The organism is Zoogloea sp. (genome assembly GCF_041908905.1).
Classification (GTDB): Bacteria; Pseudomonadota; Gammaproteobacteria; order Burkholderiales; family Rhodocyclaceae; genus Zoogloea.
In genome coordinates, this window is sequence record NZ_JAYREK010000004.1 from 1 (window position 1) to 113314 (window position 113314).

The following is a 113314-nucleotide window of genomic DNA, read 5'->3' on the forward strand; positions in this document are numbered from 1 at the left end:
AGAACGGCATCCGGGCGCGGCACAAGCGGCGTTACAAGGTGACGACGGATTCCAGACACAGCCTGCCGGTGGCGCCGAATGTGCTCGATCATCACTTCGCGCCCGAGGCCCCGAATCGCGTGTGGACCGGCGACATCACCTACATCGCCACCGCCGAGGGCTGGCTGTATCTGGCCGTCGTGATCGATCTGTTCAACCGCGAGGTGATCGGCTGGTCGATCAAGCCGCGGATGACGACCGACCTGGTGCTCGATGCGCTGTCGATGGCCTGGTTCCGCCGTCGGCCGGAGCCTGGGGTGCTGTTCCACTCCGACCGCGGCAGCCAGTACGCCAGTCATGCCTACCAGGCCCGTCTGGCCACCTACGGCATGCGCGGATCGATGTCGCGCAAGGGCAACTGCTGGGACAACGCCCCGACCGAGAGTTTCTTCAACAGCCTCAAGAACGAGCGGGTGCATGGCGTGCGTTACGCGACGCGCGCCGAGGCGGCGAGCGACCTGTTCCAGTACATCGCCGTGTTCTACAACCGGAGCCGCCGCCACTCCACCCTGGGATACCTGTCCCCGACCACGTTCCTGCGGAACTGGATCGAACGACAGGATCAGCAAGAAATGGCAGCATAAGGGCGACCGGTTGGAAGGCGGAAAACGTAAGGCACCTCACTCCCAGACAGCCTTCAATTCGTCGTCTTTGACGCAGCGGTCACGGCTGGTTTCCTTATGTCCCTCGATCCCCGCGCAGGCTCCCTGCCTCCCCGATCTGCGCCCGTAGCTTCTCCAGCACATCTGCCTCGGTGCGCAGGTGGAAGAAGGCGCCGGCTTCGTCGGCGCGTTCTTCGAGCACCTGGCAGTTGGCAAACACGGCCTGGCGCAGTTGCTGGGCGGACCAGGGGAGGAAGAGCTCGCCCTCGACCAGATCGCGCTGGAAGAAGGTGACGATGGTGCCGTGCAGGCGCATCACGTCGTCGGGGCGGCGGGCGCTCATCACGATGCAGCCGGGGTAGCGGGCCGTGAGTGCGGCGGCGTGTTCGGCCTGGGCTGCGGCGTCGCCCACGTGGTCGATCTTGTTGAAGACGCGCAGGCGGGGCACTTCATCGGCGCCGATCTCGGCGAGCACGGTGTCGGTCACTTCCAGCTGGCGCTCGAAGCCGGGGTCGCTGGCGTCGATCACGTGGAGCAGCAGCTCGGCTTCCAGGGCTTCGTCGAGGGTCGATTTGAAGGACGCGACGAGGCCGTGGGGCAGGTTCTTGATGAAGCCGACGGTATCGCTCACCAGCACGCGGGGCACGCTCTCGGGGTAGAGGACACGGACGGTGGTGTCGAGGGTCGCGAAGAGCTTGTTGGCCACCAGCACCTCGCTGCCGGTCAGGGCGCGCATCAGCGTGGATTTGCCGGCGTTGGTGTAGCCCACCAGCGCCACGCTGGCGAGGCCGCGGCTGCCCTGGCGGCGGGCGCGCTGGGTCTTGCGCTCGGCGTCCATGGCGATGATCTCCTGCTGCAGCTCGGCGATGCGGTCGCGGATCTTGCGGCGGTCGAGTTCGGTGAGGGATTCGCCCGCCCCGCGGCCGCCGCCACCGCCCCGCTGTCGTCCCTGGGAGCCCGCCAGCTTGGCCATCTCGCGCAGGCGTGGCGCCATGTAGCCGAGGCGGGCGATCTCCACCTGGGCCTTGGCCGCGCGGGAGCGGGCGTTGCGGTGGAAGATCTCGAGGATGACCATGGTGCGGTCCATCACCTCGCAGCCCACTTCCACCTCCAGGTTGCGCGCCTGGGAGGGCGACAGCTCGTGATCTACCAGCACGAATTCGATCTCGCGGCCGTCGTCGCCGGCCACGTAGTCGCGAACCTCCTGCCGCTTGCCGGCCCCCAGGTAGGCCGCCGTGTCGAACGTGCTCCGCTTCTGGACGAAGCTGTGGATGACCTGCAGGCCAAGGGTCTTGGCGAGCTCGCGCAGCTCGGTGAGCGAGGCGTCGAACTCGAAGTCGGGTACGTTGGGCAGCTGGACGGCCGCGATCACGGCGTAAATGGGGGTGTCTCGGGCTTCTGTTTGCATGCGGCGCGGGGCGTCTCTCGAATGGGCAAAAGTGGAGTGTACCCGTCACCGGGCTGGCAACCGCGAATCCGCCGCGAAATGACGCGGAATGGCCCGAAAAGGCGCGGTCGGCTTGAGGCGGCCTGCCCTCGGTGTTCGCCGCATCGGCCGGTTCGTATCGAGCCACCAAACCCTGCGCAGGTCACGCCGCGAATGCGAATGCCTTCGCCGGCGTATTCATATTCAACGCCTGATGGAGCTGCTGGTGGTCGTGGAACTGTCGGTCCCCTAAGGGATTACCTTCAGCCCCAACGCCCCTCTCACCACCTCCAGCAGGTTCTTGTCGAGGAGCAGGCGGCGCATGCTCTGGCCGAGGAGGCGTCGGAGGGTGTCGTTGTCGGCCCAGGCGTAGGCGTCGATTTCGGGGCGCAGCGCGCCGCCGGGGGTGGCCTCGAAGTGGCTGGTGCAGTGGCAGCGTTCGGGGCGGGTTTCGGCGGTGGTGGTGCGTACGGCGAAGAGGTGCAGGTCCTTGCCCCGGTAGTAGGCGAAGCGCCCCAGGTCGACGAGGCGCGTGGGGGCAAAGGCGAGGCCGAACTCTTCCTGGCCTTCCCGCCGGGCGCACTCGATCGGGGTTTCGCCGGCATCGAGGAGGCCCTTGGGGAGGTCCCAGCGCGGGCTGCCGGTGGAGTGGCCGACGAGGAGCTCGCCCCGTTCGTTGATCACCAGCAGGCCGCAGGACAGCAGGGGGGCGGGAAGCGTCATCGGCGTCTCAGTCGAGGAACTTCGCCTCGACGCGTTTCCCGAACCAGTTGTCCCGGTTGCGCACCAGCCGGTCGGCGATGTCCTCGTAGGTCTGCCATTCGCTGTCGTCGATGATCGAGACGTGGGAGAACACCTCCGGGAGCTTGCGCATCAGGAAGGGCAGCTTGTAGAGGTCGTCGCTCTGGTCGCGCACGAAGAAGCGGCAGGGCAGGCCCATGGCCAGGGCGTAGCCGGCCTCGAAGAGGGCGCTGGTGGCCAGCCGCTCGGGGTAGAGCATCACGAAGCTGGCGCTCTGCCGCAGTTTCTCGATGTCGTCGCGGGCGCTGTTGCCGCACAGGTCGAACTGCTTGATGGACTTGATGTTTTCCAGGGCGCAGAACACCGTCAGCCGGCATTTGGTGCGCAGCGCCCGGACCACCTTCATGGCATTGGCGCGGAAGGCCTTGTACTGGGCGTCCGAGGCGAACGAGGCCATCGGCACCGACAAAAACACGTCGAAGGCCTTTTTTTCGGTGGCGATGGCGGCCTTGACGCCGGCTTCGAGCTCCGGCCACTCGGCCGCCAGGGCGGCGCCGAGGGCCTTTTTGGTGAAGGGCTTGCCGACGCTGTCGTTGATCGACTCGAACAGCAGGCGCACGCCGTTGCGGTCGAAGGTGGTGGCGTGGAAGCGGGCTATCGGGTCGGTCAGGTCGCCCTGGTCGCCTTCGAGCAGCAGCGGGGCCACCTTGAGTTCGCCGAAGTGTGCCGAGACGGCGCCGGCCTCGAACATCACCCAGGGGGCGCGCATGTTGCTTCGGGTGAGGCAGACGATGGCGAAGCGGGTTTCGCCGAGGACGTTCATGAGCTCGGTGAACCACTGTTGCCCCGGCTTGATGTCCTCGGCCGACAGCCACGGCTCGACGCCGTTGAAGACCGACTGGATGGCCTTTTTCAGGGCCAGGGCGCAATCGCGGCTGGCAGTGCCGGACCAGCTGATGAAGACCTTCATGATCGACTCCGTCATGGCGGTATGCAGGTTTGCCCGATCCATTATGCCGCATCGGCTGCCGCCGGGCGTCGCATGAAGTGCCCGATCCCGGCGGCGGTATTCGGCCCGGGCGGCCGCGGTGAAGATCCGCTATAAATAAGCAGGACGGTTGTCGCCTGCGCCGGTCAGGCCGGCCGCCGGGGCAGGGGTTCGACGGGAGCGTTCTGTGACGGCCATGCACGATATCTTCATCAGCTACGCCCACCGGGACGACCAGAGCCCGGCCGGGCGGGAGTGAGGCTGGGTCACCACGCTCAAGCACTGGCTGACGGTGGCCCTCGGCCGTGCCCTGGGCCGTGACGCCGACATCTGGATGGACTACGCGCTGGTGGCCAACGCGCAGGTCACCCCGACCCTGATCGACACGGTGCGCAGCAGCCGGGCCCTGCTGCTGGTGCTCTCGCCCAGCTACCAGAACTCCGAGTGGTGCCAGCGGGAGCTGGCCAACTTCCTCGACAACAACCCGCCCGGCGGCGACCGGGAGGCGGTCTTCGTCGTCGAGCAATACCCGGTGGACCGCCTGAGCCTCCACCCGCGCCTGCAGGAGCTGACGCCGGTGCAGTTCTGGGTGCCCGACGCCAACACCCGCACGCCTGAGCTGCTGGGCTGGCCGGTGCCCAACCAGGACGAGCACAACCCCTACTGGGAGAAGGTCAACTACCTCGCCAACCTGCTCGCCAACCACCTCCGCGCGCCCCTCGTGAAGGTCCTGCAACGCCCGCCCGCGGCGGCGGCCGGGGCCTCGCCGGTGGTGTGGGTGGCGGGGCCGGCGCCCCGGATGGCGGGCTACTGGGATCAGCTCACCGAGTCGATGCGGCTGCGCGGCTGGACGGTGCGGCCGGTGTCGCGGGACGGTTATCCGCAGGACGGCGTCGCGGCCCTGCGGGAGGCTCTCGACCGGGACATGGACGGGGCCCGGCTGCTGGTGCAGCTGCTCGGCGACGAGCCCGGCGCGCGCCTGCCGGGCTCTGACGCCACGCTGGCCACTGTCCAGCACGCCGCCGCCAAGGCGCTGCAGCAGTCCTGCAGCGGGATGAAATACCTGCGCTGGCGCCCGCCGGAGATCGACCTCGAGCAGGTCGAAGACCCCGACCTGCGCGAGATCCTGTTCGGCGCCACGCGCTGCGGCTTCGAGCAGTTCCGCCAGCAGGTGCTGGAGGCCCTGGACCACCTCAAGCCCCCGCCGCCACCGGCCCCGGCGGGCGATGGCATGACGATCTGCCTGGCCGCCGGCGAGAAGGACCAGGCCCTGTGCGACGAGGTCGGCGCGCTCCTCGTCGAGCGTGGCTGGGACGTGGTGTCGCCGTCGCCGGTGCCGGAGAGCGGCGAGAACCCCCAGACCTTCCGCGAGACCGTCGACGAGATCATCCGCAACAGCGACGCGGTGGTGGTGCTGTACGGTCGCGAGTCCCACCTGTGGATCGAGGCCCAGTATGCCCGCACGGTCCGCCTGCTGGGCCGGCAGAACCTGGCGCTGGGGGTGATCGAGGCGCCGCCGGGGGAGAAGCCGCCCCTCAAGATCGCCTCGCGCAACCTCCAGACCCTCGACTGCCGTGGCGGCATCGAGCGGGACGCGGTGGCCGGCTTCATCGCCCGGCTGGGAGCGGAACACCATGGCTGACGAGACGCGCGTCGACCGGCCGTACCCCGGCCTGCGTCCCTTCGAGGCGTGGGAGGGCGAGATCTTCTTCGGGCGGGAGGCGCACACCGACCGGCTGCTGGAGATCCTGCGCGACCGGCATTTCCTGGCGGTCATCGGGCCGTCGGGGTCGGGCAAGTCGAGCCTGGTCCGCGCCGGGCTGCTGCCCGCGTTGCCGCTGGGGGCCATCGGCACCGGCAGCGACTGGCGCATTGCCCTGCTGAGGCCGGGCAACCGGCCGATCCGCAGCCTGGCCAAGGCCCTGCTGGCGCCGGAGGTGCTGGGGGCCGAGCTGCCCGGGCTCACCCCGGCCCTGCTCGAGGCCGAGCTGCGCGCCGACGCCGGCAGCCTCGCCCGCCTCGCCGAGGGCGTCCGCCAGCGCGACCCCGAGGCGGACTTCAATCTGCTGGTGGTGGTGGACCAGTTCGAGGAGCTGTTCACCTACGCCGAGGCGGGCAGCGAGCAGAGCGACGAGTCGGAGGCCTTCGTCACCCTGCTGATCCGGTCCACCGCCGACCTCACCCAGCGGGTGTTCGCCTGCCTCACGATGCGCACCGACTTCCTCGGCCAGTGCGTGCGCTTCCTGGATCTGCCCGAGGCCATCAACCACGGCCAGTACCTCACCCCGCGGATGAGCCGCGACCAGCTCCACGAGGCGATCCGGGGCCCGGCGCGGCTGTTCGGCGGCGACGTGGACGAGGGGCTGATCGAGGAGCTCATCAACGGCGTCGACGGCAACCCGGACCAGCTGCCGGTGCTCCAGCATGCCCTGGCGCGGATGTGGAGCGCGGCCAGCCGGCGCGACCCGGGGCGGCCGCTGATCGGCCGGACGGATCACGACGCCATCGGCGGCGTCGGCCGGGCCCTCGCGCAGCACGCCGACCAGGTTTTCGCGCAGCTCGACGAGCCGGCCCGGGCGGCGGCCGAGTGCTTGCTGCGGGCCGTCACGGCGACCCGCGACCCGCGCGCGCCGGCGGCCCAGATCGTGCGCCGGCCGTGCTCCCTGCGCAAGATCGCCCAGTGGTCGGGGCTGCCGCCGGAGCGTTTCGTGCCGGTGCTTGCCGCCTTCACCGACGAGGACGTGTGTTTCCTGGTCGCCAGCGGCCCCCACGACGACCCCGAGACGATCATCGACATCTCCCACGAGGCGCTGATCCGCCAGTGGTCGCGGCTCAGCGCCTGGACCCTCAACGAGGCCCAGCGGGCGATCGGCTTCCTGCGCCTCGGCGAGCGGGCGATGGATTACGGCAACGGCAACCAGTCCCTGCTGCGCCGCGTCGAGCTCGACCGGGCCGAGGCCTGGCGGCATGGCGGCCACGCTGCCGACGCGGCGTGGTGCCCGACCCCGGCATGGGCCGCACGCTACTGGGACCCTAAGTCCGGCCTGCCCGACCTCGCCGGGATCCTGGCCTTCATCGACCGGAGCCGCGAGGAGGTTGCCGCCGAGGCTCGCCGCGAGGAGGCGGCCCGGCTGCTCCAGGTCGAGGCCGAGCAGGCCCGGCTGCGCGCCGAGCTGGCCCTGAAGGGCGAGCGGCGGGCCGAGGCTGACGCGGCCCGGCAGCGGCGCCTGGCGCGCGGGTTGATGTCCGCCGTGCTGGTCGGCCTGCTGCTGGCCAGTTGGGCGGTGTGGCAGACCTTCGAGGCCCGCGCCCTCGCGCGCCAGGAGCGCGAGGCCGTCGAGCTGGCGACGATCCGCCGCCTCGCCGCCGAAGGCCCGGCGGTGGTGGACGGCGTGCTGCCGGGGGGCGTCACCCTCGGCATGCTCGAGATGCTCGCTGCCCACCGGCTGGCGGCCCGGGAGGCTTCCCGGAGCGCCGCGCCGGTGGCCCTCGGCGCCCTGGAGCGGGCGTTCGTGCGCAGCCGACGGCTGGAGCGCCTGATCGAGAGCAGCGAGGCGGTCACCGCGCTGGCCCTCAGCCCGGACGGGCAGCGCATCGCGTCGGGCAGCCGTGAGGGCGCGCTGCAGGTGCGGCGCGCCCTGGATGGTGCGCTGCTCGCCACCGCCAGCGAGCGGGCCGGTTACGTGAACGGCGTGGCCTTCAGCCCCGACGGGCGGTGGCTCGTGTCGGCCAACCGGGACGCCACCCTGCGCCGCTGGGAGGCGGCCAGCGGCCAGCCCGTCGGTGCGCCGATGCGGGGGCACCAGGGACAGGTCGGCTGCGTGGCCGTCAGCCCGGACGGGCGGCACATCGTGTCGGGGGGCTGGGACGGCAGCCTGCGCTTCTGGAACGCCGCGACGGGCGAGGAGGTCGCGCCGATGCGGGCCCACCATGCGGGGGCGGTGTATGCGATCGCCTTCAGCCCGGACGGCCGGCTCGTCGCCTCGGCCAGCGACGACAAGACCGTGGGCCTGTGGGACGCTGCCACCGGCGCCGCCGTCGGCGTGCTCAGGGGGCATGCCACCCAGGTCTATGCGCTGGCCTTCAGCCCGGACGGACGGCGCATCGTGTCGGGGGACGAGGCGGGTGCGCTGATCCTGTGGGATGTCGGCGCCCGGGCGGCCGTCGGCCGGCCGGTGGCGGGCCACGAGGGCTCGGCCCTGGGGCTGGCCTTCAGCCCGGACGGTGCCCTGATCGTGTCGGTGGGCGAGGACAAGGCCCTGCGCCTGTGGCGCGCCGCCGACGTGGCGCCGCTGGGCGAGCCCCTGGCGGGCCACTGGGACTGGATCACCGGGGTCGCCTTCAGCCCGGACGGCGGGCACCTGATCTCGGGCAGCTACGACCATACGCTGCGGATCTGGCGCGTCGCCGACGAGGCGCCCCTGGCCGGGCATCAGGGCGCGGTCCGGGGCGTGGCGATCAGCCCGGACGGGCGACGCATCGTGTCGGGCAGCGCCGACGGCACGCTCCGCCTGTGGGACGCGCGCGCCGGCGTGCCGCTCGGGTCGCCGCCCACGGGGGGCGCCCAGGGCCTCACCAGCGTGGCCTTCAGCCCGGGCGGCGAGCGCATCGCGGCGGGCAGCGAGGATGGCAAGCTCCGCCTGTGGGATGCCCGCACCGGCACGCCGCTCGGGCCGCCGCTCGCAGGGCACACCCAGGGCGTCACCAGCGTGGCCTTCAGCCCGGACGGGCGGCGCCTCGCGTCGGGCAGCGACGACAACACCCTGCGCCTGTGGGACGCCGTCACCGGCAAGCCGGTCGGCGCGGCGCTCGGCGGCCATGGCGACATCGTGACCAGCGTGGCCTTCAGTCCCGACGGCAGGCTGCTCGTTTCGGGCAGCTACGACACGACGCTGCGGCTGTGGGACGCGGCCGGCGGGCGTCCGGTGGGCGAGCCCTTCGGCCCGTCCGGGGACGCACGGCGCATCGTCACCAGCGTGGCCTTCAGCCCGGACGGCAAGTCCATCGTGTCCGCCGGGGACGACTGGCAGCTGCACCTCTGGAACGCCGCCACCCGCCGCCCGCTCGGCAAGCCGCTGGTCGGGCACACCAACCGGGTGCGCAGCGCCGCTTTCAGCCCCGATGGCGGCTACCTCGTGTCGGGCAGCGACGACGGCAGCCTGCGCCTGTGGAACGTGGCGACCGGCACGGCGGTGGGCGACCCGCTGCTGGGCCACGCCGAGGCGGTGCGCAGCGTGGCCTTCAGCCCGGACGGCCGCTTCGTCGTCTCGGGCAGCGACGACAGGACCCTGCGCCGCTGGCCGGTGCTCGAGGCCTGGGCCGATGCCCTGTGCGCCAAGCTGCAACGCAACATGAGCCACGACGAGTGGCGGGCGCGCGTGTCGCCCGACATCCCCTACATCACCCAGTGCGACGGGCTGCCGGTGCCGGCGGAGCCCGCCGATCCAGGAAAGGAGACGAGATGAAAAACACTTCGCGATGGGGGCTCCCGCTGGCGCTCGCCCTGGTGGCGGGCGGGGCGGCGGCGTCCGAGGGCGACTGGGTGGCGCAGATCAAGAAAGCCCAGGGCGTGGTGGCCATCGAGCGCGGCACCCAGCACTACGAGGGGGCCGTCGGGGTGCGGCTGAAGGAGAACGACGTGATCGTCACCCGGGGCGAGGCCTCGGTGGGGATGATCTTCAACGACAACTCCATGCTGTCCCTCGGCCCCAACACCGAGGTCGTGCTGCAGCGCTATTCCTACGACCCCACCACCTACCTGGGCGCCTTCGATGCGCGGGTGCGGCGCGGCTCGGTGGTGGTGACGACGGGCAACATCGCCGGCCAGTCGGCCGGGGCGATGCGCATCCTCACCCCGGAGGCCGAGCTACAGGGCGGCCGGGCCAGTTCGTATGCGGTGAGCGTCGAGGGGAGATGACGATGAAACACGGAATCCTGCTTGTGGCGGCCCTGCTGGCCGCCGGCTGCGCCCAGGAGCGCTACGTGCTGCTGCCGGGGGACGGCGATGGCGGCCGCGTGGTGGTGAAGCCCCGCTCGGGCGCGCCGCAGACCCTCGACAAGCCCTACGCGACGCTGCGTTCGGGGGCGGGCGGGGTAGAGCAGTCCAGCGTCGAGGAGGTGGCCGGGCGCTTTGGTGGGGCGCTGGCGGCGCGCCCGGTGCCGCCCCGGCGCTTCACGCTGTACTTCCTGGAAGGCACCGACCAGTTCACGCCGGCCTCCCGGGTCGAACTCGAGGGCGTGCTGGCCGAGATCCGCCAGCGGCCGGCGCCGGACATCAAGGTTGTCGGCCACACCGACCGGGTCGGCTCGGTGGCCGACAACGACCGCCTGGCGCTGGTGCGGGCCCGCAAGGTGCAGGCCGAGCTCCAGCGCCTCGGCATCCCGCCGGAGGCCATCGAGGCCAGCGGCCGCGGCGAGCGGGAGCCGCTCAGGCCCACCGATGACGAGGTCGCCGAGCCGCTCAACCGGCGGGTCGAGATCCAGGTGCGCTGAGCCCACGCCCCCGGCCGGCGGGCGTTCACGGCCGATGACGGACAGGCAACGACGAGCCGGGGGCTCGTCGTTTTTGTTTTGGGTCGGGCCTGGGCGCAGGGCGGGCGGAGCGTGCGTTCGGTCACGAAAAATCAACAAAAACCTCAAGAATGCAAATTTTGCGCCGAAACCCAGGCATCTGGGTTCTGCCGTGCGCATATGAACTTTCGGTTTCCACTGCTGGGTCTGCTGCTGGCGCTGGGCGCACAGGCTGCGCTCGCCGACGAGTCGTGCTGGGCGGACACGCGTTGCATCCGGGTGACGGGGGTCGGTCTTGCCGCCGTGCGGCCGGACGACGAGCGTCCCCACAACCTCAAGCAGCTCGCCGCCATCCGCGCCGCCAAGCTGGAGGCCATCCGCTCCCTCGCCGAGCAGGTGCAGGGCGTCACCCTCCAGGCCCGCAGCCAGTCGGACAAGTCCGGCCTCGAGACGGACCGCATCGTGGTGGAGTCGGAGGCGACCCTCAAGGGCGTCCGCTTCGTGCGGGTGGAGCCCGTGGAGCCCGGGATCTACCAAGCCGTCGCCGAGCTCGATGTCCGCTACTGACCCATGCCCTGCAAGCTCTCTACAAGGAAAAACAACATGAAAAAGCTGACTGCCGCCCTGTTGCTCTCCGCCCTGCTGTCCGCGTGCAGCACGGCCGGAAACACCGTCGCCAAGCCGGAGGACTGCTGCGGCGCACCGAAGGAGGTCGTGTATGTGGACAAGCCGGTGGCCGAGTGCACCCGCAGCCTCCGCGACGTGACCCAGGTGTCGCCGTGCCAGGTGTGCTCGCGCTTTCAGGTGGCCGTGCGCGCCGACAGTTCCTGCGCGCGCTGACGAGGGAGAACCGACATGAAAAAGATCTTCCTGGCCCTGGGCGCCGCCCTGCTGAGCACGACCGCGATGGCCGACCTCCCTAGCTTCCCGAGCACCGTGCAGATCGGCGGCAGCACCGCCTCCAACACCCTCAACCAGGTCAGCGGTTTCCTGGCGTCCCAGCTGGCCCAGAACCGAGACATCAAGAACGTCTCCGACAGCCGCATCGCCGTCGCGTCGTTCGTGAACATGAGCTCCCTCGACGAGACCGACAAGCTCGGCCTGACCCTCGCCGAGAACCTGATGCACGAGATGTACATCCGGGGCTTCGGGGTGGTGGACTTCAAGAGCCGCGACTACATCAAGGTGCGCAGCAACGGCGACTTCGTGTTCAGCCGCGACGTGGCCGAGCTGCGCCGCAACCACAACATCCACTACTTTCTGGCGGGCACCATCGCACGCAATGGGGACGGGGTCGTCATCAACGCGCGTCTGATCCAGGCCGACAGCGGGATCATCGTGTCCTCGGGCCAGGCCTTCCTCAACAACCGCGACCTCAACTACATCCTCAACGACGCCAGTCGCAGTCCGGTCGAGAAGGTGGTGGTCGAGCGCAACGTGGTGCCGCCGGTGAAGCCCAACACCGTCTTCATCCGCTGAGCCCGGGTCCTCGGCGGCGCTACAGCACCAGCAGGTAGCCGCCGCCGACCGGGTATTTCCTGCCCGGAAGGCGCGTCCCGCCGGGAAAGCGCACGCCGTGCGCATCCACCCGCTCCGGGGCGAGGTAGCCGTCGGCCTGGAGCAGGTCCACCCCGCCGCCTTCCTTCACCGGCCAGGCCGAAAAGAACAGCATCAGCCCCCGCTGGCCGAGCTCCAGCGGGAAGCGCGTCTGCAGGCTGAAGCCGCCGTCCGGCTCCAGCCGCGGAATGCGCAGCAGCGCCGGCAGGCAGCGGATGGCCTCGTCCAGCTGCCCGGCGGCCTCCCGGGCCAGCCCCAGGCCCGCCGGGGTGGGCACCCACTGGCGCAGCAGCGCGTAGCCGAGATGGGTGTCCTGCCGGCGTGCCAGCGGCGCGGGGCCGGCGGGCAGGCGGAACTCGCGGATCAGGCGCTCGCCGCCGCCCCGCAGTTGCAGCCGCAGCACGGCGCCCGCTCCGCCGCCTGGCCGCTCCAGCGCGGCGCCGATCCGGTAGACGGCCTCGGTCCGGGCGGCGCCGGCCTCCTGCAGGTGGTCGGGCACGCGGGCCCGCAGTTCGCCCTCCAGGGCCGCGCCGAGGGCCTGGCCCCCTTGTTCGTCGGCCTCGGAGCCGCCTTCGCCGGCGACGCCCTCCCACCCGTAGGCGATGTTCTGCAGCGGCAGGGACGGGGTGCACCCGGCCGCGCCGGCCGCCTCCCGTTCGATCTCCGCGCTGAGCCGCAGCCGGCCCTCGGTGATCTCCTCGCCGACGATCCGGAAGGCCTTGAGACGCAGGTTGGTGCTGACCACCGTGGTCTCGCGGAGGTCGCCGCCGATCAGCGCCGAGCGGCTCTGCACCGTGGCATCGGCGCGCATGCCGGCCTCCCACAGCATCTCCCGCACCGCCTCCGAACGGGCGGCGCCGAGGTCCCCGCCGACGATGGTCACCGTGGCGCTCACGGGCTCGGCCGCTGCCTGCGGCGCGAGGCTGGCGAGCAGCACGAGGGCCGCGGATGGCAAGGCGGGGAGCGGGCAGGTGGGCATGGGGGTCGGGCCGGGCGGCGCGGGTGTTGCGGCCGGGAGCATCGATTCTAGCCCGGCTGGCCCGACCCGCGGGCCGGCGGCGTCAAGGAAGCTGCCGTGTGGTCGTAAACAAACAAGTGATGTGCGAGCGGGCCCTGTCCCTGGGCGGTCGCCAGCCCAGCGGAGAAATAAGCATGTTCTGTGATAAATGGAAGCAGCGGGTGGCGGAACTCGATGCGGAGCGTGCCGAACACGCTGCCGTCTGGGAGGCCCTGAATCGTTCGACCGCGGTGGTCGAGCTGAGCCTGGAGGGCACGGTGCTGTCCGCCAACGAGGCCTTCGCGGCCATCATGGGCTTCGAGGCCGGGGCCCTGGTCGGGCGGGAGCACGCCACGCTGTGCGACCCCGACCACGTGGCCTCGCCGGCCTATCGGCAGTTCTGGTCCGACCTGCGGGCGGGCCGCTATTTCCGGGGGCGCTTCAAGCGCCGCCACCGCTCCGGCCGGGTCGTCTGGCTGGAGGCGACCTACAACCCCGTGCGCGATCCCCGCAGCGGCCGTTTCACCAAGGTCGTCAAGCTCGCCGTCGATGTCACCGCGCAGGTCGAGGAAGAGATCCGCACCGAGGCTTTCGTGAAGGCGGTGGAGCGCTCGATGCTCGTCATCGAATTCACCCCGGACGGCACCATCCTGCGCGCCAACGACAACTTCCTGGTGGCGATGGGCTACAAGGCCGGCGAGGTGGTGGGCCAGCACCACCGGATGTTCTGCGCGCCGGGGGAGGCCGCCGGGGCCGACTACGCCGAGTTCTGGGCCAGCCTGCGCGCCGGGCGTTTTTTCAGTGGCCAGTTCCGCCGCGTCAACCGGCGCGGCGAGCCGGTCTGGCTGGAGGCGAGCTACAACCCGGTCTTCGACCTGGACGGGGTGGTGATCCGGGTCGTCAAGACCGCCTCGGACGTCACCGCCCAGGTGCTGCGCTACCGGGCCGAGCAGGAGAGCACGGAGATGGCCTCGGCCGCCGCGCTGGAGACCGAGCGGATTTCGTCCGACGGCGAGGCGGTGATCCTCGAGACCGTGGCCAAGATCCAGAGCATCGCCCGCTCGGTGGACGATGCCGCCGCCCAGGTGGCGAACTTCGGTGCCCGTACGGCCGAGATCTCGACGATCACCAACACCATCAAGGAGATCGCCGACCAGACCAACCTGCTGGCGCTCAACGCGGCCATCGAGGCGGCGCGGGCCGGCGAGTCGGGCCGCGGCTTCGCGGTGGTGGCCGACGAGGTGCGCAAGCTCGCCGAGCGCACCGCGAAGTCCACCGCCGAGATTACCCGGATGGTCGGCGCCATCGAAGCCGAGAACCGCGCCGTCACCGAGAACATGAACGCCAGCCTGGGCCAGGTGGCCGAAGGCGTCGCGCTGGCCAACACGGCCGGGGAGGCGATCCAGCGTATCCGCGGTGACGCCCGGCGCGTGGTGGAGGTCATCCTGCGCATGTCGGAGACGGTGACGCGGGGCTCCGGCCAGGGAGGCTGAGGCCCGGGCCCCGCCTCCCGCGCTTCAGGCGCTCTCCCCGGCCTGGGGGCCGAGCACGCGCAGGATCTCCTCGAGGGTCGTGATGCCGGCCTGGACCTTCTCCAGGCCGTGCTGGCCGATGCCGCGCAGGCCCTTGCCGCGGACCTTGCGGCGGATCTCCAGCACGCTGGCGCCGCTGCCGATGCAGTCGCGCAGGTCGTCGTCGAGGGTCAGCACCTCGTAGAGGGCCACCCGGCCCTTGTAGCCGGTGCCGTGGCAGTCGGTGCAGCCCTTGCCGCGGAAGGTCTCGGTGACCTGGGCATAGTCGCCGCCCAGCCGGCGGCGCAGGGCCGGGTCGGCGACGACGGGCTCGCGGCAGTTGGGGCACACCTGGCGCACCAGGCGCTGGGCGATGATGCCCTCCAGTGCGCTGGCCACCACGTAGGGCTTGAGGCCCAGGTCGAACAGCCGGGCGATGGTGGCGACCGCCGAGTTGGTGTGCAGCGTCGAGTACACCAGGTGGCCGGTAAGCGCGGCGTGGAAGGCCACCTCGGCGGTCTCGAAGTCGCGGATCTCGCCGAGCAGGATCACGTCCGGGTCCTGGCGCAGCAGGGCGCGCAGCACGCTCGGGAAGGTCAGGCCGATCTTCTCGCGCACCAGCACCTGGCCGGCCATGTCGAGGTAGTACTCGACCGGGTCTTCGATGGTGACGTAGTTCTTGTCGGGCGTGGCGTCGTGCTGGAGCAGCGAATACAGGGTGGTGGTCTTGCCGCTGCCGGTGGGGCCGGTGGCCAGGATGATGCCCTGGGGCCGGGCCACCATGTCGGTGACGCGGGGCAGGTCGATGGGCGAGAAGCCCAGCTTGGCCAGGCTATGCACCGCCGAGTTGCGGTCGAGGATGCGCATCACCACCTTCTCGCCGTTGATGGTCGGCAGGGTGGAGATGCGCAGGTCCACCATCCGCATCGGGGTCTTGACGGTGATGCGGCCGTCCTGGGGGTGGCGGCGCTCCGAGATGTCGAGCTCCGACATGATCTTGAGCCGCGACACCAGCGACTGGTGCTGCTGGTGGGGGATCTGGATCTTGTCGATCAGCACGCCGTCGATGCGGTAGCGCACCACCACGCTCTTGGTGCGCGGCTGGATGTGGATGTCGGAGGCGCCCAGGCGGATCGCCTCGATGATGATGGCGTTGGCGAGGCGGATCGCCGGCGGCGCCTCGGTCTCGCGGAGCAGGTCTTCGAGGCGCGCGCCGTCGTCGTCGTCGATGACGATCTCGATGCCCTCGTAGGGGTCGGGCGAGGCGATGAGGGTCTCGAGCTCCTTGAAGTCCACGTCGCTGTTGCCATAGACCTCCTCGATTTTCTTGCGGATGGCCGCCACGTCGGCGGTGACGATCTGCAGGTCGAGCCCGGCGGTGAAGCGCACCTCGTCCACCAGCCCCTCGTCGAGGGGGTCGGCCATGGCGATCATCAGGTGCGAGCCTTCGAGCTTGAGGGGCATCACCAGCTGGCGGGCGCAGAAGCTGCGCGGGATGATCTCGGTGAGCACCGGGTCGATGGAAAACTCGGGCAGCTGGACTTCCTCGATCAGCAGGTCGGTCTTGAGCAGCTTGCGGATCTTGCGCTCCTCGACCCAGTCCTTCTCGAGCAGCAGCGCGATCATCGGCTCCGAGCGGCGCTCCTGCAGCAGCGTGAGCTCCTGCAGCTGGGCCGACGACAGCAGGTTCTTCTTGTGCAGCATGATGCCCAGCCGGCTGCGGTGGGTGGCGGCCAGCTTGGAGAGGGCGGAGATCTCCTTGGCCTTCTTTTCGTTTTCGGTCTTGAGGGCCCGGTTGCGGGTGATGAGGTCGAACTGCTCCAGCGCCAGCGCCACGGTGATGCGCAGGTCGTCGTCGTTCCAGGGCTTGAGGATGAACTTGTACACCGCCCCTTCGTTGATCGCGCCCATCACCGCGTCGGTGTTGGCGTGGCCGGTGAGCATGATGCGGATCGTGTCGGGGGAGCGCTGCTTGACCTCGCGGAGGAACTGGGCGCCGTTCATGCCCGGCATCATGAAGTCGCTGATGACCAGGTGCACCTCGCCCTCGGCGAGCCGCGCGAGCCCGTCCGGCCCGCTGCTGGCGGTGACGATCTCGTAGTTCTCCTGGCGGAACACCCGGCGCAGCGCGTTCACGATGGCGACCTCGTCGTCCACCAGCAGCAGGCGGTATTTCGGCGGCGTGAGGTGGCTGGCGGGCGCCTGGGGGGCGTCGCTGCTCCGGCTGGTGAACAGGCTCTTGTAGTCGGTCATGGCGTGGTCGGGAAGAACAGCGTCGCGGTGCTGCCTTTGCCCGGGGTGCTGGTGAGCTCGATGCTGCCGCGGTGGGCGAGCACGATGTTGCGGGCAGTGGACAGGCCGAGCCCGGTGCCGGTTCCGACCGGCCGGGTGGTGTAGAAGGGCTCGAAGGCGCGGGCGAGCTGGGCCGGGCTCATGCCGACGCCGTCGTCGCGGATGTGGATGGTGATGCCGGCGGGGCCGGCCTCGCTGGCGACCTGCACGGTGCCCGGCCGGCCGGCGTCCTGGATCGCCTGCATGCCGTTGCGGATCAGGCTGAAGAACACCTGGTTGAGATGGCCCGGGTTGCACGGGAGCGGCGGCAGCGGGGCGAGGGCGGTTTTCAGGCGGACCCCCGGCACCGGCGGCGTGGCGGCGACGCCCACCGCGTGCTGCAGGCAGGCGTTGAGGTCGGCCAGCTCCTCGGGGGGGCGATCGACGTTGGAGAAGCTCTTCAGGTCGGCGACGATGCGGGCGATCCGGCCCAGACCGGCGCTGCAGTCGGCGAGCAGGTCGGCGCCGTCCTCGATGACGAAGTCGAGGTCGAGGCTCTGCCACGCCGCCTCGCCCTCGGCCAGCCGCGGGTGGAGCGCGGCGAACTTGTCGAGGTAGAGCTTGAAGGTGCCGAGGTTGCTGTTCACGAAGCCCAGCGGGTTGTTGATCTCGTGGGCCATGCCGGCCGCCAGCTGGCCCACCGAGGCGAGCTTTTCGGCCTGGTAGAGCTGCCGCTGGCGGGCCTCGAGGTCGGCGACCTGGGCCGCCACGCGGGCCTCGAGCTCTTCGGACAGCTTGCGGTAGCGGGCCTCCGAGGCGAGCAGCCGGGCGTGCTCGAGCTTGAGGGTCTCGAAATCCTGGGTGATCGCCTCGAGGTGCAGTGCCGAGGCCATGCGGTAGCGGGCTTCGGCGCGCAGCTGCGCGGTGAACATGCGCCCGGCGCTGTGCAGGCGGGCCGGGCTGGCGCCGCGGCTGGCCAGGAAACCGGCCGGTTCGAGCTCCAGCACCAGCGCCTCGCGGCGGGCATCGGGGTCGGGCCGCCCCCACAGGGGCGCGCCGTCGCGGTCGAGGATGGCCAGGTCGGCCTCCAGCAGCTCGGCCAGCGCCGGGGCGATGCGCTCCAGCATGCGGGCGTCGAAGAGCTCGCCCAGCCGCCACTCGCGGTCGAAGTCGGCGCTGCTCATGGCCGCCCCAGGATGCCGCCGACGAAGGCGTCCTCGCCGACGCCGTGCTCGCGGGCCAGCCCGAGGGCGGCGTCGTGGCGCCGGTAGAGGGCCCGCAGCAGGGATTCGAAGGTGGCCTCGACGCCGTCGCCGGTCAGCGCCACCGCGAAATGCAGCGGCCACGGCGCGGCCTCCCAGCGCTCGCGGATCTCGGTTTCGGGTACCGCGCCGGGCAGGTCGCGCTTGTTGAACTGGACGACGAGGGGGATGTGCTCGAAATCCAGCCCGACCCGGTGGCAGTTGTCGGCCATGCTCTGGAAGGCCTCGCCGTTGTTGGTCTCCTGGCTGCGGTCGGAGTCGGCCACGAAGACGATGCCGTCGGCCCGGGACAGCACCGCCTTGCGGGTGCCGTCGTGGGCCACCTGGCCGGGGACGGTGAACAGGCGCAGCTTGATCAGTAGCCCGGAGGGGGCGCGGAAGCCCAGGGGCAGGAGATCGAAGAAGAGGGTCCGGTCGTCCTTGGTCTCCATGGTCATCACCTCGCCCTTGAGTTCGGGCGACAGGATGTCGTGGAGGCGCAGCAGATTGGTGGTCTTGCCGCTCTGGGCCGGGCCGTAATAGACCAGCTTGAAAGTCAGGCTGTTGGTGTCTTGATCGGGCATGGGATGCGGGTTTCCTGCGGCTCGGGGGTGGGGGGGCGCCGGCATGCCGGCGGCGGCCGGGGTCTCATGGCCGGGGCTGGGTCCAGCGTTCCATCTGGCGGTAGAGCTCGTCGGCGTTGATCGGTTTGCTGAGGTAGTCGTCCATGCCGGCTTCGAGGCAGCGCTCCCGGTCGCCCTGCATGGCGTTGGCGGTCATCGCCACGATGGGCGTGCGGGGCAGGCCGGCGGCGGCCTCGTGGGCACGGATACGGCGGGTGGCCTCGAGGCCGTCCATCTCGGGCATCTGCATGTCCATCAGCACGATGCCGAAGCGGCTGCGGGCGAAGGCGTCCAGGGCGCGCTGCCCGTTGTCAGCGAGGGTGACCTGGTAGCCGCGGTCGCCGAGCAGCTTGCCGGCGAGCCGCTGGTTGATCCGGTTGTCTTCGACCAGCAGCACCGGCAGGCCCTCGGCCGTCGCCGGGGCCGTCCGCGGCGCGCGCCGGGCCGGACGCGGCGGCGCCTCGGTCGGCCGGCAGGGCAGGGTGAAGGAGAAGGTGGAGCCATGGCCCGGCGTGCTCTGCAGCCGGATCTCGCCGCCCATCAGCTTGACCAGGTGGTGGGAGATGGACAGGCCGAGGCCCGTGCCGCCGAACTTGCGGGTGATCGAGGTGTCGGCCTGGGAGAAGGCGTCGAAAATGTGGAGCTGGGCCTCCGGGGTGATGCCGATGCCGGTGTCGCGCACGGCGAAGCGCAGCAGGTCGGGGGCGCCGGGGGCGCCGTTCTGGCGCTCCACCCGCAGCTCCACCTCGCCCCGCGCGGTGAACTTCACGGCGTTGCTGAGCAGGTTGAGCAGCACCTGCCTTACGCGCACCGGGTCGCCGGCGATGTGGGGCGGCACGTCGGCGTCGATCCCCCACTTGAGGCTCAGCCCCTTCTCCCGGGCCTTGACGGTGATCGCCGGCAGGGTCTCGTCGAGCAGGTTGCCCAGGTCGAAGGGAATGCTCTCGACGAGCAGCTTGCCGGCTTCGATCTTCGAGAAGTCGAGGATGTCGTTGATGATGGTGAGCAGGGCGTCGGCCGAGCTGCTGACGATCTGCAGGTACTCCCGCTGCTCGTCGTCGAGGGGGGTCTGCAGGGCGAGCTCGGTCATGCCGAGGATGCCGTTCATCGGGGTGCGGATCTCGTGGCTCATGTTGGCCAGGAAGTCGCTCTTGGCCCGGTTGGCGGCCTCGGCGGCGTCGCGGGCCTGCTCGAGGGCGAGGCGGCCGGCCTCGCGCTCGGCGACCAGGCGGCCGATCGCCGCGGTCATGCCCTCGATGTCGTCGTCGGACGGCGTGCCCGGGGTTTCGGGCAGTGCCTGCAGTTCGGCCAGCACCTGGCGCAGCGAGACCAGGGCCTTCTCGCGGGAGGCCAGCTCTTGTCGCAGGCGGGCGGCGGTCTGGTGCAGCACGTCGAACATCGGGCGGAACTCGAGGGGCAGCTCCGACAGGGCGTCGGCGTGGGTGGCCTGGTCGGCGGTGGTGCTGCCGTCCTCGAACTGGCGCACCCGCACCAGCGGGCCGAGCCAGCGCTTGAGGGGAAACCAGATCATCAGCAGCCCGCCGGAGAGGCCCAGCGCGGTGAGCAGCAGCGCGCTGCGGAACAGCGCCCACAGGTCGCCGGCGATCACGGCCACGTCGAACTCGAGGCGCAGCACGCCATAGTCACGGCCGCCGGCGCTGATCACCCGGTTCACCTCGTAGAGGTGTTCGGTGATGCGCTGCCGCAGCCAGGCCGGCGCCGGCGTTTCGGGGGGCGTGAGGTTCTCGCTGCGGAGCCGGCCGCCGCCGATGTCGATGAAGGTGGCCGAAGCGAACTGGGAACGCAGCACCGATTTGTCGAGGGTGCGCCGGATGGTGTCGTAGTCGCCAATCACCGCGCTGTCGGTGATCGTCTGGGCGGTGACCTCGATCAGCATGGTGGCCGACTGCTGGGCCGTCTCGAGCTGCAGGCTGAACTGGTACTGGTAGAACAGGGCCAGGCCGCCACCGACGAAGAACAGCAGCGCCGCCGAATACAGCGCGTAGATGCGCGCGACGAGGGACTTGGGGAGCAGGGCGGAGAGCTTGGCCACGGGCAGGTTGTCAGCGGAGCCTCAGCGCAGGCTGGCGGGGGCGTTCTGGTAGAAGCGGCGGTAGGCGGCGTAGTCGCTGCTGCTGGCCGGGATGAAATGGGCGTCGGCGTCGAGGCCGACCTCGGCGGAGGCCTGGCGCAGCACCTCGCGGCCGCGGGCGTCCCTGTGCATGCCGAGGAAGGCGCCGGCCACGGCCTTGAGGTCTTTCTCGGGCACCTTGCCCGAGGCCATCAGGGCCAGGTCGTGGTAGGGCTCGGAGGTCCACAGGATGCGGAATTTCTTGTTCTCGCGGCGGGCGTAGCCGTCGATCAGCATCGAGTTGCTGCCGGTGGCCTTGGCCTTGCCGGCGAACATCTGGGCAATGGCCGCGTTCTGGTTGCCGCCGAACACGGTCTTCACCTCGACACCCTTCGAGAGCAGGTAGGCATAGGGCACCTTGTAGCCGACGAAGGCCTCGGGGCCGGCGAAGGCGACCTCCTGGCCGGCCAGCTCCTCGAGCTTCGTGATGGGCGAGTCGGCCGGCACGGCGATCTGGCCATGCAGCGGCGGGGCGTTGCGGCGCCCGAACACTTTCCAGCCGAGCGCCTCGCGCTCGGGGCTGAACATGTGATTGCTGAAGATGAACTCGACTTCCTGGGCCAGCACATAGCTGGTGGTGTCGGCCGAAGTGCGCCCGATCTTGAGCTGCAGTTTCACGCCGCTCTGCTCCGAGACGTACTGGATGATCGGATTCCAGTAGGCGGCGGTCTTGTTGATGTCCCACTGGTTGACCGGCGAGAAACGGTAGGTGGGCGTCTGGGCGAAGGCGGTCGACAGGCCCAGGGCCAGCAGCGCGGCGGCGAAGGGGCGGAGGAGTGACATGGCGGGCTTCCTGGGGTAATGGGTGAATTATATGCGGTGCCGCCCAAACTGCCCGGCGCGCCGGAGCGGCAGGCGGGCCTTGACAAGGGTGGGCCCGGCAGCCGATACATGCGCCCCCGGGCGCGTACGCCCGCTTTCCTTTTCCCTTGCAGGAGCCCCCATGGCCGCCTCCGGCCCGTCCCCCGTTAACGTCGATCGTCTGGAAACCTGGACCCGCTACCGCAGCGGCCTGTGCGCCGGCTGCGTGGCCAACTGCTGCACCATGCCGGTGGAGGTCCGCCTGCCCGACCTGGTGCGCCTGCAGCTGGTGGATGCCTTCGAGGCCGAGCACGAGGCGCCCAAGCAGATCGCCAGGCGCCTCGCCAAGGCGGGCCTGGTGGAGCACTTCAACTTCAAGCGCAGCATCTTCACCCTGGCCCGGCGCGCCAGCGGCGACTGCCTGTATCTGGACGCGGCGACGCGCCGCTGCACGGTCTATGAGCTGCGCCCCGACACCTGCCGCAAGCACCCCCAGGTGGGGCCGCGGCCGGGCTATTGCGCCTACGCCCCCGCCGGCGGCAAGGGCTCGGGGCGGCCGTCGCGCTAGCGCCGGGCGTCGGGGCTGCCCATCCCGGGCAGGACTTGTCCTACATATCAATCCGCCATGTCGGACATCACACCCGGCTGCCAGTGTCTATCCTTCAGATCAGCAGCACCCCGGGGCGCTTCCCGCCCGTACCGATCAAACCGAAGGAGTCAACAATGAAAACCACCGCCGCCTCCCTTGCCCTGGCCGGCCTGCTGGCCTTTACCGCCGCCGGTTGCGCCGTGACCCGCGAGCAATCCACCGTCGGCCAGTATGTGGACGACGCGACCATCACCACCCGCGTCAAGGCCAAGTTTGCCGAAGACAAGGCGGTCAGCGCGATGGCGATCAACGTCGAGACCCTGAAGGGCACCGTCCAGCTGTCCGGCTTCGCCAAGAGCCACGCCGAGCGCAGCCGTGCCGAAGAGCTGGCCCGTACCACGCCGGGCGTGGTGTCGGTCAAGAACGACATCGCGGTGCGCCCGTAGGGTGGGGCTGCCGCGCGCTGCAGGAAGGGGTGGGTGACCACCCCTTTTTTGCGTCCGGCGCCGGCGGGCGGCATGGGCCGGGCGATTCAGCCGGGGCGTTTCTCGGCGGCCCGCTGGACGAACTCGAGCAGCTCGTCGGTCTGGAAGGATTTGTCGAAGAAGGCCACCGCGCCGAGGTTGAGGCAGCGGCTCCTGACCACCGGGTGGGCGTGGTTCGAGAACACCACCGCGCCCAGCCCGCCGAAGTCGGCCGGCCGCTCGTGGAGCGCGCCGAGCACGCCGAGGCCGCTGCCGGTGCGCAGCTCGAGGTCGATGATGGCGAGCTCGGGGCGGGCGTCGCGGAGCAGGTCGAGAGCGGTCGCCTCGCTGTCGGCGTGGCCAGCCAGGGCCAGCCCGGGGATGCTCGCGAGCATGCCGGTGAGCAGGTCGAGGAGGACGGGGTTGTCCTCGACGATCACGATTTTCAGGGGAGGGGGCTCGGGTGACATGGGCGACTCGTCGGATGCGGGGCGGCCCTGGGGTGGGCCCTGCCAGTCTGGGGGCTGGAGCGGCGTCCCGCCGTCGGGTTGGGCCGAATCCGCTGTCAGCCGATTCCCACGCCGGCCCACGCCCGGGCAACTTGCCGCCGAGCTTACGCCGGGCGCGGCGGGGTGTCTGTCGGTGCCGTCCTACAGGGCGGCGGGTAGGTGCCCCACAGACGGGCGGGCGCGCCGCCGCTAAGCTCAGGGTGTCCCCATGCCCACCCGCCAGCCCCGAGGAGCCCGTGATGACCGCCCTGTTGCGCCGCATCGTCCAACGTCTGATCCGCCCGCTGCGCCGCACGGGCACCTTGCCGCTTACGCTGGCGCGGGATGCGGAGTCCGAGGCGTGGCTCGGCTACGAGTCGGCCCATCCCCGCATGCAGGGCATCGCCGGGCCTGCCGGGCGAGGCTGAGCCCGTGTCCGCGGCGCTCCTCGCCGTACCGCCGCGGGGCAGTCCGTCGGGCTGGGTGGTGGTGGTCAATGCCACCGCCGGCCGCCGGCAGGGCGAAGCCCTGGGGGCGCTGATCCGCGACACCGTGAGCGCTGCCGGCCGTCAGGTGAGCGTGCGCCTGGTGATGCACGCGGATGCGCTGGAGACCACGACCGCCGCCGCGGCGGCTCACGCCCGTGCCCTGGGCGCCGTGCTGGTGGGGGTCGGCGGCGACGGCACCCTCAATACCGTGGCCCGCGCGGCCATGGCCGCCGGTGTCGTCTTCAGCGCGATTCCGCAGGGCACCTTCAACTACTTCGGGCGCTGCCATGGCTTCCCCGCCGACCCGGCGGAGGCCGTGGCGGCGGTGCTGGGCGGGCAGGTGCGGCCGGTGCAGGTGGGCCGCCTCAACGGACGGATCTTCCTGGTCAATGCCAGCTTCGGTCTCTACCCGCGCCTGCTCGAAGACCGGGAGATCTTCAAGCGGCAGTGGGGGCGCAGCCGGCTGGCCGCGCTGGGGGCGGCGCTGCTGACCCTCCTCGGCCACCATCGTCAGCACCTCATCCGCCTGCAGGCGGGTGCCCCCGAGGCGCCGGCGCAGGAGCGTGTGCTCACCAGTTCGACGGTCTTCGTCGCCAACAACCGCCTGCAGCTCGAGCAGGTGGGGGTGCCGGAGGCGGCGCAGGTGGAGGCCGGCCGGCTGGTGGGGCTGGTGCTCCGCCCCCTCGGCCGGGGCGCGCTGTTCGGGCTGGCCCTGCAGGGCGCCCTGGGCCGCCTCGGCGAGGCTCACGCCGTCGAGCGCCTGGTCTTCCGCCGCCTGCAGATCGAGCCCGGCCGGCGCTGGTGGCGGCCCCGCGACGTGGCGGTGGCCATCGACGGCGAGACCGTCCGGACGCGCCCGCCGCTGGTGTTCGACGTGGCCGGGGAACCCCTGTGGCTGCTGGCCCCCGGCAGGGCGCCATGAGCCTCCTCCTGCAGCTCTCCGATCCCCACTTCGGCACCGAGCGCCCCCGCGTGGCGGAGGCCCTGCGCGCCTTTGCCGAGGCGGTGGCGCCGGACCTCATCGTGGTCTCCGGCGACGTCACCCAGCGCGCCCGGCCCGCCGAGTTCGCGGCGGCGGCCGACTTCCTGGCGCGGCTGCCGGCCTGCCCCCGGCTGGTGGTGCCCGGCAACCATGACTTGCCCCTGTTCGACCTGTGGTCCCGCCTGTGGGCGCCGCACGGCGGCTTTCGGCGCTGCTTCGGCCACGAGCGCATGCCGGTGCTGGCGCTGCCCGGGTTGCTGGCGGTGGGGGTGGACAGCACCCGCCGCTGGCGTCACAAGCAGGGTGCGCTGGCGTCGGTGCAGATCGAGGCGGTGAGCCGGCGCCTGCGCCGGGCCCGGCCGGGGCAGCTGCGGGTGGTGGTGGTCCATCACCCGCTTGACGTGGCCGACGCCGCGGACGAGGCGGACATCGTCCGCGGCGCTCGGGAGGCGGTGGGGGCGTGGGCCCTGGCGGGGGTGGATCTGGTGTTGTCCGGGCACGTTCATGCGCCCCTGTGCCGTCCGCTGGCCGGGCGCTACGGGCCCGCGGCGAGGGGCTGCTGGGCGGTGCTGGCGGGGTCTGCGCTGTCCACCCGGCTGCGCGGTGGCCATCCCAACTCGGTTAACCTGATCCGCTACGCGGAGGTGGACGGCGAGCGGCGCTGCCGGGTGGAACGCCACGACTATGACGAGGAGCGTGCCGAGTTCCGGCTGGCGGGGGCGCAGGTGGTCGTTCTCGGGGGCTGACCGGCGGGGCGGTGTCCGCCCGCTGACTGCCAGGAGGGCGCGGGGAGGTGGCCGGCGCCCCCGGGCAGGGTGGTGCGGAGGGGCGGGTCGGAGGAGGGCGGCCTCCGCGCTTGGGGGGCCGGCCGTTGCGGGGGCTCAGCGGCGGCTGAGCAGGGCGGCCAGCAGCACACCGGCGGCACCGACGACGGCGGCGGCCCGCCACGGGTTGTTGCGCACGTAGTCGCTGGTACTGCCGCAGCCGTGACGCAGGTTCTCGGCGGCGTGGCCGGCGAGCCGGCGGGCCGTGCTGCGCAGGCTGTCGAGGAGGTCGTGGCCGTTGTCCCGGGCCGCTTCCAGCGCCGTTTCGAGGCGCTCGCGCAGGGCCGGGAGCTGATCTTCGGGGGCGGCCTTGAGCTCGGCGAGGATCTGCTCGAGGTCGGACTGGAGGCGGCTGGCTTGAAGCCTGGGGCTCATGATGGATCTCCTTGGAAAATGGTGGATCGCGGAGCGCGCCGCGAGCTGCGCCGCGCGGTGATTCCACTGTAGGCCCAGGCGCCGCCCGGGGATGTCCGACAAGGCCGGCTGCCAGCGTAGGAGCATTCCGGCATGACGGGCGGAATCTCCGGGCATGCCGGCGGCGAGGCGCCCCGCTACAATGGCGGCAGTCATTGCGGAGGGAAGGCCCATGTTGCGTCTGGCGATTGTCGACGACCACAAGATCGTGCGGGCGGGGTTCCGCGAAATGCTCGCCGACGAGCTGGGGGTGCGCGTGGAGTTCGAGGCGGCCTCCGGCGAGGAGGCGCTGCAGCAGCTCCGCGAGCAGCCCTGCGACGTGCTCCTGCTCGACCTGTCGCTGCCCGGGCAGAGCGGCGTGGATGTGCTGCGGGCGGTGCGCCAGCGCTATCCGGCGCTCAAGGTGCTGGTGCTGAGCGGCTTCCCCGAGGAGCGCTATGCGCTGCCGATGATCCGCAACGGCGCCAACGGCTACCTGTGCAAGGACTGCGAGCGCGACGAGCTGATCCGGGCGATCCGCACGGTGGCCCAGGGGCGCCGCTACGTCTCGCCGCGCACCGCCGAGCTGCTCGCCGACGACCTGGCCGGGGTGTCGGCCGCGCTGCCCCACGAGAGCCTGTCGGAGCGGGAGCTGCAGGTCTTCCTGCGGCTGGCCCGGGGCGAATCGGTGTCGGGCATCGCCGACACGCTCAATCTCAGCGTCAAGACGGTGAGCACCTACCGCTCGCGCCTCCTCGAGAAGCTCGAGGTGGCCAGCAACGCCGAGCTGGCGGCCTACGCCCTACGCCACGGGCTGATGGTCGCCTGACGCGGCGGGGTGTTGCAGCGGCATCCGGGCGTCGATCCGGGTGCCCTGGCCGGGGGCCGAGCGGACCGCGAAGTGGCCCTCGAACATCTGGGTGCGGTGCTGCATGCCGGCCAGCCCGTGGCGGCTGAGCTGCGGGCTGTCGGGGTCGAAGCCCACGCCGTCGTCGCCCACCCACAGGTGCAGCATGTTGTCGACCAGCGCCAGCCCGACCTCGATGTGGCGGGCGTGGGCGTACTTGCGGGTGTTGGTGAGGGATTCCTGCACGATGCGGAACAGGGCCAGGGACTGCTCCTCGGAGCACGGCGGCTCGCTGGCCGGCAGCTGGAGGGCCAGCTGGTACTCGCCGCGCAGCTCGTCGGTGAGGGCGCGCAGGGCCTCCACCAGGCCAAGGCCCTGGAGCAGCGGCGGGCGCAGGTCGTCGATGATGCGCCGCTTGATGGTGATGCCCGAGCCGATGGTGTCGATGAGCCGCCGGAAGCGGGCCTGGATGTCGGGCCCGGCCGTGGCGCCGAGGCTGCGCAGCAGCCAGCTGGCGTCCATCTTGGCGGCGGTGAGGAGGGCGCCCAGCTCGTCGTGGAGCTCCCGGGCGAGGCGGGCGCGCTCCGCCTCGCGGGCATCGGTGAGGTAGCTGGCGAGGTCGGACAGCTCGCGGGTGCGCTGGGAGACCATCGACTCGAGGGCCACGTTCTCCCGCTCGAGCAGGGTGGCCAGGCGCGCCCGCAGGGTGGCCTGGCGCTGCTGTACGCCGAACAGCGCGATGATCAGCCCGAGGGCGCCCAGGGCCAGCCCGGTGACGGCGTGCTCCATCTCGCGGAAGCGCTTGATCGACTCGTTGACCAGCGTCTGGTTGCGCGCCTCGAGGTGGTCGCGCAGCACCTTGATCGACTGGCGGATCTGGTCCATGTAGGCCTTGCCGGCGCCGCCCTGGCCCGGCGGCCCGGCGCTGATCACGCGGCCGGCGGTGACCGTGTCGGCGAGCAGGGCGAGCTTCAGGCGGACCAGCCGGGCCAGGGTCTCGAACTCCGGGCGGTCGGCGCTGCCCGGCGGATAGTCGGCCTCGATGCGCGCCAGCAAAGGCTCGATGGCGCGCTGGCTCTCGGTGTAGGCGTCGAGATAGACCGGCTTGTGGTCGTTGAGGAGGTAGCCGCGAACGCCGGTCTCGGCGTCGAGCACCATCGCCAGCAGGGCGTCGAAGCGGTCGATCTGGGCTTTGTAAACCTGGGCGTCGCGCATCGCCAGCTCTCCGAACTGGGCGTGCAGGCGGCCGAAACCGAGCAGCGACAGCACCAGGGTGCACCCCAGGGCGACCAGCAGGAGGGGCAGCAGCCGGCGCGGGCGCAGCCGGGCGAGTTGTTCGCGGAGCGAGGCGGCTTGGAGGCTCATGGGCGGAGGCGGGCGGCCGGCGGACGGCGGGGGCCCGCCCAGTGTGCCAGATTTGCCGCCCCCGCCGTCATCCCTTGCCGCGCAGGGCGTTGATGACGAAGCTCGCCACCGCCAGGATGACAAACACGAAGAACAGGATCTTGGCGATCTCGGCGGCTCCGGCGGCGATTCCGCCAAAACCGAAGACGGCGGCGATCAGGGCGATCACGAAGAAGACGACGGCGTAGTGCAGCATGATGGACTCCTTGGGGTGGGTCAGCGGCGGGAGGGGGCCGCCGGGGGGGCGCGGCGGCGGGGCCCCGCGTCGTGGAGGCCGGCGAGGAGCCGGGCGAGATCGAGTTCGTCGTCGATCCGCTCGTTCCAGGCGTCGGTGGTACGGCGCCCGGCCTGCCGGGCTCGCGGCGGCCTGCGGCGTGCGACGGTGTTGCGCTTCATGGCCTTCTCCTTTGCCTTGCCTGCGGGCCCCGGAACGTGGGGCGCTGCGCACGATCCCAATTTAGGGCAGGCGCCGGCGGCTGGCCGTCGGCTGCCTCCGAATGGGGTGTGGGAATCGTCCGACGCGTTGCCGGCCGCTGCGGCACAGCCCCCGGCAGGGGGCCGTTTTGGGCCATAATCCCGTCAGCCGCCCAGCGCCTCCGGCCACGGTGGCGTCGCTTCTTGCCCCATTTTTCAGGTTCCAGCTCCATGTACAAAGCCACCCGCGATTTCATCCGAGACCGGCAGCCGTTTGCCAGATACGCGGTGAAGCAGGTCAGTGTCCAGCAGGTGGGCGGCGGCGAGGCGGGCAACGTCTACATGAACGCCCATCGCCGCATCGACCGCGAGCGCAACATCAAGATCGTCAGCGGCTGGCTGGTGCGGCCCCACGACAAGGCCCTCAACCAGACCGAGATCGTCCAGCACTGGTGGAACGTCGATGCCGTCGCCCGGACCTACTTCGACGTCTCCCCGGAGGCTGGGCGCGACTGCGAGTACGTGCTCGACATGGACCTCGCCGAATACGGCATCCGCAACTTCGACAGCCCGGCCGACAACGTCTGCCAGGCCATCCTGCTCTCGAACGGCCGCTACACGATGGTGGATCGCATCTTCGGCGAGCTCTTCTACAAGCCCATCGACAACCTCGAAACCGCCGCGCTGTTCAAGAAAGTCATCTGAAAACCCTGCCCCGCCCGCAGGCCGGCCGCGGGTATCTCGATTCCGTCATGGCGGATGGGTGATACTTGCGGGTCGAGAATAATCACATCAAGTCCCCTTCCGTGCACCCGAACGATCCCGCCGAGACACCCCCCGACAACCCGGCCGCGGCCGACACGCCCGCCGGCGACAATCCGCCGGCGGAGCCTCCGCCAGCGGACACGCCGCCCGCCGCCCCGCCGCCCGCCGCAGATGCCGCCGCGCAGCCGTCTGCCGGAGAAGCCGCCGCTGCGGCGCCCGCCGGACCCCCCGCCGCAGCGCCACCCGCGCGTGGTTTCCTGCGCCGCCACGCCCGCGCCGCCGGGGTGACGGTGCTGCTGCTGGGCCTGGCCGCCGGCGCCTGGTGGGTGGCCGACGAGATCGAGACCTCCCGCTTCCAGGCCACCCACCTGGCGGCCTACGCCCGGACCCTCGACTTCCAGGTGCTGAAGGGCCCCAGCGAGGTCATCCGCTTCCCGGCCCACGGCCCCTTCGACCAGCGCATGGGCTACACCGAGCTGCCGCGCTTCGCCCGGCGCCTCGATGAGCGTGGCTATGCGCTCACCGAGCAGGCGCGCTTCTCGAAGGACCTGATGGAATACACCGGCCACGGCCTGTTTCCGCCCTACCGCGAGAAGACCCGGGCCGGCCTCGACGTGGCCGACTGCCGCGGCAAGCCGCTGCACGCCTTCCGCTACCCCTACCGGGGCTACGCCGACTTCGCCGCCGTACCGCCGCGGGTGGCCCAGGCGCTGATGTTCATCGAGAACCGCGACCTGCTCGACGAGTCCCGCCCGCAGATGAACCCGGCCGTCGACTGGGTGCGCTTCGCCCGCGCGGTGCTCGGCCGGGTCGGGCACCTGGTGAGCAGCGATTTCGACGCCCCCGGCGGCAGCACCCTGGCCACCCAGATCGAAAAGTTCCGCCACTCCCGCGACGGCGTCACCTACAGCGGCAGCGAGAAGCTGCGCCAGATGGCCTCCGCCAGCGTGCGCGCCTACCAGGACGGCACCGAGACCCTGCCGGCCCGCCGCCGCCTGCTCCTCGACTACCTCAACACCGTGCCGCTGTCGGCGGCGCCGGGGCACGGCGAGGTGAACGGCCTCGGCGACGGCCTGTGGGTGTGGTTCGCGGCGGACTTCGATGCGGTCAACAGGCTGCTCGCCGCCCCGGAGGCCAGCGGCCCCGAACTGGCCGCCCAGGGCCGGGCGCTGCACCAGGTGGTGGCGCTGATGATCGCCCACCGCCGGCCGTCCTTCTACCTCGCCAGCGGCGGGCGCGACCGGCTCGGGCAGCTGTCGGCCAGCTACCTGCGCCTTCTCGCCGACAACGGCGTGATCAGCCCCGCGCTGCGCGACGCGGCCCTCGCCGAGCCGCTCAGGTTCCGCGACATGCGCGCCAACCCGGCCGTGTTGCCCGCCGACATGGGCAAGGGCACGCTGACCCTCCGCAACCGGCTTGCGTCCACCCTCGACGCCTCGCTCTACGACCTCGACCGCTTCGACGCCGACGTCTCCACCACCCTCGACGGCGCCCTGCAGCAGCAAGTCAGCGAATTCCTCGAGCGCCTCGGCGAGCCGGAGTTTGCCCGCAAGCAGGGCCTTGCCGGCGACCGCATGCTGAGCCCGGCGAGCCTGAAGGCGGTGCGCTACAGCTTCACCCTGGTCGAGAGCACCCCTGGCGGCAACCGCGTGCGGGTGCAGACCGACACCAGCGACCAGGCCCTCGACATCAACGAGGGCAGCAAGCTCGAGCTCGGCTCCACCGCCAAGCTGCGGGTGCTCACCACCTACCTCGAGATCGTCGCCGAGCTGCACGAGAAATACGCCGGCAAGACCGCCGCCGAGCTGCGCGCCGTGAAGCCCGACTCCCGCGACCGCCTGAGCCAGTGGGCCGTCGAATACCTCGCCGGCGCCAAGGACCGCAGCCTGCCCGCGATGCTGCAGGCGGCCCTGGAGCGCCGCTACTCGGCCAGCCCCGGCGAGGGCTTCTTCACCGGCGGCGGCGTGCACACCTTCAACAACTTCCGCCACGAGGACGACGGCCGCCAGCCCACCGTGCGCGAGGCCCTGCAGGGCTCGATCAACCTGCCCTTCGTGCGGATCATGCGCGACGTGGTGCGCCACACCATCTACCAGGGCCCCGACAACCTCTCGCGCCTCCTCGAGGACGCCGACGATCCGCGCCGGCAGGAATACCTGGCCCGCTTCGCCGACCGGGAAGGGCAGGTCTTCCTGCGCCGGTTCTGGAACAAGTACCGCGGCAAGACGCCCGCCGAGATCCGCGAGGATCTCCTCGACGACCTGCGTCCCGGCGTCGACCGGCTGGTGGCGGTGTTCCTCTACCTGTCGCCGAAGGCCACGCCCGCCGAGCTGGGTGCCTTCCTGCGCGAGCGCCTCGACGGCAAGGCGTTTTCCGAGGCCGACATCGGCAGGCTCCAGGCCCGCAACGGCCTCGACGCCTACGACCTGGCCGACCGCGGCTACGTGGCGCGGATCCATCCGCTGCAGCTGTGGCTCGCCGCCTACCTCCAGCAGAAGCCCGACGCCACCTGGGCCGACGCGGTGAAGGACAGCGCCGAGGCGCGCCAGGAGGTCTACCGCTGGCTGTTCCGCAGCCGCCACAAGGGCGCCAAGGATTCCCGCATCTACACCATGCTGGAGCTGGAGGCCTTCGAGGACATTCACCGGCGCTGGGCGCGGCTGGGCTACCCCTTCGGCCACCTGGTGCCGTCCTTCGCCACCGCCCTGGGCAGCTCCGGCGACCGGCCGGCGGCGCTGGCCGAGCTGATGGGCATCATCGCCAACGACGGTATCCGCCAGCCCACGCTGCGCGTCGACCGCCTCAATTTCGCGGTCGGCACGCCCTACGAGACGCGCTTCGCCCCCAAGATCGGCGAGGGCGAGCGGGTGCTGCCGGCCGAGGTGGCCGCCGCGCTGCGCACGGCCCTCTCGGAGGTGGTCGAGGGCGGCACCGCGCGGCGCCTCGCCGGGGCCTTCAAGCTCGCCGACGGCACGCCGCTGGCCCTGGGCGGCAAGACCGGCACCGGCGACAACCGCATCGTGATCGGCCGCGGCGGTGCCCGCGGGGTGGCCCTCAACCGCACCGCCACCTTCGTGTTCTACCTCGGCCCGCACCATTTCGGCACCCTCACCGCCTACGTGATGGGCCCCGAGGCCGGCAAGTACAACTTCACCTCGGCCCTGCCGGTGCAGATCCTCAAGTCCATGGGGCCGGTCATCCTGCCCCACCTCGAACCCGATGCCGCCGCGCCCTGCGCCCGTTGAGGGCCGGGGCCGTCCCGCCACGAGAGGCACCCATGTCCGCTCCCGTTGAAGTCCGTTCGCCCCTGTGGCCCGTGTGCTGGAAGAGCTGCGGCAACTGCGCCGGCGAGGGCGCCTTCGTCACCGAGGTGCTGATCGCCCCCGGTGACGAGATCCGCTTCAACCAGGTCATCGTCCGTACCGAGACCAGCAAGGTCAGCACCGACGTCCCCACCACCGTCGCCGGCCGCGTGGTGTCGGTGCATGTGCAGGTGGGCGACGAGCTCGGCGAGGACACGCTGATCGCCCGGGTCGAGCGGGCCTGACCCACCTGCCCGGCGCACCCGCGTGCTGCCCCGGGCCCGGGTGATATACTCGCGGGTCAGAAATTTCGGCTCGACCCGGTGTCGCGCATGCAACTCTTCGCCCTCGGACTCAACCACCATACTGCGCCAGTCTCCATCCGCGAGCAGGTGGCCTTTCGGCCCGAACTGCTCACGCAGGCCCTGGCCGACCTGGTGCGGGCCAAGCCGGTGAAGGAGGCGGCGATCCTGTCCACCTGCAATCGCACCGAGCTCTATTTCGCCACCGAACACCCCCAGCACGCCGCCGACTGGTTTGCCGACTACCACCGGGTGGCCCTGAACGACCTGTCGCCCTACCTGTACACCTTCCCCCAGCGGGACGCGATCCGCCACGTCTTCCGGGTGGCCAGCGGGCTCGACTCGATGGTCATCGGCGAGCCGCAGATCCTCGGCCAGGTGAAGGACGCCGTCCGCCACGCCGAGCAGGCCGGCACCCTCGGCGCCACCCTGCACAAGCTCTTCCAGCGCAGCTTCTCGGTGGCCAAGGAGGTGCGCTCCACCACCGCCATCGGCGCCAACATCGTGTCGATGGCCGCCGCGGCGGTGCACCTGTCCGAGCGCATCTTCGAGAGCGTGCGCGACCAGCGCGTGCTCTTCATCGGCGCCGGCGAGATGATCGAGCTGTGCGCCGCCCACTTCTGCGGCGAGCAGCCGCGCAAGGTGACCATTGCCAACCGCACCGCCGCCCGGGCCGAGGCGCTGGCGGCCCGCTTCGGCGCCGACGTGATCCGCCTCGACCAGGTGGCCGAGGTGCTGGCGGGCTACGACATCGTGGTCTCGTGCACCGGCAGCCCGCTGCCCATCATCGGCCTCGGCATGGTCGAGCGCGCCCTCAAGGCCCGCCGCCACCGCCCGATGGTGATGGTCGACCTGGCCGTGCCCCGCGACATCGAGGCCGAGGTGGCCGCCTCCGGCGACGTGTTCCTGTACACCGTCGACGACCTCGCCAAGGTCGTCGACTCCGGCCTCGAATCCCGCCAGGCGGCGGTGATCGAGGCCGAGGGCATCATCGACGCGCGGGTCGACGGCTTCCTGCACTGGCTCGACAGCCGTGGCACGGTGCCCACCATCCGGGCCCTGCGCGAGCACGCCGACGCCCTGCGCCGCGCCGAGCTCGAACGCGCCAGCCGCCTGCTGGCCAGGGGCGAAGACCCCCACAAGGTGCTCGAGGCCCTCAGCCAGGGCCTCACCAACAAGCTCCTCCACGCCCCGACGCGCTTCCTCAACGACGCCGAGGGCGAGCTGCACGGCGACTGCGCCGAGCTGGTGCAGCGCCTCTTCAACCTCCACCCCGACCACTAGCCCGCCGGGCCGGGGTCTGCCACGCCCGCCTGCGCGGGCCTTGCTCCCATGAAACAGCGCATCCGCGACAAGCTGGACAACCTCGCCGACCGTCTGCAGGAGCTCGACCGCCTGCTCGCCACCAGCGAGGCGGCCAGCGACATGGACAACTACCGCAAGCTCACCCGCGAGCACGCCGAGATCACCCCGGTGGTCGGCCTCTACCGCGAGTATTGCCAGGCGCAGGAAGACGAGGCCACCGCCCGCGAGCTCCTCGCCGACCCGGAGATGAAGGAACTCGCCGCCGCCGAGCTCGACGCCGCCCAGGCCGCCCAGGCCCGCATCGACGCCGAGCTGCAGACCGCGCTGCTGCCCCGCGATCCCAACGACGAGCGCAACCTCTTCCTCGAGATCCGCGCCGGCACCGGCGGCGACGAGGCGGCCCTGTTCGCCGGCGACCTGCTGCGCATGTACACCCGCTACGCCGAGCGCCAGGGCTGGCGCGTCGAGATCATCTCGGCCAGCGACTCGGAGCTGGGCGGCTACAAGGAGGTCATCGTCCGCGTCGCCGGGGCCGGCGCCTACAGCAAGCTCAAGTTCGAGTCCGGCGGCCACCGGGTGCAGCGCGTGCCGGCCACCGAGACCCAGGGCCGCATCCACACCTCGGCGTGCACCGTGGCGGTGATGCCCGAGGCCGACGAGGTGGGCGACGTGGAGCTCAACCCCGCCGACCTGCGCATCGACACCTTCCGCGCCTCGGGGGCCGGCGGCCAGCACATCAACAAGACCGACTCGGCGGTGCGCATCACCCACCTCCCCACCGGCATCGTCGCCGAGTGCCAGGACGGCCGCTCCCAGCACCAGAACAAGGCCTCGGCCCTGCGCGTGCTGGCGGCCCGCATCAAGGACATCCAGGTGCGCGAGCAGCAGGCCCGGGAGGCCGCCACCCGCAAGAGCCTGGTGGGCAGCGGCGACCGCTCCGAGCGCATCCGCACCTACAACTACCCCCAGGGCCGGCTCACCGACCACCGTATCAACCTCACCCTCTACAAGCTCGACGCGGTGATGCAGGGCGAGCTCGACGAGGTTGTCGCCGCCCTCACCGCCGAACACCAGGCCGAGCTGCTCGCCCAGCTCGCCGACGAGAATGGCTGAGCGGCCGGCCAGCCTCGGCGAGGCCCTCGCCGTCGCGCGGGGGCGCATCCCGGCCAGCGAGGCGCGGATGTTCCTGCGCGAAGTCACCGGGTGCAGCGCGGCCCAGGTGGCGGCCTACCCGGAGCGCGGGCTGGACGCCGGCCAGGCCGCCCGCTACATGGCGCTGCTGGAGCGCCGCGCCGCCGGTGAGCCGGTGGCCTACCTGCTCGGCGAGCGGGAGTTCTACGGCCGCAGTTTTAAGGTGACGCCGGCGGTGCTGATCCCGCGCCCCGAGACCGAGCTGATCGTCGATCTCGTCAAGGCCCGCGTCGCTCCAGGTGCGGCGCCCGCCATCCTCGACCTGGGCACCGGCAGCGGCGCGCTGGCCATCACCCTGGCCCTCGAGCTGCCGGCGGCGCAGGTCACGGCGGTCGATCTGTCGCCCGCCGCGCTGGAGGTGGCCCGGGGCAACGCGGCGGCCCTCGGCGCCCGGGTGCGCTTCGTCGAGAGCGACTGGTTTGCCGCGCTGGGGGCCGGCCGCTTCGAGATCATCGTCAGCAACCCGCCCTACATCGTCGACGACGACCCCCATCTCGCCGAGGGCGACGTGCGCTTCGAGCCGCGCTCGGCCCTCGCCGCCGGCCCCGCCGGGCTCGACGACCTGGCGCGGATCGCCGCCGCGGCGCCGGGCTTCCTGGCGCCGGACGGCTGGCTGCTGATGGAGCACGGCTACGACCAGGCCGCCGCGGTGCGCGGGCTGCTCGCCGCGGCCGGCTTCGTGGCGGTGGCGTCGGCCCGTGACCTGGCCGGCATCGAGCGGATCACCTTTGGGCGCGACCCCAACCCGCGGTGTTGACGCGGGGGCTGCACGGGCCTAGACTTACCCGACTGAATTGCTCAACTATTTGCGAGATCACCATGGACGTCCAAAAGATCATTCACGAACAGGTCACCTCCAACCCGGTCGTGCTGTACATGAAGGGCACCCCGCAGATGCCGCGTTGCGGCTTCTCCTCGACCGCCGTGCAGATCCTGCAGGCCTGCGGCGCCCGTGAGGTGCTGGCCGTCGACGTGCTGGCCGACGAGGCCATCCGCCAGGGCATCAAGGAATACGCCAACTGGCCGACCATTCCCCAGCTGTACATCAAGGGCGAGTTCATCGGCGGCTCCGACATCATGCGCGAGATGTACCAGTCGGGCGAGCTGCGCCAGCTGCTGGCCGAGCTGGGCTGAGCGTCTCCCCGCACCGTAAAGAAAGCAGCTTCGGCTGCTTTTTTTACGTCAGTGCCAGGCGACAGCCGGCTTTCAGCCGCTGCCCACCGCCTGCCGCCAGGCGAGCGCCAGCGCAACGAGGGCCAGCGCCAGGGTCGAGCCCTGCCAGAACAGCACCGGGTTGCGCTCGATCAGGGGCGGCGGGCGCTGGCTGCGAAACTGCTGCCCGGGCGCGCGCAGGTCGTGGACGAACTCCGAGATCACCGCCTGGCGCCGGGCCGGGTCGGGCTGCAGGGCCTTGCCGAGCACCGCGTCCAGCCACGGCGGCAGGTCGGGCCGGTGGTGGCGGAGGGGAATGTAGCGCAGCCGGCGCAGCTCGGCCGGGCTGCGCGCCCGGGCGAGGTCCAGCCCGTAGGGGAGCTGTCCGCCGAGCAGCCGGTAGGTGACGACGGCCAGCGAGAACAGGTCGGACCGGGGGCTGCCGCCCTGGCCGAGCAGGTACTCCGGGGCTGCGTACTGCAGCGCGCCGGGCACTGGGTCGGGGGCTGCGTAGCCTTGGCTCTCCTCCAGCCCCGCCACCTGGACGGTGGCGAGGTCGATGAGCTTGACGGTGCCCTGCCCGTCGATCATCACGTTCTCGGGGTGCAGGTCCTGGTGCAGCATCTCGCGCCGGTGCAGGGCCTGCAGGCCCTGGGCCAGCTGCTCGACGATGGCGCGCACGCTCGCCAGCGAGGGCTCCGGGTTGTCGGCCATCCACTGGGCGAGGGTCTGCCCCTCGATGTATTCCAGCGCCACGTAGAGGTGGGCGCGCGGGCGCTCGCCGGGCCAGGCCTTGACGACGTGGGGGCTGTCCACCCGGCGGGCCACCCACTCCTCCAGCACGAAGCCGTCGAGGTAGGCGCTGTCGTCGCGCCGTTCGACCGACGGCGTCTTCAGCACCAGCGGCCGCCCGGTGGTGGTGTCGGCAGCCAGATAGACGTGGCTGCGGGCGCTGTGCTGCAACTCGCGCACGATGGTGAAGCCCTCGAACGTGGCCCGCGGGGCCAGCGGCGGCGGCAGCGCGAGGCCGTCCCGGCGCAAGTGCGGGTGGGGCGTGCCGCTGGCGGGCAGCGCGTCGATGCGCAGCAGCTGCACGGTTGCGTCGTCGTTGCTGCCGCGGGCCCGGGCCTGGCCGGCGAGCCATGCGGCGGCGGCGTCGAAGTCGTCCGGGTGGCGGGCCAGGGCGTCGTGCGCGGTGGCGGCGTCGAGATGGGTGTAGGCGCCGTCGGTGGCCAGCAGGTAGAGCTCGCCGGGCTCTGCCTCCCAGCTGCGGTAGTCGATCTCCACATGGGGGCCGGTGCCGAGGGCGCGGCCGAGGTAAGATTCGGCGGACGACAGGCGCACCCGGTGGTCTTCGGTGAGCTGCTCGAGGGCCTGGGCGTGGAGGCGGTAGAGCCGCGAGTCGCCCACGTGGAAGAGGTGCAGCTCGCGCCCCTTGAGGATCAGCGCGCTGAAGGTGCACACATGGCCGAGATCCTTCTCGAAGCGGGCATCGCTGGCCTGGTTCTGGGCGTGCAGCCACGAGTTGGCCGCGCTCAGCACCCGCTCGCCGGCCCGGCGCACCGACCAGGCTTCGGAGGTGGCGTAGTAGTCGTCGAGGAAGCTGCCGACGGCGGTCTGGCTGGCCAGCTGGCTGACCCGGCTGGTGCTGATGCCGTCGGCGATGGCCAGCACGATGCCCTTGCTGGCGAGCAGGTGCCCCTCGGGCAGCAGGGCGCCGTGGAAATCCTGGTTGATGTCGTGGGCGCCGGCCAGGGACGCCTGGCCGAGGGTCACCCGCAAGCCTGCACTCATGGGATGCGCTCCCCGGCCGGCGCGGGCGCTCAGGCGGCGCGGCGCCGGGGCGCGGTCTTGTAGTGGGTGGAGTACAGCGTGGCGCCGACGAAGGTCAGGCCGCCCACCAGGTTGCCCAGCACGGTGGGGATCTCGTTCCAGAGCATGTAGTCCATGAAGGTGAAGTTGCCGCCCAGCATCAGGCCCGACGGGAACAGGTACATGTTGACGATGCTGTGCTCGAAGCCCATGTAGAAGAACACCAGGATCGGCATCCACATGGCGATCACCTTGCCCGACACGCTGGTGGACATCATCGCGGCGACCACGCCGGTGGACACCATCCAGTTGCACATCACCGCGCGCACGAACAGCGTGAGCATGCCGGCGGCACCGTGGGCGGCGTAGCCGACGGTGCGGCCTTCGCCGATGTGGCCGATCTTCTGGCCGACGGCGTTGGGGGCGTCGGTAAAGCCGTTGGTGAAGATGATCGCCATGAACACCGCGACGGTCAGCGCGCCGGCGAAGTTGCCGGCGAACACCAGCCCCCAGTTGCGCAGCACGCCGCGCCAGGTGGCGCCGGGGCGCTTGTCGAGCACCGCCAGCGGGGCGAGGGTGAACACCCCGGTGAGCAGGTCGAAGCCGAGCAGGTAGAGCATGCAGAAGCCGACCGGGAAGAGCAGTGCGCCGATCAGCGGGTTGGCGGTGTTCACCGACACCGTCACCGCGAAGGCGGCGGCCAGCGCCAGGATGGCGCCGGCCATGTAGGCGCGGATCAGGGTGTCGCGGGTGGACATCAGCAGCTTGGATTCGCCGGCGTCCACCATCTTGGTGACGAACTCGGCGGGGGCGAGGTAGGCCATGTCGGTTCCTTTGTGGTTCAGATGAGGTCTGGGTTCGGGTGGGCCTCAGCCCAGGGCGACCAGCACGCGGCCGTCCTCGACCCGCACCGAGTGGGCGCGCACGGAGTGCTCGGGGGCTTCCAGGCAGACCCCGTCGCTGAGGTCGAAGTGGTTCTTGTAGAGCGGCGAGGCGACCACCACGTGCTTGCCGAGGTTGCCGACCAGGCCCCGCGACAGCACGCTGGCGCCGGATTTCGGGTCGATGTTGTCGATGGCGTAGAACTGCGACGCGCCGACCCGGAAGACCGCCACGGGGCGGCCCTCCGCCAGGGCGCACACGCCGGTGTCGGGCAGGATGTCGTCCACCGCGCAGACGGTGGTCCAGACGAGGGGTTCGATGCTCATGGCGGGGCTCCTCAGGCGGTGGTGGCGAGCTCGGCGGCGTCGCTGCCGGCGGCGGGGCGTTCGTCGGGGCGGGCGGGGCGAATCTGGCCGCGCTCTTCCACGAAGACGATGCGTTCGTCGGCCTGGTCGCTATTCACGAAGGAGCGGAAGCGCTTGCGCACGGCGGGGGTGGTGACGGCGGTCTTCCATTCGCACTGGTAGCTGTCCACCACGTGCCGCATCTGCGCCTCCAGCTCGGCGGCGAGGCCGAGGCTGTCGTTCACCACCACGTCCTGCAGGTAGTCGAGGCCGCCCTCCAGGTTGTCGCGCCAGGTGCTGGTGCGCTGCAGGCGGTCGGCGGTGCGTACGTAGAACATCAGGAAGCGGTCGATCAGCTGCACCAGCCGGTCCTTGTCGAGGTCGGCTGCCAGCAGCTCGGCGTGGCGCGGCTTCATGCCGCCGTTGCCGCACACGTAGAGGTTCCAGCCCTTGTCGGTGGCGATGATGCCCACGTCCTTGCCCTGGGCCTCGGCGCACTCGCGGGTGCAGCCGGAGACGCCGAACTTGATCTTGTGGGGCGCACGCAGGCCCTTGTAGCGGTTCTCCAGCTCGACCGCGAGGCCGATGCTGTCGCCCACGCCGTAGCGGCACCAGGTGGAGCCGACGCAGCTCTTCACGGTGCGCAGGCTCTTGCCGTAGGCGTGGCCGGACTCGAAGCCGGCGGCGATCAGCTCCTCCCAGATCAGCGGCAGCTGCTCGACGCGGGCGCCGAACAGGTCGATCCGCTGGCCGCCGGTGACCTTGGTGTACAGGCCGTACTTCTTGGCCACCTGACCGACGGCGATCAGCCCGTCCGGCGTCACCTCGCCGCCCGCCATGCGCGGTACCACCGAGTAGCTGCCGTCCTTCTGGATGTTGCCCAGGAAGTAGTCGTTGCTGTCCTGCAGGCTGGCCAGGTCGTCCTTCAGCACGAAGTCGTTCCAGCACGAGGCGAAGATGCTGGCCGCCGTGGGCTTGCAGATGTCGCAGCCGAGGCCCTGGCCATGGCGGGCGAGGAGCTCGTCGAAGGTCTTGATCCGGCCGACCCGGACGAGGTGGTACAGCGCCTGGCGGGAGTGGGCGAAGTGCTCGCACAGGTGGTTGTTCACCGCCATCCCGCGGCGGGCCATCTCGGCCTTCATCACCTGGGTGACCAGCGGTACGCAGCCGCCGCAGGTGGCGCCGGCGCGGGTACAGGCCTTGATCTCGGCGATGGTGGTGGCGCCGCCCTCGACCGCGGCGCAGATCTGGCCCTTGCTCACGTTGTTGCACGAGCAGATCTGGGCGCCGTCGGGCAGGGCGTCCACGCCCAGGCCGGGCTTGGCCTGGCCGTCGCCCGCCGGCAGGATCAAGAATTCCGGCGCGGCGGGGGGGGCGATGCCGTTCTGGGCCATCTGCAGGAGGGTGCCGTATTCGTCGGCGTTGCCCACCAGCACCGCGCCGAGCAGGCGCTTGCCGTCGGCGCTCACCACGATCTTCTTGTAGATCTGCTTCAGCTCGTCGGTGTAGCGGAAGCTGCGGCAGCCGGGCGTCCTGCCCTGGGCGTCGCCGATGCTGGCCACATCCACGCCCATCAGCTTGAGTTTGGTGCTCATGTCGGCGCCGGCGAAGCTTGCGTCGCTCTGGCCGGCCAGGTGGCGGGCGGCCACGCGGGCCATCGCGTAGCCCGGGGCGACCAGGCCGAAGGTCTGGTCCCGCCAGGCTGCGCATTCGCCGATGGCGTAGATGTCGCGGTCGCTGGTGCGGCAGTAGTCGTCCACCGCGATGCCGCCGCGGGCGCCCACCGCCAGGGCGTTCTGGCGGGCGAGCTCGTCCCGCGGGCGGATGCCGGCGGAGAACACGATCATGTCGGCCTCCAGGTGGCTGCCGTCGGCGAACACCATGCGGTGGCGGGCGCGGGCCCCGTCGGTGATCTCCACGGTGTTGCGGCGGGTGTGCACCTGCACCCCGAGGGCTTCGATCTTGCTGCGCAGCACGCCGCCGCCGTCGTCGTCCACCTGCACCGCCATCAGGCGCGGGGCGAACTCCACCACGTGGGTCTCCAGGCCGAGGTCGCGCAGGGCCTTGGCGCATTCGAGGCCGAGCAGGCCGCCGCCCACCACCACGCCGCTCCGGGAGCGGGCGCCGCATTCGGTCATGCCTTCCAGGTCTTCGATGGTGCGATAGACGAAGCAGTCGGGGCGGTCGTTGCCGCGCACCGGCGGCACGAAGGGCACCGAGCCGGTGGCCAGCACCAGCTTGTCGTAGGGCAGCACCTCGCCGTCGGCGGTGGTGACGGTCTTGTTGCGCCGGTCGATGGCGCTGGCGCGGGCCTTGAGGCGGAGCGAGAAACCGGTCTGCTCGAAGAAGCCCGGCGCCACCAGGGACAGGTCTTCGGCGCGCTTGCCGGCGAAGAATTCGGATAGATGCACCCGGTCGTAGGCGGGGCGGGGCTCTTCGCACAGCACGCTGACTTCGGCGTGGGCGAGCTTCAGCTGGTGGAGCTCCTCGAGGAACTTGTGGCCCACCATGCCATGACCGACAACGATGATTTTCATGGGGAAATCCTGCACGTCCGGCCCCCCGGCGGGCATGCGGGGTCAGGGCGCCTGGCTCACCGGGGTGAGCGACGCGGCTGACCGGGCCCCCGCGGAACGCGGATCAAGGTCGGGTTGGAACTGGCGAGCGTCGCGCGCTGACGCATCTTGCTCGCACCGGTCCCGCCGTCGTTGGCGGAGGCAGCGGGCCCGCGGCGGCATTGCCGTCGGGCCCAGGCAATCAATAGCAGGGTTCATGCCAGCCGCCCAGGCCCCGATCCGGCGGGGTTTTTCGGGGGCTGCGGCCGTGGGGAAGGGGGGCGGAAGCACCATCGCGGTGCGCGCTGCGCCATCGTGGCGCGCGGGTGGGCGAGGTGTGCCCGGTCGGGATGCGGGCCCCGGGGCGTCTCAGGCGGGGGTGTTCTCGCCGGCGGTCAGGTTGCGGGTGTCGGCCTTGGGCGGGAACAGCGCCTTGTGGGCGAGGTGGTAGGCGAGCAGATGGGGGGGCATGCGCAGCCAGTGGGCGCGGATGTAGAGCGCCTTGCGGGCGATGCCCCGCAGGCCGTCGGCGGCGCTGGGGTGCTGGGTTTCGAGGGCCCGCAGGTAGATCGCGTCGAGCAGGCCCTGGCGCGGCCCGCCGGCCTGGCCGCCGAGCCCGGCGGACAGCGGCGCCGGCACCGGCGTGCCGAGCAGACGCTGGCTGTAGCGCAGCGCGAGGTGCAGCGGCCCGTCGAGCTGGAGCTGTGCCGCGCGCCGGGCGAGGGCGTCCCAGCCGGCGGGGCCGTCGAGCAGGCGGAGCAGGGCGTCGAGGTCGGTGAGGTCGCGCAGCAGGTTGTCGGGCTCGCCCTCGTGGAAGAGGTGCGAGGCGCTGTGCAGGATCAGGTCGGGCAGGGCCAGGGTGCGCACGCCAGGCAGGCCGGGGATCTCGACGCTGGCCTCGATGAGCAGGCCGGCGTCGGGCTTGAGGCGCGAGGTGGGCGGCAGGATGGTGTGGTGCACGTCGAGGGCGGTGCCCCGGAAGATGTGCTGCATGGCCGGCAGCTCATGCATCCAGCGCCGGTAGTAGCGCTGGTCGTAGGCGTCGAGGGCGGTGGACTGCCAGCCGGTGAGTTGCAGCGCCGATTCGGCGTCGTCCAGGCGGGCGCGGGGCACCAGGATGTCCACGTCGGCAAACACCCGCCCCGCCGCCGCCGGCAGGCCCGCGGCCACGTAGGCGGCGCCCTTGAGGAGGATCACCGGCAGGCCGATCGCGGCCAGGCTGTCGCGCAGGTGGCCCACTTCGCGGCGGATCGAGTGGTGCTGCTGCTCGGCCATGATCGCGCCGGCGAGCAGGTGGTTGCGGGCCCGCTCCGGCACCGGAATGCCGGCGGCCTCGAGGCGCAGATGGAGGCGGCCGAGGAGGTTGGCGTGGCGGCACTGGCGGACCAGCAGGTCCCACTCGGCCGGGCTGAGGTGGCGGGCTGCCTCGATGTCGCGCAGCACGCGCAGCAGCAGGCTCATGCGTCGCCCCCGGCGTCGCGGGCCAGGCGGTCGAAGACGGCAATGGCGTCGTCGAGGCGGCTGTATTCGAAGTTGTAGCTGCGGCAGTCGTCCACCAGCCGGCCGACCGCGGCAAAGCCGTGGGTGCCGAGGATGTGGTAGTTCATGGCGTTGTCGGCGATCTGCAGGAAGGCGGCGCCGCTGCCCATGGGCGCGAGGCGCGCGTCGGCGCCGGCCCGGTAGCGGGGCAGGATCATCCAGGTCGGGCGGGCCGGCGTGGCCACGTCGCGCACGCTGGCCTCGCTCGGGGCCATCAGCGCCACCGTGCCCTTGGTGGTGTCGTGCACCGGGCGGGTCAGGAAGGCCTCGGGGGCGTAGGCACGGATGATGTCGATGGAGGCGTTCTTGAGGTTCACCGGCCGGGCCAGGCCCATGACTTCGCCGGTGTCGAGGCGGATCAGCGTGAGCTCGTCCGACAGCAGGCGCCAGCCCCGGTTGACCAGCGCGGCGCACAGGGTGCTCTTGCCGGAGCCCGGTGGGGCCGGGAGGATGGCGGCGCGGTTGCCGCGGGCGACGCAGGCGGCGTGGATCACCAGGATGTGGTGGCTGTAGGCGGTGATGCACCAGTTGAGGCCCCATTCGAGCATCGCCAGCGCCTGGTTGCGGGGCAGGGGGGTGAAGGGCTCGACGCCGTCCACCGAGAACACTGCCTGGGGGCGCAGCCAGCGGCGCAGGCCCCGCCCCGGCCCCACGCCGACGTGGAAGTCGACGAACGCGTCGGGGGCGACCAGCGGGTGATGGGCGTACAGGCGCGCGAGCTCGTCGGCGATCTCGGGGATGCCGCTCTGCAGGCGGCAGTTGAACGGGCCCGCGGCCAGGCGGATGCCGTCGCCGCCTAGCCGGGCCAGCAGGTCGGCCGGGGACAGGTCACGGATTCTCAAGGGGGGCGGGCTGGATCAGGCGGGCGGCGGTGAGGGCTTCGAGGGCGGCGCCCACCAGCACGTGGGCCTCGGCTGCGGTGGCCTCGGGCTCCTCGCGCAGGACCGCGGCGATGAGCGCGTCGATGTCCTGGGCGCGGCCGCTCGCGACCAGTTCATCCAGCACGAAGCGGGCGATGGGGGTGAGGAGGAGGGTCTGGCCGGCGACCGGGTCGAAGCGGACCCAGCCTTCGTCGACTTCTTTCCAGAGAATGGCATCGGGCCCGCCGGTGTTGGACTGGCGGGCCCGAAAAAGGCTGGCGGATGCGCTGGTCGTGCTCACTGCCGCAGCGGTGGGGCGATCAGAAGATCAGGCCAAGCAGGTAGTCGAAGTACTTTGCGACTTCGGTCTGGTGCCAGGTGGTGCTTTCGTTCTTGTAGCCGAGGGACGCGTAGCCGCCACCCTGGACGCCGTCGGTCCATAGGGCCTTGATGACGGCGGGGCCGGGAGGGCCGTAGCTGAAGGAACCCAGGAACACCGCGGCAGCCTTGGCGTTGAGGGGGTTGGCGGTGTCGCCGAGGGCTTCGCCGAGCGTGAAGGTGTCGGCCTGCCCCAGGGCGTTGGCGCCGAGGGCGGTCTTGAAGACGGTGTCGGGGGTGATCCCGGACGGCCACGTGGAGGGGTTCTTGATCCAGTCGGTGGGGCCGGGGAAGGGGCTGCTGCAGTTCTTGCCGCCCGTGGCGCTCAGGTTGCCCGACACGGAGAAGCCCGACGGGTGCTTGCAGTTGCCCGCCAGGACCGGGGTGCTCTTCAGGGCGAGCAGCACCGGGGCGCCGGCGATGCCTGCCTGGATCAGCTTGCGGCGGCCCTTGCGGGGGGCCGCGTTGATGTCGGTCGGCGTGTGCTTCGCCGGTGCCTCGGGGTGTGTCTGATTCATCTCGAGCCTCATTCGCGTGCCGCCGGTCGGCGACGTATTTTCCAATATTCTAGGCGGATTCTTGTTTTCGGATCGTGAAAGACATCCGCTTTTTAGTCAAACATGATTAAGCAATAATCGCGCCTGTCTATGCGCATTCTTAATGCTTTGATTTTAAAGGGATATCTGGGGGTGTGGGGCGGGGCGCGGATGCGCCAGGGCTTTTGTGTCAAAAAAACCGACACTTCGCCGGGGCGCCGCCCGTTCAGACGCTGGCGATGCGGCTGTTGGCCACCGACAGGCGGGTGGCCAAGACTTCGAGGAAGCCCTTGTAGAAATGCATCTGGCACACCGCCGAGGCGCGCAGCAGCGCGGGGGCGCGGATGGTCAGGATGCGGGCCGGGGTGAGGGTCTCGACGGAGGAGGTGCGGGCGCCGCGGCCGGCGGCGAACAGGGCCATCTCGCCGAAGCAGTCGCCGGCCGACAGGGTGTCGAGCAGGTGATCCTGCTTGAGCACCCGCAGCTCGCCCTCGACGAGCACGCAGAAGTAGTTGCCCGGCTCGCCCTCCTGCATCACGACGGTGCCGGCCTCGAGGCTGCGCCATTCGGCGAGGCGGACGATCTCCCAGATCTCCACGTCGCTGAACTCGCGGAAGAAGCGGAAGGCGCGCAGGCGCTCGAACTTCTCGCTCTCGGGCAGCTCGCTGCGGTCGGGGGCGAGCTTGCGGTTGCGGTAGGCCTGGGCGAGGTCGTGGGAGAACTCCATCCAGGTGGCGTAGCGCTGGTCGAGGTCGCGCTGCATCGCGCGGCCCACGATGGCGTCGAGCTCGGGGGGGATCTCCGGCCGCAGGCTGGAGGGCGGCGGGGCGACGTGGTGGGCGATCTGGTAGATCAGGCTGGCGTTGTTGCCGGCCTCGAAGGGGCGCTGCCCGGTGAGCAGCTCGTACATCACGACGCCGAGGGAGTAGATGTCGGTGCGGTGGTCGACGGGCAGCTCGCGCACCTGCTCGGGCGACATGTAGGCCGGCGAGCCGAGCTGGGTGCCCTGGGTGGTCTCGCTGGCGGTGAAGATGGCCGCGCCGAAGTCGGAGATTTTTATGTCCTGGCCGGTGGGCGAGACGAGCAGGATGTTGGCCGGCTTGATGTCCCGGTGGGTGACGCCCTGCAGGTAGGCGTAGTCGAGGGCCCGGGTGCACTTGAAGACGATCTCCACCAGGCGCTCGAAGGACAGCAGGTTGTCGGGCGTGGTGAAGGCTTCGAGGGTGCCACCGGGCACGTATTCCATCACCACGTAGGCGTCGCGGTCGTCGATCACCGCGTCGTGGATCTGGGCGATGTGCGGGTGCTGCAGCTTGCCGGCGAGGGCCGCCTCGTTGAGCAGCAGGTGGTGGTAGAGGGTGGTGTGGTCGGTGATGCGCAGCAGCTCGGGGTGGAGGCGCTTGATGGCGACCTCCGCCTGGGCGAAAGGATCGTAGCCGAGATAGACGGTGCTGGTGGCGCCTTCGCCCAGCTTGCGCCTGATTTCGTACTTGCCGATCCTTTCCATGCCGCGTCCCTCAGGCCAGGCGTGCCCGGGCCCGGGCGATCGCCGCGCGGACCTGCCCGGGGGCGGTGCCGCCGATGTGGTCGCGGGCGCCGAGGGAGCCCTCGACGGTGAGCACGCGGGCCACGTCGGCGTCGAGCAGCGGCACCGCGCGCGGGACCTCGGCCATCTCGGCCCTGAGCTCGTCGAGGGTGAACTCGGGCAGGTCGATGCCGCGCTTCTCGGCGCCGCGCACGGCCAGCGCGACGGCCTCGTGGGCGTCGCGGAAGGGCAGGCCCTTCTTGACCAGGTAGTCGGCGAGGTCGGTGGCGGTGGCGTAGCCCTGGCGCAGCGCGGCGCGCATGGCTTCTGCCTTGACGCGCACGTTGAAGACGCGGCTGCCGTCGGCCTCGACGCGGCTGCCCATCATGTCGGCGTAGATGCGCAGGGTGTCGATGACGGTGTCGGCGGTGTCGAAGAGGGGTTCCTTGTCTTCCTGGTTGTCCTTGTTGTAGGCCAGGGGCTGGCCCTTCATGAGGGTCAAGAGGGCGATCAGGCTGCCATTGACGCGGCCGGTCTTGCCGCGCACCAGCTCGGGCACGTCGGGGTTCTTCTTTTGCGGCATGATCGAGCTGCCGGTGCAGAAGCGGTCGGCCAGGTCGATGAAGCCGACCCGCGGGCTCATCCACAGGATCAGCTCTTCGGACAGCCGCGACAGGTGGGTCATGAGCAGCGCCGAGGCGGCGCAGAACTCGATGGCGAAGTCGCGATCGGAGACGGCGTCGAGGGAGTTGAAGCACACCTCGTCGAAGCCCAGCTCGGCGGCGACGAACTCGCGGTCGATCGGGAAGGTGGTGCCGGCCAGCGCGGCGGCGCCCAGCGGCAGGCGGTTCACGCGCTTGCGGCAGTCGGCAAAGCGCTCGGCGTCGCGGCGGGTCATCTCGAGGTAGGCCATCAGGTGGTGGCCGAAGGTGACCGGCTGGGCGACCTGCAGGTGGGTGAAGCCGGGTAGCGGGGTGGCGGCGTGGTGTTCGGCCAGGTCGAGCACGGCCAGCTGGAACTCGCGGATCAGGCCGAGGATGGTGTCGATCGCGTCGCGCAGCCACAGGCGGATGTCGGTGGCAACCTGGTCGTTGCGGCTGCGGCCGGTGTGCAGGCGCTTGCCGGCGTCCCCCACCAGCGCGGTGAGGCGTTTTTCGATGTTGAGGTGGACGTCCTCGTCGTCGAGGTTCCAGTTGAACTCGCCGCGTTCGATCTCGCCGGCGATCTGCGCCATGCCGCGCTCGATGTCGGCGAGGTCTTGCGCGCCGATGATGCCCTGGCGGGCCAGCATTTTCGCGTGGGCCAGGGAGCCGCGGATGTCCTGGGCCGCCATGCGCTTGTCGAAGAAGACGCTGGCGGTGTAGCGCTTGACCAGGTCGGAGACGGGTTCGGAGAAGCGGCCGGACCAGGCCTTGGCGGTGCTGTCCTGGGGCGCGGATTGATCTGCCATGTTGACTAATGCCTTGTGCGATGAGGGAGCGGGCCGGAGAATCGCGCGGATACAGGATCTTGGCCCAATGTCTTGACTCATGATTATAAAGCAAACCCCGCCGCTCGCCGGGGCGGAGGCGGCGGCGCGGGCGGTGCCGGATTTTCGTAACCTGGGCGTCGTGCTGCGCATCCTGCTGCTCGTCAATGGCCTGGCGGTGGTGGCGGTGCTGCTGCGCAACCAGGTGCTGTCCCAGCTGGTCGGCGAGCTGTTGGACATGGCGATGCGGGTGGAATTCCCGCTGATCCTGTCGGTGGCCGTGCTGTTCCTGATCCAGCCCGGGCTGGCCCGGCTGCCGGTGGTGGCGGGCTGGCTCCTGGCGGGGGGCGTGGTGCTCGGCGCGACGCTCTTCAGCCACGTCCTGCTCGCCCCCGCCGACGACGGTCTGCCGCGGGCGCTGTTCTGGGCCGCGGTGGCGACGCTGGGCGTTGCAGCCTATTTTCGCCAGCATGTCGCGGCCCATGTGCCCGCGCTGGCCGAGGCGCGCCTGCTGGCCTTGACGGCGCGGATCCGCCCGCACTTCCTGTTCAACAGCCTGAACGGCGTGCTCGGCGTGCTGCGCGCCAACCCGCGCCGCGCCGAGGAGGCCCTGGAAGAGCTGGCCGACCTGTTCCGCGCCCTGATGAAGGACAACCGCGAGCTGGTGCCGCTCGCCGACGAGATCGCCCTGTGCGAGCGTTACCTCAGCCTCGAGGGCCTGCGCCTGGGCGAGCGCCTGCAGGTGGCCTGGCAGCGCGACGCCCGGGCCGATGCGGCGCGGGTGCCGCCCTTCCTGCTCCAGCCGCTGGTGGAGAACGCCGTCTTCCACGGCATCGAGCCCGGGGTCGGGCCGGGAACGGTTTCGATTACCATCGCGCGGCGCGGGCCGGCGGTGCACATCGAGATCGCCAACCCGCTGCCAGACCCCGGCATCCAGCAACCGGGCAATCGCATGGCCCTCGACAACATTCGCGAGCGACTGATGCTGTTCTACGACCTTGAAGCCACCCTCGACACCGAGCAGGGCCCCGACGCCTACCGGGTCCGTATCGTCCTGCCCTTCCGCGACGGCGGGGGAGGGCGCCCATGAGCGCCGTGATGAGCAACGATTTCGCCCCGCTGGCGGTGCTGATCGTCGATGACGAGGCGCCCGCCCGCGACCGTCTGCGCGATCTCCTCGGCGACATCGCCGACACCCAGCCGACCCGCATCGTCGGCATGGCGGCCAGCGGCATCGAGGCCCTGGCCCTGCTGGAGCGCCAGCCGGCCGATCTGGTGCTCACCGACATCCGCATGCCGGCGATGGACGGCATCGAGCTGGCCCGCCACCTGGGCCGCATGCCGCGGGCCCCGGCGGTGATCTTCACCACCGCCTACGACGAATACGCGGTGCGCGCCTTCGAGCTGGCGGCGGTGGACTACCTGCTCAAGCCGGTGCGCGCGGCGCGGCTGGCCGAGGCCATCGCCAAGGCCCGGCGCCTGCGCCCGCCCGCCGACGAGATCCTGCGCCAGATGGCGCCGGCCACCCGCAGCCACTTCAGCATCTGCGAGCGCGGCCGCATCCTGCTGGTGCCGGTGGCCGAGGTGCTCTACCTCAAGGCCGAGCAGAAATACGTGGTGGCCCGCACCCTCGAGCGGGAATACCTGCTCGACGAATCCCTGGTGCAGCTGGAGGACGAGTTCCCCGAGCGCTTCCTGCGCATCCACCGCAATTGCCTGATCGCCCGCCAGGCGGTGAAGGGCGTCGCCCGCGCCACCACCGGCGAGGACGGCGAGGCCCACTGGGTGGTGATCCTCGACGGGGTGCCCGAGCAGCTGCCGGTGAGCCGCCGCCAGTGGTCGTCGGTGAAGGAGGCGCTGGGGGTTTGAGCGCCCCCAGGGCCGTGTTCCGCCCAGCCCGCCCCCCCGTGGGGGGCCAGGAAACTTGGGGCGGCCCTGCGTTTCCTTGAGAGGCGGGGCGGCGTCGCCGCGGTGGCGGGGGCTATTCCATTTTCGCGGCGGCCTCGGCCATCGCCGCGATGGCCCGGGGCGTCGCCGGGCAGGGTGCGTTCGTTGCCACGATGGCCCGGCGCATCGCCGGGGATGGCCCGAGCCATCGCCGTGGTGACCGAACCCATCTTCACGACGGCCCGGGCCATCGTGCTGAATGGCCCGACCCATCGCGGGGATGGCCGGAGCCATCTCCGGGACGGCTCGAGCCGTCGCAGCGACGCCCGGAGCCATCGACACCACGCCCGGAGCTATCGCAGCGGCGCCCGGAGCCGTCTCAGGGATGGCGAGCGCCATCGCCGAGGGGGCCCACCCCTCCGCGGCCCGGCGTGGGAACCCGCGTTTCCCCCGATGGCTCTAACCCGCGGCTCCCGTACAATCGCGCCCATGGAAAATCCCGGCACCGCCCCCTCGCTCCTCAGCTATCCCCGCTACCGCCCCGAGCTCGCGCCGGCGCCCTTTCTGCCCATGTCCCGGGCCGAGATGGACGCCCTCGGCTGGGACGTCTGCGACATCATCATCATCACCGGCGACGCCTACATCGACCACCCCAGCTTCGGGATGGCGCTGATCGGCCGCACCCTCGAGGCCCAGGGTTTCCGCGTGGGCATCATCAGCCAGCCCGACTGGCACTCGGCCGACGCCTTCCGCGCGCTCGGCAAGCCGCGCCTGTTCTACGGCATCACCGCCGGCAACATGGACTCGATGATCAACCGCTACACGGCCGACCGCAAACCGCGCTCCGACGACGCCTACACCCCCGGCGCCGAGCCCGACAGGCGCCCCGACCGGGCCGTGGTGGTGTACGCCCAGCGGGCCCGCGAGGCCTACCCGGACGCCAACATCGTGATCGGCAGCATCGAGGCCAGCCTGCGCCGCATCGCCCACTACGACCACTGGTCCGAGAAGGTGCGCCGCTCGGTGCTGCCCGACTCCAAGGCCGACCTGCTGATCTTCGGTTCCGGCGAGCGGGCCACCATCGCGCTGGCCCACCGCCTGGCCGCCGGCGAGCCGATCGAGGCCATCCGCGACCTGCGCGGCACCGCCTTCATGGTCAAGCCCGGCTGGCATCCGGAGGGCTACGTGGAGATCGACTCCACGCTGATCGACCGCCCCGGCCCCGTCGAGCCCCACCCCGACCCCTACGCCATGGAGCCCTCGTCGCCCACCCCGGCGCTGCCGGCCGGCGCGCAGCCGGTACGCCTCGTCCCCGCCGCCGAGCGGGTCGCCGCCCGCAAGGCCGACCGCGCGCGGCAGGTGATCCGCCTGCCGGCCTACGAGGTGGTGAAGGACGACAAGGTGATGTACGCCCACGCCTCGCGCACCTTCCACCTCGAATCCAACCCCGGCAACGCCCGCGCGATGGTGCAGGCCCACGGCACCGGCCCCGGCTGCCGCGACGTGTGGCTCAACCCGCCGCCGATCCCGCTCACCACCGAGGAGATGGACTGGGTCTTCGGCCAGCCCTATGCCCGCCGGCCGCACCCCGTCTACGGCGAGGCGCGCATCCCGGCCTGGGACATGATCCGTTTCTCGATCAACATCATGCGCGGCTGCTTCGGCGGGTGCACCTTCTGCTCGATCACCGAGCACGAGGGGCGCATCATCCAGAGCCGCTCGGAGCAATCGATCCTGCGCGAGATCGAGGAGATCCGCGACAAGACGCCGGGCTTCACCGGCACCATCTCGGATCTCGGCGGCCCCACCGCCAACATGTACCGGATGGCCTGCAAGGACCCGAAGATCGAGTCGTCGTGCCGGCGCCTGTCGTGTGTGTTCCCGGGCATCTGCGAGAACCTCGGCACCGACCATGGTCCGCTGATCCGCCTGTACCGCAAGGCGCGGGCGATCCCCGGCGTCAAGAAGGTGCTGATCGGCTCCGGGCTGCGCTACGACCTGGCGGTGCGCTCCCCCGAGTACGTCAAGGAGCTCGTCACCCACCACGTCGGCGGCCTGCTCAAGATCGCCCCGGAGCACACCGAGTCGGGCCCCCTCGACAAGATGATGAAGCCGGGCATCGGCACCTACGAGCGCTTCAAGGAGATGTTCGAGCAGTTCTCCAAAGAGGCCGGCAAGAAGCAGCACCTCATCCCCTACTTCATCGCCGCCCACCCGGGCACCACCGATGAAGACATGGTCAACCTGGCGCTGTGGCTGAAGGCCAACAATTTCAAGCTCGACCAGGTGCAGACCTTCATGCCGACCCCGATGGCGATGGCCACCACCATGTACCACTCCGGCAAGAACCCCCTGCGCAAGGTGTCGGCCGGTTCCGAGGCCGTCGACACGCCCAAGTCGGGCCGCCAGCGCCGCCTCCACAAGGCCCTCCTGCGCTACCACGACCCGGAGGGCTGGCCGCTGATCCGCGAGGCGCTGCGCGCGATGGGCCGTGGCGACCTGATCGGCGCTTCGCCGCGTCATCTGGTGCCCCGCGACCAGCCGGTGGTGCTCGATCGCAGTGGCGCCGGCAAGCCGCCGCCGGGCGCGCCGCGCAAGTCGGGCGGCAAGTTCGCCAGCCCGGTGGGGTCGCGCCGGGGGCCGCCGGCCAAGCGCGCCGGCCCGCCGCGCGGGCGTGCCTGACCGCCCCGGCCCAAGACCCACCCTTGCGGTGGGTTTTTTTACGTCCCCACGTCGGCGCCGGGGGGCGACAGCCTTGTGCGGTGGAATGCCATGTTTGTGACTTTGTGACAAATGGAAATGCCTTGGTACTTTTGGGTTCGATGTCATGTTAATTAACAACTTCGCGCCTTGGCCAGTGATAGTCCGGGCCGTGCGCGAGGTGTTGTGGAGCGTCCGCCGATGGACGTTTCCGGGTGGTCAGGGGGCTCTCCCTGATCCGATTGACATGAAGTTCAGGAGTAATCCCATGATGAAGTTTTCCAAGTCCGGCGCTGCGCTGGCCGTCGCGCTGGCCCTGGCGGCCGGCGGCGCGGGTGCGGCGGTCTCCCTCACCGATGCGACGACCAGCGGCGGCTCGGTGATCCTGTGGTCCGAGGCCGGCGGCATCCTCACGCCCACCCCCAGCCTCTCGCCGGCGCCGGCCGCCGCGCTGGCCGGCGTGCTGGCGGGCAGCGCCGCGGCCCCCGGCGGCAACGTCGAGCTGAGCAAGTTCGCCGGCCCGGTGACCACCCTCCGCGGCACCCTCGGCGGCAGCACCATCAGCCTCAGCAGCCTGACGGTGAACGACTGGTTCGTCGGAGGCAACGCGGCGACCCCGACCGCGCTGACCTCCAGCTACATCCGCGCCGCCTACAGCGCGACCCACGCCGGTGCCGCCATCTCCGACGCCGACCTGCAGGCCGCCACGATGGGCTTCTTCGGCGCCGCCGGCCAGTCGCCCTACAAGCTCGTCAGCGACCCCAACATCTCCTACGTGATGCTGGACGGCGCCGACGTCAGGATCGGCCTGGCCGGATTCCTCAACGCCCAGGCGGCGCTGCAGGCCATCCTCGGCCCCGGCATCGTGGTGCCGGCCAATGCCTACGCGAGCGAGGTGGTGAAGGTGGAGTACGCGGGCGTGTCCCAGTACCTGTACTCCTTTGCCCAGCCGACGGCTTCCGGCGTCAGCGCGGGTGATCCCAACGGCTCCTACACCGGCAACTACGAAGTCGGCTTCAAGGTGCCCGAGCCCGCCTCGCTGGCGCTGGCCAGCCTCGGCCTGGCCGGCATCGCCGCCCTGCGCCGCCGCCGCGGCTGACGACCGGGGAGCGCTTCCGGCGGCCCACGACGCGCGCCCGCAAGCCCCAGACAGGCTGGTTCCGGTGATCCCGGGGCCAGCCTGTTTGTCATGGCGCCTTGCCCCGGGGCCGCCGCGCCCGTAAAAAAGCCGGCCCAGGGCCGGCTGTGAATGTGTCGCTGCCGCCCGGCCTCAGCCGCTGTTGCGCAGGCCCGCGGCGATGCCGTTGATCGACAGGTGGATGCCGCGGCGCACCCGCTCGTCCTGGTGGCCTTCGCGGTAGCGGTGCAGCAGCTCGACCTGCACGTGGTTGAGCGGGTCGAGGTAGGGGAAGCGGTTGCGGATCGAGCGCTTGAGCAGCGGGTTGGCGTCGAGCAGCTCGGCCTGGCCGCTGATCTGCAGCAGCATGGCCACGGTGCGGGCGTGCTCCGCCTCGATGCGCGGGAAGATCGCCTGGCGCAGCGCGGTGTCCTTCACCAGGTCGGCGTAGCGGCTGGCGATGGCGATGTCGCTCTTGGCGAGCACCATGTCCATGTTGGAGAGCAGGGTGGCGAAGAAGGACCACTCCTGGTGCATGGCCTGCAGGCGCGCCCGGCCGGCCTCGCCGTGCTTCGCCAGGTAGGCCTCGACTGCCGAGCCGAAGCCGTACCAGCCCGGCAGCATGATGCGGCACTGGGCCCAGCTGAACACCCACGGGATGGCGCGCAGGTCTTCGATGGCGGTGGACTTCTTGCGCGAGGCCGGGCGGCTGCCGATGTTGAGCGCGGCGATCTCGGCGATCACCGTGGATTCCCAGAAATAGCGCTCGAAGCCGTCGGTCTCGTAGACCAGGTTGCGGTAGGCGGCGAAGGCGGTGGCGGAGAGTTCGTCCATCGCCTCGAGGTACTCGGGCCGCGGCGCCGGGTCGCGGGGGGCGAAGAGGGTGGCCTCCATCGTCGCGGCGGCAAGCACCTCGAGGTTGCGTCGGCCGACCTCCGGGTTGGCGTACTTCGAGGCGATCACCTCGCCCTGTTCGGTGAGGCGGATCTGCCCCTGCACCGCGCCGCCCGGCTGGGCCAGGATGGCCTGGTAGCTGGGGCCGCCGCCGCGGCCGACCGAGCCGCCGCGGCCGTGGAACAGGCGCAGCCGCACGCCGTGGCGGGCGAAGGTGTCGACGAGGCTGATCTCGGCCTTGTAGAGCTCCCAGCCGGAGGTGAGGAAGCCGCCGTCCTTGTTGCTGTCGGAGTAGCCCAGCATGACCTCCTGCTCCATCCGGCGGGAGTCGAGCAGGGCCTTGTAGGCGGGCAGGCTGAACAGGCGGTCCATCACGCCGGCGGCGTTCTGCAGGTCGCCGATGGTCTCGAACAGCGGGATGATGTTCACGTCGAGCACGCCCTCGGCCGGCCGCAGCAGGCCGGCCTCCTTGGCGAGCACCGCCACCTCGAGGATGTCCGACACGTCGTCGGTCTTGGAGATGATGCAGTTGGGCACCGCGGCCTGGCCGTAGCGCAGGTGGGCGGCGCGGGCGGCGCGGAAGATCGCCAGCTCGCCGCGGGTCTCGTCGGAGTAGTCGAGCCAGGGCGAGGCCAGCAGGCGCGGGCTGGCGAGCTCATCAAGGAGCATCCCGATGCGGCCGGCCTCGTCCTGGGCCAGGTAGTCGCGGGCCGGGTCGACGGCCTTGATGAGCTCGGCCACCACGCGCTCGTGCACGTCGGAGTTCTGGCGCAGGTCGATGGGGGCCAGGTGGAAGCCGAACACGCCCACTGCCCGGCGCAGGTGGCGCAGGCGGCCGCGGGCCAGCGCGCCGAGGCCGTTGGCGGTGAGGGAGCGGTGGATGACTTCCAGCTCTTCGGCCAGCGCCTCGGGGCCGGCGTAGGGGGCGGACTGGGCCACCGCGTGGCGCGGCGGCTGGTGGCCGAGGAGCTGCACGTAGGTGGCGGCGAGGCGCGCGTAGATGCCGGTGAGGGCGCGGCGGTAGGGCTCGTCGCTGCGGTGGGGCGAGCCGTCGGGCGAGGCGGCGGCCAGGCGCAGCAGCGCGTCGGAGGCGCTCACCAGCCCCTGGGCCACGGAGAGCTGGGAGCCCAGCGTGTGCACCTCGTCCATGTAGAAGGTGAGGGCCTTCTCGGCCTGGGTGGCGAGGGCCTTGTCGAGGATCTCGGCGGTCACGAAGGGGTTGCCGTCGCGGTCGCCGCCGATCCAGCTGCCCACCTGCATGAAGTTGGGCAGCTCCAGCGCGCCCCAGCTGCGGTCGCGGCTGGCGAGGCGGTCTTCGAGGCGGGCGTAAAGGCGCGGCAGCTCCTGGAAGAAGCTGTAGTCGAAGTAGGACAGGCCGTTGCTCACCTCGTCCATCACCGACAGCTTCTCGGTGCGCAGCATGCGGGTCTGCCACAGGGTGAGCACCGCGCGGCGCAGGGCGTCGGTGTTGGCCTCGCTCTCCTCGGGGGTGAGCTGCATGCGGTCGCGCTCGTCGAGCAGGCGGGCGATGGCCATCTGGCAGTTGAGGATGCTCTTGCGCTGCACCTCGGTCGGGTGGGCGGTGAGCACCGGCGTCACCCGCGCCGTCTCGAAGAAGGCGGCCAGCTCGCCGCTGCCCATGCCGGCCTCGAAGGCGCGCTCCAGGGCGTGGGCCAGGCTGCCTTCCTTCGGCGTCGAGCCGGCGATCTGGTGGGCGCGGGAGCGGCGGATGTGGTGCTGGTCCTCGGCGATGTTGGAGAGGTGCGAGAAGTAGCTGAAGGCGCGCACCACGTCGATGGTCTGGTCGCGGGACAGGGAATCCAGCGTGGCCTCCAGCTCGCGGCGGGCGGCGTGGTCCTCGTGGCGGCGGAAGCGGATCGAGCTCTGGCGGATCGTCTCGACCAGGTCGAACACGGCCTCGCCCTCCTGGGCGCGCACGGTGTCGCCGAGCAGGCGGCCGAGCAGGCGGATGTCTTCGCGGAGGGGCAGGTCCTTGTCGTCGCTGGGGTGTTGTTCACTCATGGGGTGATCCTGTCGGTTGCGGTCGGCGCAAAAGGCGCAGCGATGGCCCATGCTAGAATCCGGCCCCGGATGCTCGCCATTGGTGCCTACCCTTACGCTGCGCAGCCAAACCCGCAGCGTGCCGCGAATGCCCCGGGCCTGTCCATCCCCATACGCCATCCCCGTCAAACCAGCCGAGCCCCTACCGTGAGCGCCCCTACGCCCGACCGCATCGTCATCGCCACCCGTGAAAGCCGCCTCGCCCTGTGGCAGGCCGAGCACGTCAAGGCCCGCCTCGAAGCCCTCTATCCGTCCTGCACCGTCGAACTGCTGGGCATGACCACGCGGGGCGACCAGATCCTCGACCGGCCGCTCGCCAAGGTGGGCGGCAAGGGCCTGTTCGTCAAGGAACTCGAGAGCGCGCTCCTCGAACGCACGGCCGACATCGCCGTGCACTCGATGAAGGACGTGCCGATGGAGCTGCCCGACGGCTTCTCGCTGGTGGCCATCTCCGAGCGCGAGGTGCCCCTCGACGCCTTCGTCTCCAACAAGTACGAGAGCCTCGACGACATGCCGCCGGGCGCCGTGGTCGGCACCTCCAGCCTGCGCCGCGAGGCCCAGATCCACGCCCAGTACCCGATGCTGGCCGTCACCAGCCTGCGCGGCAACCTCGACACCCGCCTGCGCAAGCTCGACGAGGGCCAGTACGACGCGATCATCCTCGCTGCCGCCGGCCTCACCCGCCTCGGCCTCGCCAGCCGCATCCGCGGCACGCTGCCGGCCGAAGTGTCACTGCCGGCCGCCGGCCAGGGCGCGCTGGGCATCGAGGCGCTGGCCGACCGGCCCGAGGTCGCGGCCTGGATCGCCCCGCTGGCCGACGCCCACTCCGCCGCCTGCGTGCGCGCCGAGCGCGCCACCTCCCGGGCGCTGGCCGGCAGCTGCGAAGTCCCGCTGGGCGCCTACGCCCAGGTGCAGGGCGGCGAGCTGTGGCTGCGCGGCTTCGTGGCGCTGCCCGATGGCTCCCGCATCGCCCGCGCCGAGCGCCGCGGCCCGATCGACCAGCCGGAGGCCCTCGGCCTCGCCCTGGCCGACATGCTGCGCGCCGACGGCGCCGACGAGATCCTCGCCGGCCTGTAGGCGGTCATGGGCGGCCAGCCCCTCGCCGGGCGCTCCATCGTCGTGACCCGCCCGGCCGGGCAGGCCGACGGCCTGTGCGCGGCCCTCCGGGGCCTGGGGGCCGAGCCCCTGTGCTTTCCGCTCCTCACGATCACCCCGGTCGCCGACAAGGCCCCGCTCCGGGCGGTCGCCCGGCGGCTGGCCGATTTCTCGCTGGCCTTCTTCGTCAGCCCCAACGCCGTCCGCTTCGCCCTCGACGCGATCCTGCCGGTTGCGCCGTGGCCCGACTCGCTGCAGGTGGCCACGGTGGGCAAGGGCAGCGAGGCGGCGCTCGCCGAGCGCGGCTTCAGCCGCGTCATCGCCCCTTCGATCGGCTTCGACAGCGAGGCCGTGCTGGCCCTGCCGGCTTTCCAGGCCGAGGCGGTCGCCGGCCGGCGGGTGCTGGTGCTGCGCGGTGACGGCGGGCGCGACCTGCTGGGCGACACCCTCACCGCCCGCGGCGCCCGGGTCGAATACCTCACCTGCTACCACCGTGGCGGCCCCGCCGACGACCCGTCGCCCCTCGTCGAGCGTGCCCGCGCCGGCCGCCTCGACGCCCTCACGCTGACCAGCAGCGAGGGCGTGGCCCATCTGCTCGCGCTGCCGGGGGCCGAGGTGCTCAAGGCGGTGCCGGTCTTCGTGCCCCACCCGCGCATCGCCGACGCGGCCGGGCGGGGCGGCTTCGCCCGGGTCGTGCTCACCGGGCCCGGCGACGCCGGCCTCATCGACGGGCTCCTGGCCCACTTCGCCGCTGGCAAGCCCAGCACCTATCCGGGTTAAACTCCTGTCCATGAGCGATATTCCCAGCCTTCCGCCCGTAGAGTCCGCCGGCCCGGCGCCGCAGCCCGCCGCCTCCTGGCGTCGTCCCTCCGTCATCATCGCCGCCGTGGCGGTGGCCCTGCTGGGCTGGCAGTGGGTCGAAACCCGCAGCCGCCTCGCCGACCTCCAGGAAGACCTGGCTCGCCGCCTCGCCGACGGCGACACCGCCGCCAAGGAGGCGCGCGCCCTCGCCAGGCAGGCCCAGGAAAACCTGCAGGATCTCCAGGCCAAGGTCGGCGCCCTCGACGCCCGGCTGTCCGAATCCCAGGGTCAGCAGGTCGCCCTCGAGACCATGTACCAGGCCTTCTCGCGCAGCCGCGACGACCGGGTGCTGGCCGAGGTCGAGCAGGCCGTCTCCATCGCCGCCCAGCAACTGCAACTCGCCGGCAACGTGCAGGCCGCGCTGTTCGCGCTGCAGACCGCCGACGCCCGCCTCGGCTCGGTCGATCGCCCCCAGTGGCTGCCCCTGCGCAAGGCCATCGCCGCCGACCTCGACACCCTCAAGGCGCTGCCCCAGGTGGACGCCTCCGGCATCGCCCTCAAGCTCGAAACCCTCATCGGCCGGCTCGACCGCCTGCCGCTGGCCTTCGAGGCCAAGCCGAAGGCGGTCGCCGTGCAGCCCGACGAGGCCGCGCCCTCCTGGCTGAAGAGCCTGTGGGCCGACTTCTGGGCCGAGTTCAGCCAGCTCCTGCGCATCGAGCGCATGGACCGGCCCGACCCGGCGCTGCTGGCGCCGAGCAACGCGGTGTTCCTGCGCGAGAACCTCAAGCTGCGCCTCATGAACGCCCGCCTGGCGCTGCTGTCCCGCGACGGCAACACCTTCCGCGAGGACGTGCGGATCAGCCGCGAATGGCTGGAGCGCTACTTCGACCTCGGCAACGCCGCCGCCGCGGCCGCCAAGGCCGACCTCGTCGAGCTGCAGGGCGTCCCGGTGGGCGTCGAGCTGCCGACCCTGCAGTCCAGCCAGCTCGCCCTGAACGCCCTCCAGGCCAAGCCCGAGCAGCGCGCCGACGTGCCGCCCCAGGCCCCGGCGCCCGCCGCCCATACCCCCGCTCCGGCGAAGAAGAACTGAGGTCGCTCATGCGTGGTTTGCTGTGGTTGATCGGGCTCTTCGCGCTGGCCGCCGGTCTGGCGGTGGCCGGCCGCTACAACGAGGGCTACGCCCTGCTGGTGTGGCCGCCCTACCGGATCCAGATTTCCCTCAATCTGCTGATCCTGCTGCTGGTGGGCGCCTTCGTGGCGGCCTATTCCCTGTCGCGGCTGGTCGCCCGCACCCTGGCGCTGCCGCGGGCGGTGCAGCAGTTCCGTGCCCGCAAGAGCCGTGAGCGGGCCTCCCAGGCCATCTACGACGCGGTGCGGCTGCGCATCGAGGGGCGCTTCGGCCAGGCCCTCAAGCAGGCCACCGCCGCCTACGAGGCCAACGAGGCGCCCGGCCTCGCCGCCCTGCTGGCGGCCCGGGCCGCCGAGTCCCTGCGCGACGAGACCCGCTACCGCCACTGGCTCGCCAAGGCCGCCGAACACGACGACGAGGTGCGCCTGGCGCGCCTGATGACCGAGGCCAAGCTGGCCGTCGAGGGCCGCCGCTTCGCCGAGGCCGGCGAGCGCCTCGCCGAACTCCAGGCCGGCGGCCAGCGCCACATCGCGGCCCTGCGCCTCGCCCTGCGCACCGCCCAGGCCACCGGCGACTGGGGCGAGGCGGTGCGGCTGGTGCGCCAGCTCGTCAAGGTCAAGGCCCTCTCGCCCGAGCTCGCCGGACCGATCAAGCGCCGGGCCCACCAGGAGGGCCTGCGCCAGCGCGCCGGCGACGCCCAGGCCCTCGCCGCCTACTGGCAGGCGGTGCCCCGGGACGAGCAGCGCGACGCCCGCCTGGTCGCCGACCTGGCCAGCGCACTGATCGCCGCCGGCGACAGCGCCGCGGCCCAGCAGGCCATCGAGGCCCAGCTGGCCCTGGCCTGGGATTCCCAGCTCGCCGCCCTCTACGGCCGCTGCGAGGAGGGCGACGTGCGGGCCCGCCTCGCCAATGCCGAAGACTGGCTGAAGCGCCAGCCCCGCGACCCGCAGCTGCTGCTGAGCCTGGGCCGGCTGTGCGTGCAGTCCCAGCTGTGGGGCAAGGCCGAGAGCTACCTCGAGGCGTCCCTGGCCATCGCGCCGAGCTGGGAGGCCCACGTGGAGCTTGCCCACCTGGCCGAGCGCATGGACCGCGACGACGAGGCCAACCGGCATTACCGCGCCGCGGCCGAACAACGCCGCGCCTGACGCGGCCGGCGGTCTTTCCAGCGTCACGCGGGCGGAATAAGATGGAGCGCGCCCGCGGCCCTGGCGCCGGAGTGGGCGATAGTTTCAAGTAATCCAGATCATGCTATTAATCAATTTGAGCGATACGATGGTCTGGCCTATGATGTGTGTTCCACAACCCAACCCGTGAAGGAAACGCGATGTCCCTGATCAATACCGAAATCGAACCGTTCAAAGCTACCGCCTTCCACAATGGCAAGTTCGTCGATCTGACCGAAGCCGACGTCAAGGGCAAGTGGTCCGTGTTCTTCTTCTACCCGGCCGACTTCACCTTCGTCTGCCCGACCGAGCTGGGCGACATGGCCGATCTGTACCCCGAATTCCAGAAGCTGGGCGTCGAGGTCTACTCCGTCTCCACCGACACCCACTTCGTGCACAAGGCCTGGGCCGACGCTTCCGACACCATCAAGAAGATCAACTACCCGATGATCGGCGACCCGACCGGTGCCATCTCCCGCAACTTCGACGTCATGATCGAAGAAGCCGGCCTGGCGCTGCGTGGCACCTTCGTCGTCAACCCGGAAGGCCAGATCAAGGTCGCCGAGATCCACGATCTGGGCATCGGCCGTGACGCCTCCGAGCTGCTGCGCAAGGTCAAGGCTGCCCAGTACGTCGCCTCCCACCCGGGTGAAGTCTGCCCGGCCAAGTGGACCGAAGGCGCCGAGACCCTGAAGCCGTCCCTGGACCTGGTCGGCAAGATCTAAGCTGCCCGCCCGTCCTGCACGCCCCGGCGTGCGGAGAACGCCCGGCGCTCCCAGGAGCCCGGGCGTTTTTTCGTGGACGGCCGGCGCCGCGCGGCCTTGCGTGGTGCTGGGCGGGAAAGGCGTGGTTTGGGGAGAGGGGCGCCTGCGGCGCTCGCCCGGCTCAGTTGCCGGAAGGGCGGCGCAGCAGCCGGCGTCCGCCGAGCACGCAACCGCTCGTGGCGAGGCCGGCGCCGAGCAGGCACAGCAGGGTGATCAGGCCCTCGCGCAGGGCCGGCAGCGCGCCGAGGGGCGGGAAGTCCAGCCGGTGCAGCCCGTTGAAGACCCAGCGATGGAGCCGGTTGGCGGCGTCCACCCGGCCCAGCACGCGGCCGTTGGCAGGGTCGAGGTACCAGGTGGTGTCTTCCGCGTCGGCGAGGCGGATGCGCACCGCCGGCAGCACCACCGGGTTGCGTCGGCCGTAGTGGTAGAGGTCGGCTTCGTGAATCAGCTCGGCCCGGGCCACCGGCTTGCCTTCGATGGCGGCGATCAGGGCGGCCAGCGTTGCGGGCGGGATCGGCCCGGCCGGCCGGGCCTGGTCGTCGAGGCGCCGGCTGCCGTCGCTGCCGCGCACTTCGAGGTAGTGGCGGCCGTCGAAGCGGTACCACTCGGCTTCGCGTCCGCCGGGGGCGGCGGCGAGCTGGTGCTTCAGCAGGGCGAGGTCGCTCGGCGGCCGGAAGGGCGTGCCCGCCAGCCGCTGGGCCGCGCCCTTCGGCAGCCCGCTGAATTCGAGCAGGCCGAAGGGGTGGTTGGACAGCCAGCCGGACAACAGCCAGGTGAGCGCGAAGCCGCCGATGCCGAGGCCGAGCAGGTGGTGCCAGCGCTTCAGGCCCTGGTAGGGCGTGACCCGGCCGCGCGGGTAGCGGCGCCGCAGCCGCAGGCGCTGCAGGCCCAGGGCCAGCCCGGCGAGCACGGTCAGCAGGGCCAGCGGCGGCAGCCACAGCACCAGCCGGCGCCACAGGCTGGTGTCGTCGCCGCGCAGGGCCGTGAAATAGAACCAGTGGGGCACGGTGCCCAGCCAGCTCCAGCCGCGCTCGAAGCGGGTGGTGAGGGCCACCACCTCGCCGCTGCGGGACGACACATACACCACGCTGCCGGCGGCGTCATCGACGGGGATGCGCAGCAGCGGGCGGTGGGGCCGATAGGTGCTGTAAACCGTCCATTGGTCGCGCTCGATGGCTTCGATCTCGCCCAGCCGGGCGCCGGGCAGGAAGGCCTGGGCCACGGCGCGGGCCAGCTCCGGCGTGACGACCAGCGCTTCGCCGCTGTCGGCCCACACGCTGCAGGCGGTCTCGCCGCCGCTGAAGTGATACACCGGCCGTCCCAGGGCCATCGCCAGCCGGGCGCCGCGGGCGGGTGTCGGGCAGGCCTCGGCGGCCCGGGCCGGGCTCACCGCGAGGCTGTCGGGCTGCAGCGCCGCCAGCCGCGCCACACGCGCTTCCGTGTCGAGCTTGGGGAAGGGCACGTAGAGCATCACCAGCCCGGAGACGAACCAGGCGAGGATCAGCAGGCCGCTGGCGATGCCGAGCCAGCGATGGGCGAGGTGCAGCAGGCGCAGCAGCCGGGTTTTCATCGGCGGAAGCGGGGTGATGGGAGCCGGGCGCGGGCGCCTCAGGCCCAGTCCCGGTGCACCAGGTAGTCGGTGTAAAGCAGCGCCTCGGGGCTGCCCGGCTCCGGCTGCCAGTCGTAGCGCCATTTGACGATGGGCGGCATGGACATCAGGATGGATTCGGTGCGGCCGCCGGATTGCAGGCCGAACAGGGTGCCCCGGTCGAAGACCAGGTTGAACTCCACGTAGCGGCCGCGGCGGTAGGCCTGGAAGTCGCGCTCTCGCTCACCGTAGGGCGTGTCGCGGCGGCGCTCGGCGATGGGCAGCCAGGCGGGCAGGAAGGCGTCGCCGACGCTGCGGGTCATCGCGAAGGCGGCCTCGAAATCGACCTGCCCGTCGGCGCCGTGGTCGTCGAAGAACAGGCCGCCGACGCCGCGGGGTTCGTTGCGGTGCTTCAGGTAGAAGTAGCGGTCGCACCAGTCCTTGAGCCGCTTGTACTCGGCCTCGCCCCAGGGGAGCACGGCGGTCTTGCAGGTGGCGTGGAAGTGGCGGACGTCGTCCTCGAACGGGTAGTAGGGGGTGAGGTCCATGCCGCCGCCGAACCACCACACGTCGGCCTTGCCGGGGGCCGAGGCGATGAAGAAGCGCACGTTCATGTGCACCGTCGGGCAGTAGGGATTGCGTGGGTGCAGCACCAGCGAGACGCCCATCGCCTCGTAGCTGCGCCCGGCCAGCTCGGGGCGGGCGGCGGTGGCGGAGGGCGGCAGGCCTTCGCCCATCACGTGGGAGAAGTTGCAGCCGCCGCGCTCGAAGAAGTCGCCCTCTTCGATCAGCCGGGTGATGCCGCCGCCGCCGGCCGGGCGGGTCCAGCTGTCGGTGCGGAAGGTCTGGCCGTCGAAGGTTTCGAGGGCTGCGACGATGCGGGCCTGGAGGTCGAGGAGGTAGGCTTTGACGGCGGCGCGGTCAGGCATGGGGAGGCTCCTGGGATGAAAAAACGCCGGCCCGGGGCCGGCGGTGTGTGAGACGACGCGCCGGCCACAGCCGGCGCCGGGCATCAGCCCTTGCGGGCGACGGCCCGGTAGCCGATGTCGCGGCGGCACTGCATGCCGTCGAAGTGGATCTGGTCCACCAGCTCGTAAGCGCGCTTCTGGGCGCTCCGGACGTTGTCGCCGAGGGCGGTGACGCACAGCACGCGGCCGCCGCTGGTGACGACCTTGCCGTCCTGCTCGCTGGTGCCGGCGTGGAAGACATGGGCGTCGTCCGCGCCAGCGGCCGGCAGGCCGTGGATGGCGTCGCCCTTGCGGGGGCTGTCGGGGTAGCCGGCGGCGGCCATCACCACGCCGAGGGCGAAGCGGCGGTCCCATTCGGCCTCGACCTTGTCGAGCTTGCCGGCGATGGCGGCTTCGACGAGGTCGACCAGGTCGGACTTGAGCCGCATCATGATCGGCTGGGTTTCCGGGTCGCCCATGCGGCAGTTGAACTCGACCACGCGGGGCGCGCCCTTGGCGTCGATCATCAGGCCGGCGTACAGGAAGCCGGTGTAGGGCAGGCCGTCGGCGGCCATGCCGGCGAGGGTCGGCATGATGATCTCGCGCATCACGCGGGCGTGCACCTCGGGCGTGACCACCGGGGCGGGCGAGTAGGCGCCCATGCCGCCGGTGTTGGGGCCCTGGTCGGCGTCGCGCAGGCGCTTGTGGTCCTGCGAGGTGGCCAGCGGCAGGGCGTGGCGGCCGTCGGCCATCACGATGAAGCTGGCTTCCTCGCCGTCCATGAACTCCTCGATCACCACCCGCGGGCCGCGCTCGTCGTACTGCACGCCCAGGGTGTTGTGGGTGAGCATGGCGTCGATGGCGGCGTGGGCCTCGTCGAGGCTCATCGCCACGACCACACCCTTGCCGGCGGCCAGGCCGTCGGCCTTGATGACGATCGGCGCGCCCTCGGCGTCGACGTAGGCGTGGGCGGCGGCGGAGTCGGAGAAGGTCTGGTACTTCGCGGTGGGGATCTTGTGACGGATCAGGAACTGCTTGGCGAAGTCCTTGGAGCTCTCGAGCTGGGCGGCCAGCCGGGTCGGCCCGAAGATGGGCAGGCCGGCGGCGCGGAAGGCGTCGACCACGCCCGCCGCCAGGGGCGCCTCGGGGCCGACCACGGTGAGGGCGATCTGCTCGGCGCGGACGAAGTCGACCAGCGCCGGGATGGCCGTGATCGCCACGTTCTCGAGGCCCGGCTCGCGGGCGGTGCCCGGGTTGCCCGGGGCGACGAAGACCTTATGGACGCGGGGCGAGCGGGAGAGCTTCCAGGCCAGGGCGTGTTCGCGGCCGCCGGAGCCGATGACGAGGATCTTCATGGTGATCAGTGACGGAAGTGGCGGAAGCCGGTGAGGACCATGGCGATGCCCTGCTCGTCGGCGGCGGCGATGACCTCGGCGTCGCGCATCGAGCCGCCCGGCTGGATGACGGCGGTGGCGCCGGCCTGGGCCAGCACGTCGAGACCGTCACGGAACGGGAAGAAGGCGTCCGAGGCCACCACGCAGCCGGGGATCACCAGGCCGGCGTTCTCGGCCTTGATCTTGGCGATGCGGGCGGAGTCGACACGGCTCATCTGGCCGGCACCGACGCCGATGGTCATGCCGTCCTTGCAGTAGACGATGGCGTTGGACTTGACGTACTTGGCGACGCGCCAGGCGAACAGGAGGTCGGAGAGCTCCTTGTCGGTGGGGGCGCGCTTGGTGACCACCTTGAGGTCGGCTGCGGTGATCGGGGCGAAGTCGGCGCTCTGCACCAGCAGGCCGCCGCCGACGCGCTTGTAGTCGGGCTGCTTGACGGTGCCCAGGGGCACCACCAGCACGCGGACGTTCTGCTTGGCCTTGAGGAGTTCGAGGGCCTCGTCGGTGTAGGCGGGGGCGATCAGCACCTCGAGGAACTGGGCGCTGACGGCTTCGGCCGCGGCACGGTCGACGGTGGTGTTGAAGGCGATGATGCCGCCGAAGGCGGAGGTGGGGTCGGTGGAGAAGGCCTTTTTATAGGCTTCCAGCGGGCTCGCACCGAGGGCCACGCCACAGGGGTTGGCGTGCTTGACGATTACGCAGGCGCTGGTGCCGTTGGTGTCGAAGGCCTTGACGCACTCCCACGCCGCGTCGGAGTCGGCGATGTTGTTGTAGGAGAGCTCCTTGCCCTGCAGCTGGGTGTAGGCGGCGATGGCGCCGGCCGGAGCGTCGGATTCGCGGTAGAAGGCGGCGGACTGGTGGGGGTTCTCGCCGTAGCGGAGGTCCTGCACCTTGTCGAAGGCCAGCTGGAAGCGCTCCGGGTAGGCCATCCTGCTGCCGTCGTCGGCCAGCGCGGTGAGATGGTTGGAGATCGCCGCGTCGTAGCGGGCGGTGTGGGTGAAGGCCTTGCGGGCGAGGTCGAAGCGGGTCTTGTAGCTGAGCGCGCCGGCGTTGGCCTTCAGCTCGGCGACGATGGCCGCGTAGTCGGCCGGGTCGGTCACGATGCCGACGCCACCGGCTTCATTGCCGTGGTTCTTGGCCGCGGCGCGGACCATGGTCGGGCCGCCGATGTCGATGTTCTCGATCGCGTCTTCGAGGGTGCAGTCGGGCTTGGCGACGGTGGCCTGGAAGGGGTAGAGGTTGACCACCACCAGGTCGATGCGCGGGATGGCGTGCTCGTCGAGCTTGGCCAGGTGCTCGGGCAGGTCGCGGCGGGCCAGGATGCCGCCGTGCACCTTGGGGTGCAGGGTCTTGACGCGGCCGTCGAGCATCTCGGGGAAGCCGGTGTAGTCGGACACGTCGGTGACCGGCAGGCCGGCGTCGCGGAGCGACTTGGCGGTGCCGCCGGTGGACAGCAGGTTGACGCCGAGGGCGGAGAGTTCGCGGGCGAATTCGACGACGCCGGTCTTGTCGGAGACGCTGAGCAGGGCTTGGGTGACTTTCATGGGCTTCTCTGGAAGGCTGCGGCCGGGGCCGCGCGGGAATGACGGAAAAGGGGGCTGGGCAGGGCTCAGAGCAGTTCGTGTTCGGACAACTTGCGGCGCAGGGTGTTGCGGTTGATGCCGAGCATCTCCGCGCAGAGGGTCTGGTTGCCGCCGGCCTGCTTGAGGACGAATTCGAGCATCGGCCTCTCGACGTTCTTGATCACCATCGCGTAGAGGGCGTTGGGCTTCTCGCCGTCGAGGTCGCGGAAGTAGGTGTCGAGGGCGCGGCAGACCGAGTCGGCGATGTCGTTGCTGGTACTGCTGCTCATGCTGCAAGCTCCTGGGGGAATTCTTCGGGTTCGGCGTAGACCAGGCGGCTGTCCCGGTCGGCCAGGCTGCCGAAGAACTCTTCGACGGCGGCCAGCTGGGCCTGCACGGTGGGCAGGGTGTTCATGGTCTTGCGGAACTGGGCCGAGCCGACGAGGCCCTTGGTGTACCAGCTGATGTGCTTGCGGGCGATCTTCACGCCGGTGTCCTCGCCATAGAAGGCGTAGAGGTCGGCGAGGTGGTCCTTGCACACCTGCAGGATCTCGGAGACCAGCGGCGGCGGGAGCTCGGTGCCGGTCTTGAGGAAGTGCTCGATCTCGCGGAAGATCCACGGCCGGCCCTGGGCCGCGCGGCCGACCATCACGCCGTCGGCGCCGGTGTAGTCGAGCACGAACTTGGCTTTCTGCGGCGTGGTGATGTCGCCGTTGGCGATCAGCGGGATGCGCACGCGGCTCTTCACGTCGGCGATGGTGTCGTACTCGGCGTCGCCGGTGTACATGCAGGCGCGGGTGCGGCCATGGATGGCGATCAGGCGGATGCCGGACTCTTCGGCGATGCGGGCGATGGTGGCGGCGTTCTTGTTGGCCTTGTTCCAGCCGGTGCGGAACTTGAGCGTGACCGGGGTGTTGCCGGCGGCGCCGACGACGGCCTCGAGGATGCGCGCGACCAGCGGCTCGTCCTGCATCAGCGCGGAGCCGGCCATCACGTTGCAGACCTTCTTGGCCGGGCAGCCCATGTTGATGTCGATGATCTGGGCGCCGCGGTCGATGTTGTGGCGGGCGGCCTCGGCCATCATCGCCGGGTCGGCGCCGGCGATCTGCACCGAGATCGGGTCGACCTCACCGTCGTGGTTGGCGCGCCGCTGGGTCTTGGCGCTGCCGTAGAGCAGGGAGTTGGAGGTGACCATCTCGGAGACGGCGAGCCCTGCGCCCATCTTCTTGCAGAGCTGGCGAAACGGACGATCCGTCACGCCGGCCATCGGCGCGACGAACAGATTGTTTCGCAAGGTGAATCCGGCGAATTGCATCGGCTTGTACGGCGGGGGAAAAGCGCGACATTCTACTCCATTGCCCATTTTTAGGGCAGGGGGCCGATGCGCCGGAGGCCCCGCGAGAGGCGCCGGAGGGCTTGCGCAGGGAAGCGCCGGGCCGTCCCAAGCTTCCCTGCGGCCCCCTCGGGGGGCGGTGCCGCGGCGCAGCGGCGGCGCCGGGGGTGGTCGGCATCCAGGGAAGCGCCGGGCCGTCCCAAGCTTCCCTGCGGCCCCCTCGGGGGGCGGTGCCGCGGCGCAGCGGCGGCGCCGGGGGTGGTTGGCATCCAGGGAAGCGCCGGGCCGCGACGCAGCTGGGGTGGCTGTCAGGGAACTTCCGAATACTGCATGCGGGCCTGGATGCGTGCGGCGTGGGCGGCGAGGCGCGGGCCGTAGGTCTTCTCGTACTTGCGCGGGTTGGGCAGCATCACCGCCAGCCGGGCGGCCTGGGCCGGGCCGAGCTGGGCGGCCGGGAGGCGGTAGTAGCGCTGGGCGGCGGCCTCGCAGCCGAAGATGCCGTTGCCCCACTCGACCACGTTGAGATAGACCTCGAGGATGCGCCGCTTGTCCCACAGGGCCTCGATCATCACGGTGATGATGGCCTCCTCGGCCTTGCGCAAATAGCTCCGCGACGGCGACAGGAAGAGGTTCTTGGCCAGCTGCTGGCTGATCGTCGAGCCGCCGGCCACCATGCGGCCCTTTTTCTGGTTCTTCTCGATGGCCTTCTGGATGCCTTCCCAGTCGAAGCCTTCGTGGTCGACGAACGTGTCGTCCTCGGCGGCGACCACCGCCCGCTTGAGGTGGATCGAGATCTTCTCGTAGGGCACCCAGCGGTAGTGCAGCTCGGCGTCGGGCTTGTCACGGCTGATCTCGTCGAGGCGCAGGCTCATGAAGCTGGTCTCGGCGGGGGGCATCCACTTCCACCACAGCACGTGGCCGAGCAGCCACAGCTGGTAGGCCACGAAGAGCAGCACGACGGCCAGCAGGCCGCGGCGGATCCAGTGCCAGAGCCGGGTCATGGGCGGGTCAGTCCCGGGAGCTGGTCTTGATCATGTCCGCGTTGGTGAACGTCCAGGTGCGGGTGATCTCGATCACGTCGGTGTCCTTGCGGATCTCCGGCGGGAAGGCGGGGTAGGGCGCGGCGAGCTGCACGATGCGGCGGGCGGCCTCGTCGAGTACCTTGTGGCCGGAGGAGCGCTGGATCTCGATGCTCAGCACGTTGCCGTCGGCGCCGATGGTGACCGACAGCAGCAGGCTGCCATAGAGCTTGCCGCGGGCCGCCTCGGGGTAGTTGAGGGTGCCGACCCGCTCGATCTTCTGGCGCCAGTCTTCGGCGTACTGGGCGAAGCGGTATTCCTGGGTGCGCGCGCCGATGAACTTCTTGCGCGGCCGCGCGGCGTAGTCGAGGAGGTCCTTGTCGATCTGGGCCTCGATGCGCGCCACCGCGGCGGCGCTGTCGAGCAGGTCGTAGCCCGAGGCCTGGCGCGGCGCCTCGCTCGGCGTGACCTGCCGGGCGTCGACCGGGATGGGGGTCTTGCCCTGCCGGGCGGTCATGGCCTGCATCTGCGCGGCCTGGGTCGGCTCGGCGCGGCGCTGGGCCTCGACGAGGCCGTTGCCGAGGCGGGACTGCTCCTGGGGCGGCAGCGGCGTGGAGAGGGGCGTGTTCTGCTTGTCGTTGGTGCCGCCGCCGTCGAGGTTGGTCTGGGCGAGGAAGTCGGCCTGGTCCGGCCGCTGGGCGTGGCGGGAGTTGACCAGCACGACCTCCAGGCTCTTGCCCTTGAAGCGCGCGAGGTCGGGCATCGCGAAGTGGATGGAGAGCAGCAGGGCGTGGAGCAGCAGCGACAGGCCGACCCCCCATTCGAGGGCGTAGCGCGCCGTGGTGCCGGCGAACACCGGCCACTCGGCGCCCGCCCCCCGCCCGGTGAGGGGCATGGGCTGGACGTGGGGCGGCTTGCGCGGTGCCTGCATGCTCGGCTTGCCCTGGTCTCAGGCGGCCGCCGCCGGCGCGGCCGGGGTGTCGCCGGCGTCCGCCGCCGCGGCTTCGGCAGGCTCGATGGCAAGGTCGGCGTCGTCGATGTCTTCGAGCACCTCGCCGCTGGCCTCGGCCAGGGTTTCGAGGTAGGTGGCGCGGACGTCGATGTCCACCAGGTCGGTGCTGTCGATGGCCAGCTGGACGCGGGTGCCCGGCGGCAGGGTGGGCATCGACGGGACCTTGAAGATCAGCGGGATGGCCTCGAGGCGGACCAGGCTCTCGCGCAGCACGCGGGCACTCATGGCAGGGTGGCCAGCCTGGCGCAGCCAGCGCAGGCACCAGTAGCGTTCCATGCCGCGCTGGAATTCGGCATAGGCGGCGTAGGTGAGCTCGAAGTCGCGCATCGCGGCGATCAGGTCGGGCGACTTGGGCGGGAAGGCCGGCGCCTCGCCCTTCACCCAGGCGATCAGCTGCCACTGGTTGACCAGGTCAACGTAGCGGCGCAGCGGCGAACTGGACCAGGCGTAGCAGTCGACGCCGAGGCCCTCGTGGGGCGCGGCGGCGGTGGTCATGCGCACTTTGCCGCCGGTCTGGGCCCGGTACAGGGCCGGGATGCCGGCCTCGGCGAGGGCTTTGCCCCAGGTGCTGTTGGCGGCGATCATCAGCTCGGCCACCAGCTTGTCGAGGGGCGAGCCGCGGGAGCGCCGCCCGATCTCGATGCGGCCGGGGCCGTCGGCGGTGGTCTGGCTCCAGTCGACGCTGAAGTTGAAGTCGACCTGGTTCTGGTTGGCGGCGGGCTTGCCGCGGCCGGCTTCGAGCACGGTGGCGAGTTCCCACAGCAGGGTGAGCTCGGCCTTCCAGGGGAAGTCGGGGCCGCCTTCGGCGAGGGTGGTTTCGTTGAAGACCGGCTCGATGTCGTGGTGGCGCAGGTTGGCAACCACCGGCACCCGCTCGACCCGCGAGCTGTGGCCGGTGACGATGAGGTCGTGGCTGACGTCGAGGTAAAGCGACAGGGCCGGGCAGTCGCGGCCTTCGCCGAGGGTGAAGCGGGCGACGATGTCCTCCGGGAGCATCGTGATCTTGTTGCCCGGCATGTACACCGTGGACAGGCGCTCGCGGGCAATGGCGTCGAGGGCCGAGTCGCGGCCGAAGCCGATGCCCGGCGCGGCGATGTGGATGCCGATCCGCCAGCCGGCGTCGGTGGGGGTGATCGAGAAGGCGTCGTCGATCTCGGTGGTGGCGGCGTCGTCGATGGAGAACGCGCGCACCGCCGCCAGCGGGAGATCCGTGGGCTCGGCGGGCGGCTCGACCGGCGGGAAGCCGGTGCCGGCCGGGAAGTATTCGAACAGGAAGCGGTCGAAGTGCAGCTCGTGGGTGGAGCCCAGCGCGCCGCAGTCGAGGAACAGGTGGGCGGCCGACTTGCCGCTCTCGGCGCAGGCGGCTTCGAGGGCCTTGGTCTCGAGACGGTTGCGGTCGGGCTTGTAGAGCAGCTGGCGCAGCAGCGGGCGGAGCTCTTCGGGCAGCGTGCCGGCGAGCAGCTCGTCGCGCATGCGCTCGATGGCGGCGGCCTGTTGTTTTTTCTTCTCGAGGCCGGCGAGGGCTGCCTGCAGGATCTCGGCGGGGGCCTTGCGGAAGCGGCCGCGGCCCTTGCGGTGGAAATAGATCGGCGCGGCGTGGAGGCGCAGCAGCACCGCGGCCGATTCGACCGGGCTCGGTTCGTGGCCGAAATATTCGCGGGCGAAGTCGCTGAAGGCGAACTCGTCGTCGCCGCAGACTTCCCACAGGAACTCGGTCTCGAGGCCCTCGGCCTCGGCTTCGGCGCGCAGCAGCAGGTCGCCCGCGGACGGCTGGGCGAAGCGCATCAGGACGTGGTTGCTCTTCAGTTTGAGGCGCTTGCCGTGGGGCGTTTCCACCTGCAGGGAGGCGTCGTTGTCGGTCAGGATGGTGCCGGTCTTGAAGGCACCATCCTCTTCGAAGAGCAGATTCATGGGGTGGCCAGGCTGGAAAACATTTAATTATAGCCAAGCCGGCGGCCGGCCCGCAGTAATGCGATGTGCCGGACCGCCTCAGGCGGGCCCGTGTTCGACGAAGCCGCGGATCAGATCGAGCAGGGTGTCTTCGTCGTAGGGCTTGCCCAGGTAGTGGTTGACGCCGATCTCCTCGGCATAGCGCTTGTGCTTGTCGGCGGTGCGCGAGGTGATCATGATGATCGGCACGGCCTTCAGGCGCAGGTCGGCGCGGACGTTGCGCGTCAGGTCGAAGCCGTCCATGCGCGGCATCTCGATGTCGGCGATGATCACGTCGGGCCGCAGGCTGAGCAGCTGTTCGAGGGCGTCCACGCCGTCCTTGGCGGTGACCACGCGGTAGCCCTCGCGTTCGAGGAGGCGGCCGGTGATCTTGCGCACGGTGAGCGAGTCGTCGACCACCATCACGGTGGGCTGGCTCGGCGCCGAGGCGGCCAGCGGCGCGACCGGGCCGTCGTCGGCCGCGGCCGGCGTGCGGCCGGCCAGGGCCACCGGGTTGAGGATCAGCACGATCTCGCCGTCGCCGAGCACGGTGGCGCCCGAGAAGCCGACCATCCGGGCGTACTGCGGGCCGGCGTTCTTGACGACGATTTCCTGGTTGCCGCGCAGGGTGTCCACGTGGAGGGCCAGGGTCTCGCTGCCGGCGCGCAGCAGCAGCACCCAGTTGAAGCGGTCGGCCTGGGGTTGGGACTCGAAGTCGCCCAGCAGGCGCGGCAGGTAGCGGTAGCTGAAGTGCTCGCCCAGCCACTCGGTGCCCTTGTTGTTGCGGATCTCGTCGAGGGCCGAGGCCTTGAGCTCCAGCACCTGGGCGACCATCGACGAGGGGATCGCCAGGGTGCGCTCGCCGGCGCGCACCAGCAGGGCCTGGGTGACCGCCAGGGTGAGCGGCAGGTTGATCCGGAAGGTGGTGCCTTGGCCGGGGTCGGTGGCCACGCTGATGCGGCCGCCGACGGCGGCGGTCTCGCTCTTCACCACGTCCATGCCGACGCCGCGGCCGGCCAGGCTGGAGAGGCTGGCGGTGCTGAAGCCGGGCACGAAGATGAGGTTGGTGAGGCGCTTGTTGTCGGCGTCTTCGGTGGCGCCGAGCAGGCCGTTGGCGATGGCCTGGGCGCGGATGCGGGCGAAGTCGAGGCCGGCGCCGTCGTCGCGGAACTCGATCACGACGTCGCTGCCCTCGTGGGTGACCTTGAGGGTGATCTGGCCGATCTCGGGCTTGCCGGCGGCGCGACGCACCTCCGGCGGCTCGATGCCGTGGGCGACGGCGTTGCGCACCAGGTGGCCGAGGGGCGCGGTCATCGCCTCGAGCACGCTGCGGTCGATTTCGATCTGGCCGCCGATGATGTCGAGGTTGGCGCGGCGGCCGAGTTCCTTGGCGGTCTGGCGGACCAGGCGGTAGAGACGCTCGGCGAGGCTGTCGAAGGGCACCATGCGCACGTGCATCAGCGACTGCTGGAGCTCCCGCGTCATGCGCGACTGGGCGTGGAGCGCCACTTCGGCGCCGTCGAGGTTCTTGAGCAGATTCTGCTGCACCGTGGTGACGTCGCCGACGCTCTCGGCCATCATCCGGGTGAGTTCCTGGAGGCGCGTGTAGCGGTCCATTTCCAGGGGGTCGAACTCGGTGTGCTGGGTCTCGACCTGGGACAGGCGCGACTGCATCTGGGTGTCGGCCTGGATCTCGACCTCGCGCAGCTGGTTGCGCAGCCGGATGACGTTTTCGGTGAGGTCGAGCAGGGAGCGGCGCAGGGTGCGCAGCTCGCCCTCGATGCGGGTGCGGGCGATGCTGATCTCGCCGGCCTCGTTGACGAACTGGTCGATGCGGCTCGATTCGACCCGCAGCTGGGTGCGGGCGGCCTGGGCGGCGATGTCGCCGGGCTGGGCCGGGGCGACGGCGTCGACCTGGATCGCCGCCGTCTCGGCGCTGCTGGCGGCGGCCTCGACGGGCTCGGCGGGCTGGGCCGCCTGGGGGTTGGCCAGGTTGTCGAGGGTTTGGCGGGTCTGGTCGAGGGCGGTCTCGAGCTCGTCGATGATCTCGAGGCCGCCGTCCTCCTGGTGGCGGGCCCGGTCGAGGCGGGTTTCGAGGTCGTGGATGCTCTGGCCGAGGGTCATCGCGCCGACCATCCGCGCGCTGCCCTTGAGGGTGTGCAGCAGGCGGGCGACGACGGCGGGGTGGGACGGCTCGTCGGGGCTGGTGCGCCAGCTGTGCAGCGTGGCACCGAGCTGGTCGAGGAGTTCGCTGCCTTCGTCGAGGAAGATCGGCAGCAGGTCGGCGTCGAGTTCGTCGCGCAGCAGGGGCGCGGTGGGCGCCGGTGCGGGCTCGGGGCCGCGGGGCGCGGCGGCGGCGGGTGTGCTGCCGGACGCGAGGGCCGGGGGGCCGGCCTGGATGTCGTCCAGGCTGGCGACGAGCTCGGGCTCCGGCGGCGGCAGCTGGCGGGCGCCGAGTTGCACCAGCATGCCTTCGAGGGCGGTGGCGGCGGCGTTGAGCCGGGCGGCTTCGTCGGGGGTGGGGGCCTGGTCGTGGTCGGCCAGGCGCTGCTGGGCGAGTTCGAGGGCCTTGGCGAGCTTCTGGGGCGCCTCGAAGCGGGCGGTGCCGGAGATGCCGGCCAGGGTGTGGGCGGCGCGGATCGCGGCGGTGACCGGCAGCAGGCCGGTATTCACCGCCAGGCGGGCGAGCTCCTGGCGCAGGGTGGCGACGTGCTGGCGGGCTTCGACCAGGTAGAGGTCGAACAGCGGCCGGGACAGGGTGACGTTGCCGAGGCGGACCTCGTCGGGGCCGACGTCGGTGGTCTCGGGCTCCGGTTCGGCGGCGGGTTCGGGCGTTGCGGGTGCTTCGGCGACGGGCTCTTCGGGCTCGGGTTCGACCGGCTCGGGCTCGGCGACGGCCTGGGCTTCGAGGTCGGCTGCGAAGGGCTCGGAGGGCTCGAATGCGTCCTGAACCGGGGCGACAGGTTCGGCTTCGAAGGCGTCGACCGCTTCAAAGGCTTCGATCTGCTCGGCCGGTTCGGCGGCGAAGGTGGTTTCTTCCGCCGTGTCGAGGGCGTCCAGGGCCTGGTCGACGGTGAGGATGCCTTCGGGCAGCAGGGGCGGCTCGAGGCTTTCGGTATGGCCGGCCTCCAGCAGGGCCGGCACGCCGGCGTCGTCGAAGGCAAAGTCGAGATCGATCGAGGTCTCGGTGAGCGGCAGTTCGGCCGGTGCCGGCGGCTCCGCGGCGGCGGGTTCGGCTTCTGCGGGCAGGGGGTAGTCCCCGCGGTCGAAGTCGAAATCGAGGGAGGTCTCGGCGAGCGGGGGCTCGGCGGGCGTGGCTTCGAGCGGCGGGAAGACGTCGAGGTCGTCGCCGTGGTTGAAGTCGATGTCGAGGGCGGTTTCGGTGGGCACCGGCTCGGCGGGTGCCGCCGGACTGTCGAGGCCGAAATCGAAATCGAGGGCTGCGTCGGCCGCCGCGGGTTCGGACGCCATGCCGGGGAGGTCGACGCTCAGGTCGGCGGCGGGCTGGGCGAGCGGGGGCGGGGCGGGCTCGATGGTGGGCTCGTGCGCGACCTCCGGCGTCTCGAGCTCGAGATCGGGCAGGTCGGGGAAGGGGGACGGGGCGGCCGGGGTGGGTTCGGCGGCCTCGAAGGCTTCGAACTCGGTGGTTTCGGGTTCGGGCAGGTCGAAGTCGGCTGCGCCTTCGAGGGCGCCGAAGCTGAAGTCCGACATGACCTGGGTGGCTGCCATGTCCGGCGGAACGGCCGGCGCGGGGGCCGGTGCGACGGGGGCCGAGAGGGCCGCGGGCCGGGCGGCGGGCGGCGTGGGCGCCTCGACCGGTGCACTTTCACCGGTGCTGCGCAGGCGTTCGGCCGTCGCGAGCAGCGGGGTGACGTCCTGGTGGATGCCGGCTCCGGCCTTGATCTGGGCGATCCACGCGGAGAAGCTGGCGTGGGCGTCGCGGATGAGCTGGAGCAGTGCGTCGTCGACGGGGAGTTCGAGGCGCAGCCAGTGGTTGAGGGTCTGCTCCATGCCCCAGGCGGCTTCGCCGAAGTCCCGCAGCCCGACCATGCGGCTGCTGCCCTTGAGGGTGTGGAAGCTGCGCCGGATGGTGGTGAGCACCTCGACGTCGTGGGGGTTCCGGACCAGTTCGGCGAGCCGGGCGGCGATGGTCTCGCGCACATCGGCGGCTTCTTCGAGGAAGATTTCCAGCAGCTCGGCGTCGAGTTCCTCTTCGCTGGCGTCGAGGAGGCGGGTGGCCTGGGCGGACAGGGCCGGCGCGGCCGGCGTCTGGGGCAGCGGGGGGGCCTCGGTGAACAGCGCGCCGGCGTCGAGGAGGGTGAGGGCCTGGCGGGCCTGCTTCTCGAGTTCGAGGTCGGCGGTCAGGGAGGCGTCCTGGCGCAGGCTTTCGAGGTTGAGCTGGAGTTCGGTGCGCAGACCGACATCGTCCGGGTTGTCCTTGAGGGCGGCGGCGAGGGCGGCGGTTTCGCGCTTCTGCTGGGCGACCTCGGCCTCGATGCTGTCGACGGCCGGGGCCTTGCCGGCGTCCGGGTGCAGGATGCGTTCGAGGTCGGCCGGGCCGTGCTGCAGGGCCTCGATGTACACGCCGAGGGCCGACAGGCGGTGGGCGATTTCCTCGAAGGCGTCGGTGCCGGGCTCGGTGTCCTGGGCGGACAGCGTGGCGATGCGGGCGGCGGCGTCCTGAACCAGGCGCATCGCGGCGTCCTCGTTCATCACCGAGAGGGCGCCCTCGACCTGCTTGAGGGGGGCGCGGACCGCGGCCAGGGCGTCGGCCTGGGTGGGGGTACGGAAGAAGCGGTCGAGGCTTTGTTCGACCTCGGCCAGGCTGGTCTGGATCTCGTGGACCAGCTGGCGGTTGACCTGGCGGCTCTGGGCGTCGTGCTCGACGATGGTGAGGGGGCTCAGGCGCTCGCCCCGCTGGTGGGCGCGGAGCCGGTCGAGCAGGGTGCCGATCTGGCCGTCCTCGCTGAGGTCGGGCCGGGCGTGGGCGTCGAGGCGGGTGTCGAGCAGCAGCATCGTCGTCGCCACGTCCATCGACAGCGCATCGGTGAGGCGGAGCGGGTCCTGGCGCAGCCAGCGGGCGAGGTCGCCGAGGGCCGCGGCGATCTCGGCGACTTCGGGCTGGTCGAGGGCGCGGGCCTGGTCGATGATGGAGGCGATGGCGTCCTGGAAGCGCGGGAGGCCGACGGCGCCACCGCGGGAGAACTGGTCCCAGGCTTCCCGGGCGGCGGCGAGTTCGTCACGCAGCTTGCGCAGGACCGGGCCGAGGGGCATGTCGCTGATGCCGTGCCGGCCGCTGGGGATCAGGTCACTGAGCTTGTAGGCGTTGCGGACGGCCTGGATGGTCGGGGAGTCGGCGGCGGCGATCGCCACGTGGTAGAGCACGTCGCGCATCAGGCGCTCGGCGACGATGGCCGAGCCTTCCATGAAGCGGCGCATCTGGCCGTCGATGCGGCCGCACAGCCGCTTGGCGGCGGCGTCGCTGGCGATGGCCTGCTGGCCGAGGGCCTCGAAGAAGGCGGTGACCGCGAACCAGAAGGCCCGCGAGGCGGGAATGGCCTGCAGGCTCTCGATGCCGGCGACGGCCTCGCGCATCTCCTGCGGGCCGGAGGGGTCGTCGCCGTTGCGGAACCACTTGAGCAGGCCCCGCTCGAAGCGCCCCCGCAGGTTGCGCAGGCGCTTCGGGTCGTTGCTGGTGTCGGCCGGCTGGCTGAAGGCCGGGCGCTGGGAAAGGTCGGGGAAGAACAGCTCGCCGGCGGTGGGCGCTTCGAGCCCCCGGGCAGCGGTGAGCTCGCAATACAGGGAGAACAGGCGCAGGGCCTGGTCGGGCTGGCCGCGGGTGAGTTCGTCCAGGTAGTTGCCGATGGCCGCGATGCAGCGGCTGGCCAGGCGACGCAGGTCGGGCGTCGCGGGGATCTGTTCGCCCGCCATTTCGCCGAGCAGGCGGTCGAGCTGCTCGGAGAACTGGGTCAGGCCGTCCAGGCCGACGATGGAGAGGGCGCCGTGGGCCTGGTGCAGGTGGGTCTGGGCAAACTTGATCTTGCTGGCGCTGTCCGGGGCCGACCCGGCCTCGGCGAGCGCGGAGTTCGCTCGTTCGAGGGCCAGGTCGATTTCGCCTTTGACCCAGGTCAGCGGACCGAGGTCGAGTTCGTGTGCGGGGCTCATCGATGCTTTTCGGTCGGAATCCGTTCCAGGTCTGGGGGCTTGGCGGTCTGCGGGATCAGACCTTGAAGCCCGAGACCGAGCCCTTCAGTTCGATCGCGAGGTCGGCCAGCTCGCCGATGGAGACGGCGGTCTGCTGGGTGCCGGCGGTGGTGCGGTCGGTGATGGCGAGAATGTTCTTCATCTTTTCGGCAACCTGGGTGGCGGCCTTGGCCTGCACTTCGGTACTGGCGGAGATGCGTTCGATCAGCTTGGCGGTTTCGGCGGAGACGCGCTCGATCTCGGCCAGTTCGTGGCCGGCGGTCTCGGACAGGCGGGCGCCGTCGACCACGTCGCGGGTGGCGTTTTCCATGGCCGCCACGGCATCGCCGGTGTCAGTCTGAATGGTCTTGACGATCGCGCCGATCTGCTTGGTGGCTTCGGCCGAGCGTTCGGCGAGGCGCTGCACTTCTTCGGCCACGACCGAGAAGCCGCGGCCGGCTTCACCCGCCGAGGCGGCCTGGATGGCGGCGTTGAGGGCGAGGACGTTGGTCTGCTCGGTAATGTCGGAGATGAGTTCGACGATCTCGCCGATCTCCTGGGAGGATTCGCCCAGCCGCTTGATGCGCTTGGAGGTTTCCTGGATCTTCTCGCGGATGTCGTTCATGCCCTTGATGGTGTCTTCCACGGCGGAAGCACCCTTCTGGGCGGCTTCCAGGGAGCGGCGGGCCACCTGGGCGGACTGCAGGGCGTCTTCGGAGGCTGCGCTCATGGAGCTGGCCATGCTCTGGGCGGTTTCACCGGCGAGGCGGAGTTCCTGGGCCTGGCGCTCGGTGGCGGAGAGCAGTTCGTCGGAGGTGCGCTGGGCGGATTCGGTGGCGGTGGTCACGCGGAGCGAGGCGTCGTTGATGCGGCGCACCAGCACCGAGAGTTCCTCGATGGTGTAGTTGACCGAGTCGGCGATGGCGCCGGTGATGTCTTCGGTGACGGTGGCGCGCACGGTGAGGTCGCCGTCGGCCAGGTCGCCCATCTCGTTCATGAGGCGCAGGATGGCCTGCTGGGTGCTGTTGCGCTCGGCTTCGGCGGAGTCGCGGAGCTGCTCGGCGGCCTTGTGGCGGCGGGCGATGTCGTCGTTGTAGGTCTTGGCCATCAGGGCCAGGCAGGCCAGGGCGAGCAGCGCGAAGACGATGATCGCCAGCGAGACCCAGGTGAAGAAGCCGGTGTAGGCGCCGGTGTAGCCTTCGGCCAGCGCGGTGGTCTTCTCGAGGAGGGCGCTGGAGTCCTGGAAGATCTGGCTGCCGGCCTGCTTGGCCTGGACCAGCGGCTGGACGCTGCCGAGGATCGCGGCGACCGAGGCGAGGTTGTCCTTGGCGACGGTTTCGAGTTCGCTAAGCTTGGCCTTGGCGTCGCTGCCTTCGGCGCTCATCTTCTGGAGCTGTTCGAGCTGCTCGCGGAAGGTGTTGGTGTCCTTGCCGAGCAGGAAGGTGACGTCCGGGTCGATCGCGTTGGCGACCAGCAGGGCGTTGGCGTTCTTGGCAATCCGCTGGGTGAGCATCACCACCTGGCTGGCGGTGGCGATCTCGCGGGCGGAGGCGCCGCCCTGCAGCTTGAGCGCGGCGATCTGCTCGGAGAGTTCGAGCAGGTGAGGGTTCTTGGCGTTGATGCTGGCGACGGAGGCACCGAGGGCGGTGAGGTTCTTCTTCTGCTTGAGAACCTTCTCGGCGTTGGCGTCGGTCTTCTGCCACAGCTCGGTGACGGCGGCCAGCTCGGCCTCGACGGCGCCGCTGCCGCCCGGCACGCCGGTGCCGTTGATGTCGCCGCCGTTGGTCAGCGCGGCAAGGAGCTGGTTGAACTGGGCGCGGCTCTGTTCGAGTTCGCCGAAGGCGTTCGGCTCACCCTGCAGGGCGAGCTGGCTGGCCTTGGCGATCTGCTGGGAGAGGGTGCGCATCTGGCCGGCGCCGGCCACGTAGGCGGTGCCGAAGCTGCTGACCCGGATCTGGTACAGCACCATCGCGGTGGTCAGGATGGCGAAGATCAGGAAGGGGATGCGGAGGATCCGCAACTGCTCGGCGGCGCTCTTGCCGCGCAGCATCGGCAACGCGGCGGAGTCCTGGGTGACGCCGGTGTCGGCGACGGTGCCCATGATGGAAAGGGGTGCAGCCTTGGTGCCGCCCAGCGACAGTCCCGGTAGCTTGAATGCCATGTTCGTCCTTGTTCAGCGAGCGGGGCCCGCTGCTCCTCCAGAATGTTGGTTCATGATTGAGCGGCGTCCAGAAAACGCGGGTGATTCAGCAGCTCGGCCACCTTGAGGCGGGTCCAGGGGGTGCCGAGGGAGTCGCGCACCAGGTCGCCGACCCACGGGGGTTCGGTGGGGGCGGGGCTGGAGACGACCTCGAAGTCGTCGAGGGAACGCAGGCCGAGGGCCCGGCTCACCAGGATCGCGCAGTTGAGTTCGTGGCGGACGCCGACCAGCAGCAGGCGGGCCTGGCCGGCCGGCGCGATCGAGGGGTCGCCATGGAAGGCGGCGAAGTCCACCACCCCGAAGAGGTTGCCGCGCACGCTGGCGAGCCCGCGGAACCAGGGCTCGGCGAGGGGCACCGTGGCGAGCGGCGGCACGGCGAGGATCTCGCCGGCCTCGGTGAGGTCGACCAGCCAGTTGCGCTGGCCGGCCTGCACGGCGAGCAGCGCCAGGGCGCGGTTGTCGCGCGTGTCGGCGAGGCGCCGGGCGAGCCCGGCCTGGAATTCGTGGAGGCTGATCCGCTTGGCCATGACGTGTTTTCAGCCGAGGGCCCGGATCTTCTCGAGGAGCGCCGGGTGGTCGATGGGCTTGACCATGTAGTCGAAGGCGCCCTGGCGCATGCCCCAGATCTTGTCGGTCTCGAGCCCCTTGCTGGTGCACATGATGACCGGGATGTCGCGGGTGGCGTCGTCGCGCACGATGGTGCGGGTCGCCTGGTAGCCGTTGGTGCCGGGCATGACGACGTCCATCAGGATGAGGTCGGGGCGCTCGGTCTTGCTCTTGATGACGGCCTCGTCCCCGCTCTCGGCGGTGACGACCTGGTACCCGTTCTTGACGAGCACTTCCGACAGGGCGAGACGCTCGGTGGGGGAGTCGTCTACGACGAGGATTTTCTTGATCGGCATGGGTGCGGGCTTCTGACAGTCAATCGTTCGTGGAGGCCTTGTTGCGTCCGTGCGTGTAGTTGGCCACCGAGCGGAGCAGGCTTTCCTTGGTGAAGGGTTTCGTGAGGTATTCGTCCGATCCGGCGAGACGCCCGCGGGCACGGTCGAACAAACCGTCCTTGGACGATAGCATGATCACCGGCGTGGCCTTGAGACGCGGGTTCTTCTTGATGAGCGCGCAGGTCTGATAGCCGTCCAGGCGGGGCATCATGATGTCTACGAAGATCAGGTCTGGGGCGTGGTCCGCGATCTTGGCGAGGGCGTCGAAGCCGTCCTCGGCCAGCACCACCTGGCAGCCCGCCTGCGCCAGGAATATCTCGGCGCTGCGGCGGATGGTGTTGCTGTCGTCGATGACCATGACCTTGATGCCGCTGAGATTCACCATCAGTCTCCGGGGTTTTGCCGATGTCTTAACCGGCGTGAACTGTAACGCGACGCAAATAATGCCAGCTGAGGAATACGCCTCACATCGCGATCATTTTGAAATCTTCTTTGCGGGCGCCGCAATCCGGGCAGGCCCAATTGGCCGGAATATCCTCCCAGCGGGTGCCGGGCGCAATACCCTCTTTGGGCAGTCCATCCTCCTCGCGGTAGATGAAACCGCAGATCTGGCACATCCAGGACTGGTATGGAGAGGGCATGTGGGTGAGACTCGCTGTGATTTCGGCTAGAATCATACGGATCGTGAATGGTAGCGCAGTCGAAGTTAAAATTGTGCGTCCTCGTCTCCCTGAATGACCCTACAGCGCAACGATCTCACCCCACCTCTTGTCATGGTCTTCGCGGCCGCCGATCCCACCGGCGGCGCCGGCATCCAGGCCGACATGCTGACGCTCGCCGGCATGGGCTGCCACGCGCTCACCGTGATCACCGCACTCACCGTCCAGGACACCGCCGGCGTCGAGGACGTCCTCGCGGTCGATGCCGATTTCGTATCCGAGCAGGCCCGTGCGGTGCTCGAGGATATGCCGGTGCAGGCCTTCAAGCTGGGGGTGCTCGGCAGCGTCGAGAACATCGAGGTGATCGCCGAGATCCTCTCCGACTATCCCCACATCCCGGTGATCGTCGATCCGGTGGTGGCCTCGGGGCGGGGTGACGAACTCGCCTCCGAGGCGATGCTCGCGCGGATGCGCGCCCTGATCCTGCCCCAGACCACGGTGATCACCCCCAACACCATGGAAGCCCGCCGGCTGGCCGCCGGCCCCCACGAAGATGCCGCCGAGCTCGACATGTCCACCTGCGCCGAGCGTCTGCTGGCCGCCGGCTGCCGCTACGTGCTGGTCACCGGCTCCCATGCCAACACGCCCCAGGTGGTGAATACCCTCTACGGCAGCCGCGGCGTGCTGCGCGCCGACGCCTGGGAGCGCCTGCCCGGGAGCTACCACGGCTCGGGGTGCACGCTGGCCTCGGCGGTCGCCGGGGCGCTGGCCCATGGCCTCGAGGTGTCCCAGGCGGTCTTCGAGGCCGAGGGCTTCACCTGGCAGAGCCTGGTGGCCGCCTTCCGCCCCGGCATGGGGCAGTCCATCCCGGACCGCTTCTTCTGGGTCCGCTCCTTCGACGACGATTCCGAAACCTGACCGATGTTCACGCCCGGCCTCTACCTCGTCACGCCCGACATGGCGGACGCCGACGCCCTGGCCGCCGCCGTGGCGGCCGTGCTGCCGGCCCGTCCGGCCCTCGTCCAGTACCGTAACAAGCTCGCCGACGCCAGGCAGCGCCGCGAACAGGCCGAGCGCCTGCTGGCCCTGTGCCGCGGCGCCGGCGTGCCGCTCGTCATCAACGACGACCTGCCGCTGGCCCTGGCGATCGGCGCCGACGGCGTGCACCTGGGGCGCGACGACGGCGACCCGGCGGCGGCCCGGCGCGCCCTCGGCCGCGGCCGCATCCTCGGCGTGAGCTGCTACAACGAATGGGCGCGGGCCGAGGCCGGCGCCGCGGCGGGGGTCGATTACCTGGCCTTCGGGGCGGTCTATCCGTCCCCCACCAAGCCCCACGCGCCCCGGGCCGGCCTCGAGCTGCTCGCCCGGGCGAAGGCCGGGTTCGGCCTGCCGGTGGCCGCCATCGGTGGCATCACCCTCGACAACGCCGCTCCGCTCGTCACCGCCGGCGCCAGGCTGCTGGCGGTGATCAGCGACGTCTTCTCCGCTCCCGACCCGGCGGCCCGCGCGGCCGCCTATGCCGGGCTCTTCCCAGGCCCCTCACAGGAAACCTCCGCATGACCAGTCGCAACGAAGAACTCTTTGCCCGCGCCCAGCGCACCATCCCGGGCGGCGTCAATTCGCCGGTCCGGGCCTTCCGGTCGGTGGGCGGCACGCCGCGCTTCCTCAAGAAGGCCCTGGGCGCCCGGGTGTGGGACGCCGACGGCAAGGAATACCTCGACTACGTGGGCTCCTGGGGCCCGGCGATCCTCGGCCATGCCGACCCGGTGGTGGTGGAGGCGGTGCGCAGCGCGGCCCTCGACGGCCTGTCCTTCGGCGCGCCCACCGAGCGCGAGATCGAGATGGCCGAGCGCCTGTGCGAGCTGCTGCCCAGCATGGAGATGGTGCGCCTCGTCTCCAGCGGCACCGAGGCCACGATGAGCGCGATCCGCCTGGCCCGCGGCTTCACCGGCCGCGACGCGATCGTCAAGTTCGAGGGCTGCTACCACGGCCACGCCGACAGCCTGCTGGTGAAGGCCGGCTCGGGCCTGCTTACCTTCGGCAACCCGTCGTCGGCCGGCGTGCCCGAAGACTTCGCCAAGCACACCCTGGTGCTCGACTACAACAACCCGGCCCAGCTCGAGGAGACCTTCAAGGCCCGCGGTGGCGAGATCGCCTGCGTGATCATCGAGCCGATCGCCGGCAACATGAACCTCGTGCGCCCCTCCGCCGAGTTCATGCACCTGCTGCGCCGGCTGTGCACCGAGCATGGCGTGGTGCTGATCTTCGACGAGGTGATGACCGGCTTCCGCGTCGGCCCGCGGGGCGTGCAGGGCCTGTTCGGCATCACGCCGGATCTCACCACGCTGGGCAAGGTGATCGGCGGCGGGATGCCGGTGGGCGCCTTCGGCGGCCGCCGCGACATCATGCAGAAGATCGCCCCCCTTGGCCCGGTTTACCAGGCCGGCACCCTGTCGGGCAGCCCGGTGGCGGTGGCGGCGGGCCTCGCCAGCCTCGGGCAGATCGCCCGGCCCGGCTTCTACGAAACCCTCACCGCGCGCACCACCCGGCTGGTGGCCGGCCTCAACGCGGCGGCAGCGCAGCACGGCGTCGGCTTTGTGGCCGACTCGGTGGGGGGCATGTTCGGCCTCTACTTTGCAAAGGCCGTGCCGCAGAACTACGCCGAGGTGATGGCCTGCGACAAGGAGCGTTTCAACCGCTTCTTCCACGCGATGCTCGACGCCGGCCATTACTTCGCCCCGTCGGCCTTCGAGGCGGGCTTCGTGTCGGCGGCCCACGCCGAGGCCGACATCGACAGCACCATCGCCGCCGCGGAGCAGTGGTTTGCCGCAAACGCCGGCTGACGTTTCGTCGCACGTCTCCTGAACAGCCAGGCTCCGCTCGGCGCTTGGCGGTGTTTGAAAGACCCGATTCCTGCCGAGGGAGTCGGGTTTTTTCATGGGGCGCGTGTTTTTGCGGCATCGCGCCGGCCCCGGCGCTGCGCAGATTGCCGGCCTCTCTGCGCGCGTCGCCCGATGTCCAGCCTCAGTCGCCGCCGGGCGAGCCTTCCAGCGCCTGGAGCAGCGCGGAAAGGGCTGTGTCCAGATCCGCCAGCATCGTGGTCGGCAGGGCCGACAGAATCCGGCGTTCGTTTTCGAGGTGCGCTTTGACGGCTCGTTCGATCAGCGCCAGCCCGGCGCCAGTCAGTTGCACGAGCAGGCTGCGCGCATCGTCCGCGTTGGGCTCGCGTGTCACCAGCCCCCGGGTTTCCAGGCGTTTGAGTCGGTGAGTCATGGTGCCCGATGTCACCATCAAGGTTGAAAACAGCTCGGTCGGGCTCAGTCGGTATGGTGCGCCGGCGCGCCGCAGCGCGGCGAGCATGTCGAACTCCCAGGCGCTCAGGTCGAAGCCTGCGAAGCAGGATTCCAGGCGGGGCGCCAGCAAGGCTACGCAGCGCGCGAGGCGTCCGATCGGTCCCATCGGGCTGGGGTCTAGGTCGGGGCGCTCTCTCCGCCATTGTTCGAGAATGACATCCACCGTGTCCGTGGGGTGTGGCGTGGCCTGGATCTTCATTTGTCTTGACTTCAAGTTAATTTGTTTTCAGCATCATGATAATTTGAATTGAAGATAAAGCCATGCCTCTCACCGCTTCATGGCGCTATTGGCGCGATGTCATGCTCACCGCCGCGGCGCCCGCAATCTGGGGCTCGACCTACATCGTGACCTCGGAATACCTGCCACCCGACCGTCCTTTCACCGCCGCCCTCATCCGCACATTGCCCGCAGGCCTGTTGTTGCTGTTGCTCACCCGCCGGCTGCCTGCCCGGCGGGATGGCTGGCGCCTGATGGCGCTGGGCGCGCTGAACATCGGCATCTTCCAGGCGCTACTGTTCATCGCGGCCTATCGTTTGCCGGGCGGCCTGGCGGCCGTGCTGGGGGCCATCCAGCCGCTGCTGATCATGGTGTTGGCCTGGGCCGTGGATGGCCGTACGCCGTCCCGTGTCACGCTGTGGGCGTCCCTGGCGGGCGTGCTAGGCATGGCGGTGCTGCTGCTGTCGCCGCAGACGGTCTATGAGCCGGTGGGCATTGCCGCAGCCCTGTTCGGCGCGGCCTGTATGGCGGCGGGGGTATGGCTGACGCACCGCTGGCGGCTGGATCTGCCGGTGCTGGCGCTCACGGGCTGGCAACTGCTGATCGGTGGGCTGATGCTTGTGCCGGTGGCCTGGCTGGCGGACGGGCCGCTGCCGGCGCTCACGCTGTCTCAGTTGTCGGCCTACGCCTACCTGAGTCTGGCCGGCGCCTTGATCGCCTACGCGCTGTGGTTCCGCGGCGTGGCCCGCTTGCCAACGGTGGCGGTGGCTTCGCTCGGTTTGCTGAGTCCGCTCACGGCGGTGGTGCTGGGCTGGGTGCTGCTCTCCCAGTCGCTGACGGGCTCGGCGCTGGCCGGGCTGGTCGTGGTGCTGGCGAGCGTTCTTGCGGTGCAATGGACCGCCGCCCGGCGCGGGTGAGACCTTTCGACTGCTTGTCTGTCCGCGGGCGGCGATTACATCAGGAAGATCGTCGCCAGCCCCAGGAAGATGAAGAAGCCGCCGGAGTCGGTGACGGCGGTGATGATCACGCTGGAGCCCACCGCCGGGTCCTGCCCCAGCCGGCTGCGGATCATCGGCGCCATCACGCCCACGAAGGCGGCGAGGAGCAGGTTGAGGGTCATCGCGGCGGTCATCACCGCGCCGAGCTTGGCGCTGCCGTAGAGCACCCACGACAGCACGCCCAGCAGCCCGCCCCACACGAGGCCGTTCACCAGGGCGACGCCCATCTCCTTCTTGAGCAGGCGGGACAGGGCGTCGTCCTGCACCTGGCCCATCGCGATGCCGCGCACGATCATCGTGATGGTCTGGTTGCCCGAGTTGCCGCCGATGCCGGCGACGATGGGCATCAGCGCGGCGAGCGCCACCAGCTTCTCGATGGACTCCTCGAAGGCGCCGATCACCCGGCTGGCGACGAAGGCGGTGACGAGGTTCACCGCCAGCCAGGCCCAGCGGTTCTTCACCGAGTCCCACACCGGCGCGAAGATGTCCTCGCCTTCCTTCAGGCCGGCCTGGCTGAGCAGCTCGTTCTCGGTTTCCTCGCGGATGAAGTCCACCACCGTGGCCACGGTGACCCGCCCGACCAGCTTGCGGTGGTAATCCACCACCGGCGCCGACACCAGGTCGTAGCGCTCGAAGGCCTGGGCCGCGGTCTCGGCCTCGTCGGCGGGTTCCAGCGTGAGGGTGTCGGTGAGCATGATCTCGCCGACCACGGTCTCCGGGTCGTTGATCAGAAGCCTGTCCAGCGGCAGCACGCCGCGCAGGTGTTCATCCCGGTCCACCACGAAGAGCTGGTCGGTGTGGTCGGGCAGCTCGTCGAAGCGGCGCAGGTAGCGCAGCACCACCTCGAGGCTCACGTCCTCGCGCACGGTGACCATCTCGAAATCCATCAGCGCGCCCACCGAGTCGTCGGGGTAGGACATCGCGGCGCGCAGCTGCTCCCGCTCCTCCTGGTCGAGGCCCTGGTAGACCGCCTCCATCACCTCGTGGGGCAGGTCGGGCGCCAGGTCGGCCAGCTCGTCGGCGTCGAGCTGCTCGGCGGCGGCGCGCAGGGAGTCCGGGTCCATCGACTCGATGAGGGACTCCCGCACCGCGTCGGAGACTTCGAGCAGGATCTCGCCGTCCCGCTCGGCCTTGACCAGATCCCAGACGAACAGGCGCTCCTCGACGGGGAGCGCCTCGAGGATGTGGGCGACGTCGGCGGAGTGCAGACTGTCGAGCTTGTGGGTCAGCTCCTGGATGTGCTGCTTGTGCACCAGGCTCTCGACCAGCGCGTGACGGGGCATCTCCTGACGATGGACGAGCTCCTCCACCAGCTTGTGGCGGGCAAGCAGTTGCTGCACCTCGCGCACGTGGCTGTCGAGGTCGTCGTGGTGCTGGAGATCGTCGTTGTCGGCCATGCTCGGCATCCCGCGGAGGGCGGCGCCTCGGGTGGCGCGCAGGTTGCGGATTCTACGGCCTTTGCTGCGCCGCGGCGACCCGGGTTTGATGCTTTTCGGCGTGCGGCGGCCCCGTGGCGGGCAGGTGGGTGGCGGAGCGGCCCCGTGGCGAGCCAGGCATGGCATCGGGCGTGACGGCGAAGGGGCTGCGGGGGGCTAGGTTGCCTCAGTTTCAGGCAATGCTGGGTATCGGGATGCCCAACAGAGGGTCTGCGCGACCCTCTATTGCCCCACGTCGGGGCGCGAGAGGGGCGCGCCATGCCAACGGAGGTTCACCGGGAGGCTTCCATGCCCCGTTTTGGGGCATAAAAGGGGCCGGGGCTGGCTCGCGGGGGTCTCGGAGACCTGAGAGGCGCGCCCACCCATTTGCCCTACGGCCAGGCTCGCGCTCCGAACATCATCCGCTTGGCCACAAAATGCCGCGCCGGCGGGAGCAGGTCGAGGGCGAACAGGCCGGCGCCGCGGGCGTGGGCGAGGGGGGGGATGGCATTGCTGAAGAGGCGCACCAGGCCGTCGGTGAAGCGGATCGTGCCCTGGCGGTCGAGGCGCCGGGCGTCGGCGTAGCGGGCCAGGGTGTCGGCGGCGCCCGGGTCGCCGTCGGCGCGCAGCAGCACCTGGGCGAGGGCCCACACGTCGCGCAGGGCCAGGTTGTAGCCCTGGCCAGCCACCGGGTGGAGGGTCTGGGCGGCGTTGCCGAGCCACACGGTGCGCTGGCCGACGGGGTTCGGACGGTAGCGCAGCTTGAGCGGGTAGCGGGCGCGCGGGCCGACCGCGGCAAAGTGCAGGCGGTCGCCGAAGTGGGCCTGCAGGCGGGCCCGGTAGGCGTCGTCGTCGAGGGCCATCAGGGCGTCGGCTTCGGCCGGGTCGGCGGTGTGCACGATCGCGCAGTCGTGGCCGCAGGGCAGCACGGCCAGCGGGCCCTGGGGGGTGAAGCGCTCCCAGGCCCGGTGGGCGTGGCCCTCGACGGGCGTGGCGACGCAGATCACCGCGTGCTGGGCGTAGTCGCGCTCGACGAGCTCGGGGGCGTCGTCGCCGTCGATGCTGCCTTCGGCGCAGGCCACCAGGCGGGCCGTCAGCGGGTTGCCGCCCGTGAGGCTGACGATCACGTCGTCGGCGCCGGCGGCGAGGCCGGCGACGCTGCTGTGGTCGAGGATGGGGATGCCGGCGGCGGCGAGGGCGTCGTCGAGGGCCGCGGCCAGGTCGCCGGCGGCCACCACGTAGCCCATCGCCGGCAGGCCGTAGTCGGCGGCGCTGAGCAGGCTGCGGCCGAGGCGGCCCTGCTGGGAGATGTGGATGGTCTCGATGGGCGTGGCGCGCAGTTGCGCCCACACGCCGAGCCGCTCGAGGGTCAGCCGGCTGCCGTGGGAGAGGGCCAGCACGCGGGGGTCGTGGCGCGCGGCGCCGCGGGCGCGGGCGTCCACCAGCAGGATGTCGAGCCCGGAATCCTTGAGGGCCAGCGCCAGGGTCATGCCCACCGGGCCGGCGCCGACGATGATCAGGTCATGCCTGGGCATGGGGGGCCTCGCGCATCAGGGCTTCGATTTCGGCGACGGTCTTGGGCGTGGAGATGGTGATGATGTCGTGGCCCTCGGGGGTGACCAGCACGTTGTCCTCGATCCGCACGCCGATGTTCCAGAAGGCCTCCGGCACGCCCTCGGCCGGGCGGATGTAGGCGCCGGGCTCGACGGTGAGCACGTTGCCGGGGGTGAGCAGGCGCCACTGGCCGCCGGTCTGGTAGCTGCCGGCGTCGTGCACGTCGAGGCCCAGCCAGTGGCCGGTGCGGTGCATGTAGAACTGGCGGTAGCTGCCGGATTCGAGCACGCCGTCGAGGCTGCCCTGGAGCAGGCCGAGGTCGAGGAAGCCCTGGGCGAGCACCCGGGTGGCGGCGTCGTGGGCGGCGTTCCAGTCGAGACCGGGGCGGACCTTGTCGATGGCTGCGGCCTGGGCGGCGAGGACCAGCTCATACACCGCCTTCTGGGGGCCGCTGAAGCGGCCATTCACCGGGAAGCTGCGGGTGATGTCGGAGGCGTAGCCGTCGAGCTCGCAGCCGGCGTCGATGAGGATCAGCTCGCCGTGCTGCATCTGGCGGTCGTTCTCGACGTAGTGCAGCACGCAGGCGTTGGGGCCGCTGGCGACGATGCTGCCGTAGGCCGGGGCCTGGCTGCCGTGGCGGCGGAATTCGTGGAGCAGCTCGGCCTCGAGCTCGTGCTCCCAGGCGCCATGGCGGGCGGTGAGCATGGCGCGGCGGTGGGCGCCGGCGGTGATCGCGGCGGCGCGGCGCATGGTGGCGATCTCGCTGTCGTCCTTCACGAGGCGCATCTCGTCGATCAGGCCACGCACGTCGCGGATCTGGGCCGGCGCCTGGTGGCCGCTGCGGGCCTGGGCGCGCACCCGGTTGAGAGCGTCGGTGAGGCGGCGGTCCCAGTCGGGCTCGTAGCCCATTGAGTAGAAGATGGTGGGCTGGTTGAGCAGCAGCTCGGCCAGCTTGCCGTCGAGCTCGGCGATGGGGTGGGCCTCGTCGAAGCCGAAGGTTTCGCGGGCGGCCTCGGGGCCGTGGCGGTAGCCGTCCCAGATCTCGCGCTCGATGTCCTTGCTGCGGCAGAACAGCAGGCTCTTGGGCGTGTCGCCGGCGATCAGCACCAGCACCGCCTCGGGCTCGCGGAAGCCGCTGAGGTAATAAAAGTAGCTGTCGAAGCGGTAGCCGTGGTGGGTGTCGCGGTTGCGGATGCGCTCGGGGGCGGTCGGGATGATCGCGACGCCGCCGCCGGCCTCCTGCATGGTCTGCAGGAGCCGGGCGCGGCGGGCCTGGAAGGGGGCGATGTCGAGGGGCATGGCGGGAACCGGGGAGTGGGGTGTCAGCTTGGATGCCGCAACTGGGCGTCGAGTTCGGCGAGGCGGGCCGGCGTGCCCACATCGACCCAGCGGCCGTCGTGGCGGGCGCCGGTGACGCGGCCGGCGGCCATCGCGGCGCGCAGCAGCGGGGCAAGTTTGGCGGGCTGGTCGGGGGCGACGCCGGCGAACAGGGCCGGGTGGTAGGCGCCGAGGCCGGCGAAGGTGAGGCGCTCGCCGCGGCCGTCGTCGCACACGCGGCCGTCCGGCAGCAGGCCGAAGTCGCCGGCCGGGTGGTGGGCGGGGTTGGGCACCAGCAGCAGGTGGGCGAGGGGGCCGTCGGCCGAGAGGGTTGTGGCGGCGTGGCCAAGTGCGGCGAGGTCGGCGTCGGCGAAGACGTCGCCGTTGATCACGACGAAGGGCGCGTCGCCGAGCAGCGGCAGGGCGCGGGCGATGCCGCCGGCGGTCTCGAGGGCCGTGCCTTCGGCCGAGTAGCGGATGCGCACGCCAAGGGCGCCGCCGTCGCCGAGGGCGTCCTCGATCATCTGCCCCAGGTGGGCGTGGTTGATGACGAGATCAAGGATCCCCGCTGCGGCGAGGCGCTCGATGTGCCAGACGATCAGCGGCTTGCCGCCGGCCGGCAGCAGCGGCTTGGGGCAGCTGTCGGTGAGGGGGCGCATGCGTTCGCCGCGGCCGGCGGCGAGGATCATGGCTTTCATGGCGCTCAGAAGGAGTAGCCGACTTCGGTGACGGTGGGCTCGAGCTGCTCCAGCAGGCGCAGCAGCGGGCGCAGCTCGCCGTAGCGTTCGCAGGCCTTGCGCAGGTAGTGCATCACCAGCGGCATGTCCTTGAGGTAGCCGTCCTTGCCGTCCCGGTGGTAGAGGCGGGCGAAGATGCCGAGCACCTTGATGTGGCGCTGCACGCCCATCCACTCGAAGTCGCGGTGGAACTCGGCGAAGTCGGCGCGCACCGGCAGGCCGAGGGCGCGGGCGGTTTCCCAGTAGCGGGCCAGCATGTCGAGGACGAAGTCTTCTTCCCAGTGGATGTAGGCGTCCTTGAACAGCGAGGCGAGATCGTAGGAGAGCGGGCCGTACACGGCGTCCTGGAAGTCGAGCACGCCGGGGTTGGGGGTGCTGACCATCAGGTTGCGGCTGTGATAGTCGCGGTGCACGAAGACCTGGGGCTCGGCGAGGTTTACCTCGACGATGCGGTCGAACACGTCGTAGAGGTCGGCGGTCTGCTTGTCGGTGAGGGTGACGCCCTTGTGGCGGGCCACGTACCACACCGGGAAGAGCTCGAGTTCGCGCATCAGCAGCGCCCGGTCGTACTCGGGCAGCACGCCGGGGCGGCTGGCGTTCTGGATGCAGATCAGCGCGCCGAGGGCGTCGGCGTAGAGGTTGTGGGCGTTGTCGGGGGTGAGGGCCTGCAGGTAGGTGGTGCTGCCCAGGTCGGAGAGCAGCAGGAAGCCGTCGTCGAGGTTCTGCTTGATGATCTGCGGCACGTGGGCGCCGGCCGCGCCGAACAGCCCGGCCACCTGGATGTAGGGGCGGCAGTCCTCGTGGCTGGGCGGGGCGTCCATCACGATCAGCGGGGTCGGATCGTCGGCAAAGGTGACCCGGAAGTAGCGCCGGAAGCTGGCGTCGGCGCTGGCGGGAGCGATTTCGAAGGCGCGGCCGGGAAATTCGGCGGCAAGCCAGGACTGGAGTTGTTGGCGTCGTTCCACGGGAGTCGGAGAGGCGTTCGTGTAAAATCACGCAGTTTATCAAACGATGGTCGGCGCGCCGGCCGGTTCCGCACCCCGGATGAAACCACGTACGCAGTTGAGCTTTCTGTCCATCGCCCTGTTCGCCCTGTGGGGGCGCGCCGGTGCCGAGGATCTCCCGCCCTTCGTGGTGCCCCCGTCCCTGCTCGGCCGCCCCGCCGCCACGGTCAGCCCGCCCGCGCCGGCGGCAGCCCGGCCCGCCGCCCAGGCCGTCACGAGGTCCGCCAAGACTGAGGTCAAGGCGGACGCCAGGCCGGCGACCAGGCCCGACTCCAGGCCGGCGTCCGGCCGCACGACCCGGATGGCCCCCGCCGCCCCTGCCCGGTTGACGGCGCCCGGCGCGACCCAGATCAGCGCCGACAAGGTCTTCGGCCGCCAGGACGTGGACGCGGTGGCCGAGGGCTCGGCGGTGCTCCTCCGCGACGCCACCCGGGTCGAGGGCGACCGCCTGCATTACTTCGAGCTCACCGACGAGGTCGAGGCCACCGGCCAGGTGCGCGTCAGCCGGGGCAGCGACGAGATGAGCGGGCCCCAGGCGCGGCTCAAGGTCGGCCAGCAGGTGGGTGTCTTCGAGTCGCCCGAGTATTCGATCAGTCGCCCGGGGCGCCCCGCGCCCCCCGGCCAGGAGCTGCTGCCTGGCCAGTTCACGCCCCGTTCGCAGCAGCCGGTCACCGGCCACGGCGCGGCGGAGAAGCTGTACCTCGAAGGGGAGAACCAGTTCCGCTTCACCAACGCCACCTGGACCAGCTGCAAGCCCGACCGGCCCGACTGGTACCTGCAGGCGCGCGAGCTCGACCTCGACTACGACGCCAACGTGGGCGAAGCGCGGGGCGGCACCATGTATTTCAAGGGCGTCCCGCTGGGCTACCTGCCGTGGGCCGACTTCCCGCTCGCCGACCAGCGCCGCTCCGGCGTGCTGTCGCCCACCTTCGGCACGTCCAACAAGGTCGGCTTCGACCTCACGGTACCCTATTACTTCAATCTGGCGCCCAACTACGACGACACGCTGACCTTCCGCTACATGGGCCGCCGCGGTGCCCAGCTGCGCAATGAGGCACGCTACATGACGCCCGAGTACAAGGGCTTCAGCCTCATCGAGTACATGCCGGAGGATCAGGTCGAGGGGCGCAGCCGCTACGCCGGCAATCTGCGCCACGACCACAACTTTGGCGGCGGCTGGTCGGGCAACCTCAACTTCGCCGGGGTGTCCGACCCCCGCTACTTCATCGACCTCAGCTCGCGGCTGTACCTCACCTCGCAGACCCACCTGCCCCGGGAGGGCCGCCTCACTTATGGCGGCGGCGGTTGGTGGACGGCCAGCGGTTTCGTGCAGTCCTTCCAGACCCTCCAGGACCCGAAGACCAGCGTGAAGGTCACCGAGCCCTACAAGCGCCTGCCCCAGCTCACCCTCACCGCCAACCGGCCCGAGCTGCCCGGCGGCGCGACCTTCCTGCTGTCCAGCGAGTTCGTCGACTTCAGCCACCCGACCCTCACCCAGGGCCAGCGCCTCACCGCCTACCCGCAGCTGGCGCTGCCGCTGCAGACGGCGGCCTTCTACGTCACGCCCAAGATCGGCGTCCATGCCACCCGCTACGAGCTCGACCGGCGCGGCACCGACACCGGCGACACGTCCCTCACCCGTACCCTGCCGATCCTGTCGGTGGACGGCGGCGTGACCTTCGAGCGTGACACCTCGTTCGGCGACACCGACTACGTCCAGACCCTCGAGCCGCGGGTGTATTACCTCTATGTCCCGTACCGCGACCAGTCCCAGTTCCCCAACTTCGACTCGGGCTACTACGACTTCAACTTCGCGCAGATCTTCGCCGAAAACGTCTACACCGGCGGCGACCGCATCTCCAACGCCAACCAGGTCACCACCGCGCTGCAGAGCCGCCTGATCGACCCGGCCAGCGGCGCCGAGAAGCTGCGGGCGGCCATCGGCCAGCGCTACTATCTGGTGGATCAGCACGTCTCCCTCAACAAGGACAGCCCGGTCCGCACCGGCAAGCAGGCCGACCTGCTGGCCGCCTTCAGCGCCACCTTCGCCCCCAAGAGCACCATCGACACGGCCTGGCAGTACAACCCGCGGGACAACTGGACGGAGCGTTTCAACTTCGGCCTGCGCTTCCAGCCGGCCTACGCCAAGGCGCTGGGGGTGAGCTGGCGTTACCGCCGCAACTACTCCACGGTGCCTGGCTCCCCCGACGGCTTCCGCGATCTCGACATCACCGGCCAGTGGCCGCTGGGGGGCAACTGGTATGGTGTCGGCCGCTACAATCGCAACCTGCGCGATCACCGCCTGACCCAGGGCATCGCCGGTGTCGAATACAACGCCGGCTGCTGGGTGTTCCGCGGCGTGGTGCAGCATCTGACCACCAGCGCCACCGACTCGACCCGCGCGATGTTCTTCCAGCTCGAGTTCAACGGCGCCGGCAGCATCGGCTCCAGCCCGCTCAACGTGCTCCGGCGCAGCGTGCCCGGTTACGCCAAGATCAACGACGGCTCCACGCCCTTCGTCGGTGACGACGATCTTTGAGAGAACTCCCCGCCCCATGAAACTCATCGTCTCCCTGCTTGCCGCATCCCTGATCTCCCACGCGGCCCTGGCCGCCGATCAGGCCATCGAGGTGGACCGGATCGTCGCGGTTGTAAACAGCGACGTCATCACCCGCACCGAGCTGCGCCAGCGTGTCGAACAGGTCACCCGTCAGCTGACCCGCCAGGGCACCCCGCTGCCGCCGGCCGACGTGCTCGAGCGCCAGGTGCTCGAACGCCAGATCATCGAGCGCCTGCAGCTGCAGCTCGCCAGCGAGACCTCCCTGCGGGTCGACGACGTCGCCCTCGAGCGGGCCATCGGCCGCATCGCCGACAACAACCGCCTGTCGCCCGCCGACTTCCGCAAGGCCCTCGAGAAGGACGGCATCAGCTGGGAGCGCTTCCGCGAGGAGGTCCGCAACGAGATGCTGCTCGGCCGCGTGCGCGAGCGCGAGGTGGACAGCCGCATCGTGGTCTCCGACGCCGAGGTCGCGAACTACCTCGCCAACCCCGACCACGCCGCGGCCGGGCAGGACGAGTTCAACCTCGCCCACATCCTGTTCCGCGCCCCCGAGGGCGCCAGCCCCGAGCAGCTCGCCCGCCTGCGGGCCAAGGCCGAGGAGGTCGCCGCCCGGGTCGCCCGCGGCGAGGCCTTCGACAAGCTGGCCGCCAGCTACTCGGATGCGCCGGACGCCCTCTCCGGCGGCAACCTCGGATGGCGCAGCGCCGAGCGCCTGCCTGGCCTGTTTGCCGAGGCCGTGGCCAGCCTCAAGCCCGGCGAGACCACGCCGATCCTGCGCAGCGCCGCCGGCTTCCACCTGATCAAGGTGCTCGGCCGCAAGGGCGGCAGCCAGGACGCGATGCCGGCCCAGGTGCAGCAGACCCACGCCCGCCACATCCTCATCAAGACCAGCGAGATCGTCTCCGACGCCGATGCCCGCCGCCGCCTCGTCGACCTGCGCGAGCGTATCGTCCAGGGCGGCGCCAGCTTCGCCGAGCTGGCCCGCCAGCATTCGGCCGACATCTCCGCGGCCAAGGGCGGCGACCTCGGCTGGATCTACCCGGGCGACACCGTGCCCGAGTTCGAGCAGGCGATGGATGCCCTCAAGCCGGGCGAGGTCAGCCAGCCCATCCAGTCGCCCTTCGGCTGGCACCTGATCGTCGTCGAGGAGCGCCGCGTGCAGGACGTCTCCGACGACCGCAAGCGCGCCGCCGCCCGCAACGCCCTGCGCGAACGCAAGTCCGACGAAGCCTTCCAGGACTGGCTGCGCCAGCTGCGCGACCGCGCCTATGTCGAATACCGGCTGGAAGAGCGCTGAAATGATCCTCGCCATCACCAGCGGCGAACCGGCCGGCGTCGGGCCCGAACTGTGTGCCGCCCTGGCGCGACGTGACTGGGCGGCGCGGCTGGTCGTCATCGGCGACCGCGGCCTGATCGCCGAGCGCGTCCATGGCATCGCCCCGGAGGTCCCGGTGGCCGACTACGCCCCGGGCGCGGCGCCCGCCCCCGGCAGCCTCGAAGTGCTGCACGTGCCGCTGGCAGTGCCGGCGGTGGCGGGGCGGCTGGATGCCGCCAACGGGCGCTACGTGCTCGACGTGCTCGACCGGGCCATCGCCGGCTGCAAGTCAGGCGAGTTTGCCGGCATGGTCACCGCGCCGGTGCACAAGGGCATCATCTGCGAGGCCGGCGTGCCCTTCTCGGGCCACACCGAATATCTGGCCGAAGCCACCGCCACCCCGCTGGTGGTGATGATGCTCGTCGGCGGCGGCCTGCGCGTGGCCCTCGCCACCACCCACCTGCCGCTCAAGGACGTCTCCGCGGCGATCACCCGCCCGCTGCTCACCGACACCCTGCGCATCCTGGACCGCGACCTCCGCCAGCGCTTCGGCCTGCCCGCGCCGCGCATCCTGGTGGCTGGGCTCAACCCCCACGCGGGGGAGGGCGGCCACATGGGTACCGAGGAGATCGAGGTGATCACGCCGGTGCTCGACGCCCTGCGCATGGATGGCATGCAGCTCGTCGGCCCGCTGCCCGCCGACACCCTGTTCGTGCCCCACACCCTGCAGCACGGCGACGCGGTGCTCGCCATGTACCACGACCAGGGCCTGCCGGTGCTCAAGCACGCCAGCTTCGGTGGCGGCGTCAATGTCACCCTCGGGCTGCCCATCGTGCGCACCTCCGTTGACCACGGCACCGCCCTCGACTTGGCCGGCACCGGCAAGGCCGACCCGGGCAGCCTGTTCGCCGCCGTCGAGCTGGCCATCGCGATGGCCGGCGGGCGGCCATGAACCTCCGCCGGCGCCTGCTCGTCGCCGCAGCGGCCAGCCTCGGCCTCGCCGCCTGCGGGGCCCAGCCCACTCGGCCCGAGCCGCCCACGCCGCGGGCGGCGCCCCGCAAGCCCCGTGTCGCGCTGGCCCTGGGCGGCGGTGCGGCCCGCGGCTTCGCCCACATCGGCGTGATCAAGGCCCTCGAGACCAGCGGCATCGGCGTCGACGTGGTGGTTGGCACCAGCGCCGGCTCGGTGGTCGGCGCGCTGTATGCCGCGGGCCACGGCCCCTTCGAGCTGCAGAAGCTGGCGATCCAGCTCGACGAAGCCGCAGTCACCGACTGGAGCCTATTCGACCGCGGCCTGATCAAGGGCGAGGCGCTGGAGCGCTTCATCAACACCCACGTGGGGGGGCGCCCCATCGAGGGGCTGCGCCGGCGTTTCGCGGCGGTGGCCACCGACCTGCAGAGCGGCGAGCCCATCGTGTTCCAGCGCGGCAACACCGGCACCGCGGTGCGCGCCTCTTCGTCCATCCCTGGAGTGTTCCCGCCGGTCACCATCGGCGGTCGCGAATATGTGGACGGCGGCCTCGTCGCGCCGATCCCGGTCCGCGCGGCCCGCGGGCTGGGGGCCGACCTGGTCATCGCGGTGGATATCTCCAGCCGCCCCAGCGGCAAGACCAAGGCCGGCAGCCTGGACGTGCTCCTCGACACCATCTCCATCATGGGCGGCGCCCTCGGCAAGACCGAGCTCGCGGCCGCCGACGTGCTGATCCGCCCCGAGCTGCGCGGCCTGCCCGCCACCAACTTCCAGCAGCGCCACGAGGCCATCCTCGAAGGCGAGAAGGCCGGCTTTGCCGCCATTCCCCGGGTGCGCGAGGCCATCGCCGCCTGGGAGCGCAAGCACCCCTGAACAAACCCCGCCGGCTCCAGGGCAGCCTGGGCCGGCGCTTCCCTTGAAGGACTCCCGGATGAGCGATCAACACCTCGCGCGCAAGCGCTTCGGCCAGAACTTCCTGTCCGACCCCAACATCATCCGCAACATCATCGAGGCGATCCGCCCCCAGCCCGGCGACCGCATGGTCGAGATCGGCCCCGGCCTCGGCGCGATGACCGAGCCGCTGATGGCCCGCCTGGGGCACCTGCACGTGGTCGAGATCGACCGCGACCTGATCGCCCGCCTCAAGACCGCCCATTCGCCCGACGTGCTGACGATCCACGAGGGCGACGCCCTCAAGTTCGACTTCGGCAGCCTGGTGGCCGATGGTGCGCCGCTGCGGGTGGTCGGCAACCTGCCCTACAACATCTCGACGCCCATCCTGTTCCACCTCGCGGCCTACGCCGACAAGGTCAAGGACATGACCTTCATGCTGCAGAAGGAGGTCGTGATGCGCATGGTGGCCGACCCCGGCACCGAGGAGTACGGCCGCCTGTCGGTGATGCTGCAGTACCGCTTCACCATGGGGCGCCTGTTCGATGTGCCGCCGGGGGCCTTCCGCCCGGCGCCCAAGGTGATGTCGAGCATCGTGCGGATGGTGCCGCGGCCGGTGGCCGAGTGCACCGCCAGCGACGAGGCCCTGCTCGGCAAGATCGTCACCGCCGCCTTCGGCCAGCGCCGCAAGACTCTCCGCAATACCCTGCGCGACTACCTCGACGAGGCCGGTTTCGCGGCCCTCGGCATCGACCCTGGCCTGCGCGGCGAGCGCCTCAGCGTTGCCGACTTCGTGCGCATCGCCAACCACGTGGCGCAGCAGGGCGCCTGATGTTCGCAAGGTGCAAAAATTTCAATTTAAGTGAATTTGGTGAATTAGCCATGCAGGGGTGGAAATAAGTCACGGTCGGCGGATGCCCTGCCGCCTAGAGTGGTGTTGCTCCCGGATGTGCCCGACATGGGCACCGGGGGCGAGATTGAAACCCTTCAACCATCACTCCAGTGAGGTCTACAAAATGGCTATTCGTGAACTGTCTTCGAAGGAAATCGACAACGTCTCCGGCGGCACCTTCTGCCTGTTCGGCGGCCTGCTGAGCTGGACCACCAGCTGGTTCTCCAGCCTCTGCCAGCCCAAGACCACCTGCTACACCCCCCCGAGCTCCGGCTGCTATACCCCCCCGAGCTCCGGCTGTTACACGCCGCCGACCTCCGGCTGCAACACCCAGCCCACCTACGGCTGCAACTAAGCCGGCCCTGACCGGCGAGCGGCCGTCGCCGACGGGTGACGGCCGACGGCGGCGGCACGCCTCGCCCGAGGCGCCGCCGCCGTGTGCATTCCGGCCGGCAGTTTGCACTTCCTTGCATCCCCGCTGCCGCCTCGCGGCAAAACTGCGCAGCGGACGTGCCGCCGGGCTGCGATCCTGAGCGCCCGAGCCCCCACGAGACCCATCGTGAAAGACGAGTCCCTCTTCCGTACCGAGGCGCTGGAGGCCCAGCGGACCAACTGGCTGGGGCCGGTGGTCCTCGCCCAGCCCCTCTCCTTCGCCATTCAGGCCGCCCTGGCCGGGCTGGCCGCGGCGGCCCTGATCGCCCTGTTCGCCTTCGGCAGCTACACCAAGCGCACCACCGTGGGCGGGCAATTGCTGCCGGCCGGTGGCTGGTCGAAGGTTTATCCCCAGCAGGCCGGCGTGGTCACCGACAAGCGGGTGCGCGAGGGGCAGCCGGTGCGCCGGGGCGACGTGCTCTACGTGCTGTCCCTCGACCGCCGCAGCGACGCCGCCTCGGGGGGGCTGGCCGGCATCAGCGAGCAGGTGGCCGCCCGGCGCAACAGCCTACGCGCCGAGCTCGGCAAGACCGAATCCCTGCAGCAGGAGCAACGCGCCGCCCTGCTGCGCAAGCGCGAGGCCTTCGAGGCCGAGCTGCGGGTGATCGCCGAATCCATCGCCGGGCAGAAGAGCCGCATCGCCTTGGCCGAGGACACCCTGGCGCGCTACCGCGGCCTGCTCGAGAAGGACTACATCGCCGGCGAGCAGGTGCAACTGCGCGAGGCCGACCTGATCGACCAGCGCTCCCGGCTCCAGGCCCTGGAGCGCGACCGGCTGAACGTGCAGCGCGAGCTGACCCTGCTCGGCGGCGAACTCCAGCGCCAGCCCCTCGAGCAGTCCCGCGAGCTCTCCGAGCTGCGCCGCAATATCTCCAGCACCGACCAGGAGCTCGCCGAGAGCGAGCTGCGCCGCCAGGTGCTGATCCTCGCGCCGCGGGACGGCGTGGCCACCGCGGTGACCGCCGAGGTGGGGCAGAGCGTGGACGGCAGCCGCCCGGTGGTGTCCATCGTGCCCCCCGACGGGCGCCTGCAGGCCCACCTCTTTGCGCCGAGCAAGGCGGTGGGCTTCGTGCGCGAGGGCGACCGGGTGATGGTGCGCCTCGACCCCTACCCGTACCAGAAATTCGGCCATCTGCCCGCGCGCGTCACCCAGGTCGCGCGGGTGGCCCTGTCCGGGCAGGAGCTGTCGGCCCTCGGCCTCGGCGAGGCCGCGGCGACGGAGCCCCTCTACCGCATCACCGCCGAGCTGGACGCCCAGACCATCACCGCCTACGGCGAAGCCCGCCCGCTGCAGGTGGGCATGCAGCTGCAGGCCGACATCATGCAGGAGCGCCGCAAGCTCTACGAATGGGTGCTCGAGCCGCTGCTGACCATCTCCGGCAAGCTCTAGCGCCCGGCCCGCCGCCCCCACACGACCTCCGCCATGTCCCTGATCACCCAACTGCCCGGCCTGTTCGGGCGCACCCTGCCGGTCATCCTGCAGACCGAGGCCACCGAGTGCGGCCTCGCCTGCCTGGGCATGGTCAGCGGCTACCACGGCCAGCGCACCGACCTGGCCACCCTGCGCCGCCGCTTCTCGATCTCCCAGTACGGGGCGACCCTGGCCCAGCTGATCGGCATCGCCAACGCCCTCGGCCTGGCCAGCCGGCCCCTGCGCCTCGACCTCGAAGACCTGCCCCAGCTGCGCACGCCGTGCATCCTGCACTGGAACCTCAACCATTTCGTGGTGCTGAAGAAGGCCACCGGGCGGGGCATCGTGATCCACGACCCGGCCACCGGCCAGCGCCAGGTGTCGATGGACGAGGTCTCCCGCTGTTTCACCGGGGTGGCCCTGGAGCTGTGGCCGTCGGCGAGCTTCCGGCCGGCCGCGCCGCCGCCGTCGATCCGCTTCCGCGACCTCATCGGGCGGGTCGATGGCCTGCTCGGCGCCGGCACCCAGGTGCTGGTGCTGGCGGTGGCGCTGGAGGTGTTCGCGCTGGTCAGCCCCTTCTACCTGCAGTGGGTCATCGACCACGTGCTGCTGTCGGCCGACCGGGACCTGCTCACCACGCTGGCCCTTGGCTTCGGCCTGCTGCTGATCCTCCAGCAGCTGTTCACGGCCCTGCGCGGCTGGCTGCTGCTGCACATCGGCACCCACCTCAGCCTGCAGTGGCAGGCCAACGTGTTCGCCCACCTGCTGCGGCTGCCGGTGGCGTATTTCGAGCGCCGCCACCTGGGCGACATCGTGTCGCGCTTCGGGGCGGTGGACGAGATCCGCCGCCAGCTCACCGCGTCCTTCTTCTCGGCCCTCATCGACGGCCTGATGGCCGGCGTCACGCTGGCCATGATGTTCCTCTACAGCCCGCCGCTGGCCTGGCTGGCGGTGGGGGCGATGGTGGCCTACACGTTGATCCGCAGCCTGTGGTTCCGGCCGCTGCGCCTCGCCACCGAGCAGGAGATCGTGCACCACGCCAGCCAGCAGAGCCACTTCCTCGAGACGGTGCGCGGCATCAAGGCGGTCAAGCTGTTCCAGCGCCAGAACGAGCGCCGCTCCGGCTGGCTGAGCCTGGTGGCCGAGCAGGTCAACGCCAGCGTGCGCACCCAGCGCCTGGGCATCGCCTTCCAGACCACCAACGGGCTGCTGTTCGGGCTGGTGGGCATCGCCATCCTGTGGCTCGGCGCGCGGCAGACCCTCGACGGCGCGATGACCGTCGGCGTGCTGATGGCCTTCAAGGCCTACAAGGACCAGTTCGATGGCCGCCTCGCCGGCCTCGTCGAGAAGTACTTCGAGCTGCGCATGCTGCGCCTGCAGGGCGAGCGGCTGGCCGACATCGTGCTGACCCGCCCCGAGGCCGACGCCCCGCCGCCCGCCGGCGCCGACGCCCCGGTGCCGGCGATCCGCCTGCGCGGCCTGCGCTTCCGTTACGCCGACAGCGACCCGTGGGTGGTGGACGGCATCGACCTGGACATCCCGCCCGGCCAGTCGGTGGCCTTCGTCGGCCCCTCGGGCTGCGGCAAGAGCACCCTGATCAACCTCATCCTCGGCGTCTTCCCGCCCGTCGCGGGGGACATCCAGATCGGCGATCTCAGCCTGCGTCAGGGCGGCGAGGCCTGCCGCGCGCTGATCGGCACGGTGATGCAGGACGACACCCTGTTCGCCGGCTCTATCGCCGACAACATCTGCTTCTTCGACCCGGCCCCCGACCGCCGCCGCATTGAGGAGTGCGCCCGGCTGGCCCACATCCACGACGAGATCGCCGCGCTGCCGATGGGCTACGGCACCCTGGTCGGCGACATGGGCACGGTGCTCTCCGGTGGCCAGAAGCAGCGCATCTTCCTGGCCCGGGCGCTGTACAAGCAGCCGCGCGTCCTGATCCTCGACGAGGCCACCAGCCACCTGGACGTGGACTGCGAGCAGGCGGTGAACCGGGCGATCCAGTCGCTGGCGCTGACCCGCATCATCGTCGCCCACCGCCCCGAGACCATCCTGAGCGCCGAGCGGGTGGTGGTGCTCGGCGGCGGCAAGGTGGTGGACGACCTCACCATCGCCGAGCTGCTAGCCCGCCAGTCGGCGGCGCCGGCGGAGTCCGCCCGGTGAGGCGCGTCGCCCTTGCGCTGACCGCGCTGGCGGCGTGGGGCAGCGCGCAGGCCTTCGACCCGCTGGGCAGCGAGCGCCTGCTCGCCGCGCTGCCGCCCCCCGGCCAGTTGCCCCTTGATGCCGAGCTGGCGGGCGGCCCGGCCTGCCCGGCGCCGGGCGTCGATACCCGCGGGCCGATCAGCCTCGGCGAGGTGGTCAAGCGCGCCCTCTGCCACGACCCGCGCACCCGCCAGGCCTGGGCCGAGAGCCGGCTCCAGGCGGCCCGGCTGGGCGTGGCCCGCGCGGCTTACCTGCCGACGCTCACCGCTAGCCTGTCCGAGGCCCGCAGCGGCCAGACCGTCAGCCAGGGTGGCGCCAGCACCCGCACTGATGCCGGCACCCGCAGCACCCGCCTCGACCTCGGCTGGAACCTCTTCGACTTCGGCCAGCGGGAGGCCAGCGTCGAGAGCGCCCGCCAGACCCTCCAGGCCGCCGTGGCCAGCCAGGACCTGGGCGTGCAGACGGTGTTCCTGGACGCCGCCAACGCCTACTTCGGGCTGCTCGCCGCCCAGGGCGAGCTGGCGGTGGCCCGGGAGGTGGAGCGCATCAACCTGGAGAGCTTCATGGCCGCCGAGGCCAAGCACGCCGCGGGCATCGGCGACCTCACCTCCAAGCTGCAGACCCAGACTGCCTTTGCCCAGGCGATCCTGGCCCGGGTGCGGGCCGAGGGCGCGCTGCGCAATGCCCGGGGCCGGCTGGCGGTGAGCATCGGCGAGTCGCCCCAGCGGCCGCTCACTGTGGAGGCCGACGATGCCCGCCTGCCCGACACCGACTTCGTGAAGGGCGTGGCCGACATGCTGGAGCTGGCCCAGCAGGCCCACCCCGAGCTGCGCGCCGCCCGCGCCCGCCTGGACGCTGCCCGCGCCCGCAGCAGCGCCGCCGGGCGGGCCTACCTGCCCACCCTCAGCCTCAGCGCCAGCCGCAGCCACACCGGCAACGACTACGCCGCCGCCGCGGTGCCCGACCTGGCCCAGCGCGACAGCCGGGTCGCGCTGCAGCTCGCGGTGCCGATCTTCGACGGCTTTGCGAAGCACTACCAGCTGAAGGCCGCCGCCGCGGAGGTGGAGCTGGCCAGCGCCGACCTGCGCAGCGCCGAGCAGCGGGTGGCGCTGGAGGTGTGGCAGGCCTGGCAGACCCTGCAGAGCGAGACCGAGGCCCTCGCCGGCACCGAGAAGCTGCTGGGCTTCGCCACCAAGTCGCTGGAGGTGGCCCAGGGCCGCTTCAAGGCCGGGGTGGGCTCGACGCTGGAGCTCCTCGAAGCCCAGCGCGCCATGGCCGACGCGGCCCAGCAACGCATCAACGCCCTCGCCAGCTGGCGCGCCACCCGCCTGCGCCTGGCGGCCAGCCTGGGGCGGATCGGCTTCTGGAGCGTGCGGGAAGGGTGACGCTGTGGTGGCCGGAGTGCCCTCCCGCGCGTTTCGGCCGCGTAAACGGCAGCGCCCGGCCAGAGGCCGGGCGCCGAACCGGGCCGTGGTGGCTCTCAAGAAAACGCAAGGCTGCCCCAGGTTTCCTTGACCCCCACGGGGAGCCCGGCCCTGGGGGCGCTCAGTTCTTCTTGAGCGGGCAGGTGTTGAAACCCAGCAGCGAGTAGGCCGGGCAGGTGCCCAGCAGGCCGGTGGCCAGGGGCATCACGCCGATCCAGGCCCAGGCCGGGCCGTCGCCGACGGCGGCCCAGGCGATCAGGCCGAGGCCCGCGACGATGCGCAGAATTTTGTCGATGCCACCCACGTTGTTTTTCATGATGCGCTCCCGATCCGATGAATGAGGTCGGTATTTCAGCATTTGCTGATGGAGGCGTCTGTAACCTTGGTTACACAGCCGCGGCCGTCAGCCCCCGGCGATGCGGCGCAGGCCGGCGGGGTCGAGGATGCCCACCTGTTCGCGGGCGAGGCTCACCAGGCCCTGCTCGGCGAAGCCCTTCAGCAGGCGGCTGACGATCTCGCGCACGCTGCCCAGCTCGTCGGCGAGCTGCTGGTGGGTGGTGTGCACGCTGGGGCCCTTGCCGAGAAGCAGCGCGGCGAGGCGCTGGTCGAGCTTGCGGAAGGCGACCTCCTCGATGAGCTGCATCAGCCCGGCGATGCGCTCGGCGAACAGCTGGAAGACGAAATCGCGAAACGCCGCCTCGCCCAGCAGGGCCTGGAAGTCGGCGCTCGGCACCAGCAGCAGGGTGCTGTCGACCTCGGCCACGCCGCGGGCGTTGTAGGGCGCGTGGCCGAGCAGGCAGGCCGACGAGATGATGCAGGTCTCGCCCGGGGTGACCCGGTACAGCGGCAGCTCGCGCCCGTTGGGGGCGGCCTTGACGACCCGGATGCTGCCCGCCAGCACGAAGGGAAAGCCCGCGCAGGCCTGCTGCTCGTCGAACACGCAGGCCCCCGCCGGCACCTGCACGAGGCGGGCCCGCCCCTGCAGCCGCTCGCGGGCGGCGGCGGGCAGGCCGGCCAGCACCGGGTAGAGCGCGGCGAGGGGCGTCGCGGAGGGTTCGAGCGCCGGGCCGCTCACAGGGCGATCTCGGCGATCACCGGCGCGTGGTCGGACGGACGTTCGAGCTTGCGCGGGGTCTTGTCGACGACGCAGGCGCTGCACTTTTCGGCCAGCGGGCTGGAGAGCAGCAGGTGGTCGATGCGCAGTCCGAAGTTGCGGCGGAAGGCGCCCATCCGGTAGTCCCACCACGAGAAGCTGCGCTCCTCCTGCTCGAACAGCCGGAAGGCGTCGGTGAGGCCAAGGGCCAGCAGGGCCTTGAAGGCGTCGCGCTCGGGCACGGAGACGTGGATCTCGTCCTTCCAGTCGGGGTGGGCGTCGCGGTCTTCCGGGGCCACGTTGTAGTCGCCAGCCAGCACCAGGCGCGGCGTGGCGGCCAGCTCGACCTTGAGCCAGGCGGTGAGCGCCTCCAGCCAGGCCATCTTGTAGGCGAACTTGTCGGAGCCCACCGCCTGGCCGTTGGGGAAGTAGCCGCACACGATGCGCACGCCGTCGAGGGTGCCGGCGATGATGCGCTTCTGCTCGTCGGCGAAGCCCGGGATGTCGAGGGTGACGTCGGCCAGCGGCTTCCTGCTGAGGATCGCCACGCCGTTGTAGGTCTTCTGCCCGTTGAACACCGCCTGGTAGCCGGCGGCCTCGATCTCGGCGAGGGGGAAGGCCTTGTTCTCGCACTTGAGCTCCTGCAGGCACAGGGCATCGGGCTGGTTGGCGGCCAGCCAGTCGAGCACATGGGGCAGGCGGACCTTGAGGGAGTTGACGTTCCAGGTGGCGATCTTCATGGGGGCTTGAAATCCGGTGTTGGCGCGGGTTTTGGTTCTTGTGACGGTGTCTGGCTACGCCCCTGGCGACGCACACGCCAGGGGCTGGGCGTGATTGTGCCAGCCGCCGGGCAGGCGGTGGTCCATGCTTTGCGCCCGGCCCTTTCCGCGCTGGCCTGCCAAGCTTCGTCCCTCGTCGCAGGCGTGTGAAGACTTTCATCATAGTAAGAACCTTTTTCGCAGGCTTGCGATAAAGGGTTCTAGCCCTGCAACCAAGGGTCGCAGGGCTGAGATGGTCTTCATCATAGTAAAAACCCTTGATCGCACGTCTGTAATCAAGGGTTTTAGCTATGCAATGAATGGTTGGGGCGCTGCGATGTGTCTCAACACGCCTGCGATCATTGACGCGCAGCTTGCGAGGGATGGTTGCAGCTCGGCGATTGATGACCGCAGGCCTGCAACCCATCTCGGCACGCCTGCGGTCATCGATCCGCAGCTTGCGATCGATGATCTCAAGCCTGTCGAGAGGCATGGCAGGCCTGCAGCGCGGCTCGTCATGCGGCGTGAGTCTCTCGAGACTGCCGCGGCCCACCATCCCCCCGGCGGTAGCCTTCCCGCCGCCTGGCTTCGGCCGCCCGCCGGTGATCAGAAGCGGAGGGCCAGCCCTGCGCTGGCGCCGATGGCGCGGGCGTCGTTGAGGTTGCTGCGGTCGGCCCGCAGGCCGGCGAAGAACGGGCCGTAGTGGAGCGCGGCGCCGACGCTCTTGAAGCGCGGTTCGTAGGACAGGGCCAGGCGGCCGCTGTCGGCGCGGCCCCAGGCCACGCTGGCCTCCGGCAGGATCAGGCCGCGGATGGCCGCCGCGCTGGCGCCGAAGGTCCAGTCCGCCAGGGCCCATTCCGCCGCGATGGCCGCCTTGGGCTTGAGCTGCAGGGTGTAGTCCCGGTAGCTGTTGGTGCCGGTGATCTTGGCCTGGGCTGCAGGGGCGTTGAACTGGAGGGGCCAGCTGGCATCGTTGAAGTTCTGGACCATCTGCGGCACGTTCTGCCAGCTGAGGCGGCCGAACAGGTCGTTGACGGCGGCCCGCACCCGCAGGTTGTCGCGGGGTGCCCACTGCATGCCGAGGTCGAGGGCGTAGCCCCAGCCTTCGCTGGTGCTCTGGCGGGCCAGCGGGGCGAAGTCGTTGAGGTCGGCACGGGCCGGGTCGGTGTAGTCGAGACCGGTGTACATCAGCTCGCGGCGTCCGTTGACGGTGGCCACGCCGCCGGCACTGACGGCGCTGCCGGTGACGTGCTCGACGCGCAGGAAGCCGGCCTTCAGCAGGTTGAGGGCGGCGCCGAAGCGCAGCGGGCCCGCGTCGGCTGGCTGGGACCAGGCGAGGCGCAGGCCGTCGGCCGAGAAGCCCCTGAAATGGTAGTTGAGGTGGCGGGTGCCCGGCTGGGCGAGCAGGGCGTCGGGGTTGGATTGCTGTTCGTAGTAGACGCGCACCGTGTCCCGGTTGCCTTCGCCGAAGGCGTCCACCCGCTTGTAGGCGCCGAGGGTCCAGTTGTTCCAGGACTGGCTGGCCTCGAGGCGGGCGAAGCCGACGGCCAGGTTGCGCCCAGGGCGCGGGTCCGGCTCGTTGCGCCAGGTGTCGGCGATGCGGTGGGCGGGTACGAAGTCGTCGGCGGCGAAGCCGGTGGCGGCGACCCGCAGGGTTGGGCGGGGGTTGTCGACGGCCGGGTTGGTGATGGCCATCAGATCTGACGCATCGGCCTGGACGGCGAGGGGCGCGGCGCACAGGCCGAGCAGGAGGAAGCGGCGCATGTCTGGGAGTTTCGGGTGGAGGGTGGAAGACAAAAAAGCGGGCGCCGATGCGCCCGCTTTGAAATGGAGTGCCGCCTCGTTCAGATCAGCGATTCAAAGGTGCCGTCGATGAAGGTCACGCGCTGGTTGCTGATGGTGCCGAGGGTGGAGCCGTCGGCCTTCTTCACTGTGCCCGACCTGGTCGCGTTGTCATAGGTGGCGGTGATGCCGTTGGCGTTCCTGAGTTCCCAGGTGCTCTGGCGTTCGCCATCCGCAGTGCGGGTCTCGGTGCCCGTGCCGGTGATCTGCAGGCCGTTGGTGCCAGTGAAGCTCAGTGTGGCGGTGCGCTGGGTGTAGCTGGGGTTCGAAACCGCCAGATCCACGCCGACGCCGACGACACCGGCGGTCTTGTAGGCCGTGCCCTTGAAGCCGAAGCCCACTTTCTCGAAGTTGCTGGCGGAGATCTCCTGCGTCAAGTCGACGCCCGAGCGGTCGAGGGATGCGGTGAGGGTTCCTTCGAGGAACTTGAAATTGGTCGCCGTGTTGGTGAAGCTGCCGACGAGCCTGCCGTCCTTGGGGGCGGACTGGCCGTCCTTGGATCGGGTTTCGCCGCTGAACTCGAGGGTGCCGTTGAAGCGATGATGCGGGCCGGTGAGGACAGCAACGAACTTGGCGGTCTTCTGGGCTTCGTTGATCGTGACTTCGGTGGCCTCGAACTTCAGGGTGCTGGTGACGCCGTCCGCCCTGAGTGAGTTCAGGGTGCCGCTGCCGCTCCACGCCTGCTGGCCGGCGCTGCCGCTCTGGGTCAAGCTGAAGTTTACGGCAGTCCTGGTGGCGTCGCCGGTCATCGGGTAGAAGCTGCCACTGAGTGTCGTGGTGCTGCCCGACAGACTCAGGGTGCCGGTCAGGCCGGAGAGGTTGCTTATCTCCCAAGTGCGGAGGTCTTGTGCTCGCGTAATCGACCAATCGACCGTGCCAATGCCGCGCAGGTTCAGGAAGACCTCGTAGGCCTTCTGGGTGTTCGGTGAGACGACATAGCAGACAGCGCTGGTGGCGGTGGTCTTCTCGCACTGCCCGTTGTCGCTTTCTGCGTAAGTGTCGGACCCTGCGAAGAAGTTGGCGGATGCTTCGGTGATCAGGCTGAGACTGCCGATGATGCTTTCAACGTCGGCTCCGCCCCGGAAGTCGGCCTGCAGCTGAGCATTCTGCACATCCAGCGAGCCGGTGCCGGCGTCGTTGCTGACCGACATGACGCTGGTGCGCAGGTCGGCGAAGATCTGCTTGGCCTGCTGCAGGGCCGTGCCGGCGGCGAGGATCTTATCCACGTCGGCCTGGACATCGGTGACCCGGGTGTGGAGGGTGGTGTCGTCATCCAGCAGGTCGAGTGCCGTCTTGGCGTCGGGACGGGCATATTTGTCGACGGCTGTCTGCAGCGCGGTCCTCAGCGCGGTGGTGTCGACGGCGACGGTGTTCAGGTTGCCGTCGTTCTTGAGGTCGTCGGCCAGGGCCTTGGAGAAGGCGGCGATGCCCCCATTGTTCTTGGCCAGCTCAGCCAGCGCAGCGAGTTTGGCGGCGAGCTTGCCGGCTTCGGTGGTGTCGAACGTGTCGTCCGGGCTGCCGATCAGGGTCGGCGCGGCGAACATGTCGCCAACCTGGAACATCTGCTGAACGGTGGCGTTCTCGCGGTTGATCTCGGTTTCGGTCTTGCCGGTGGCGAGCTTGTCGCCATCGAGCACCCGGGCGGCGGCGAGGTTGGTGAGGACATTGACGCTCAGTTCGGAGCGCACCTCGGGGACCACGGCGCTGAGGAGTTGTCCGGCGCCGAACGGCTGGTTGCTGTTGCTGGCCTCGTCGTAATAGGTGCAGCCGTCGCTGCCCTTCACCTGGGCGATGATCGGGCCGGAGTAGCCCGTCACGGTGACGGTGACGGTGCCGTTGGCGTTGATGGTCTGGCTGCTCAGCAGTTCACCGCTGCCCTTGCGGATCTCGACGGCGCACCCGGTCGAGAACTTGCCGAGGGAGGGGGTGACGGTTACGTTGGTGGAGGTCGGTGCCGCGGGGGTGGAGCTGCCCCCCCCCCTCCGCCGCCACATGCGACGACCAGCAGGGCGCCGGAGACGGCCAGCGCGACAGACGAGATTTTGGTAACCATGATTCCCCCTCGGGTGATCGGTTGTTCAGGAGTGTGTGTGTCTTGAGGAAAGCATATTATTCATTTGCGGTGTTTTTGTGTCTATTTGTTTCCTGGGGTGGGTGGTGGGCCTCACCGCTTCGCCGCCGGATACCCCGCGTCGTTGAGCAGGCGCTCCCAGGCGGAGGCGGCGTAGCCGGTTTCCATCTCCTTGCCGACGCTTAGCGTCGGGGCGACCGGGTCCTTGCCGAAGCGGGTCTTGAAGGCGGCCACGTCGTCGGTGGTCTCGAGCTTGGTTTCGGTGAAGGGGATGCCGCGCTTGGTGAGCAGGTTGCGGCCTTCGTCGCAGGGCTTGCCGCATTCGCGGCCGGTGTAGAGGGTGACCGGGAAGTCGCTGGCGGCCTTGCGGGTGACGAAGGGCAGCTGGGCGTCGCCGCGGTTGGGCTGCAGCCGGCGCTCCTCGAACTTCTTGATCGACTGCGGGGGCGGCCGGTCGCTGTACTGGGTCTGGCCTTTCTCGTCGACCCAGCGGTAGGTGTTCTGCGCCGGGGCGGGGTCGGCGGCTAGGGCGGGCAGGGCGGTGGCCAGCATCAGCAGGCTGGCGAGGATGTTCTTCATGGGGTATCTCCGGACGGCGGGGGGGGCCGCCCGGGGGGGGGGCGGCGGCCCCCGCCGCCAAGGCCCCCCCACGCCCCCGGGGGGGGGCGCGGCGCCCCGGGACTCATGCGCCGACCATGCCGCTGTGGCGCAGGAGGGCGTCCACCTGCGGCTCGCGGCCGCGGAAGGCCTTGAAGGATTCGAGGGCCGGGCGGCTGCCGCCGACGGCGAGGATCTCGTTCCAGAAGCGCTCGCCGGTCTCGGCGTCGAGCACGCTGCCCTTGGGCCGGCCGCTCTCCTCGAAGGCGGCGAAGGCGTCGGCGGACAGTACTTCGGCCCACTTGTAGCTGTAGTAGCCCGCCGCGTAGCCGCCGGCGAAGATGTGGCTGAAGCTGTTGGGGAAGCGGTGCCATTCGGGCGGGGTGAGCACGGCGACTTCGCGGCGGACTTCGGCGAGGAGGTCCATCACGTGCTGGTGGGCCGGGTCGAAGTCCATGTGCAGCAGCAGGTCGAACAGGGAGAACTCCAGCTGGCGGACGGTCTGCATGCCGCTCTGGAAGTTCTTGGCGGCGAGCATCTTGTCGAAGAGCTCGCGGGGCAGGGCCTCGCCGGTGTCGGCGTGGGCGGTCATGTCGCGCACCACGTCCCATTCCCAGCAGAAGTTTTCCATGAACTGGCTGGGCAGCTCGACGGCGTCCCATTCGACGCCGTGGATGCCGGAGACGGCCAGGTCGTCCACCCGGGTGAGCAGGTGGTGCAGGCCGTGGCCGGCTTCATGGAAGAGGGTGATCACGTCGTCGTGGCTGAAGGTGGCGGGTTTGCCGCCCACCGGCCCGGGGAAGTTGCAGACCAGGTAGGCGACCGGGGTCTCGACGCCGGCCGGGGTGCGCCGGCGGGTGATCGCGGAGTCCATCCAGGCGCCGCCCTTCTTGGTGTCGCGGGCGTAGAGGTCGAGGTAGAACTGGCCGATGAGCTGGCCGTCGCGCTCGATGCGGAAGAAGCGCACGTCCGGGTGCCACACCGGGCCGCTGTCGGGCTGGATGCGCACCTGATACAGCCGTTCGACGACCTTGAACAGGCCTTCGAGCACCTTGGGCTCGGGGAAGTATTCCTTCACCTCCTGCTCGGAGAAGGCGTAGCGGGCGATCCGCAGCTTCTCGGAGACGTAGGCCACGTCCCAGGGTTCGAGGGGGGCGAGGCCCAGCTCGTCCCGGGCGAAGGCCTGCAGCTCGGCCAGGTCGCGCTCGGCGAAGGGCTTGGCCTTGGCGGCCAGCTCGCGCAGGAAGCCCAGCACCTGCTCGGGGGAGTCGGCCATCTTGGGCACCAGCGAGACGTCGGCGAAGTGGCGGTAGCCGAGCATTTGCGCCTCTTCGGCGCGCAGCGCGAGGATCTGCCTGATCAGCGGGCCGTTGTCCCATTCGGGCTTGCTGTAGCCGTTGTCGACCTCGGCGGCGCGGGTGGCGTAGGCGCGGTAGAGGGTCTCGCGCAGCGCGCGGCTGTCGGCGTACTGCATGACCGGCAGGTAGGAGGGCATCTTGAGGCCGAACTTCCAGCCGGGGGTGCCGGCCTTCTCGGCGGCCTCGCGGGCGGCGGCGATCACGTCGGCGGGCAGGCCGGCCAGCTCGGACTCGACGGTGACGACGTGGGCGTAGGCGTTGGTGGCGTCGAGGAGG

97 protein-coding genes (1 of these 97 cut by a window edge) are annotated in these 113314 nt (G+C 70.7%); 44 read left to right on the forward strand and 53 right to left on the reverse strand.

Annotated features, from left to right (window positions below):
- A partial coding sequence (locus tag ACE3OU_RS04060) for an IS3 family transposase (protein WP_374240263.1) occupies positions 1-623 on the forward strand: 623 nt, incomplete at its 5' end.
- A 94-nt stretch (positions 624-717) separates the two neighbouring features.
- On the opposite strand, the gene hflX is transcribed toward ACE3OU_RS04060, so the two are convergent.
- The 3 genes from hflX to ACE3OU_RS04075 form a co-directional block, all read right to left on the reverse strand.
- Complete coding sequence (hflX, locus tag ACE3OU_RS04065; protein ID WP_374240264.1) at positions 718-2049, reverse strand: GTPase HflX; 1332 nt, start codon at positions 2047-2049, stop codon at positions 718-720.
- A 267-nt stretch (positions 2050-2316) separates the two neighbouring features.
- Positions 2317-2790, reverse strand: coding sequence for an NUDIX hydrolase (locus ACE3OU_RS04070; RefSeq protein WP_374240265.1), 474 nt, complete (start codon positions 2788-2790; stop codon positions 2317-2319).
- Positions 2791-2797: 7 nt separating this feature from the next.
- Positions 2798-3778 carry a toll/interleukin-1 receptor domain-containing protein gene (locus tag ACE3OU_RS04075; RefSeq protein WP_374240266.1) on the reverse strand — a complete coding sequence of 327 codons (981 nt, stop codon included), beginning with the start codon at positions 3776-3778 and terminating at the stop codon, positions 2798-2800.
- A gap of 310 nt (positions 3779-4088) precedes the next feature.
- Between ACE3OU_RS04075 and ACE3OU_RS04080 the strand changes: the two genes are divergently transcribed.
- The 7 genes from ACE3OU_RS04080 (at position 4089) to ACE3OU_RS04110 (ending at position 11785) form a co-directional block, all read left to right on the forward strand.
- Positions 4089-5438: a TIR domain-containing protein gene (locus tag ACE3OU_RS04080; protein ID WP_374240267.1), complete on the forward strand. Its 1350-nt coding sequence runs from the start codon at positions 4089-4091 to the stop codon at positions 5436-5438.
- Positions 5431-9261 (forward strand): hypothetical protein, encoded by a 3831-nt coding sequence (locus ACE3OU_RS04085; protein WP_374240268.1) that lies wholly within the window; start codon positions 5431-5433, stop codon positions 9259-9261. Before ACE3OU_RS04080 ends, ACE3OU_RS04085 begins: the two co-directional genes overlap by 8 nt.
- Positions 9258-9713 carry a hypothetical protein gene (locus ACE3OU_RS04090; protein ID WP_374240269.1) on the forward strand — a complete coding sequence of 152 codons (456 nt, stop codon included), beginning with the start codon at positions 9258-9260 and terminating at the stop codon, positions 9711-9713. Before ACE3OU_RS04085 ends, ACE3OU_RS04090 begins: the two co-directional genes overlap by 4 nt.
- 2 nt (positions 9714-9715) lie before the next feature.
- Positions 9716-10288: an OmpA family protein gene (locus ACE3OU_RS04095; protein WP_374240270.1), complete on the forward strand. Its 573-nt coding sequence runs from the start codon at positions 9716-9718 to the stop codon at positions 10286-10288.
- 198 nt (positions 10289-10486) lie between these two features.
- Positions 10487-10873 carry an LPP20 family lipoprotein gene (locus tag ACE3OU_RS04100; RefSeq protein WP_374240271.1) on the forward strand — a complete coding sequence of 129 codons (387 nt, stop codon included), beginning with the start codon at positions 10487-10489 and terminating at the stop codon, positions 10871-10873.
- Between the two features lie 36 nt (positions 10874-10909).
- Entirely contained in the window at positions 10910-11146 is a 237-nt protein-coding gene (locus tag ACE3OU_RS04105) for a hypothetical protein (RefSeq protein WP_374240272.1), read from the forward strand.
- A gap of 15 nt (positions 11147-11161) precedes the next feature.
- Positions 11162-11785 (forward strand): FlgO family outer membrane protein, encoded by a 624-nt coding sequence (locus ACE3OU_RS04110; protein ID WP_374240273.1) that lies wholly within the window; start codon positions 11162-11164, stop codon positions 11783-11785.
- Positions 11786-11804: 19 nt separating this feature from the next.
- Here the strand turns inward: ACE3OU_RS04110 and ACE3OU_RS04115 are convergent, their stop codons facing one another.
- The gene (locus ACE3OU_RS04115; protein WP_374240274.1) at positions 11805-12842 is read right to left on the reverse strand and encodes a hypothetical protein; all 1038 of its coding nucleotides are present in this window, start codon (positions 12840-12842) and stop codon (positions 11805-11807) included.
- A 173-nt stretch (positions 12843-13015) separates the two neighbouring features.
- Here ACE3OU_RS04115 and ACE3OU_RS04120 point away from each other — a divergent pair, with 173 nt between their 5' ends.
- Positions 13016-14353 (forward strand): methyl-accepting chemotaxis protein, encoded by a 1338-nt coding sequence (locus ACE3OU_RS04120; RefSeq protein WP_374240275.1) that lies wholly within the window; start codon positions 13016-13018, stop codon positions 14351-14353.
- 24 nt (positions 14354-14377) lie between these two features.
- On the opposite strand, the gene ACE3OU_RS04125 is transcribed toward ACE3OU_RS04120, so the two are convergent.
- From ACE3OU_RS04125 to ACE3OU_RS04145, 5 genes are all read right to left on the reverse strand, one after another.
- Complete coding sequence (locus tag ACE3OU_RS04125) at positions 14378-16624, reverse strand: ATPase, T2SS/T4P/T4SS family (protein ID WP_374240276.1); 2247 nt, start codon at positions 16622-16624, stop codon at positions 14378-14380.
- Entirely contained in the window at positions 16621-17826 is a 1206-nt protein-coding gene (locus ACE3OU_RS04130) for a sensor histidine kinase (RefSeq protein WP_374240277.1), read from the reverse strand. The genes ACE3OU_RS04125 and ACE3OU_RS04130 overlap by 4 nt, the downstream gene beginning before the upstream one ends.
- Positions 17823-18467, reverse strand: a complete 645-nt coding sequence (locus ACE3OU_RS04135) for an ATP/GTP-binding protein (protein ID WP_374240278.1) — start codon at positions 18465-18467, stop codon at positions 17823-17825. Before ACE3OU_RS04135 ends, ACE3OU_RS04130 begins: the two co-directional genes overlap by 4 nt.
- A gap of 64 nt (positions 18468-18531) precedes the next feature.
- Complete coding sequence (locus tag ACE3OU_RS04140) at positions 18532-20559, reverse strand: ATP-binding protein (RefSeq protein WP_374240279.1); 2028 nt, start codon at positions 20557-20559, stop codon at positions 18532-18534.
- Positions 20560-20580: 21 nt separating this feature from the next.
- Positions 20581-21420: a phosphate/phosphite/phosphonate ABC transporter substrate-binding protein gene (locus tag ACE3OU_RS04145; RefSeq protein ID WP_374240280.1), complete on the reverse strand. Its 840-nt coding sequence runs from the start codon at positions 21418-21420 to the stop codon at positions 20581-20583.
- 160 nt (positions 21421-21580) lie between these two features.
- Between ACE3OU_RS04145 and ACE3OU_RS04150 the strand changes: the two genes are divergently transcribed.
- A complete protein-coding gene (locus tag ACE3OU_RS04150; protein ID WP_374240281.1) occupies positions 21581-22006 on the forward strand; it encodes a YkgJ family cysteine cluster protein in 426 nt (141 codons plus the stop codon).
- Positions 22007-22161: 155 nt separating this feature from the next.
- Positions 22162-22473, forward strand: coding sequence for a BON domain-containing protein (locus ACE3OU_RS04155; protein WP_374240282.1), 312 nt, complete (start codon positions 22162-22164; stop codon positions 22471-22473).
- Positions 22474-22559: 86 nt separating this feature from the next.
- Here the strand turns inward: ACE3OU_RS04155 and ACE3OU_RS04160 are convergent, their stop codons facing one another.
- Entirely contained in the window at positions 22560-22961 is a 402-nt protein-coding gene (locus tag ACE3OU_RS04160; RefSeq protein WP_374240283.1) for a response regulator, read from the reverse strand.
- A 278-nt stretch (positions 22962-23239) separates the two neighbouring features.
- Here ACE3OU_RS04160 and ACE3OU_RS04165 point away from each other — a divergent pair, with 278 nt between their 5' ends.
- From ACE3OU_RS04165 to ACE3OU_RS04175, 3 genes are read left to right on the forward strand one after another with little or no spacing between them, the layout of a single operon-like run.
- Positions 23240-23407 (forward strand): hypothetical protein, encoded by a 168-nt coding sequence (locus ACE3OU_RS04165; protein WP_374240284.1) that lies wholly within the window; start codon positions 23240-23242, stop codon positions 23405-23407.
- 4 nt (positions 23408-23411) lie between these two features.
- Entirely contained in the window at positions 23412-24389 is a 978-nt protein-coding gene (locus ACE3OU_RS04170) for a diacylglycerol kinase family protein (RefSeq protein ID WP_374240285.1), read from the forward strand.
- Entirely contained in the window at positions 24386-25195 is an 810-nt protein-coding gene (locus ACE3OU_RS04175) for a metallophosphoesterase (protein ID WP_374240286.1), read from the forward strand. The genes ACE3OU_RS04170 and ACE3OU_RS04175 overlap by 4 nt, the downstream gene beginning before the upstream one ends.
- 135 nt (positions 25196-25330) lie before the next feature.
- Here the strand turns inward: ACE3OU_RS04175 and ACE3OU_RS04180 are convergent, their stop codons facing one another.
- Entirely contained in the window at positions 25331-25648 is a 318-nt protein-coding gene (locus tag ACE3OU_RS04180) for a DUF883 family protein (protein WP_374240287.1), read from the reverse strand.
- A gap of 211 nt (positions 25649-25859) precedes the next feature.
- Between ACE3OU_RS04180 and ACE3OU_RS04185 the strand changes: the two genes are divergently transcribed.
- Positions 25860-26495 (forward strand): response regulator, encoded by a 636-nt coding sequence (locus ACE3OU_RS04185; RefSeq protein ID WP_374240288.1) that lies wholly within the window; start codon positions 25860-25862, stop codon positions 26493-26495.
- Here the strand turns inward: ACE3OU_RS04185 and ACE3OU_RS04190 are convergent.
- From ACE3OU_RS04190 to ACE3OU_RS04200, 3 genes are all read right to left on the reverse strand, one after another.
- Entirely contained in the window at positions 26469-27878 is a 1410-nt protein-coding gene (locus ACE3OU_RS04190; RefSeq protein ID WP_374240289.1) for a CHASE3 domain-containing protein, read from the reverse strand. The genes ACE3OU_RS04185 and ACE3OU_RS04190 overlap by 27 nt on opposite strands.
- A gap of 67 nt (positions 27879-27945) precedes the next feature.
- The gene (locus ACE3OU_RS04195) at positions 27946-28113 is read right to left on the reverse strand and encodes a DUF1328 domain-containing protein (RefSeq protein ID WP_374240290.1); all 168 of its coding nucleotides are present in this window, start codon (positions 28111-28113) and stop codon (positions 27946-27948) included.
- 20 nt (positions 28114-28133) lie between these two features.
- A complete protein-coding gene (locus tag ACE3OU_RS04200) occupies positions 28134-28313 on the reverse strand; it encodes a hypothetical protein (RefSeq protein ID WP_374240291.1) in 180 nt (59 codons plus the stop codon).
- Positions 28314-28562: 249 nt separating this feature from the next.
- Between ACE3OU_RS04200 and ACE3OU_RS04205 the strand changes: the two genes are divergently transcribed.
- From ACE3OU_RS04205 to grxD, 7 genes are all read left to right on the forward strand, one after another.
- Positions 28563-29036, forward strand: a complete 474-nt coding sequence (locus ACE3OU_RS04205; protein WP_374240292.1) for a hypothetical protein — start codon at positions 28563-28565, stop codon at positions 29034-29036.
- Between the two features lie 317 nt (positions 29037-29353).
- Positions 29354-32341: a transglycosylase domain-containing protein gene (locus ACE3OU_RS04210; RefSeq protein WP_374240400.1), complete on the forward strand. Its 2988-nt coding sequence runs from the start codon at positions 29354-29356 to the stop codon at positions 32339-32341.
- Between the two features lie 32 nt (positions 32342-32373).
- A complete protein-coding gene (locus ACE3OU_RS04215; protein ID WP_374240293.1) occupies positions 32374-32643 on the forward strand; it encodes a biotin/lipoyl-containing protein in 270 nt (89 codons plus the stop codon).
- An 87-nt stretch (positions 32644-32730) separates the two neighbouring features.
- A complete protein-coding gene (hemA, locus tag ACE3OU_RS04220; protein ID WP_374240294.1) occupies positions 32731-33984 on the forward strand; it encodes a glutamyl-tRNA reductase in 1254 nt (417 codons plus the stop codon).
- Positions 33985-34032: 48 nt separating this feature from the next.
- Entirely contained in the window at positions 34033-35118 is a 1086-nt protein-coding gene (gene prfA / locus ACE3OU_RS04225; RefSeq protein WP_374240295.1) for a peptide chain release factor 1, read from the forward strand.
- On the forward strand, positions 35111-35953 hold the full coding sequence (gene prmC, locus ACE3OU_RS04230) for a peptide chain release factor N(5)-glutamine methyltransferase (protein ID WP_374240296.1): 843 nt from the start codon (positions 35111-35113) through the stop codon (positions 35951-35953). The genes prfA and prmC overlap by 8 nt, the downstream gene beginning before the upstream one ends.
- A 62-nt stretch (positions 35954-36015) precedes the next feature.
- Entirely contained in the window at positions 36016-36330 is a 315-nt protein-coding gene (gene grxD / locus ACE3OU_RS04235; protein WP_374240297.1) for a Grx4 family monothiol glutaredoxin, read from the forward strand.
- A gap of 72 nt (positions 36331-36402) precedes the next feature.
- Here grxD and ACE3OU_RS04240 read toward each other — a convergent pair whose 3' ends face one another.
- The 10 genes from ACE3OU_RS04240 to argH all read right to left on the reverse strand — a co-directional run bounded on the left by ACE3OU_RS04240 (position 36403) and on the right by argH (position 48229).
- The gene (locus ACE3OU_RS04240; protein ID WP_374240298.1) at positions 36403-38142 is read right to left on the reverse strand and encodes a protein kinase; all 1740 of its coding nucleotides are present in this window, start codon (positions 38140-38142) and stop codon (positions 36403-36405) included.
- A gap of 29 nt (positions 38143-38171) precedes the next feature.
- On the reverse strand, positions 38172-38984 hold the full coding sequence (locus ACE3OU_RS04245; protein WP_374240299.1) for a formate/nitrite transporter family protein: 813 nt from the start codon (positions 38982-38984) through the stop codon (positions 38172-38174).
- Positions 38985-39029: 45 nt separating this feature from the next.
- Positions 39030-39368, reverse strand: coding sequence for a nitrite reductase small subunit NirD (gene nirD, locus ACE3OU_RS04250; protein ID WP_374240300.1), 339 nt, complete (start codon positions 39366-39368; stop codon positions 39030-39032).
- 11 nt (positions 39369-39379) lie between these two features.
- Positions 39380-41923 (reverse strand): nitrite reductase large subunit NirB, encoded by a 2544-nt coding sequence (gene nirB / locus ACE3OU_RS04255; protein ID WP_374240301.1) that lies wholly within the window; start codon positions 41921-41923, stop codon positions 39380-39382.
- A 387-nt stretch (positions 41924-42310) separates the two neighbouring features.
- Positions 42311-43402, reverse strand: a complete 1092-nt coding sequence (locus ACE3OU_RS04260; protein WP_374240302.1) for a nucleotidyltransferase family protein — start codon at positions 43400-43402, stop codon at positions 42311-42313.
- The gene (locus ACE3OU_RS04265) at positions 43399-44322 is read right to left on the reverse strand and encodes an HprK-related kinase A (RefSeq protein WP_374240303.1); all 924 of its coding nucleotides are present in this window, start codon (positions 44320-44322) and stop codon (positions 43399-43401) included. The genes ACE3OU_RS04260 and ACE3OU_RS04265 overlap by 4 nt, the downstream gene beginning before the upstream one ends.
- Positions 44309-44641 (reverse strand): hypothetical protein, encoded by a 333-nt coding sequence (locus ACE3OU_RS04270; protein ID WP_374240304.1) that lies wholly within the window; start codon positions 44639-44641, stop codon positions 44309-44311. Before ACE3OU_RS04270 ends, ACE3OU_RS04265 begins: the two co-directional genes overlap by 14 nt.
- A gap of 19 nt (positions 44642-44660) precedes the next feature.
- Complete coding sequence (locus ACE3OU_RS04275; RefSeq protein ID WP_374240305.1) at positions 44661-45236, reverse strand: hypothetical protein; 576 nt, start codon at positions 45234-45236, stop codon at positions 44661-44663.
- Between the two features lie 244 nt (positions 45237-45480).
- Positions 45481-46761: a protein kinase gene (locus ACE3OU_RS04280; RefSeq protein WP_374240306.1), complete on the reverse strand. Its 1281-nt coding sequence runs from the start codon at positions 46759-46761 to the stop codon at positions 45481-45483.
- Positions 46762-46771: 10 nt separating this feature from the next.
- Positions 46772-48229: an argininosuccinate lyase gene (gene argH / locus ACE3OU_RS04285; protein WP_374240307.1), complete on the reverse strand. Its 1458-nt coding sequence runs from the start codon at positions 48227-48229 to the stop codon at positions 46772-46774.
- Between the two features lie 79 nt (positions 48230-48308).
- Here argH and ACE3OU_RS04290 point away from each other — a divergent pair, with 79 nt between their 5' ends.
- The 4 genes from ACE3OU_RS04290 (at position 48309) to ACE3OU_RS04305 (ending at position 53933) form a co-directional block, all read left to right on the forward strand.
- Positions 48309-49337: a sensor histidine kinase gene (locus tag ACE3OU_RS04290; protein ID WP_374240308.1), complete on the forward strand. Its 1029-nt coding sequence runs from the start codon at positions 48309-48311 to the stop codon at positions 49335-49337.
- On the forward strand, positions 49334-50116 hold the full coding sequence (locus tag ACE3OU_RS04295) for a LytR/AlgR family response regulator transcription factor (protein ID WP_374240309.1): 783 nt from the start codon (positions 49334-49336) through the stop codon (positions 50114-50116). The genes ACE3OU_RS04290 and ACE3OU_RS04295 overlap by 4 nt, the downstream gene beginning before the upstream one ends.
- A gap of 588 nt (positions 50117-50704) precedes the next feature.
- Positions 50705-52816 (forward strand): YgiQ family radical SAM protein, encoded by a 2112-nt coding sequence (locus ACE3OU_RS04300; protein WP_374240401.1) that lies wholly within the window; start codon positions 50705-50707, stop codon positions 52814-52816.
- 286 nt (positions 52817-53102) lie between these two features.
- Positions 53103-53933: an NF038130 family PEP-CTERM protein gene (locus ACE3OU_RS04305; RefSeq protein ID WP_374240310.1), complete on the forward strand. Its 831-nt coding sequence runs from the start codon at positions 53103-53105 to the stop codon at positions 53931-53933.
- A 171-nt stretch (positions 53934-54104) separates the two neighbouring features.
- On the opposite strand, the gene ppc is transcribed toward ACE3OU_RS04305, so the two are convergent.
- A complete protein-coding gene (gene ppc / locus ACE3OU_RS04310; RefSeq protein ID WP_374240311.1) occupies positions 54105-56867 on the reverse strand; it encodes a phosphoenolpyruvate carboxylase in 2763 nt (920 codons plus the stop codon).
- Between the two features lie 186 nt (positions 56868-57053).
- On the opposite strand from ppc, the gene hemC reads away from it, so the two are divergent.
- The 5 genes from hemC to ahpC all read left to right on the forward strand — a co-directional run bounded on the left by hemC (position 57054) and on the right by ahpC (position 61819).
- A complete protein-coding gene (gene hemC / locus ACE3OU_RS04315) occupies positions 57054-57983 on the forward strand; it encodes a hydroxymethylbilane synthase (protein WP_374240312.1) in 930 nt (309 codons plus the stop codon).
- A 6-nt stretch (positions 57984-57989) separates the two neighbouring features.
- Positions 57990-58781 (forward strand): uroporphyrinogen-III synthase, encoded by a 792-nt coding sequence (locus tag ACE3OU_RS04320; RefSeq protein WP_374240313.1) that lies wholly within the window; start codon positions 57990-57992, stop codon positions 58779-58781.
- Positions 58782-58791: 10 nt separating this feature from the next.
- Positions 58792-59892: a uroporphyrinogen-III C-methyltransferase gene (locus tag ACE3OU_RS04325; RefSeq protein WP_374240314.1), complete on the forward strand. Its 1101-nt coding sequence runs from the start codon at positions 58792-58794 to the stop codon at positions 59890-59892.
- An 8-nt stretch (positions 59893-59900) separates the two neighbouring features.
- Positions 59901-61076 (forward strand): heme biosynthesis HemY N-terminal domain-containing protein, encoded by a 1176-nt coding sequence (locus tag ACE3OU_RS04330; protein WP_374240315.1) that lies wholly within the window; start codon positions 59901-59903, stop codon positions 61074-61076.
- Positions 61077-61255: 179 nt separating this feature from the next.
- A complete protein-coding gene (gene ahpC, locus ACE3OU_RS04335; protein WP_374240316.1) occupies positions 61256-61819 on the forward strand; it encodes an alkyl hydroperoxide reductase subunit C in 564 nt (187 codons plus the stop codon).
- 160 nt (positions 61820-61979) lie between these two features.
- On the opposite strand, the gene ACE3OU_RS04340 is transcribed toward ahpC, so the two are convergent.
- The 15 genes from ACE3OU_RS04340 to ACE3OU_RS04410 all read right to left on the reverse strand — a co-directional run bounded on the left by ACE3OU_RS04340 (position 61980) and on the right by ACE3OU_RS04410 (position 82583).
- Complete coding sequence (locus ACE3OU_RS04340) at positions 61980-63428, reverse strand: PepSY domain-containing protein (protein ID WP_374240317.1); 1449 nt, start codon at positions 63426-63428, stop codon at positions 61980-61982.
- 38 nt (positions 63429-63466) lie between these two features.
- Positions 63467-64375, reverse strand: a complete 909-nt coding sequence (gene hemF, locus ACE3OU_RS04345; RefSeq protein WP_374240318.1) for an oxygen-dependent coproporphyrinogen oxidase — start codon at positions 64373-64375, stop codon at positions 63467-63469.
- An 83-nt stretch (positions 64376-64458) separates the two neighbouring features.
- Complete coding sequence (gene purD, locus ACE3OU_RS04350; protein ID WP_374240319.1) at positions 64459-65748, reverse strand: phosphoribosylamine--glycine ligase; 1290 nt, start codon at positions 65746-65748, stop codon at positions 64459-64461.
- A 5-nt stretch (positions 65749-65753) separates the two neighbouring features.
- Complete coding sequence (gene purH / locus ACE3OU_RS04355; RefSeq protein WP_374240320.1) at positions 65754-67331, reverse strand: bifunctional phosphoribosylaminoimidazolecarboxamide formyltransferase/IMP cyclohydrolase; 1578 nt, start codon at positions 67329-67331, stop codon at positions 65754-65756.
- Between the two features lie 65 nt (positions 67332-67396).
- The gene (locus tag ACE3OU_RS04360) at positions 67397-67639 is read right to left on the reverse strand and encodes a helix-turn-helix domain-containing protein (protein ID WP_374240321.1); all 243 of its coding nucleotides are present in this window, start codon (positions 67637-67639) and stop codon (positions 67397-67399) included.
- Positions 67636-68664, reverse strand: a complete 1029-nt coding sequence (gene dusB / locus ACE3OU_RS04365; protein ID WP_374240322.1) for a tRNA dihydrouridine synthase DusB — start codon at positions 68662-68664, stop codon at positions 67636-67638. The genes ACE3OU_RS04360 and dusB overlap by 4 nt, the downstream gene beginning before the upstream one ends.
- A gap of 326 nt (positions 68665-68990) precedes the next feature.
- A complete protein-coding gene (mtgA, locus tag ACE3OU_RS04370) occupies positions 68991-69683 on the reverse strand; it encodes a monofunctional biosynthetic peptidoglycan transglycosylase (protein ID WP_374240323.1) in 693 nt (230 codons plus the stop codon).
- 7 nt (positions 69684-69690) lie between these two features.
- Positions 69691-70632 carry an energy transducer TonB gene (locus ACE3OU_RS04375; protein WP_374240324.1) on the reverse strand — a complete coding sequence of 314 codons (942 nt, stop codon included), beginning with the start codon at positions 70630-70632 and terminating at the stop codon, positions 69691-69693.
- An 18-nt stretch (positions 70633-70650) separates the two neighbouring features.
- Entirely contained in the window at positions 70651-72624 is a 1974-nt protein-coding gene (locus tag ACE3OU_RS04380) for an RNB domain-containing ribonuclease (RefSeq protein WP_374240325.1), read from the reverse strand.
- A gap of 78 nt (positions 72625-72702) precedes the next feature.
- Positions 72703-78807: an Hpt domain-containing protein gene (locus ACE3OU_RS04385; RefSeq protein WP_374240326.1), complete on the reverse strand. Its 6105-nt coding sequence runs from the start codon at positions 78805-78807 to the stop codon at positions 72703-72705.
- Positions 78808-78862: 55 nt separating this feature from the next.
- Positions 78863-80986 (reverse strand): methyl-accepting chemotaxis protein, encoded by a 2124-nt coding sequence (locus tag ACE3OU_RS04390; protein WP_374240327.1) that lies wholly within the window; start codon positions 80984-80986, stop codon positions 78863-78865.
- A gap of 50 nt (positions 80987-81036) precedes the next feature.
- On the reverse strand, positions 81037-81552 hold the full coding sequence (locus ACE3OU_RS04395) for a chemotaxis protein CheW (RefSeq protein ID WP_374240328.1): 516 nt from the start codon (positions 81550-81552) through the stop codon (positions 81037-81039).
- A gap of 9 nt (positions 81553-81561) precedes the next feature.
- The gene (locus tag ACE3OU_RS04400) at positions 81562-81927 is read right to left on the reverse strand and encodes a PleD family two-component system response regulator (protein WP_374240329.1); all 366 of its coding nucleotides are present in this window, start codon (positions 81925-81927) and stop codon (positions 81562-81564) included.
- A 19-nt stretch (positions 81928-81946) separates the two neighbouring features.
- Positions 81947-82348 carry a PleD family two-component system response regulator gene (locus ACE3OU_RS04405; protein WP_374240402.1) on the reverse strand — a complete coding sequence of 134 codons (402 nt, stop codon included), beginning with the start codon at positions 82346-82348 and terminating at the stop codon, positions 81947-81949.
- Between the two features lie 82 nt (positions 82349-82430).
- Positions 82431-82583 (reverse strand): rubredoxin, encoded by a 153-nt coding sequence (locus ACE3OU_RS04410; protein WP_374240330.1) that lies wholly within the window; start codon positions 82581-82583, stop codon positions 82431-82433.
- Positions 82584-82700: 117 nt separating this feature from the next.
- Here ACE3OU_RS04410 and ACE3OU_RS04415 point away from each other — a divergent pair, with 117 nt between their 5' ends.
- Genes ACE3OU_RS04415 through hemL form a run of 3 tightly spaced genes read left to right on the forward strand, consistent with a single transcriptional unit; the run spans position 82701 to position 85468 of the window.
- Positions 82701-83543: a hydroxymethylpyrimidine/phosphomethylpyrimidine kinase gene (locus ACE3OU_RS04415; RefSeq protein WP_374240331.1), complete on the forward strand. Its 843-nt coding sequence runs from the start codon at positions 82701-82703 to the stop codon at positions 83541-83543.
- 3 nt (positions 83544-83546) lie between these two features.
- On the forward strand, positions 83547-84185 hold the full coding sequence (gene thiE / locus ACE3OU_RS04420; RefSeq protein ID WP_374240332.1) for a thiamine phosphate synthase: 639 nt from the start codon (positions 83547-83549) through the stop codon (positions 84183-84185).
- Positions 84182-85468: a glutamate-1-semialdehyde 2,1-aminomutase gene (gene hemL, locus ACE3OU_RS04425; RefSeq protein ID WP_374240333.1), complete on the forward strand. Its 1287-nt coding sequence runs from the start codon at positions 84182-84184 to the stop codon at positions 85466-85468. Before thiE ends, hemL begins: the two co-directional genes overlap by 4 nt.
- A 181-nt stretch (positions 85469-85649) precedes the next feature.
- Here the strand turns inward: hemL and ACE3OU_RS04430 are convergent, their stop codons facing one another.
- Positions 85650-86177, reverse strand: a complete 528-nt coding sequence (locus ACE3OU_RS04430) for a MarR family winged helix-turn-helix transcriptional regulator (protein WP_374240334.1) — start codon at positions 86175-86177, stop codon at positions 85650-85652.
- A 62-nt stretch (positions 86178-86239) separates the two neighbouring features.
- Between ACE3OU_RS04430 and ACE3OU_RS04435 the strand changes: the two genes are divergently transcribed.
- Entirely contained in the window at positions 86240-87112 is an 873-nt protein-coding gene (locus tag ACE3OU_RS04435; protein ID WP_374240335.1) for an EamA family transporter, read from the forward strand.
- 35 nt (positions 87113-87147) lie between these two features.
- Here the strand turns inward: ACE3OU_RS04435 and mgtE are convergent, their stop codons facing one another.
- The 5 genes from mgtE to ACE3OU_RS04460 all read right to left on the reverse strand — a co-directional run bounded on the left by mgtE (position 87148) and on the right by ACE3OU_RS04460 (position 93181).
- On the reverse strand, positions 87148-88590 hold the full coding sequence (gene mgtE / locus ACE3OU_RS04440) for a magnesium transporter (RefSeq protein ID WP_374240336.1): 1443 nt from the start codon (positions 88588-88590) through the stop codon (positions 87148-87150).
- Between the two features lie 410 nt (positions 88591-89000).
- Entirely contained in the window at positions 89001-90143 is a 1143-nt protein-coding gene (locus tag ACE3OU_RS04445; RefSeq protein WP_374240337.1) for an FAD-dependent monooxygenase, read from the reverse strand.
- Positions 90130-91461 carry an aminopeptidase P N-terminal domain-containing protein gene (locus tag ACE3OU_RS04450; RefSeq protein ID WP_374240338.1) on the reverse strand — a complete coding sequence of 444 codons (1332 nt, stop codon included), beginning with the start codon at positions 91459-91461 and terminating at the stop codon, positions 90130-90132. The genes ACE3OU_RS04445 and ACE3OU_RS04450 overlap by 14 nt, the downstream gene beginning before the upstream one ends.
- A 23-nt stretch (positions 91462-91484) precedes the next feature.
- Positions 91485-92168, reverse strand: coding sequence for an N-acetylmuramate alpha-1-phosphate uridylyltransferase MurU (gene murU, locus ACE3OU_RS04455; RefSeq protein WP_374240403.1), 684 nt, complete (start codon positions 92166-92168; stop codon positions 91485-91487).
- A gap of 14 nt (positions 92169-92182) precedes the next feature.
- Entirely contained in the window at positions 92183-93181 is a 999-nt protein-coding gene (locus ACE3OU_RS04460; protein WP_374240339.1) for an aminoglycoside phosphotransferase family protein, read from the reverse strand.
- A gap of 79 nt (positions 93182-93260) precedes the next feature.
- Between ACE3OU_RS04460 and ACE3OU_RS04465 the strand changes: the two genes are divergently transcribed.
- The 9 genes from ACE3OU_RS04465 (at position 93261) to ACE3OU_RS04505 (ending at position 105280) form a co-directional block, all read left to right on the forward strand.
- Complete coding sequence (locus tag ACE3OU_RS04465; protein ID WP_374240340.1) at positions 93261-95759, forward strand: LPS-assembly protein LptD; 2499 nt, start codon at positions 93261-93263, stop codon at positions 95757-95759.
- 16 nt (positions 95760-95775) lie between these two features.
- A complete protein-coding gene (locus ACE3OU_RS04470; protein WP_374240341.1) occupies positions 95776-97077 on the forward strand; it encodes a peptidylprolyl isomerase in 1302 nt (433 codons plus the stop codon).
- Between the two features lies 1 nt (position 97078).
- Positions 97079-98047: a 4-hydroxythreonine-4-phosphate dehydrogenase PdxA gene (gene pdxA / locus ACE3OU_RS04475; RefSeq protein WP_374240342.1), complete on the forward strand. Its 969-nt coding sequence runs from the start codon at positions 97079-97081 to the stop codon at positions 98045-98047.
- Positions 98044-98937, forward strand: a complete 894-nt coding sequence (locus tag ACE3OU_RS04480) for a patatin-like phospholipase family protein (protein ID WP_374240343.1) — start codon at positions 98044-98046, stop codon at positions 98935-98937. Before pdxA ends, ACE3OU_RS04480 begins: the two co-directional genes overlap by 4 nt.
- 58 nt (positions 98938-98995) lie before the next feature.
- Positions 98996-99787, forward strand: coding sequence for a 16S rRNA (adenine(1518)-N(6)/adenine(1519)-N(6))-dimethyltransferase RsmA (rsmA, locus tag ACE3OU_RS04485; protein ID WP_374240344.1), 792 nt, complete (start codon positions 98996-98998; stop codon positions 99785-99787).
- A gap of 184 nt (positions 99788-99971) precedes the next feature.
- Positions 99972-100202, forward strand: coding sequence for a hypothetical protein (locus ACE3OU_RS04490; protein ID WP_374240345.1), 231 nt, complete (start codon positions 99972-99974; stop codon positions 100200-100202).
- A gap of 204 nt (positions 100203-100406) precedes the next feature.
- Complete coding sequence (locus tag ACE3OU_RS04495; RefSeq protein ID WP_374240346.1) at positions 100407-101669, forward strand: HlyD family secretion protein; 1263 nt, start codon at positions 100407-100409, stop codon at positions 101667-101669.
- A 33-nt stretch (positions 101670-101702) separates the two neighbouring features.
- Entirely contained in the window at positions 101703-103856 is a 2154-nt protein-coding gene (locus ACE3OU_RS04500; protein WP_374240347.1) for a peptidase domain-containing ABC transporter, read from the forward strand.
- The gene (locus tag ACE3OU_RS04505) at positions 103853-105280 is read left to right on the forward strand and encodes a TolC family protein (protein ID WP_374240348.1); all 1428 of its coding nucleotides are present in this window, start codon (positions 103853-103855) and stop codon (positions 105278-105280) included. The genes ACE3OU_RS04500 and ACE3OU_RS04505 overlap by 4 nt, the downstream gene beginning before the upstream one ends.
- Before the next feature lie 160 nt (positions 105281-105440).
- Here ACE3OU_RS04505 and ACE3OU_RS04510 read toward each other — a convergent pair whose 3' ends face one another.
- The 7 genes from ACE3OU_RS04510 to ACE3OU_RS04540 form a co-directional block, all read right to left on the reverse strand.
- Entirely contained in the window at positions 105441-105635 is a 195-nt protein-coding gene (locus tag ACE3OU_RS04510; RefSeq protein WP_374240349.1) for a DUF2892 domain-containing protein, read from the reverse strand.
- An 87-nt stretch (positions 105636-105722) separates the two neighbouring features.
- The gene (locus ACE3OU_RS04515) at positions 105723-106394 is read right to left on the reverse strand and encodes a Crp/Fnr family transcriptional regulator (protein ID WP_374240350.1); all 672 of its coding nucleotides are present in this window, start codon (positions 106392-106394) and stop codon (positions 105723-105725) included.
- Positions 106391-107152 carry an exodeoxyribonuclease III gene (gene xth, locus ACE3OU_RS04520; protein WP_374240351.1) on the reverse strand — a complete coding sequence of 254 codons (762 nt, stop codon included), beginning with the start codon at positions 107150-107152 and terminating at the stop codon, positions 106391-106393. The genes ACE3OU_RS04515 and xth overlap by 4 nt, the downstream gene beginning before the upstream one ends.
- A gap of 624 nt (positions 107153-107776) precedes the next feature.
- A complete protein-coding gene (locus ACE3OU_RS04525; RefSeq protein WP_374240352.1) occupies positions 107777-108934 on the reverse strand; it encodes a DUF5723 family protein in 1158 nt (385 codons plus the stop codon).
- An 80-nt stretch (positions 108935-109014) separates the two neighbouring features.
- Complete coding sequence (locus ACE3OU_RS04530; protein WP_374240353.1) at positions 109015-111006, reverse strand: hypothetical protein; 1992 nt, start codon at positions 111004-111006, stop codon at positions 109015-109017.
- A 170-nt stretch (positions 111007-111176) separates the two neighbouring features.
- A complete protein-coding gene (locus ACE3OU_RS04535; protein WP_374240354.1) occupies positions 111177-111662 on the reverse strand; it encodes a DUF4124 domain-containing protein in 486 nt (161 codons plus the stop codon).
- A 103-nt stretch (positions 111663-111765) separates the two neighbouring features.
- Positions 111766-113314, reverse strand: partial view of a M3 family metallopeptidase gene (locus tag ACE3OU_RS04540; RefSeq protein ID WP_374240355.1) — the 3' portion only. Its footprint extends 521 nt past the window's final position; 1549 of the gene's 2070 nt are visible here — the last part of the coding sequence; the start codon falls outside the window, past its right edge; it ends in the stop codon at positions 111766-111768.

Bases quoted from the DNA above. Each gene is read 5' to 3' on its own strand.
- ACE3OU_RS04130 (WP_374240277.1), bottom strand. From the start codon at position 17,826: ATGAGCAGCGCCGACTTCGACCGCGAGTGGCGGCTGGGCGAGCTCTTC.
- ACE3OU_RS04175 (WP_374240286.1), top strand. From the start codon at position 24,386: ATGAGCCTCCTCCTGCAGCTCTCCGATCCCCACTTCGGCACCGAGCGC.
- ACE3OU_RS04240 (WP_374240298.1), bottom strand. From the start codon at position 38,142: ATGAGTGCAGGCTTGCGGGTGACCCTCGGCCAGGCGTCCCTGGCCGGC.
- dusB (WP_374240322.1), bottom strand. From the start codon at position 68,664: ATGCAATTCGCCGGATTCACCTTGCGAAACAATCTGTTCGTCGCGCCG.
- ACE3OU_RS04415 (WP_374240331.1), top strand. From the start codon at position 82,701: ATGACCCTACAGCGCAACGATCTCACCCCACCTCTTGTCATGGTCTTC.
- purH (WP_374240320.1), bottom strand. From the start codon at position 67,331: ATGAAAGTCACCCAAGCCCTGCTCAGCGTCTCCGACAAGACCGGCGTC.
- ACE3OU_RS04095 (WP_374240270.1), top strand. From the start codon at position 9,716: ATGAAACACGGAATCCTGCTTGTGGCGGCCCTGCTGGCCGCCGGCTGC.
- ACE3OU_RS04435 (WP_374240335.1), top strand. From the start codon at position 86,240: ATGCCTCTCACCGCTTCATGGCGCTATTGGCGCGATGTCATGCTCACC.
- ACE3OU_RS04200 (WP_374240291.1), bottom strand. From the start codon at position 28,313: ATGAAGCGCAACACCGTCGCACGCCGCAGGCCGCCGCGAGCCCGGCAG.
- ACE3OU_RS04360 (WP_374240321.1), bottom strand. From the start codon at position 67,639: ATGAGCAGCAGTACCAGCAACGACATCGCCGACTCGGTCTGCCGCGCC.
- grxD (WP_374240297.1), top strand. From the start codon at position 36,016: ATGGACGTCCAAAAGATCATTCACGAACAGGTCACCTCCAACCCGGTC.
- ACE3OU_RS04125 (WP_374240276.1), bottom strand. From the start codon at position 16,624: ATGACCGACTACAAGAGCCTGTTCACCAGCCGGAGCAGCGACGCCCCC.
- ACE3OU_RS04160 (WP_374240283.1), bottom strand. From the start codon at position 22,961: ATGTCACCCGAGCCCCCTCCCCTGAAAATCGTGATCGTCGAGGACAAC.
- ACE3OU_RS04295 (WP_374240309.1), top strand. From the start codon at position 49,334: ATGAGCGCCGTGATGAGCAACGATTTCGCCCCGCTGGCGGTGCTGATC.
- ACE3OU_RS04480 (WP_374240343.1), top strand. From the start codon at position 98,044: ATGAACCTCCGCCGGCGCCTGCTCGTCGCCGCAGCGGCCAGCCTCGGC.
- ACE3OU_RS04510 (WP_374240349.1), bottom strand. From the start codon at position 105,635: ATGAAAAACAACGTGGGTGGCATCGACAAAATTCTGCGCATCGTCGCG.
- xth (WP_374240351.1), bottom strand. From the start codon at position 107,152: ATGAAGATCGCCACCTGGAACGTCAACTCCCTCAAGGTCCGCCTGCCC.
- ACE3OU_RS04290 (WP_374240308.1), top strand. From the start codon at position 48,309: ATGATTATAAAGCAAACCCCGCCGCTCGCCGGGGCGGAGGCGGCGGCG.
- ahpC (WP_374240316.1), top strand. From the start codon at position 61,256: ATGTCCCTGATCAATACCGAAATCGAACCGTTCAAAGCTACCGCCTTC.
- ACE3OU_RS04490 (WP_374240345.1), top strand. From the start codon at position 99,972: ATGGCTATTCGTGAACTGTCTTCGAAGGAAATCGACAACGTCTCCGGC.
- ACE3OU_RS04305 (WP_374240310.1), top strand. From the start codon at position 53,103: ATGATGAAGTTTTCCAAGTCCGGCGCTGCGCTGGCCGTCGCGCTGGCC.
- ACE3OU_RS04085 (WP_374240268.1), top strand. From the start codon at position 5,431: ATGGCTGACGAGACGCGCGTCGACCGGCCGTACCCCGGCCTGCGTCCC.
- ACE3OU_RS04165 (WP_374240284.1), top strand. From the start codon at position 23,240: ATGACCGCCCTGTTGCGCCGCATCGTCCAACGTCTGATCCGCCCGCTG.
- ACE3OU_RS04190 (WP_374240289.1), bottom strand. From the start codon at position 27,878: ATGAGCCTCCAAGCCGCCTCGCTCCGCGAACAACTCGCCCGGCTGCGC.
- nirD (WP_374240300.1), bottom strand. From the start codon at position 39,368: ATGAGCATCGAACCCCTCGTCTGGACCACCGTCTGCGCGGTGGACGAC.
- nirB (WP_374240301.1), bottom strand. From the start codon at position 41,923: ATGAAAATCATCGTTGTCGGTCATGGCATGGTGGGCCACAAGTTCCTC.
- ACE3OU_RS04215 (WP_374240293.1), top strand. From the start codon at position 32,374: ATGTCCGCTCCCGTTGAAGTCCGTTCGCCCCTGTGGCCCGTGTGCTGG.
- ACE3OU_RS04375 (WP_374240324.1), bottom strand. From the start codon at position 70,632: ATGCAGGCACCGCGCAAGCCGCCCCACGTCCAGCCCATGCCCCTCACC.
- prfA (WP_374240295.1), top strand. From the start codon at position 34,033: ATGAAACAGCGCATCCGCGACAAGCTGGACAACCTCGCCGACCGTCTG.
- ACE3OU_RS04530 (WP_374240353.1), bottom strand. From the start codon at position 111,006: ATGTGGCGGCGGAGGGGGGGGGGCAGCTCCACCCCCGCGGCACCGACC.
- ACE3OU_RS04390 (WP_374240327.1), bottom strand. From the start codon at position 80,986: ATGGCATTCAAGCTACCGGGACTGTCGCTGGGCGGCACCAAGGCTGCA.
- argH (WP_374240307.1), bottom strand. From the start codon at position 48,229: ATGGCAGATCAATCCGCGCCCCAGGACAGCACCGCCAAGGCCTGGTCC.
- hemF (WP_374240318.1), bottom strand. From the start codon at position 64,375: ATGCCTGACCGCGCCGCCGTCAAAGCCTACCTCCTCGACCTCCAGGCC.
- ACE3OU_RS04110 (WP_374240273.1), top strand. From the start codon at position 11,162: ATGAAAAAGATCTTCCTGGCCCTGGGCGCCGCCCTGCTGAGCACGACC.
- ACE3OU_RS04500 (WP_374240347.1), top strand. From the start codon at position 101,703: ATGTCCCTGATCACCCAACTGCCCGGCCTGTTCGGGCGCACCCTGCCG.
- pdxA (WP_374240342.1), top strand. From the start codon at position 97,079: ATGATCCTCGCCATCACCAGCGGCGAACCGGCCGGCGTCGGGCCCGAA.
- murU (WP_374240403.1), bottom strand. From the start codon at position 92,168: ATGATCCTCGCCGCCGGCCGCGGCGAACGCATGCGCCCCCTCACCGAC.
- ACE3OU_RS04185 (WP_374240288.1), top strand. From the start codon at position 25,860: ATGTTGCGTCTGGCGATTGTCGACGACCACAAGATCGTGCGGGCGGGG.
- ppc (WP_374240311.1), bottom strand. From the start codon at position 56,867: ATGAGTGAACAACACCCCAGCGACGACAAGGACCTGCCCCTCCGCGAA.
- ACE3OU_RS04320 (WP_374240313.1), top strand. From the start codon at position 57,990: ATGGGCGGCCAGCCCCTCGCCGGGCGCTCCATCGTCGTGACCCGCCCG.
- ACE3OU_RS04535 (WP_374240354.1), bottom strand. From the start codon at position 111,662: ATGAAGAACATCCTCGCCAGCCTGCTGATGCTGGCCACCGCCCTGCCC.
- ACE3OU_RS04330 (WP_374240315.1), top strand. From the start codon at position 59,901: ATGCGTGGTTTGCTGTGGTTGATCGGGCTCTTCGCGCTGGCCGCCGGT.
- ACE3OU_RS04180 (WP_374240287.1), bottom strand. From the start codon at position 25,648: ATGAGCCCCAGGCTTCAAGCCAGCCGCCTCCAGTCCGACCTCGAGCAG.
- ACE3OU_RS04205 (WP_374240292.1), top strand. From the start codon at position 28,563: ATGTACAAAGCCACCCGCGATTTCATCCGAGACCGGCAGCCGTTTGCC.
- ACE3OU_RS04120 (WP_374240275.1), top strand. From the start codon at position 13,016: ATGTTCTGTGATAAATGGAAGCAGCGGGTGGCGGAACTCGATGCGGAG.
- thiE (WP_374240332.1), top strand. From the start codon at position 83,547: ATGTTCACGCCCGGCCTCTACCTCGTCACGCCCGACATGGCGGACGCC.
- ACE3OU_RS04275 (WP_374240305.1), bottom strand. From the start codon at position 45,236: ATGAATCAGACACACCCCGAGGCACCGGCGAAGCACACGCCGACCGAC.
- ACE3OU_RS04300 (WP_374240401.1), top strand. From the start codon at position 50,705: ATGTCCCGGGCCGAGATGGACGCCCTCGGCTGGGACGTCTGCGACATC.
- mgtE (WP_374240336.1), bottom strand. From the start codon at position 88,590: ATGGCCGACAACGACGATCTCCAGCACCACGACGACCTCGACAGCCAC.
- ACE3OU_RS04450 (WP_374240338.1), bottom strand. From the start codon at position 91,461: ATGCCCCTCGACATCGCCCCCTTCCAGGCCCGCCGCGCCCGGCTCCTG.
- ACE3OU_RS04325 (WP_374240314.1), top strand. From the start codon at position 58,792: ATGAGCGATATTCCCAGCCTTCCGCCCGTAGAGTCCGCCGGCCCGGCG.
- ACE3OU_RS04380 (WP_374240325.1), bottom strand. From the start codon at position 72,624: ATGAATCTGCTCTTCGAAGAGGATGGTGCCTTCAAGACCGGCACCATC.
- ACE3OU_RS04410 (WP_374240330.1), bottom strand. From the start codon at position 82,583: ATGTGCCAGATCTGCGGTTTCATCTACCGCGAGGAGGATGGACTGCCC.
- purD (WP_374240319.1), bottom strand. From the start codon at position 65,748: ATGAAGATCCTCGTCATCGGCTCCGGCGGCCGCGAACACGCCCTGGCC.
- ACE3OU_RS04115 (WP_374240274.1), bottom strand. From the start codon at position 12,842: ATGCCCACCTGCCCGCTCCCCGCCTTGCCATCCGCGGCCCTCGTGCTG.
- ACE3OU_RS04105 (WP_374240272.1), top strand. From the start codon at position 10,910: ATGAAAAAGCTGACTGCCGCCCTGTTGCTCTCCGCCCTGCTGTCCGCG.
- ACE3OU_RS04070 (WP_374240265.1), bottom strand. From the start codon at position 2,790: ATGACGCTTCCCGCCCCCCTGCTGTCCTGCGGCCTGCTGGTGATCAAC.
- ACE3OU_RS04385 (WP_374240326.1), bottom strand. From the start codon at position 78,807: ATGAGCCCCGCACACGAACTCGACCTCGGTCCGCTGACCTGGGTCAAA.
- ACE3OU_RS04400 (WP_374240329.1), bottom strand. From the start codon at position 81,927: ATGCCGATCAAGAAAATCCTCGTCGTAGACGACTCCCCCACCGAGCGT.
- ACE3OU_RS04280 (WP_374240306.1), bottom strand. From the start codon at position 46,761: ATGGAAAGGATCGGCAAGTACGAAATCAGGCGCAAGCTGGGCGAAGGC.
- ACE3OU_RS04090 (WP_374240269.1), top strand. From the start codon at position 9,258: ATGAAAAACACTTCGCGATGGGGGCTCCCGCTGGCGCTCGCCCTGGTG.
- ACE3OU_RS04465 (WP_374240340.1), top strand. From the start codon at position 93,261: ATGAAACCACGTACGCAGTTGAGCTTTCTGTCCATCGCCCTGTTCGCC.
- prmC (WP_374240296.1), top strand. From the start codon at position 35,111: ATGGCTGAGCGGCCGGCCAGCCTCGGCGAGGCCCTCGCCGTCGCGCGG.
- ACE3OU_RS04445 (WP_374240337.1), bottom strand. From the start codon at position 90,143: ATGCCCAGGCATGACCTGATCATCGTCGGCGCCGGCCCGGTGGGCATG.
- hflX (WP_374240264.1), bottom strand. From the start codon at position 2,049: ATGCAAACAGAAGCCCGAGACACCCCCATTTACGCCGTGATCGCGGCC.
- ACE3OU_RS04135 (WP_374240278.1), bottom strand. From the start codon at position 18,467: ATGCCCGATCAAGACACCAACAGCCTGACTTTCAAGCTGGTCTATTAC.
- ACE3OU_RS04145 (WP_374240280.1), bottom strand. From the start codon at position 21,420: ATGTCACTCCTCCGCCCCTTCGCCGCCGCGCTGCTGGCCCTGGGCCTG.
- ACE3OU_RS04245 (WP_374240299.1), bottom strand. From the start codon at position 38,984: ATGGCCTACCTCGCCCCCGCCGAGTTCGTCACCAAGATGGTGGACGCC.
- ACE3OU_RS04340 (WP_374240317.1), bottom strand. From the start codon at position 63,428: ATGAAAACCCGGCTGCTGCGCCTGCTGCACCTCGCCCATCGCTGGCTC.
- ACE3OU_RS04075 (WP_374240266.1), bottom strand. From the start codon at position 3,778: ATGAAGGTCTTCATCAGCTGGTCCGGCACTGCCAGCCGCGATTGCGCC.
- ACE3OU_RS04150 (WP_374240281.1), top strand. From the start codon at position 21,581: ATGGCCGCCTCCGGCCCGTCCCCCGTTAACGTCGATCGTCTGGAAACC.
- rsmA (WP_374240344.1), top strand. From the start codon at position 98,996: ATGAGCGATCAACACCTCGCGCGCAAGCGCTTCGGCCAGAACTTCCTG.
- ACE3OU_RS04395 (WP_374240328.1), bottom strand. From the start codon at position 81,552: ATGGCCAAGCGGATCAGCCTCCACGAATTCCAGGCCGGGCTCGCCCGG.
- ACE3OU_RS04155 (WP_374240282.1), top strand. From the start codon at position 22,162: ATGAAAACCACCGCCGCCTCCCTTGCCCTGGCCGGCCTGCTGGCCTTT.
- ACE3OU_RS04430 (WP_374240334.1), bottom strand. From the start codon at position 86,177: ATGAAGATCCAGGCCACGCCACACCCCACGGACACGGTGGATGTCATT.
- ACE3OU_RS04525 (WP_374240352.1), bottom strand. From the start codon at position 108,934: ATGCGCCGCTTCCTCCTGCTCGGCCTGTGCGCCGCGCCCCTCGCCGTC.
- mtgA (WP_374240323.1), bottom strand. From the start codon at position 69,683: ATGACCCGGCTCTGGCACTGGATCCGCCGCGGCCTGCTGGCCGTCGTG.
- hemL (WP_374240333.1), top strand. From the start codon at position 84,182: ATGACCAGTCGCAACGAAGAACTCTTTGCCCGCGCCCAGCGCACCATC.
- ACE3OU_RS04100 (WP_374240271.1), top strand. From the start codon at position 10,487: ATGAACTTTCGGTTTCCACTGCTGGGTCTGCTGCTGGCGCTGGGCGCA.
- ACE3OU_RS04470 (WP_374240341.1), top strand. From the start codon at position 95,776: ATGAAACTCATCGTCTCCCTGCTTGCCGCATCCCTGATCTCCCACGCG.
- ACE3OU_RS04195 (WP_374240290.1), bottom strand. From the start codon at position 28,113: ATGCTGCACTACGCCGTCGTCTTCTTCGTGATCGCCCTGATCGCCGCC.
- hemA (WP_374240294.1), top strand. From the start codon at position 32,731: ATGCAACTCTTCGCCCTCGGACTCAACCACCATACTGCGCCAGTCTCC.
- ACE3OU_RS04260 (WP_374240302.1), bottom strand. From the start codon at position 43,402: ATGAGCCTGCTGCTGCGCGTGCTGCGCGACATCGAGGCAGCCCGCCAC.